Consider the following 115343-nt stretch of genomic DNA (forward strand, 5'->3'; position numbering starts at 1 on the left):
AGGGCTTGGTAGTAATAGAATGGATACAGAGTTTTGCTATATTTTCGGGCATTGGTGTCAATTGAAAGGCTCTGAAGAAAGACTTTCTAAGTTTTCAAAACTTAGAAAATCTGAGTCTGTACGATTAAAGAATTATTTCACACAACTGTAGAAGGTATAATAAGGCTTATCTTCCAGCAGTCGCTGGGCGTAAAGCACCAGTTCCCGTGCGTGGTAGTCTCCCCACATACTGGATTCGCCGTTGGCCACTTTGCTGCCTTCCGGCACGTAATCCCAGCCATTGGGTTCGTGGTAGATGGAATGCAGGATCAGCCCCTGGTGGTTGGGATCCTTACTCAGATAAGGTTCCTGCAGCAGGGTTTCCAGAGAGGTCAGGCCCGCCTGGAAATACTTTTTACCGGCTTCCGGGTCCGTTTTTTCGAGATACTTACCCAGGCGTAGCAAACCTTGCGCTCCGATAGCGGCCGCCGAGCTGTCGATCGGTTCAAAGTCATTATAAGGATCGGAATCCCGTTCCGTATAGTTGCCGAGCTTGTGTAGTTGGGGCGCTCCGGTATCCCAATAAGGAATGCCGTCCGCCGCGGTGTTATCAATGAAGAAATCACAGGTAGCCCGAGCGGCTTTCAGGTAGATCGCTTCCAGTTCGGACCGGCCTCCGTAGGGTTCCAGGAGGTCGTCGGAAACCGTTTGCAGGTATTCCAGTTCCTCGGGGAATCCAACCATGGCCCAGGCCAGACCGCGGGTCCAGGTCGTGAAGCCGGAAAAGCCCTGTTGGGCGTTCGGGCACCGGAAGTTACCGTCATTGGTATTGAAAATGCTTTCGTGGGCGGTACGTCCCCATTCGTCGTAACTATCCCGGCCTTCTCCGTAATAGATCGCGTATTTAGCCGTGGAGATGGCGTGCTGGATAGACCGGCCTAACAAACTGACCTGCACATCATTATCTCCCATTAATTCATGGCCAAGTTCATGGCTGACGATGAGTGCCCGCACCGTACGGATCGTATCGACGAATAGCGAGTGCGGTCCGTTGAAGGAATACAGATAACCGCCGCCGGGAATGTCAGTCCAGCGTTTGGCCTGCACCGCTCCGGAAATCTTGAGGGCCAATTCGTAATAGTCTTTTTCCCAGGCATTCTCTGGGATCCGGCCTTCGCGCATCAGGCGCAGCAGGTTACCGTAGGTGCTCACATTGTTGAAGCCGTGATCATGCACCCCAAAATGGCTGACGTGGGAAGCCATTTTATCTACGGTTTCCTTGCGGCCATATTCCAGGAAGGATTCGTCACCGGTGGCATCGAACTGCAGGATCGCAGATCCGAATTGAAAACCCTGGGTCCATTCGGTCCAGCCACGGGTAGTATACTCCCCTTTCACGGTAAATACCGGAGTACCTTTTGAGGCATTGTAATTATTCTTGATCGATTCGATCTTGGCACCGGAATAATCCCAAAAAGAATGGATTGAAGACTTCAGGTCTTCCAGTGTCAATGCTTGCTTGATCTTCATAAGTAGAGTTGTCGATTATTTTGGTATTTGCCAGTTAGACGGCAAAAGATAGATTTACACCTACGGTTAATTCTGAAATTTTCGGGATTGATAGTTTTGCTAATTGGCGATTTAATTGACATCCCGCAGCATTTCCTCCACGGCGCGTTCCAGTTGCTGATCCCGCCCGTCGTCGATCACCCCGGGCATATTTTTGATCATAATGGTCGGTTCCGTCTGGTTATTTTCCATCCAGTTCCCCGCTTTATCCTTAGCGCTCACGGGCACAACGCCCCACACCGATCCATCGGGCAGACGTTCCCAGCCCGCATAGCTACAGGTGCCGGGTACGGGCATGCCCACCGTCTTTCCGATCTTCAGGTCCGTGTATCCGCAGGCAAAACAGTGCCCGTCCGAATACTGACTTTCGTTGATCAGGGCCAGCGTCGGCTTGGTCCAGCGGGAGGTCGGTTCTCCGCCAACAACTTTGGCTTCGGTCTCGTAACTGATAAAGGGTACGCCGGTGAAAAACATCGCCAGGTCCGCCACCAGATCACCACCGCCGTTAAAACGGGTATCGACGATCATCCCCTTGCGTTTGAAATATTTGCCCATCATATCCTCGTAGATATTCCGGTATGGTTCATCTCCCATACCGGGGATGTGGACATAGCCCAACTGCCCGTTGCTCAGTTTTTCGACCTCCGCTTCGTTGATCTTCACCCAGCGTTTGTACAGCAGTTGGTTTTCCGCTCCCAAAGTGATGGGTTTAACCGTGATCACCTTTCGTTCTTTCGTCGCGGGATCCACCAGTTCCAGCAGAGTAAAATCACCGGCCTTCCGATTGAGATAGCGGGCAATATCCCGGTCGGGAGTAATGGTTTCGCCGTTGATCTTCTCAATGATCATGCCGGCCTTTACCGCAAAACCGGCCTTGTCCAGAGGCCCACCGGTGATCACCTCGTCGATCAGGATGCCGTCTCCGGTGTGATCGTAATTCATAAAGATGCCGAGGGAAGCGGTAGCATCCTCATTTTCGAGTTTGTATCCTCCGTAGCGACCCCCGGCGTGCGACACGTTGAGCTCTCCCAGCATTTCGGAGATCATTTCCGTAAACTCGTAGGAGTTTCCGATATGCGGTACGAATTTTCCGTATTCCGTTTTCATCTGATCCCAATCGATACCGTGAAAATCCGGGTGGTAGAAGATGGCATTCGTGCGGATCCAGACGTGATCGAACATGGAGGCCCGCTCCGCAGCTACATCAAACTGCATCTCTCCTTTGATCTTGACGGCTTCCTTTTTCTCTTTTTCGGGATCAATCTTGGAAATTTTTCCACCACTAAGCAAATAAAGGTTCTTCATCCCTTTATCCCATTCCAGACTCCCCGAACTGGCGCCTAATTTCAGTACCATCTTGGTTTCCTTCGTACGGAGGTCGGTGCTCCAGAGGTTCATCTTGTCCTCGAACTGGCTCAGGTAGTAGAGTTTATCTCCATCCTTGGAAAGGACTGCATCCCCCAGCCGGGAAGAGTGTATGGTGAGACGGGAAGTCCGTTCGTCCATGTTTTCCCAGTCAAAAGTCAAAGGTTTAACCGTTTTTTTCTCGTCCTTTTTCTCTTCTTTAGATTTATCCTTATCTGCCGTTTCTTTCTTCTTGTCTTTTTTGCTTTCCTCTTTGATCGCCTTCATCAATTTGTACTCCTCATCGCTCAGATTGAAGGTATCCCAGGCCGCCTGGGTGAAGAACATGCTGTAGACATCGGTCTCAAAGCGTCCGCTGGTAGCGTAGGACTTCAGGCCGTTCCGGTTGCTGAACCAGAGCATTTGCTTGCCGTCGTCTACCCACTTGGGATTGGAGTCGTAATAGCCGCTCTCGTTGAGATTGACCCGTTCCGAACCGTCGGCAGCCATCAGCAGCACTTCGCTGTTATTGAGAGATTGATCCCATTCCACGAGTAGCCACTTACTGTCGGGGCTCCAGGTAAAATACTTGTCGCCGTCTCTCATGTGGAACAAATCCTCCGGCCCCAACAGGGTCACGGTTTCTTTGCTGGACAGATCGAGTACTTTTAAGGAGCGCCGGTCTTCGACAAAGGCTAGTTTTTTCCCGTCCGGAGAATAATTCGGCAAATAGTTATCGGAAGTATTGGTGATCACGACTTCCTCTTCGATCAGAGTTGAAGCAAAGAAAAAGGGTTCTTCGCCCCGGACCTTTTCGGCTTTGAAGATGCTCCATTTGCCGTCCCGTTCGCTACTGTAAACGACCGATTTACCTTCCGGGCCCCAGCCGACGAAACGCTCCCGCTCGGGCGTGTTGGTCAGCCTTTTGGTGAAAGATTCCTCGACAGCCGTGACAAATACCTCACCCCGGGCGATGAAAGCAATTTCTTTGCCGTTCGGGGATACCGCCATCTCTTCGATACCGCTGTCGATGGAGATGAACTGATCTTCATTCGATTTACTCTGGGTCCGGATCCGAACCGTTACTTTCTCCGGGGCGGCACCTTCCCGCATGGTGTAGATCTCGCCGTCGAAACCGAAGCACAATACGCCTTTAGCCATACTGAGGAATCGCACCGGATGAAGTTCAAAATTCGTCAGCTGTTGCTTCTCGGACGGATCTTCGATTGACAGTTTGTGCACATTGAAAGTGCCGCTCTCTTCACTGAGGTAATAGAGGCTCTTTTCATCCTCACTCACAATGGGCTGCCGATCCTCTCCGGCAAAGGAGGTGATCATTTTATGGCTTTTATTTTGCACATCGTATACCCAGATGTCCCGGGCGATGGAGGAAACGTGGTGCTTTCTCCATTCGTTTTCGCCGCCTTTTTTATCCTGATAGTACATCAATCCGCCGTTTTTGGTAAACTGGACGTATTCTGCCGGAACCGTCAGCAATTGCTTCACCCGGCCACCTTCAGTCGGTACCGCGTATAATTCGGATTGGGAGCGGTGCGGATACTGCCGATGATTGACGGCATCCTGACGCAGGGCGCCAAAAACGACCTGCTGATCATCCGCCGAAAAAGTATACGGCATTTCATCATTGGAATGAAAAGTCAGCCGTTCGGCCGGACCACCCTGGGCATCCATCAGATAGACATCGAAATTCCCGTAGCGGTCGGAAGCGAAGGCCAGTTTACTACCGTCTTTATTCCAGACGGCCATGTGATCGTGTGCATCGTGAAAGGTAAGCTGGAGCGCATCACCACCACCAACCGGCACTTTGTAGAGATCACCCTTGTAGGTAAATACGATCTGGGTGCCGTCGGGAGAGATCGCCAGAGAGCGCATCCACAACGGATCTTCCTGTGCGCTGATCGAAACGGACCACGCCATCAGAAAAAGTAAAAAGATATTCTTCATGCGGTAATTGAACTGTTTTTGCGAAGGTAGCAAAATATTAGAATCGCAAATAGAGCTCGTTCTGAGGGGATCGGTTAAGTATCGGATACGACATGCCCAGAATGTTTCGATTCTCAAATGGGAACCAGTGTAAAATGGCAAAAACAACTTCAATCACTCGCCATCCGGCGTAAGATCCAATCCCGCCGGATGCTTCCATCAGGGCTTTTCCGGACCGAAGTCCAGGTAAAGGTCGAAAAAGGGCAGCATCGCGTTCGGTACCCGTCCTTCTCTGGTAAAAATGCCGCTCACATGCGTACCTATATACTCTTCCGCAAAGTGTTCGACACCTACATTTTCGAGTCTCTGACTGAACATGTCACACTGGATCGTAAATCGGTCACCAGCATTACGCCCCCAGTCCATTTTGATGGCTTTCAGTTGCTTCAGATTATCCAGATTATCCAGATTATCGTCGATCATGTGTAAAGGCATATTGGCGTACCATTTCTCCAGTACTTCCGGATGTACGACGAGTTCTTCCCTCACGTATTCAAAGGGGATATCGCAGTAAAAGGGCGGATTATCCGGATTGGGCGACCAGGAACGCGCGAAGGCCACGATCACTTTGGGGAAATAAGTGCCCATGACGGCTTCCATGGTTTTTATGGCGGCGAGCTCCCGGTAGGTGCTGCTGTTGGGACCGTATTCCCGAACGACGGTTAAAGCGCCCGGACTGAGTGCATAAACGCTGCTGAAAATATCCGGATGGTGCATGGCTATTTTGAGGGCGCCGTATCCACCCATGCTGTGCCCGGTAATCCCCCGACTGGCTTTATCGGCCAGCGTTCGGTAGTTATCATCCATGTACTTCACCAGGTCGTAGGCCGTAAAATCTTCCCAGTTACCGAAGACCCCCGAATTGCTGTAAAAGCTCCCGTCGTAGGTCGTTTGCTGATCGGATACTACCAGTATAAAGGGCCGTACCCGGTGGTTAGCGATCGCGTAGTCCAGTACCTCCACCATTTCGGGACGCAGGGTGTGATTGTTCAAAAAACCGTGGAGATAGTAAATGACCGGGTATCGCCGGTCATCGGAATCATAACCAGGGGGCAGGTAGACGGAAAGCGCCCGGGTCGTTTTTTCCCCGAAGTCATTTTCCAGATTTTTGGAATAAAGGGAATCGATGATCACTTTTCCTTTGGCAGATTGCCCCTGCAGGGATAGGCCCGTTATCATCACGCATAAAGCAAGCATGAAATATCGCATAGATCAATTTTCTCGCAAAATAGGAAAAACGGAATAGTATAAAAATATTGTGCTTTTATTAGGTCAAAATCGATAATAACGTATTTTTATTTTATTTCATACAAACCAGTGCCCATGCGATTATCTTCCTTTTTTCCAATTGTTCTAGCAATACTAATCGGACTACAGCTATCCGCCCAGACGGTTACGCCCTGGCTAACCAGAGGCGATGCCAGTGTTTTGCTGAGCCCGCAGACCGTCACTGCCTTCAGTACGAATTCCAGTAATGCCAACAATACCATTACCCTTAATGAAAGTATCGGATATCAGTCGATCGAAGGATTCGGTTTCTGCCTGACCCAGGGTAGCGCCGAGGTGATCAACGGTCTGAATGCGAACGAACGGGCGGCACTTCTGGATGAGCTTTTCGGTCCCGATGGTTTGGGGATCTCCACGCTGCGGATCAGCATCGGAGCTTCGGACCTCAGCAATTCCACCTATTCTTACAATGAGGTATCCGGAGACGTCAATATGGTCAACTTCAGTCTGGCCGGTCCCGATCTCACCCACCTTGTGCCCTTACTGCAGGACATACTCGCGATCAATCCCGATCTGCTGATCCTGGCTACTCCCTGGACCGCTCCCACCTGGATGAAAACCAACGGCACCTGGATTGGGGGTAGTTTGGATCCGACCTACTACGCGGCCTACAGCCTTTATTTTGTCAAATATCTGGAAGCCATGCAAAGCCACGGTATCGATATCTGGGCGGTCACGCCCCAGAACGAACCGGAGAATCCCTATAATGAACCCAGCATGCTGATGTCTGCTTCCGAGCAGACTGATTTTATCAATAACCACCTGGGGCCGGATCTGCAACTGGCCGGATTTACAACGAAGATCATTGCCTTTGATCACAATTGCGATAATACCGCCTACCCGATTTCGGTCCTCAATAATAGTCCTTACGCCAGCGGTGCGGCATTTCACCTTTATGCCGGAGATATTTCAGCCATGTCCACGGTGCGGAATGCTACGGGTAAGGACGTTTATTTCACCGAACAGTTTACCAGTTCCAACGGCAGCTTTATCGGAGATTTTGGCTGGCATTTACGCAATGTAGTGATCGGCTCCATGAATAACTGGTCCCGCAGCGTATTGGAGTGGAACCTGGCTACGGACAGCAATTACGGCCCCCGAACACCGGGCGGTTGCACGGAATGTCTGGGTGCCGTTACGATCAATAGTCCGACTAGCTTTACCCGGAACGTTTCCTACTATATCATTGGGCAGATCGCCAAATTTGTCGCTCCCGGAGCACTGAAGATCGATGCGGCGAGTGGTAGTAGTTACATCTACGCGACCGCTTTTCGCAACGCTGATGGTTCAACGGTAGTGCTGGCCTATAACGATCGGCAGAAGACCGAAAAAGTATATATAACCGATGGGATCAACGGTGGTTTTGAATACGACATTCCCAAAAAATCGGCTATGACGTTTATCTGGACCAGTTCCGCGCCGCCGCAAACCCCACCGGCGGCTCCCGATAATCTTAACGCTACTGCTGCCGGTTCTTCAGCTATCGATCTTAGCTGGTCCGATAATTCGAATAATGAAGCCAATTTCGAGCTGGAGCGCTCTCCGGACGGAAGCAGCAACTGGATGAATGTGGCCAACCCTGCGGGTAATACATCCAGCGCGACAGATAACGGGCTGAGCGCCGAAACGACTTATTACTACCGTATCCGGGCTACCAATGCGGCCGGCAGTTCGGCCTGGTCCAATACCGCCAATGCAACCACCGAAGCGGATCAGGGTGGCGGCGGTATCACCGGTACTTTCAATATCATCGCCCAGCACAGTGACAAAGGTCTGGATGTGATCAACCAGTCCGGTAACAATAACGCCAATGTACAACAGTGGGAGGTGCTGAATGGCGGGGGAGATAATCAGCGCTGGCAGGTTTCCGAAAACGGAAGCGGGGCCTACCTCATTCAGGCGGTTCATTCCGGTAAATGCCTGGCCATTTTCCGACCGAATAAAACCAATGTCGTCCAACAGAATTGTGACGGAAGCGACCAGCAGAGTTGGTTGATCACCGACCTGGGAGGCGGATATTACCAGCTGGAAAATGTAGAGAATGGCTTATCTGTGGGCGTTGAGAATGCCGACCTCAGCAATGGGGGGAATGTCGAAACCCAAACCTTCTCCGGCGCAACGCACCAAAAGTGGCGTTTCGAGCCCGTTAGCAGCAATCGGATAAGTCCGGATCGGGGGCAATTGGATAGCCAAAGGCCTCGGAGCGATATTTTGTTATATCCCAATCCGGTCCAGGATCGTTTGCGGATCACGTTGCCCGCGGGAACGTACCGTACCGCCCAACTGGAATTTTTTGATCCCAACGGTCGGCTCGTACAAACTTATCCTCTGGAAGAAGGCATAAGCGGAGATATTTCCGTTAGTGTGCAAGCCCTGCCGGTGGGGACTTATGTCTTAAGTCTCAATACTTCCGGTGAGGTGCGTTATTCCAAACGATTCACAATCAGTCGGTAGATCCAGGATCGGGCTTACCTATTGGTGCATCCATAATTTCATTTTGCCGGCGGCTTTTCACCCGTAAGTCAGATAAAGCAGGGTGATCCCGAAATACAAAAAGCCGCCGGCAAAAATGATCCAGGCCCACTTATCATTCTGCAACAGACGCATCCACATGATGATGCCGGTGATGGTGAAAACGATCAGACTCACCGCCAGCAGATCCAGTAAAAAGGCATACAGGGAATAGGTGATCCCACCGCCGTAACCCCGCTGGCGGTGTACGCCGATAATGGCATTAGCCGTGCTTTTGGTATTGCGGCTTACCTCTACTCTACCCTCCTCCGACAGGTAGGTGATGCGGTCGGAGCCTCCGGCGTGTGCGTATTCCCGAACCGGATCGCCGGTGGCCGTTTCCCGGGTACGTACCAGTCGGCCGGCGATGTCGTGTTCCCGGGTCCAAAGTTGCCACTCGCTGTCGTTGGCGGGAGCGGCAGCCAGATCAAAGTAGAGCGTTTCCTTGACGGTTTCGTGATCGAACCAGTCGTGGTGGATCATCATGTAACTGGTGAAGATGAACATGACCAGTAAGGCCGCCGTGGACAAACAGGCATAGAGGTGGATCTTCTTAATCGTTTTATAATTGATCTTCATAGCAATTGCATTAGCATACAGGAAATGATGAATAGCCCCCCGAAAACGTAGAGCTCCCAGGTTTTATGGCTGTACCGGATCCAAAGCCATAGTCCCAGCAGCAGAGAGATAAAAAGAACGAGTAAAGTGAGCCACTGGTAAACGATCCAGGTACGCAGAAAAACGGAGCATTGGGTATGCGACCATTAAAGAAATGCAGGCCGTGCAGGACCGCCAGTAAGCCTTTGGGTTTTTCACTGGCTTGCACCGCTCCGCTTTGCAGATCGAGTTCGAGTTGGGTGTCTTTGGCTAGATGGGTAATTACGCAGCTAAACTGCAGGGAATCTCTTTTGTACTGCCAGGGAGGTAACCAGCCCATGAGGCTGAGTTGATCCCGCAGTTCTTCCGCCAGTTCCTGATCTGTTTTGCCGCCCACTACTTCGATCCGGGCATCCCAGGTATCGGTGACTTCGGTATGGTTTAATTCCACTTGATGGTTGAGGATCAAGCTACTGAAACCAAAAGCGATCAGATAAAATGAGGTAAACAGGCCACAGTAGAGATGCAGCCTGATCCAGGTGGATTTTTTCATAATAGGGCAAGTTCTAGGTTATGAATACCGAAATGATGTCCTAATGGAATACCAGCTTTCGGGTGGTTCTTTTGTCTCCACTGGTAAAGGTGAGAAAATAAATGCCTTTGGACCAACCTGAGGTGTCCAGCCTGATCCGGGCTTCCGTCAATTTATACTGAGCTATTTCCCGGCCCTCGTAATTGGTGATCTTCAGACTGGTACGCGGCCATGCTCCCGGCTTTTTCGATTCGATCAGTAGACCGCGATCACGCCCTTGCAGGGGATTGGGATAGATGAGAAAGGCTCCGTCATCCTCCCGTTCCAATACCGGTGAAACCATATCCTCCGCTTCACTCAGGTTCTGGATCTTAATATTATCGATGAACGCAGAGTACGGGCGTTCTTCGGGCCCATAATCGTAAGCGATCACGATTCGGTCGATCGTTTTTCCGGCCAGCCAGTCGCCGATCTTACTCTCGATCAGCGTCCATTCCTGGATCGTGCCCCGTGGAGCACCGGGATGCAGATCGTTACCGTTGCTGTCTACCGCATCGGAATCCCGGAGATTGCTTTCGTCCGTCATGATCAGATCCACCGCAACGTTACGCCCGCCTTCGTTCTGTGGGTTGATCAGGTAAGACAAATAGGTATCCGGCCCGATCGGGATATCGACATCAAATACCTTGAAGTAGGAAAGAGAAACCGACGACGATCGGTCCAATCCCTGAATGTGCATGGACTTTTCTCCCTGAAAGGCTTCGGAATCGGATAGTTCACAGCGTGGATTGCCCGTTCCGGCCGGTCCGGAAGTATTCGTCAATGCAGTAGTTTCTTCATTGGTGTTGATCCAGTCCGGTTGGGCGTCGACTTCGGCCTCAAAGCTGGTCCGGAAGAAATAGGGCGCCTGGTAGGAAGCGGTAGAAAAGTCTGCAGATGGGGGATCATCACTGCCAAAGAGATCCGTAATCTCGCCCGCCAGTCGCAGGTAAAAATCAGCCGAGCGGTAACGGCCGTCGGCCGCAAGGGTCAGAAAATACTCCCCTTCCGGAATACCGAAATAACTATCGGCGGCGGGCATAATTGCGGTGGCTTCGTCGTATTCGTCAAACATAGCGATATAAGCGCCGGGAATCCCTTCGGACCGGATATTGTACGCCTGCCGCCAGAACAGGTCGCCACCCGCCCGGGGGATCTCATTGCGCGGGCCGCCGTTCCATTTGGACCAGGCAAAACCCGGGAACAAGACCGGTTGATAGTGCAATCCGTTTTCCTGACAATATGTATAATCTCCCGCCAGTGTTTCCTGCCGGTAATGATCAGCCTCATCCGGATGGCCAAAACGGCCGACCGTCCAGGGCGAGAGCATATCCATGGCCCGGAAAACTTCCTGAAAACCCGGTTTGGCATCCCGGTCACCGCTTCGCCAGTAGGTCGGTATCCCACCGATGACGAAGTATCCCCTTTCTTTAAACCAGTTAACCAGGGCCAGCGATTCCTCTGCCGTGCCGTGGGTGTGGGTAAAACCAAGCCCCCAGATGGCTACCACCGGCTTTCCGTCCTGGTGGGCATAGGCCGGCGAATCGGTGATCTTTAAATCGGTTTCCATGCGGGTTTGCCAATCCTCGGTGATCGTCCGGAACAGTTCGTCCCGGATACCGGAGATGTCATACATGGTGTAGAATATCCGGCCGTGGTCCTCTGCAGCCCGCGCGGCCCGAGCGGCGATGCTATCCCGGGTGGCCATGATCTGCGGTTCGGGTACATGACTGATGAAGCGTTGTACGGCAACCCCGTCTATTCCGTAAGTTTCCATCCAGTTAAAATGCAGTTGGATGACCCGCTCCGGGTAAGAGGAGAAAAGCTTCGCATCCGCGCCATTGCCCAGTTGCGGAAAATTGGTAGCGTAAAGATCCTGCGAATCGTATTGGGAAACATCGGGAAACAGCTCAAAGGAGAGTGATGAAGGGCCGGGTTGGGAAGTAGCCCAGTGCACCCATGTATTCAGGGGCGAACCGTCACCGGCGCAATTGAACCAGCCCTGGTACCCGCAAATGACCTTATTGTCGATGCGGGAAGCGTCGATACTTTGCGAAGTGGAGGTAAAGGAACAGATCAGTAAAATGAACAGAGCAGGGAGGCGGTAGGACAATTTCATCATTTTTGGCAAGATTGAAACCAAATTTAATAAAATTATCTCAGGTCTTAACTGTGCCCTACCGGAGCGATAGATCCCTTATCACCGCTTCTCAAACTTTGTTTTTACTAGGATTTCAGCCTAAGGCTTACACTGATCGTAGAGAAAATCCTCCTCGGAAGGATTATAACTGTTCCCCCGGATATTGGTCCGTTCATTTTCCCGATTAAGGAAATCAGTATTGGTGAATAGTTTGTTGAGTGGACAAAAATCCGCTAATAGTTCATTGTTGGTGATCGTAAATTTAAAGCTTACGAAGTGGAGATTGGACAGTCCCTCAATGGATACGAGCGCCTCGTTATCGCTAATCTCCAGGCCGTAGCCGCCGATAGAGCTTATGTTTTCCAATCCGTCCAGGGATGTTAGGTGATCATTGCCAATGATCTTCAGGGTACGGTCGAGGGTTTGCAGGCTGCTGAGCTCTTCCAGTGAGGTAAGGCCGGTTCTCCATATCCCCAAAAAACCACCGATGCTTTCGACATTATGTAATCCTTCCAGAGAAGTTAAGGCACTCAATTCCTCCAGACCGAGGCCACGGGGAAGGCTGGTGATATTTTTGAATACCGCCAGGGAATTGATCAGGGGACTATAGGTGATGCCAAGGTGTTCGAGTTTTACCAGGCTTTCCAAATGGTCGATTGACCCGAGTGATTCATTGTCGCGTAACTGCAGACTGCCAATTGATTCCAGATTTTCGAGTCCCGCAAAATTCTCCAGCTTCGGGTTGAATTCGATCGTAAGATCGCCGGGGATCTTGGTAATGCGTTCCAGCCCCCGCAGAGAAGCGAGCTGCGAGTTGCCCTGGAGGATCAGATGGTTTTCGATCGATTCCAGGCCGGAAAGTGCCTGGATGTTTTCCAGAATAGCATTGTACTGCAGGATGATCGAACCGGCAGTATTTAATGTCGATAAGCCGGCTAGGCTCGCCAGCTCCGGGTTGTTGACGATCTCTATATTCCCCGAAACGGAAATGATCTCCCGCAAGGGCAGTAAACTCACAATATCCGTAATTCCAACAGGGGCGCCGTAAGGCCCGAATCCTTTTCCGATGTGCAGATTCCCGGTGATCACGTTGTAGCCCTTTTCTCCGAATTCGTCAACTTCCGCCTGGGATCTGAGGAATACATCGCCTTCAAACGGATTGGGCGTAAAGGCACTTTTGTTGCAAGCAACAAATGAAATACCTGATACAAGCAGGATCCAGAGCATGGAGGTGGAAAATGGCCTTTGCATGAAGAGGTGCATTTTTGAATGAAGGAATAGTTTGAACAGCAAAACGGGCATGGAATAGCCTTTATAGAATAGACCGGCAGAAAAAGCGGTTCGGTTGGGTAGGATTGCCGGTTTTTCTCATTTCTATCGTTGGTCTTGTCATGGAGAGTACAAGCTCCCCTACTCCTTCTCTTCCCGTAAGGCTTTTCTGGATGCTCGGTCCACCCGGCTAAACAGTTTTTCCAATTTGCTTTTTTGACCGGCCGGCAGGTGTCCCTTTACTTTCTCGAGCCGGCAATCCAGGGTATCGATCAAAGCGAAAAACCTGCGGTAAAGGAGATGGTGGCGCAGCAGCTTATGATCTTTTTTACGAAAATCCTTTTCCTCCAGGGACTGCCGCCGGTCCATAAGTCTAAGAATATTCTGAGAATCCGTATAAGCTACAATTTGCCGCTTTTGCCCCTTGATCTGTTCGAGCGCCCAGATCAGGGTTTGCAATTCCAGTTGGGTTGAAGAGGTGGATTCGAAACGATGGGTCACTATCGGATGGAAATCCGTTTCCATCGTGAGCTGCCGTTCTTCCAAAAGGAGATACGCTCCGTATCCGGTTTTAGATTGCGGGGAAACACTCCCATCGGTAAAGAGTAGCAGTCGATCCATTACCAAACTGGCAGGATTGCTGGTTGATAAAAATAGAAATAGCTCATTCTGACTTACAATTGGTTTGGAAAAATCCCAAGCCTTTGCGTGAAGTGTAAAATCAGCAGAGGTTATGGTGGTAATTGACATCACCACCATAACCTCCTGATCACAAAACACGCCCGGTGCGCTTAGCGCAGGGAAGGACGTCTAAAATTTCACCACTTTCCGGTAGCCTTTATAGCCGGCAGCCGTTTCGAAAGAGATCCAATAGACACCACCCGGAAGCTCCGCCAGGGAGAGCCGGTGTTCCCAGACACTATTGGCTACCTGGATCTGTTCCGTTCGGATCAGATCACCCGTTCCTGACCACAATTTTATGCGGACCGGCTCGGGATCGACTCCGTCAAAACGGATATTGAGCTGGTCGCTGGTCGGATTGGGCCAGATGGTCAGGGCCGAAAGGAATTCAGGATCAACCGTGGCGTTTGGAGTACCCACCACAATGATCACCGAATCCGAGAAGGCACAATCCGATTCCGGATCGCCAATGGTATAAAATACTTCATAGATGCCTTCTCCGGCTTCTTCAACGTTAAAGGTATTCTCGAATACAAAGGGACCGGAATACAGGCCACTGTCCGGGAAGCCCGTAGGTAATTCGATCAGACCGGCATCCAGCGGTACATAGACCGTGTCCGCATCCAATACCACTGCGATGGGGGTCGATAGCGGTAAAACCGTAATCATTTGCTGCGCCCGTCCCGCGTTGCCGCACTGGTCCGTTACGATGATGCTCCGGGCCACCAATCCGGTATCCGTACAGCTTACCGGTACCACCCATTCATCCTCATAGCCGATGCTGTTGGAGACATAACAATTGTCTTCGATATTCGTCGGGAACCCGGTTGCGCTCAGCCGTACCAGATCACTGGCTACAACCGTAACCGGTCCGGGAGGATTGAAAGTCGGTGGTATGGAATCTTTCACCTGGATCACCTGGGAGTTGGTCACTTCCAGGCCGCATTCGGTCCGCACTTTCCATTGTCGCTGGTACAGCACTTCACAAGGCGAAGCCGATACCAGATTATCCGAGTAGGTAACTTTCGTATTGGTACAGAAGTAATCCGGGAAGAAAGGACTACCCGTCAGCGTGGTATCCTCTGCCTCCGGCCGGCAATTTACCCGCACGAACGAAGGCGGCCAGACGATGGCCGGCGCGGAGCGGTTATCGATCTCAATGGTTTGCTCAGTCTCGGTGACGTTCCCACAGGGATCTTTTACTTCCCAACTCCGGATGATCTGTTTCAGGCAACTGATCGAGTCAAATACCTGATCCGTATAGGAGAAACTCAGAGCCGGATGATCGTCAAATTTCAGGGATGGAATGCCGCTCACTTCCAGATTGGCCGCATCTTCCACACAATCCAGTCGGGTGATCCCGAACGGATTCAGTTCGGGTCCGAGCGTATCCCGGTAGAGGAAGATCTGATCCGCCACTCGTTTATTACCGCGGTTGTCAGTTACTGTCCATCGGCGGGTGATGGTTTCTTCACAGCCGCCGATCGTAGTGATATCGTCCACATAAGAGATCGCATCCACCTGACCGCAGAAAGAGAAAACGTTTTGGATCGTTCCCGTTATCGAAGTATCCTGCAGGTCGCTGAAGCGGGCGATCACGATCGGATCCGGCAATTCCAGGTTGATGGGTTCCTGGTTGACCAGGAAGTGCTGGTAAGCGTAAGTGGTATTGCCGCACAGGTCGGAGATCGTCCAGCGCTTGGTTACCGCCGCAAAGGGGAAACTATCGTTCTCATAGATCGTGTCCCGGATTGACGCGAGGTCTTCATTGCCCCGGATATTATCTACGATCAGGCTCCGGTTGATCTGGCTGGGTATCGCGGCCAGATAGGCATCTCCCAGACAGGGGAAATACATGGTATCCGGCGCCATAAAGGACGGTGCGAGCGTATCCACGATGTCCACCGAAACCGGTCTGGACTCCAGAAAACCGCATTTATCGTCGTAAACCTCCGCCACGAAAGAATACCGGAAACAGGGATCTCCCCGATTCTCCATCGGTAATGGCTCCCGTACCTGTGAGGTGTAGCGGATCTGGGCATTATCATTACAGCTGGTAAATTCTATATCGTATTCCAGTTCACCGACCAGACTATCCAACTGGTTCATACTGATGGCCTGGCCGTTCAGCAACTGGGCGGCAAGAGTAGAATCATTCATAAAACTCAACCCGGAAGGTACGGAACCGGCAATGAGGTCTCCGGCCGCAATAAACTCGATACAGGAGAATACATCCACGCTCAATGCGTAGGAAGCAGTTACGTCGCCGGCTTCATCGAGGAAGCGCCACACAAAGTCGCTGGCCGCACAGGTCGTATCGCTGGGAACCACCTCTCCCTCGTAGAAAAAGTCGATCTCTTCGTGATTGCTGCAATCTGCGTTACTCAGCAGCAGTGAATTGGCATCGAGTAAATTATACAGGTCATTGACATTCTCTTGACTGACCCGTACGCTACTGCCGCTAAGCGTGCCGCCGGTAGCTTCGATCTGCTGTCTCACTGCGGGTTTGAGGCCAACAATGATGGGATCCATCCGGGAATCGAATACCAGTTCCTGCTGGCTTTCCGCAACATTACCGCAGCTATCGGTAAAACGCCACGTCCGGTCGATCCGGGCGAAGCAACGGGAAGAATCAGAAACCATATCGGTGAAGGTGGTATCTACAATAGGATGGTCGTCGGAAATAACCTTCGGAATGCCTACGATCGCAAAATTGGTTGTATCGGACAAGCGGTTGAAGGTCACTTTCGGCAGGTGCTCCAAAACGGGATCCACCGTATCTTCGTAAATGATCAACTGATGGTAAGACCGGCGATTGCCCACGGAATCCTCGGCCGTCCAGGTGCGAATGACCGTATCCCGGCAGGCCGTAATAGTAGGTTTGTCGTCAACGTAGAGCGTATCGGTGATCGGGCCGCAAAGGGAGCTGATATCCATCAGGCTGCCGGTGATGCGGGTGTCTCCGATCAGCGAAATCCGATTGACGTAAGCCGTATCGGGTGCCGTGAAAGAGATGGGTTCTTCGTCCACGATAAAGCGTTGGAAAACCTTGCCCTGATTACCACAGGAATCCACCAGCGTCCATTCTTTGGTTACCTCCAGGAAACTGGGGTTGTTGCTCAGATAGACCTGGCTGTGAATTCTGGAGGTATCCTCATTGCCGACAATGTTATCCACTACCAGCGAAGTGTCGATCAGACTGGCGTGGGCAGCGGCGAAGGCATCGTCCAGACAGGCAAAATGCATGGTGTCCAGCGGCGGAAGCGTAGGCGGCAGCGTATCCAGAATGCTGATATAGAAAGAGTCCTGGGCCGGTACCACAAAGCCGCAGACTTCATCGAACAGTTCCACTTTCAGCAAATACTTAAAACAGGTATCCTGCCCGTTTTCGTGGGGTACCCGGATCCGCTCTCCCAGAATATATCGCTCCTGCGTATTATCGTTACAGGTAGTAAAATCAATCGAATAATCCAGATTGCTCACCACCTGATCCATTGCATCCAGATCGAAATCTCCGTTTTCATTAGCCAGGACCATCAGGCTGAAATCTCCTGATTTCTGCATTCCGGGTCCGACGGAAGAAGAATCGATCCCCACCACCGCATTCAATTCGATACAGGTTTCCAGTTCCAAACTAATGGTATGGGTGAGCGAAACGCCTCCTTCGGAATTAAAGAAATCCCAGGCAAAGAAGGCAGCAGAGCAACTATCAACCGTCAGAGGATCTCCCTGGTAGGCGAATTTAATGCTGGAAAAAGAAGCACAGAGGTTATTGGCCAGATCGAGGGAGTTTTTGTCCAAAATGAGGAACAGTTCCAGAGCGGCTCCCTGATTGATATAGATCGCATCACCTTCTACGCGACCGCCAATCGCCGTGATCTGGTCAACCACAATGGGTTTCAGCCCGGCTACGACCGGAGTTTCTACTTTTACCAGTTCGGTGGCCAGGTATCCCAGGATACAAGCTTCGCTGGGTGTATACAGTGAATCGCCGACGGCGACCATACAGGTATCCGCCGCTGCGATCAGGTCATCACAAGCGTCCGTATTCATCAATCGCCGGTAGGTCGCCGCCTGTTCGACGATCATGGGTTGTTGTTTGGCCTGGTACTCCAGGATCATATCCTTTTGAAAGAAGCTGCGAATGAGCAAACTGTCCGACGCATCCGAACTCAACATTAACTGGTCATTGTAAAAGATCTCCAGTCGTTCTGAAGTCCGGTCGAACAGAAAGGACAGATCATACTCTTCCACTCGTGCCGGGTTCAGCGGCAGATCAGCCATTTTTGTGGTATCCCCATACAGGAATACGACGCCCGTCCGGTTGAAGAAACCATCACTCATCCGGACTTCGATCAGCTGCTCCATATCGTTCTTCAGGAAGATATTACCGCCGAAATTGCCCAGTGGATTGGACAGGCGGGAAAAACTGTTCACCCGGAAACGGTTGGTGTTTAACTGATTGAGCGAAAAGGATACCTGGGCTTTGCCACCAGTGGGAATAAACAGCTGAGGGTTAAAATCCTCCAGCTCATTCGGTACGATGATCTCCGCCTTATCGAGGATCGGATTCTGGACCATCCATTTCTGCGAGTTCATTTCGATCTCTCCGAGTGGATGCGTGTCGAAATTATCGCAAAAAACCGCCTCCCAGGATGGAGACAACTGGCAACTATTGACAACGGGCGGTTCCTGAATACAGATATTGTCCAGCTCGTAGTATTCTCCCGAGCGTCCGACAAATACCGCCGTCAGGGAGTGATCGTTATTGATATTGACCACACTGTCCGGCAACGCCCAGGAATGCTGGAGCGTACCGTCGTGGTAAAAATTGAAATTCCAGGAAACGGTATCCACCAGAATGCTGAAATCCGACAGTTTACCCGACTTAAATTCCTGTACATTATAATCCGGCAATTGCTTGCGGTTAACGCGGAGCTCGACCGATTCGATCCGGGATGCATTCTTCCGGAAACGAAGATTCAGGATTTCCTTTTTCCGGGCGCTGTCCAGATAGAACCGCATACCTCCGCCACCACCGATGCCGACTCCGGCCTCGAGCAGTGCCTGAAAAGAATAGACAAATTTGGAAGAAAGGTTATTCGGTAATATGTGGCCAATCGAGTCGGCCATATTGATCATAACGTGGTTCAGACCATCCTCCTGGACCAGTACCCCGGTTTCATCCGGGCCGTTATAGGCTCGCCATTCGGGAGTATTGTTGGACAGGAAAGGCCCCAGGAAATAATCTTCGAAAGTATTGCAGTAGATATTGGTCCAGTCATCAATGCCGCAGGCACAATTTTCCTCCGGCACCTGCACCGAATGGCACAGATCATCCAAAACGTAGTCATTAGACCCACTGGTAAAGACCATGTAGCCCAGATTGGCAAAGGAGTAAGGTAAGGTGGCCAGTCTTTCGTCGTTTAGCAGGAAGAAAGCGGAATCGATCCGGGTATTGAAGTATACCTCGAAGTGATCACCACCCGGATCCGGGCCCCAGGCGTGGCCGGCGATCAGGTTGCCTTGATGCAAAAACTTCAGGCTATCCTGCCGGATGGCAATAGCAACAGCCTGGTCAAAATTGCCGGCATCATTACTCAAGAAAATGGTATCGAACTCGTTTCCGGTTTGTTGGAAAGCCAGATCCCATTCGAGATGGAACTGGTTGTCCATCATCAGACTAACCTGGGTGAGGTTCAGGATCGCAACGCGTCCGGAATCTACGGCCAGTTTTCGGTCCCCTTCATCCACGCCGGGAACGACTACGGCATTGAGCGAGTCGACCGGATGAGCGTCCCAGCGGGAACTCAACTCGGCAATGGTCAGACCGGGCTGATACGTATCAAAGCTTTCGCAAAAAAAACGGAATTCATCCGCAGGCGGAGCCAGGGACTGACTCGAATGGGATGTGAATTGGAATTTTCCTTCATGGGATATGACCTTGGAAAAGATTCCAATGCCTAACAGGCAGACTAAGGAATGCAGTAAAATTCGGAGCACTACGCTTACGGTTTATGGGTGTAACTTTCTCTAAAAAAAGGTCGTCTGGATCTGATCGTTGAAATTTGTTGCCGGTCCTTTTCCCTCCATTTCGGCTATCCGATTAGGAAGTTAAATGGTAAAAAAGGTCTGTTCGGATAACGCTAAGTGTTGGAAAAAAGGGTCTTAACTATTTCGAAGCATCAAATTCAAACGGCTACTAATATCACAAGGCAAAAGGGAGCTCTATCTATAGGCGATCAAAGATAGAACAATTTACTTATTTACCATGTGACAGCCAGTAATACGATTTTTGGATAATAATGTTTCCTTATCCACGGATAAGATTAGGTCGCCAAAAATTTCTTTGGTTATATTCGCGTTTCACACAACAATATTCAAAACAAAATTATGGAACCAAAACAAGCGTCTAGTTCTCGCAGGAAATTCATCAAATCCACAGCTGTGGCAGCGGGTGGAATTATGATCGTGCCCAGGCATGTTTTAGGAAAAGGTTTTATTCCCCCGAGTGATAAACTGAACCTGGCCAGTATCGGAGCCGGAGGTAAAGGCTGGTCGGATATCCGTAATGCCTACAATGACGGCGCCGAAAATGTAGTAGCGTTGTGCGATATAGATACCGCCCGTTGCGCCAATGCGATCAGTACCTGGCCCAAGGCAAAATTATATAACGATTTTCGGGTAATGCTCGAGGAAATGAAGGACACCATCGATGCAGTCACCATTTCCACGCCCGACCACGTGCACGGCGTTGCCGCCATGACGGCCATGCAGCTGGGTATGCACGTGTACGTGCAGAAGCCGCTGACCCACAATATCTACGAAGCCCGTAAACTTACCGAAGGAGCCCGGGAATACAAAATCGTCAGCCAGATGGGTAACCAGGGCGCCTCCAACGGCGAGCAGGTCCAGATGCAGGAATGGTTCAAAAAAGGGCTGATCGGTAAAGTACACACCGTACACGTCTGGACAGACCGGCCGGTATGGCCCCAGGGGATCCCCGTACCGACGGACAAACCACCCCGCCCGGAGCCGATCAGCGCTGAAGACTGGGACCTGTTCATCGGACCGGCCAAACCGGTAGATTACCACCCCTTATACCATCCGTTTAAGTGGCGGGGCTGGTGGAACTTCGGTACCGGTGCATTGGGAGATATGGGCTGTCACCTGATCGATCCGCCTTTCCGCGTATTGGGTCTGGGGTATCCCACGGAAGTGGAATGCAGCGTCGGTCAGATGTTCATTGAAGACTGGAATCCGGTATACATTCCGGAAGGTTGTCCGCCTTCTTCCCACGTACAGCTCAAATTCCCGAAAACCGCGAAAAACAAATCGGAAGTGACCATGATCTGGTCGGACGGCGGCATTCGCCCCTTCCATCCGGACCTGATCCCGCCGAGTGATCCGATCGGTGCGGAAGACAGTGCCAACGGCGTCATGATGATCGGTACCAAAGGCATCATGACCTGTGGCGTTTACGGCCGTAACCCGAAAGTATACCGCAAAAACGGCGAGGTATTAACTATGCCGGAGAATTACGATAGCGGCAGCAAATACGTCAATATGGCGGAATACGGTCACCAGGTTGCCTGGACGGATGCCTGTAAAGCCGGTTTTGACAGTCCGGAACACCGCAATCTGACCTCCTCTTTCGATTACGCTGGTCCACTCACGGAAACCGTACTCATGGGTAATCTCGCGATCCGGAGTTATCAGACGGCCAAGGTGAATGCCGAAAACCGAAGAAGTTTTGACGGCCGTAAACGCCTGCTCTGGGACGGCAACAAAATGAAGATCACCAATTACGATCCGGCCAACCGATTTGTTACCCGTGAATACCGGGAAGGCTGGAAGTTGATTTAACCCTTGCCACAGCCAGCAACTGAATGGCATGGCGATTTAAGAGAGATTACAACAATGCAATTACTGAATAGAGAACGGGCCGGCCTGGTTTCCAGCCGGCCTGAAAGAGTTATGCAATTCGGAGGTGGTAATTTCCTCCGGGCTTTCGTAGACTGGATGATCGACCACCTCAATAAAATCACGGATTTTTCCGGAAATGTGGTGATCATCAAGCCGACGGAGCGGGGAGATTACCAGGAACTTCGGGATCAGGACGGCCTGTTCCACGTAGTGCTGAACGGGATCCGGCAGGGAGAACTGGTTCAGGAAAAGACCCTGGTGGATTGTGTGAGCCGGGTGATCCATCCCTACCGGGAATGGGATGCGTATCTAAAGCTGGCCGAACAGGAGGCCATGCGGTACATCGTTTCCAATACCACGGAGGCGGGAATTGCGTTTAACGAAACCGATAAATTTGCGGACCATCCTCCCCGGGAATTCCCGGCCAAGCTGACCCACTGGCTGTACCATCGCTATACTCACTTCAAGGGAGATCCCGAAAGAGGCTGTGTTCTGCTGCCGGTAGAGCTGATCGAACAGAACGGCGACGAACTTCGCAACTGTATTCTGCAGTACGCGGATCACTGGGGCCTGGAACCTGGATTTGCGACCTGGGTGCAGGAACACAATGTATTTTGCAATACGCTGGTGGACCGCATCGTGTCCGGCTATCCGGATGCTGAGGCCGATGACCTTCAGCAGGAACTGGGCTTTACCGACAAATTGCTCGTAGCGGGCGAATACTACCACAGCTGGGTGATCCAGGCGCCGGAATGGGTAGCCCGGGAAATGCATTTCGACGAAACGGATCTGGAAGTGAAATTTGTCGATGACCTGACGACTTACCGCATTATTAAGGTACGGATGCTCAACGGCGCTCATACCGCCATGGTACCGGTAGGCTACCTCAGTGGTATGCGGAGCGTGCGGGAAGCGGTGGAGGAACCGCATATCGGGAATTACATCCGTCAGTTGCTGCACCAGGAGGTTATGCCTACACTGGATGCCCCTTCGCAGGAATTGCGCGATTTTGCCCAGGCGGTGATCGATCGTTTTCTCAACCCGAGCATTCACCACCAGCTGATCAGCATAGCGCTCAACTCGACGTCGAAATACCGCACCCGACTGTTGCCGACGCTGCTGGCTTATCAGCAAAAACAGGGTAGCCTGCCGCCGCGGGTGGTACTGGCCCTGGCGGCTTTAACGGTATTTTACAAGGGAGAGTGGCTGGACGAAAAGATCCCGCTACAGGATGATCCCGCCCGCCTGCGGTTCTTCGAGGAACTCTGGCAGAAAAAGGACAACGATCCGGAAGCGATCAGCCGCCGGGTACTCGGACAGTCGGAATGGTGGGATACGGACCTGAATGAAGTGCCCGGACTGACCGACATGCTCGCTCGTTTTATCGAACTCATTTGCACCAAAGGCATGTACAAGACCTTGCTGAAATTACAGTAATAACCGACGATTATGATCATTGATGCGCATCAGCACTTTTGGCAATACGACCCGAAACGACACGAATGGATAGATGACAGCATGCAGCTTATTCAACGGGATTTCCTGCCATACGACCTGCAGAAAGTTTACGAGGTGGAAGGTATTGAGGGCTGTGTAGCGGTACAGGTGGATCAGACCGAGGCGGAAACCGAATACCTGCTCGAACTGGCGAAACTCTACGATTTTATCAAAGGGGTCGTCGGCTGGATAGACCTGCGGGCGGATGATATCCAGGAGCGACTGGATCATTTTTCCCAATACAAAAAGCTCGCCGGTTTTCGCCATATCGTTCAGGGTGAGCAGGATGTCAATTTTTTGCTCCGTAAGGATTTTATGCGCGGGATTAGCGAATTACTGCCGTACCATTACACCTATGACATATTGGTGTTTCCGCACCAGTTAGGCGCCACGCTGGAGTTTGTACGCAATCATCCCGAGCAGCCCTTCGTGATCGACCACCTGGCGAAGCCCTACATCAAGGACGGCTTTTACGACGGATGGGCCCTGCTGATGCGGGCAATCGCCCGGAATGAGAACGTTTATTGCAAATTGTCGGGCATGGTGACCGAAGCCCACTGGGAAAACTGGACTTACAAGGATCTGGTGCGGTATATGGACCTGATCTTTGAAGTGTTTGGTCCGGATCGTATTATGTACGGTTCCGACTGGCCGGTTTGCCTGGTGGCCGCCGACTATCCGATCGTCAAAGGTATTGTGGAACAATATTTAGGAAAACTCAGCCCCGATGAACAGGCTAAAGTCTGGGGCGGGAATGCAAAACGATTTTACAACTTAGAAGATTAATGGATTTACAATTAAAAGATAAGGTATTCATCGTCACCGGTGGATCCAAAGGCATCGGCGAAGCCATCACCCGGGGCATCGCTGCGGAAGGTGGCATTCCGGTGATCGTAACGCGTTCGAAAGGCGTCACCCAGGATCTGGTGGATGAACTCCAGGCTGCAGGGATCAACGCGCACGCCATTCTCGGCGACCTGCAGGAGCTAGGCAACTGTGAGAAGGCCATCCGCGAAACTGCCGAAAAATACGGTCGCATTGACGGCATCGTCAACAATGCAGGAATGAACGACGGAGCCGGACTGGAAAAAGGACCGGAAGCATTCCGGGCATCGATCAACCTGAACCTGTACCATTATTACGATCTCGTTTATTACGCGCTGCCCTACCTCAAGGAGTCCAAAGGATCGATCGTCAACATCAGTTCCAAAGTAGCGATCACGGGCCAGGGCGGTACTTCCGGTTATGCCGCTTCGAAAGGGGCCCAACTGGCCCTTACCCGGGAATGGGCGGCGGAGCTGCTCCCCTACTCCATTCGGGTGAATGCGATCCTGCCGGCGGAAGTCATGACGCCCCTCTATCGGAAATGGCTCGATAACACCTTTGACGATCCGGCGGCTCAGGAGGCTTCCATTGTGGCGAATATCCCTCTGGAAAAACGGATGACTACCGCGGAGGAAATTGCTAATATGGCGGTATTCCTGTTGTCCAAACGTTCGGCCCACACCACCGGCCAGTGGATGATCGTTGACGGCGGTTACGTGCATCTGGATCGTTCGCTGACCACCTAGCGAATGTCTATCACTGCATTGAGCACTTCATTTTCCAGGTGCGCCAATAGTATACCGGTCTTAGAGGAAAATAAGTTATGCGAATCAGGAATTAAAATTCCCGTAGGGACGAGATATAGGTAGCCCGTCCTACAATTTGGGAGGTTCAACGTGCCGTAGGTATGCAATATGGTTTTACATGGCGTACCTACGGCACGCTAAGCCGGAAAATGGTCATTTTGCTACCTATACTTTGTGCTTAAAGGCACATTGATTCCAAGTTTAACCCCTGATTCGCATAAGTCATCCTAAATTTTTTCAGGACTCAAAAATGACCTCGTAAAGGTTAAACATTCGTAAAAAGATAATCGAAATGCTGGTTTCGATTCTCTGAGTTTATACACCGCTTTTTATAAAATTCGGGTGATTCATGTTGTCCAATTATAAAACAATAAGATGCCAAAACATTGCCTTGCGCTGGACCTGAAAGACGATCCGGAACTGATCGAACGGTATAAAAGCTACCATGCGCCCGGAGGCGTCTGGCCGGAAATCACCCAAAGTATTCGCGATGCGGGTATCCTGAATATGGAGATCTACCTGACGGGCAACCGGATGTTTATGATCATGGAGGTGGATGAAACCTACGATCCCAAGCAAAAAGCGGCCATGGACGTCGGGAACCCCAAAGTTCAGGAGTGGGAAGAGCTGATGTGGACTTTTCAGCAGGCGCTGCCCTGGGCCAAACCGGGAGAAAAGTGGATCGAGATGGACCGCATCTTCAGCCTAAGCGATCAGTCGGAGTAACCGGCCGGGTTTAGAACATCAGTTCGCGGTCAACCGAGAACTTTAGTCGATAGTCCAGTTCCTCCCGGATCAGTTCAAGGTGTTCGTTATCCCTGTAGGACCGGTTGATCCGGTAGGGCGTATCACGGATCTGTTGCCCGTCGATGAGTCGGCGGGGGGAATGCTTCAGGTAGAATTTGGTCCGGTGGATATTTTTGGGCATCACCGGTTTTCGGGTAGTGACATCTACACTGTACAGGTATTCTTCATCACCGTCTACCCATTTCTGTATGCCGGTTTCTTCCTGAAAATAGAGATAAGCACACTGACCGTCTATCCGCAGCATAATCCCGAATAACTCTGCATTTTTCTTTTTCAGATTGGATATCCGGACATTATCGGGGTTGAAGGAGGTGGTTTCGTAAGTTTGTCGCTGCCGGTATTCCATCTCTCCATTTGCGTTTGGCAGCCAATCTTCTCCGTGGTAGTAGGCTTCCGAGAACCAGATCGCCTCACTCTCAATACTAAAATCATTCTGTTCACACAGCGCCATGTAAAATTCGGCAATCTGCTCCGGTTCCCTACCGTAAATGGTAAGGTAACAGGGTTTCGGGTCCAGGGTATGGATAATCTCCTGTTTCATATGCGTGAGCCGGTGATCCCATTCCTGCAACTCCTGTTGTACCTCCGGATTATAGGGAGCCAGATCGAGGCAGGCGAGCCCCAGTTGCATTTCCTTTTCGTCGATCTCAATCGCCAGTCTTTCCGTTTTGGCGATCAGATCCATGTATATCGCATAGCTTCGTGCCTGCTGCGCATTTTTCCAGAACTCTTTTTCAGAGCGTTTTTTGGAGCGTTCCATGAGGTCCAGCTCATTTTCCAATCGGATAAATACCGGCGATTCGCGCAACTCGGTCATCTGTCGACGCAGGCTGCCGGCGTAGTCGGCATAACTGTTGCGTTCCAGTTCCTCGATCAGCAGTTCCAGGCCTAAGGGATCCAGAGTGGTCTGGATGGCTACCGCACCATCCTGGAGGTCCACTTTCATAGAAAGCTGTTCCTCCACATCCTGGAGGTTCAGTTGTTCCGCCATGGGTATGATCAGTTGTTCCCGGATCACTCGCTGCAACTGCCGTGCTCCGTATTTAGGATCATAGCCCCGGACGGCGAGATGATCTTTTACCGCTTCGCTGATATCCAGATCCATCCGACGGAACTTTACCCCTTCACGCTGGTGCAATTGCACGATCTCGCGGTCCACCACCCGGCGAACCACCTCTTTGTCCAACGGCCGGAAAGGAATAACGCGATCGATCCGGTTGAAGAGCTCCGGTCGGAAATGTTTTTCTACTTCGCCGAGAAAATGACGGTCAATATCTTCCACATTTTCCTCCCGCTGCCAGCCGATACTGCCGCGTTGGTATTTTTCGGCGCCAATATTGGACGTCATAATGATGATGGTACTGCAGAAATTGACCATTTTTCCCTGGCTGTCGGTGAGCCGTCCTTCCCCAAGGATCTGCAATAACAGATCGTAGAAATTGGGGTGGGCTTTTTCGATCTCATCAAAAAGCAAAACACTGAAGGGTGTCTGCCGAACCGCTCCGGTCAATACCCCTTCGGATTCGTAGCCCAGGCCGGTGAGTCGCAGCACCGAGTAGTAACTGGAATATTCGCTCATATCGAAGCGGATCATGCGGTTGCGGTGGCTGAACATAAATTCCGCCAGTACCTTGGCCAATTCGGTTTTTCCAACTCCGGTCGGGCCAACGAAGAGGAAGGACGCAATGGGTTTTCCGGTCTGGTTGAGCGCTGCCTTTACCGTGATCAGAGTATCGATCACACTTTCCACGGCCAGCTCCTGCCCAAACACCTGCTGGTGAAAAAAAGTACGGACCTGCTCCGGGGATAGCGGCTGGCCCGGATCGACCATGAATTGCGGCATTCCGGTATCCTGACAAAAGCTTTGGATCACTTCCGTTTTATCCAGGACGATCCGGCGATTACTGCCTTCATCGCGCTTATTGATGAGGATACTTTCCAGGAAGCGGATGGGTTTACCCGGCATGCCGGCGTAAGGGGTGAAACGCTGATTCAGCCGGATCACCTCCCGGATGGCCTCTTCCTCGATCTTGATACGTTTGTGCTGGGCAATATTCTGGGAACTCTGGATAATGATCTTTTCCAGTTCTTTTTCGGGAGGAGTTTCCAGCCGGAGGATCTGGAAATTGGAGAGATAATTGGGCGTTTTAATTTCAATAGCAGCCATTTCTTCCTCCGTACATTCGCTGATCATGGCCAGTTCTCCCCGGCTGAGGTAAGGGAGCAGGTATTCGGCCATACTCGTTTCGTTGCCCTGGTATTTGCCGACCTCGAATAGTTCCATCAGGTTGCGTACAAAGAGAATATCATCCTTTTGGTTCAGCTCCTGACAAAGCATGGCCATCCGGTCCTGCCAGCCGGTTTCTCCGGAAAGCTCTTTGATCATGGTGGATGCGGTGGTTTCCCAGATGTGCCCCTTCAATCGCAGGCTGGATTTTTTCCGGGCCATCTCCCAAACCAAAGCGGTCTTCCCTACTCCACCCGGCCCTACCAGTAAGACATTCCGGTTGAACTTATTCCGGAGCATGAAGGTGAGCTGTTCCAACTCTTTTTTTCGACCGTAAACTTGTTGTTTTTCAATCTCCAGGGGAATGGCGATCTCTCCTAAAAGTTGCTCTTCGGGTCTTTCGGAAAGCTGATCGACTTCCCGGGGAGATGGGATCTTCAGCGTGATCTCCTGTTGCAGTAGTTCCACACGTTTGTACCAGATCGCCGAAATGATATCCTGAACACTGGGCATCCGGCGGTCCTGACTCAATAATTTAACCCGTACCCCTTCGCGCAGGCTCTGCTCCAATTCTTCCTGATCAATGCCGAAACCTTCCAGGCCCAGCGCCGGCAGGATACCCCAGAAACCTCGTTCTTTCTGATTGAGATAATAATCGAATTCCAACTCGACCGCTGGATAACTGATCCCGTCGCGGGAGCTGCCGATCCGGACCATCAGGCTATGGGGGATGAAATCACTGGTCTGGACTTCTTCCAGCAGGGCCATGAGCTCGCCTTCGTCCAGCATTTTGCGCTGCAGGTGGTTGCGGTACTGATCCGCCAGCCGGGAAATACTCTGGGAAAAGCGCAGCGCCTCCAGGTCGTTCAGGGGCGTCAGCATACTGCCACTGCCGGGGAGGTGTAATTTAAAGCCGTAAAAAGGTATGGTTATGGGGAATGGCATGCTTCTGTTTATTCTGGTCTGCAATGAACTGTATATTTCACACAATTCTTTGGAGCCCTAAAAATGCAAAATACATCCTTTCCCCACAACTAATTCTGCCGGAATCAGACGCTGAGCAATTCAGTTCGTTTTTCCTTTACGAACATATCGTGTAGAATATGGAAGCCCAAAAGATGGTTCAGTAAGGCATCTTTCCGCACCAGGGATACGGGATCCTTGTCGTTGCGGTAGTCCTCCATAAACTGGCTGATCTTCTTCGGACTGAAGAAGCCGACTTCTTTCACCTTCTCCTGACTCAGGAACTGATCGGTCAATTCCTTTAAAGCCATTTGCTTGCTGGTGGAGGTGTGACCCGGAGGAGCCATGAAGGCAAATTTCTCCCGCTTGTACAATACTTCCGGGAGAATGTTTTTCATAGCCTCCCGCAGTACCCACTTTTCCGTATTGCCTTTGATGCGCAGTCCCGGCGGGATCACCTTGGCCACGTCGGCTACATAATGATCCAGAAAGGCCGGACGGCTTTCCATCGAGTTGGCCATATCCACCCGGTCGCCGCCCCAGTTCAGGATCTGACACTCCAGCATGGTCTTGATCCAGGTATACTGGGCTTTATCGAGTACATGACGGCCTTCCAGCTGGCTCTGGTCGAAGGAAGCGGCGATCGCTTCGATCGGATCGTAGCCTTTGAGTTCCGCCGCAAGGTCGTCGCTCAGCAAGGGCCGGGCGATCCCCAGCGTTTGTATCCAGGACTGGATCCAGGAGGGCGTGAATCCACAGGCTGCTTCCAGGGCCGGATGGGTCACCGGATTTTCCGCAAGGATAGCTCCTTTAAATATCTCGTTGGATTTTTCCAGTTCGCTCAGGCGGCTGGGGTCATTTGCGTAGGTGTATTTCAGCATATCCCGCTTCAGGGCCGGATAACCTCCGAACAATTCGTCGGAACCTTCTCCCGTTACGACCACGCGGTAACCGCATTCGTTCACCCGCTTACTCATACACCACTTGGCTACCCCCAGGGTGTTGTAGAAGGTCCTTTCGGCATGGTACATGGTCTGGAGGAAGTTCTGACCGTACAACTCGTCCGCCGCCAGGAAGATCTCTTCCTGATCAGCGCCGGTAGCTTCCGCCATGCCGCGGGCGATCTTGGATTCATCGTAGTCGCTGTGATCAAAGCTGATGGTAAAAGCTTTGACCGGAGATTGCTGCATCGTGGAGGCCAGTCCCAGCATGGAGCAGCTATCGATGCCTCCGGAGAGATAACAGCCTACCGGCACGTCGGCTTCCAAACGGAGCGCTACGGCTTCCATGAGTGAATCCCGCACCTGTTGTACGTGGTGATCGGCGGACTTGCCGTCGTCCCGGTCCGCATCGCGGGGGAAATCAACATCCCAGTACTTATGGTCGCGGATCTCGAACCCGGTACTTTTTCGCTGCACGATCAGTAAATGGCCGGGCTCCAGGGCATGGATATTTTCAAAAGCAGTGGTACCGGGTACCATAGTGTGCATCATTTGATGCAGTACGCCTTCCTTGGACAATTCCCGGGGAACTTCCGGATGGGCGAATAGCGCCTTGATCTCGGAACCGTAGTAAAATCCCTGCGGTCCGTTGTAATAGAATAAGGGCTTAACACCGAAGCGGTCCCGTACCAGGATCAGACGATCTTGCTTTTTATCGTAGAGGCTGAACGCGAATTCACCGCGCAGATGCTCCACAAAATCCAGACCGTGCTTGCGGTAGAGCGGGATAGCAATCTCACTGTCGGATTTGGTAGTGAAGCGAAATCCTTCCAAACGGAGATTGGTGCGAATACGCTTGTAATCGTAAAATTCTCCATTGGCCGTAAGGACCAGATCGTTGTTCTGACTGTATAATGGCTGATCTCCTGTTTCCAGATCAATGATCGACAGGCGGGCGTGGCCCATTCCCAGACCGTTCTTTTCATCCATATGAAACCCGTAACCGTCCGGTCCACGGTGATGCAAACTGGCGGTCATAGCTTTCAAATGGTCGATCTGGTTGTGTTGTAGTGGTTTTTGGCTCCAAAAGCCGGCGATTCCACACATATGTAGTATTTTTTAGTTTTTCAAAGCTGTTAGTCGAGCTTCTTAGTTTTTTGACATTTTAGCCGCAATGTTACAAGTATCGTGTAGTGCTCCGGATACGAAACTTTCTAGCCGATCCTTCCAAACTTTGGGTATCAATTTTCTGACATTAGTAAATAGGTTGACTGGTGTTTTTTGCCTGGACTCCATAAAATCCCTGGATACTTCCAACTGCAGCAAACTGCCGATCAGCAGGTCTCTGTCTAATTGAGCTTCATCCGGATTGTGGCTGCCTCCGTAGCTTCTTTCGATCTGCAGGATCTGTCCGGATTGGGCCAGAGGATACGGCCTTAGCTCCTGCTCCACTTCACGTGCAACCTGGAGTTCCATCGCGGTACAGATCTTTTCGAGGGCCATCCGGGCTTCCAGTAGAAATTCGGTTTTGATCTTATCTTCCGCGTAGCGGATATCAATCGAGAGATCCACCCGGTTAGCCAGGCTAATAAAGTTGATGGGATCTACCGCTTCCAGTACTACGCCCTCTCCACCAAAGGCTACGGAATCCAGTAAAGTGTCGACGATCCAGGATTGTACCTGCAGGCTCAAATGCTCCATCTCGGAGATGGCCGCTGGGCCGTTCACCCCCAGGGTGAGCAGTGCACTCCCCGGTATCACGTTGCGATTGGTGCCGGGTTGCAGCTCAATCTCCCCGATCACCGGCTTCAGCTTATCAAACTTGTTGTTTTGATCTTCATTGAAGCGTTCAACAAAATTTTCCGCCAGACGCGCTATGGCCACTCCGGGATCCCGCCGATCTTCCATTAGGGTAGCTCCGGCGTGGTTGAGTTCTCCCCGCATCCGCAGGCGCATACCAAAATCCAGTTCTTTGGCGGTTCTTTCTTTCGGATCTCCCTTCATGATCCCGACCGTTACCCGGAGGTTCCGGTATTTGTCCTGCTGGGAGATCTTGCGAAGCTGCCGGTTGAAGGCCAGTGCGCCCTGCTCGGACATCAACCCCTGGAATAGGAAATCTTCCTGGTGGATCCCCATAATGGTATCTACCAATACCAGCGGTACCCGCTGGCGATCCAGGATCGGCCCCTGTTCGATGTGACGCTCGTAGGTGTGGGGACTGAAGAATTTCTGCGGATCGTAACAGGACTGTAGCAGACTCGTTCCGTCAGTGGCTTCACTAAAGTCGTTCATCAGCTCGATCCGGCCGTCAGACTGGGCTTCCCGGAAGGTCTGCAGCATGCCTACCAGCTTGTCCCGAAAGATCTCCCCGGCGCTGTTTTTCATTTTGTGTACTTCGGCGGGAGTGGTAGAACCCGCAACAGCCGAGCTGCCCGGCATAGAAATACCGCGACCGGTAAAGGTCATTTCTTCGCCGATAAAGGCCGTGACCATCAGCGAACGGGAATTCCTGCGGGCTTTCAGCTTGAATTTAAAATAATGCTGCAGGTCCGCAAAGACATGGGCGGCTTCGATCCCGGCCAAAACGCCCAGGCGGCCGTCGTATTTCCCGGCGTCGAAAACGGTATCGATATGGGAGCAATGACAAATACAGCTGGAAGCAAAACGTTTCAGGCTGGTTCCGTTCCCATTCAGGGTACGGAACTTTTCGTTATTCCCCGTAGGCAGTAACAGTCCGTGGATGTTCCCCACCTTATCGATAAATACCGACAGCCCGGCATCATTCATCTGCTTGATGGTCTCAAGACTGGCCTTCACAAAACGATCGTTCAAGGCCCGGGCATCGATCTTTTGTTCGGTGGTTTCACTGACTTCGGCCAGTTTTTCAATACGGCGCCGTAGTCGCATACTGATCCCGGCCACTTTTTCCAGTTGCAGCGGTTTACGGAAGATCTCCTGCATTGGTAGCCCCTGACGCCACCAGTTAAACAATTGTCTCGATGCCCGGTAGTAGGCGATGATCAGTTCCACCTGGGCCAAAGGAGCCAAAGCTGCTTCCGCCCGGCGGGCGTCTTCGCGGATCACTTCCCGCAGTTCGAGCTTTTTGACGAGGGCATTGAGCTTATCCCGCACCATCAATACCTCTCCGCGTTGGGATTGTCGGGCGTTTATGAGTTTGCTCAGCCAGTTGTTCAACACATCCCCTTTTCCCGTTAGCTTCTTTTGCTTCCGTGCATAAGCCCCGGTGCCGCTGGCAATATTGTTTGCATAGGTCCAGGTGTCCGGATCACCGATCGAACCTTCGCCGGCACCGTTGATGAGACGAATAAAGGCGTCGTGCCGCTTTTTGGCCAGTCGTTTCATGGACCTGGCAAGATCGGAATCGTAAAGCTGTTGCCGGTGCCAGAAAGTGAGGTACCGCTGATCCAGCCGGAACTTACCGAGTATTGGAGCGGTGAAGATCAAAGCTTCCTCGTCGTGCAGGAGATCCCGGAGTTCTTCCATTTCAATGAGCGCTTCCGGATTGATGGTTGGGTCGAGTACCAGTTCAACCGCCTCGTTCTTTTTTTCCTGCCAGAAAGTGATCACCGAAAATATGTGACTCCGCGCCTGAATGAACTGCAACTCCTTGTGATGATGCAGCAGATAAGGTCCCACCTGTATCTGGGATTCCCTAACCTTTACTTCCGGCAGTTTATCTTCCAGCATCTGGAAAAGGATCTCTTTGTAAAAATCCTTGGGATGATAGAGGGGATTTTCAATGATCAGGGCGTGTGGCCGCTTGGTGTAATCCTTTTGCCGCAGCGCCCGGTCGGACATATCCTTCTCCATGATCATACCCCGTTTCAGGGCATATGGAGGAATGCCCAACTCCATCAGTTTATTGAGGATAATGCTGCACTTTTTACCACAGCCATACTCCGCAACGGTATAGGGCAAGGAGAGATAGGTCCGGATCAGGTCCAGTATCTTTTGCCGCTCTTTGAAAAGTGGCAGGCCGGTAGCGTCATCAAAATGAATGACCAGGTCCAGCTTCGTATTTTTATGTCTAAACCTTAGCAATAGCTTACGTTTTTAAGGGAATAGATTTCGACGGCAGGCGGTCAAAGCGATTGAGTATTGATATGAATAAGGCCTGGCGGACAAATACAGCACCGTGCGCCTGGGTAAAGTACAGGTTGTGGTTGGTACCGTCGAGGTTGGGATCCAACTCGTCGAGCCGGGCCAGCGGATGCAGCACCACTGCATCATCTTTCAGGTTACTTTGAGCATTCAGTTTAAAACGGGAATCCAGGGTCTTGTAGCTATCGCCCAGAAACGCGATCGAATTCATATACACCACATCGAGGTCCGATAAAACGTCGTTGATGTCATTGGTAATGGTGAACTCCATGGTCGATTCCTGGAGCATCGTTTCCAGCTCGGGCCCCAGCGGATCCGCCAGTTCCGAGATGATGGATATCTTCCGTATACCCGATTTAAACAAAAGCGACATCCGTAGGAAACTATTTACGGCCCGCATGCTACCCGGTGTGCCGAGTATGCCCAGGTGTATCTTGTCATCATCCCGGATATTATCCATTTTTAATTTCGGCTTCCATTTCAGGATCGCAAACCAGTCTGCCAGGGCCTGCGTGGGATGTTCTCCACTACCGTTGCCCGCATTGATGAGGGGCAGGCGCAGATTCTGCATGATCTCATCCAGGGAGTCCGTTTGGGTGTGTCTTACTACGACGAGATCGCCGTAGGCGTTGAACATTTCGCCGATATCGGACAGCGATTCGCCTTTAGCGACGCCGGTCACTTTGCCGGTTGGTATGCTGATGATCTTACCGTCGAGCCGAAGCACGGCACTTTCAAAAGAAAGCCGCGTACGGGTACTGGCTTCGAAAAATGCGGTAATAATGATCTTACCGTCCAGCGGATGGGAAGACGCGATTTCGGTGGATTCGAGTAAGGCGGCAAATTTGCAGATCTCCAGGACCAGTTCCTTATCGAACTGATCGACGGACAGAATGGATTGTCCGACCAGCCGGTTGAGAATACCCAGATTGATGGAGTCCTGCGCGTACAGGGATTCGGGGTTGGGATAGAGGCCCTCTGACGTAAGCGGATTTTCCTTAGGTGCTTTACCCTTTGATTTAAACTTTTCAGTTACCATAGGTTTTTGGTTTTAATATCTCTCAGCAGCATGACGATCAACGCGATGGCGGCGATGCTCATCAGGAACAGCGATGAGAGAATAAGCAGTTCAAAGATGGATTCTGGAAAAAGCATGGTTCTAAATTATTCTTATCCGTTAGGGCCAGATTGAGATTCATCCAGTAACTTCCACTGAAATTCCTCTTTATTTATTTTCGCAAACAAAGTTGTAACTACTATAGAGACTGCCGCGCCGATCAGGGAGGCGGTATACCATCCTAGATTGAAATAGGCGATCAATCCGGAGAGTGATCCCAGTACCATCGCCCACAAAGCGCCTTTTGGGCTTGCCGTTTTCCAATACAAACCCATGGCAATGGGATAGATCGTGCTCGCCACCATCGGGCCGGCAAAGAAAAGTACGGTCGCCAGGGTGCCGATCCGCGGCAGGCAGACCAGCCAGGCAAACACCCCCAAACCGATGATCACAAACATGGAAATACGGCGAATGCGCTGCTCCTTCGCTTTCGGGTTGATCATCTTTTTGTAGATGTCCTCCACGATAAGATCGGAAGTAGCGGCCAGCAGACTGTCGATACTGGAAGCCAGCGAACAGAAGAAAACGATAAACACAATGACCGCACCGACCTGACCCAAAATATGACCGGCCATCAGCGGGCCTACCATATCCGGGCTCGTAATGTTAACGCCCAGTGATCCGCTCGTCAGCGCGATAAAACCCGCGGCGATGGGCACCGGCAGCCAGAACAGGCCGGCCAGGGTGTAAGCTTTCTGGCCAACTCCCTTCCGCATGGCGAAAGCCCGACTCCACCAGACGTTGCTGTGAAATACCTCACCGATACCAAAAAGCAGGTTGTTGAAAATTGCGATCAGGGAGGCCGGCAACAGGGCGTCGATCAGCATGGGTTTCTCCGTTTGCAGATCGCTGTATACCTGTTCCAGGTCTATGGAATACAGTACCGCAGCACCCACTACCACAATGCCGATCATTACGATCAGGGATTGGATGTAATCGGTGCCGATCACGGCGTATAAACCTCCGAAGAGGGTGTAGAGCACACAGACCAGCAGGATCATGGTCATGCCGATCTCGTAGGGGATCCCGGCCAGGGCGTTCATCAGAATTCCGCCCGCCATTCCCATGCTGATCAGCCAGGTAAATCCGTAAAAAATGGAAATTGCCAAAAAGATGTACCAGGCCGTATTTCCGTAACGAAGCCGGATAAAATCACCGCTGGTGTATCCTTTGGGCATGAGTTGTTTGATCCGTTTCGCCAGAGGGGCGAACAGGAACAGGCCGAAAGCGGCTGTCGAGTAGGCAATCATACCCCAGATGCCCAGTTGCAGGGCAAACTGCGGCGCCAGCATGGTAGTATTGGAGGTGATCCAGGTGGCCATAGCCGTGGCCGTACCGAAGGCGAGCCCGACATTTCGACCGGCGAGCATAAATCCGTCGAGGTTCTTGGCTTTTTTCCCCCAGTAGATCCCGAGGTAGATCCATAAAATGGCCAATAAAATAAGTAATATCCATCCCGTGGTGGGGGATAGTATTTCCGACTGGTGTTCCATGTGTTATTATGGGTTTTGCGTCACTTTCCGGTTTCCCTGAACGACGATGCCCACGGTTAACAGAAATACCAATGCGCCTAAGCCAAATAGCGTAAAAGCTAAAGATAGGGAATGGTGTTGGACCCGAACCAGCGTTGGTTCGGACCAGGCACTCCAGGGGCCGCCCTCTTTTACCCGTACCCGATAATAGTAATCACCATTTTTCAGGCCGGATAAAAAGGTGGCAAAATCTTGTCCTTGATAAATAGCGGTGGAAGAAGAAAACTGTGCATCCGGAGCCTGTTGCAACTCAAACTCGTGGCCGTTTGCACTTTCAGCGCCGGGAATCCATTCCCAACTCAATTTGATATAACCAGATTCAGTAAAGTTTTCCGGTGGATTTTCGAATTGGGGAGGTTCAGGATCTATGGCTTTCAGACCAAGAGTTAAGAACAGGACCAGTAAACACGTGCTCAAGGCTTTCATGTTTCCGGGTTTTCATATAGAAGTATTCAGGTGCTACTCTTCTTTCTTACTTTCGATGTAAGCGGCTTTCAGAACTTCTTCACGTCTTTTTACAGATGGTTTGGTAAAATACTTGCGCTCACTCAGCTCTCTTCTCAGCTTAACATTGCGGTGTTTTCTCTTGTAACGTTTGAGGACTCTTTCAATACTTTCTCCGTCTTTTCTGTCGATTATTAGCATAAATTGATTTTACAAATAAGGATCAATACTTTCGTACAAAAAAAATCCCACCAAAACTTTCTAGTAATGGTCGGTTCATTTTTTATTAGAAAGTAATTAACTGCCTTATGATTTTAAATGAAGTACAAAGGTACAAATAATAATAGTTTCTACAGAAACAAAACAAGCATTTCGGCAAATTGTTTTGCGATGGTCCGGATTCCTCCCTACTATAACATCACCTTAACAATTCGGGCCCGTACCAGTGTTTACGGGCCTTCCAGGGAGCAGGAAATGCCCATTTTCGGACGCCGGGAAGGGCTTGTTCAGCACCTGTTAAAAGAATGGTCTTATGGTGCCGAATGCGCATTAGGATCAATATCGACGTCGGAAGTAATGATCGGCGCGGCATCCACCGCCTCGATATCCAGAAAACCGATTATGAGATCGAATGCGTCGTCCAGGGCCTGCAGTTGCCGGGGAGAAAGTTGCTGGAGCCGATGGGTCAGACGGTCGTGGAGCGGATCGGGTGTGGATTCCAGGAGTTTGATGCTTTTGGCGGTGAGCGCCACCAGTCCGATGCGTTTATCGTGGGGATTGGGAATACGGGCGACGAGGCATTTCTTCTCCAGCCGATCAATTATTCCGGTAACGGTACTGGCGTTCAGTTGCAGAAATTCTTTAATCTCCTTGTGGGCGGACTGGAAATCCGGCTGATCATTCAGGAAATAAAGACAGAGCAGTTGCGGGATACTGATACCGTGCTTTTTCTCAATGCGTTTGCTCTCCAGGTTGACCGACCGGATGATCTTCCGGATACTGATCAGGATGTGCCTGTGCTTCATGTTGGATTTGCTATTTGACCGTCGCCTTAAATATATGTTTTTTTTGGCAGGGAACTGAGCCGGGGGAAAATGCGTCCGGCGAAAAGTAATTTCCTTAACTTTGGCTTCCATATGGAAAATAGTACCCTGCAATGGACGACGTCCGACGGTCTGAAGATCTTCGGAAAATGCTGGCCGGTGGAACAGCCGAAAGCCGTGCTGAATATTGCCCACGGGATGGGCGAGCACATTCAACGCTACGAACACGTAGCGGCCTTTTACAACCGTCACAATATTGCGGTGATCGGTAACGACCACCGGGGCCATGGTCTCAGTGAAGGCAAAAAAGGCCATATTCCGGAATACAGCGCCCTGCTGGATGAAATGGATCAGCTGCTGGAACAAAGCCGTCAGCGCTTTCCGGGAGTACCGCAATTCCTGTTTGGACAAAGCCTCGGCGGCAACATCGTACTGAACTATGCCTTGCGGCGTCAACCGCAGCTGGCCGGAGTGATCGCATCCAGTCCCTGGATCCAGCTGGAATTCCGACCGAATCCGGTCAGTGTCATGGCCGGAAAACTGCTAAAGAACCTCTACCCTACTTTTTCGCAACCGACTGATCTTAAACCGGAGCACTTGTCGACTGATCCCGAGGTGGGACGGATCTACCAGGCCGATCCTCTCGTACACAGTCGCATCACGGCCGCAATGGGTACGGAGATGCTGGACGCTGCGGATTACCTCCACCAATATTCGGGCAAATTTCCTTTGCCCCTGTTGATCATGCACGGCACCGAAGACCACATCATCTCCTTTGATGCCAGTCGTCAATTTGCCGAAAGGGTGGATGGTCCGGTCACTTTTATCCCCTGGAAAGGGCTTTATCACGAATTGCACAATGAAACCCGCCAGGAAGAAGTTTTGAATACAAGCCTGCAGTGGGTGCAGGAACATTTGTAAAATTAAATTAGAACTATGTCCCGCAGGAAATATATTTTACTGGGTATGGCCATTATCTACAGTGCAGTGCTTTTCGGCCAGGATATGGATATCGATGTTTGCTACTGGGTGAGCTTCAGCGATAAGGCACAAAGTGAATACCAGGTGGAAGCTCCGAACGAATTTCTCTCCGAGCGGGCGCTGTCCCGCAGAGCGCGTTTCGGCATTCCTCTTACAGAAACGGACCTGCCGGTCAATGCGGCCTATCTGGACAGCCTGAAAACAGCGGGTACCCGCATTCAGTATACTTCCCGCTGGCTGAATGGCGCGGCAATGGTCGCGACTCCCGCCCAGGCCAAAGCTTTGGAATCACTCAGCTTTGTCGATTCTATCCGCTATATCGGCCCCTATTTCGGAGCCACTTCCGCCCGCAATTACAAATATGTCATGGACAGCACGGGTATGAAAATGGAGTCCAACAAGTACGGTCGCTCGGGACGCAACATTCAGATGCTGAACGGCGACTCCCTGCACCAGATGGGCTTCCAGGGCGAAGGCATGTATATAGCGGTGCTGGACGGCGGGTTCACTAATGTCGACAAGATCCCCTTCTTCGATACCCTCCGGCATTACCAGAGCCTGGATCATTTTTATGATTTCACTAATGCCGACCGGGATGTATTCGAATCCAGTACCCACGGTACCTCCGTACTTTCGGCCATGGCCGCTTACAGTCCGGGCGTACTGGTCGGCACCGCTCCGCGTGCACGTTATGTTTGTCTCAAGACGGAAGAGGTGCGGGGTGAACACCGGATGGAAGAATACAACTGGGTAGCCGCCCTGGAATACGCCGACAGTCTCGGTGTGGATGTCGTAAATTCTTCCCTGGGATATTATGCCTTTAGCGACCACAACATGGATTACCATCCTCGCCAATTGGACGGCAAAACATCCCCGGCGAGTCGGGCTGCAGAAATGGCTTTCGACCGCGGAATGATCATTGTGGTAAGCGCCGGCAATGAGGGCGACAGCCGCTGGAAATACATTGATATTCCCGCTGATTCACCGAAGGCACTGGCGATCGCAGCGGTGATGAATGACGGTCAAAAGGCCGGTTTCAGTTCCTACGGTTACGATTCCCTCGAAGTGATCAAACCGGACCTGGCCGCACCGGGGGTTAATGTACCGGTGCCGAATGCGTATCGCAGTCGGCTGTCGGCAGCCAGCGGCACATCTTTGGCCGCGCCGATCATGACCGGATTGGTAACCTGCCTGTGGCAGGCATTCCCGGAACTCGCCAATAGCGAAATTGTGGCGGCCCTTAAAGCCAGCGGTCACCAGGCCGAGCAACCCGATCTGGCGCTCGGATACGGGATCCCCGATTTTATGAAAGCCTACCGCATCCTGCAGGCCAGGAAAACTGAAATGGAATCGAAACAAAGTGAGTAGCGAAACTCAAGGACAAGTAAGATTGAAAGCAAGGACCGTTTGCAGGGTAATGCTCATGGGTATGGTATGGGTATTAGCCTGGGCATTGGTAGCCTGTGAATCGGGCGGTGGTGGAGAAGCGCTCGTCGAAGCGGATTACAGCAATTGCCGGTACGAAAAACCCGAAGCGATCTTTTACGACGGTTTGCCGCAAATTAGTGATCATCGCTTTGAGCGGAGAGGGCGCGGCAGCGAGGAAAAGTTTACGCTGTCCGGCGGGATCGCCGTTACGATCCTGCAATACGGTTGCGATGACCGAACCCAGGAATTCATTTTTGAGCTCAACCAGCGCAACCTCTGTGAAAGCACCGAAGATTGCACCCGGCACATCGCTCAGTTGTTACATGCCCTTTCGCGCCTGGGGCCGGAATTCCACGTTTTTCGGGCCTGGAGCCAGGCGATCAGAGAGGTGGCCCCTAGCCTGAGTTTTGGCGAAAGCGCCGAGTTAGCGGAAGGCTTTTGGGTAAAGGTTGACCAAAAAAGTGGCTTTGGGAATACCACCTTAATGCTTACGTTATCCGAAAAGCCCTGAGATTTTCGGAGCATCGGTCCACCGGCCCATGAGTTTGTGGTTCAAGGGGTTTTGAAAGTAGGTAAAATTAATATTCAATAATTTTAAATTTATAAATCACTACAAAACAATTACCTTAAACAAAAAAATTACATAGTGTAAACACGCAAATCCAAATAAAATTTTGCTTTTTTTTTTTGCCTGTCCGGCTCAATAGTACTAATTTTACCCTGCAAAACGGAACAGCAGACTTTAACCAGCAGTCCAATCTTAAATCTTTTCGGCATCCAATCGACTTTGACCTGAATAAGGCAATACCAATATCACACTGTCGAAAACCCCGGATACTGCAACAATTGTGCAAGAGGACCAAAAGTTGCGTTCCCAACCTGTGTCTACAACCCTTTGTAAAAGATAAATTAGTATCAGTAAGTTAGTGGCTCCGCTGCGTTCGCAGCGGGGCTTTTTTCGTATTGGACCTTAATCGTTTAGGGAAACCGGAGGCGCTGTACTACTGAACACCGCCTCCGGTTTTCCAACGAAAAAGGCCTTATAAGCCGAACTGTTCGAAGTGGTGATGGATGTGTTTCCGGGAGATCAGCTCCCACATATAGCGGTCGAGATGTCCGTAAATGGGATGAGGTACCGTGGCGTCCGGATTATTTTTGAAAAACGCCTCTATGTCATCCATGGCTCTTAGCAACGCCGTCTTGGCCGATTCCAGATCATCGTAGCGGAGATCTTCCAGCTTTCCTTTCCGAAGCAGCGGATTTGCATAGTTGTGGACTATGGGCTGATAGGTGTAAAGCCAGTCCTGGTATTTTTCAATCTTTTCCGGTGGGGTCAGGATCGGTGCCTGGATTTTCTCCAGTGCGATCAGGAAGGCCCATTCCAGATGTTCTACCATATGCTGCGGAGTAAGGCTACCCCACTGGGCGGTATGCTGCTCCGTAAGTTGGTACAGTTTTTCCTGCACATAGTCTTTACTGTATTCTGGAAAGGGCGATTTCTTTTGAACCAGGGTAAGGATAGTGGCCATTGCGACCAGTTCCTGATCCTGATCAAATACTTCCACATACCATTTCACCACTCCCGAAGGATGCTCCCTCCCCTTGGTATCCCGCTCCCGTTTTTCTTTACAGGTCAATCGGACCTGAATGGTATCGTCGTGGTAGACCGGCCGCAAAAACCGACATTCGTCAATACCGTAATTGGCTCCCACCGGACCCTTCGCCGGCGATACGAACAGGCCGGCCGCTGCCGCCAGCAGAAAATACCCGTGGGCCGCTCTTCTTTCGAAAATAGAACCTTTCAGGGAGGTGATATCTGTGTGGGCATAGAATACATCCCAGGTCAGATTGGCAAAGTTTTGGATATCCGAATCGGTGATGGTTCGTTTGTGGGTGAGGATGGACATGCCGACCTCCAGATCTTCAAAGTGGTAGCGGAACGGATGACGTTCGGGTTCTTTCACTTTTGCCCCGGCCTGGTAAATTCCGGTGACAGCGGTTAGCGTACTTGGAGTGCCTTGTACTGCACAGCGCTGCAGATAGTGCTTGATACCGCGCATACCGCCCATTTCTTCGCCGCCACCGGCTCGTCCGGGGCCGCCGTGCACCAGATTAGGCAGCGGTGAACCGTGGCCGGTGCTTTCCCTGGCATTTTCCCGGTTCAAAACGAGGATACGACCGTGGTGACTGGCCGCACCGATAACAAATTCCCGGGCGATCTGGTCGTCATAGGTGGCAATGGAGCAGCAAAGAGAACCTTTACCCATTTGCGCCAGTTCGATCGCTTCGTCCAGATCCTTATAGGGCATCAGGGTACTGACGGGACCAAAGGCTTCGATCTCGTGTACGCCCTGATTTTTCCGGGGATCTTTTTCCAGCAAAAGGATCGGACTCAGGAATGCGCCCTTTTCAAAATCGGCGCCCAGGACCTCAACTTCATCCAGGCTACCGTAAACAATATCGGCCGTTTGGGTCAGTTCCCGGATCTTTTGTTTGACTTCCTCCACCTGATCCTTACTGGCCAGCGCGCCCATACGAACACCCTCCACCGTCGGATTCCCAATGGCAACTTTACTTAGGGACTGCCCCAGAGCGATTTGGACGTCTTCCAAAAGATGTTCCGGAACAATGATCCGCCGGATGGCCGTACACTTCTGTCCGCATTTGACGGTCATTTCCTTGCGCACTTCCTTCACAAACAAGTTGAATTCCGGGGAACCGGGTTCGGCATCTTCTCCGAGTACGGAACAGTTGAGGCTATCCGCCTCCATGTTAAAGGGAACAGCCTCCTGAATAATCCTTGGGTGCGCTTTTAGTAAGCGGCCGGTTTCGGCTGAGCCGGTGAAGGTCACGACGTCCTGAGACTCGACACCGTCGAGTATAGAGCGCGCCGAACCACAGATCAATTGTAATGCGCCCTCCGGCAGAATGCCGGAAGCAATGATCTCGCGCACCACCGCCTCGGTGAGAAAGGAGGTGGCGGTGGCGGGTTTGACGACGGCCGCTACGCCCGCCATCCAGTTGACCGCACATTTTTCCAACATACCCCATACCGGGAAATTGAAAGCATTGATATGGATCGCTACGCCCCGCTTGGGCACCATGATGTGGTGGCCCATAAAGTTGCCTCCCCGGGACAGATCTACGGGTTCGCCGTCTACATGAAAAGTCTGGTTGGGGAAATTGCGGCGCAGGGATGCATTCGCAAAAAGATTACCGAAGCCACCCTCAATATCGATCCAGCTGTCCGTACGGGTTGCTCCGGTACGGTAACTGATCTCGTAGAACTGCTCTTTTCTTTTCAGGAGATACATCGCCAGTTTCTTCAGCATATTGCCCCTTTCCTGAAAAGTCATCTTGCGTAAAGCCGGACTGCCCGTTGCCCGCCCGTAGGCGAGGATGTCGGAAAAATCCAATCCCTTCGCGGTGGCCGCAGCGACTACCTCGCCGGTTACCGAATCGTAAAGCAAAGTACCGTCACCGGCACCTTCCGTCCAGTTGCCGAGTATATAGTTACCTAGTTTTTTCATATATCAAATTTATTAGGGCGTTCAAGTTATTCACTGCTGCCGGCTTCCTGGTCTAATACGGGAGTACTTTTCCGGTAAACCGTTCCCCGGAAAAAGTAATAGACCTCTCCCCCACCGTTCATGACCCGTACGTCAAAATCTGCGGTTTTGAAACCAACGTGCAGCGCTTTTGCTTCGGCGAACAATTCCTCGCCTTCGCGGGCGGACCGGGCGTAGCTCATACTTCCATTGATAGAGACTGCCACTCTGCCATAAGAATTGGAGGCGAAAGCAAACGCACTGTCGGCAAAGGCAAAAGCCATACCCCCGTGCAGGATACCGTATCCGTTCAGCATTTCGCGTTTGACCGTCATTTTGATCCGGCAAAATCCCTCCGCTATTTCCACGGGTTCGATACCCATCCACTGACTGCAATAGTCGTTTTCCATCATCTTCTCGTAGACCGATCGCGCGAGGGAATTATTCATTTCAGGCATTTGAAGTAATCAAAGGGTTCGAGACAATCGAGACACTGGAATAATGCTTTACAGGCCGTGGATCCGAATTGACTGACGAGTTTGGTATTTTGGGAACCACAATTGGTACATTTGACCACTTTGGATCTTCCCAGCAAGGCCTGTTTGTCGGCGCTTTCTTCCAATGGAGCCGCAATGCCGTAAGCTTCCAGTTTCTGACGGCCGTTTTCCGTGATCCAGTCGGTAGTCCAGGCCGGAGCGAGGATGAGCTCAACATCCGTCGGGTATCCGGCCTGTTCCAGGGTGTATTTGATCTCCATAGCAATGGTATCCATTGCCGGGCAACCCGAATAGGTCGGCGTGATCTTGATGTGTACCTTCTCTTCCTGGATCTCAATATCCCGCACGATCCCCATATCCATGATCGATAATACGGGGATCTCAGGATCGGTGACTTCCACCAGCAGCTTTCTGATATGTGCTTCTTCCTTGGTCAAGATCTGTTGCAAAATGTATTCTTCTGAATTATTTAATTCAAATTCGGTACTTGAATTGAAAAGCGTAGATGGTAGAGCGTAGAGAGACTGCAACCTTTAAAATGAGCGATTTTGCTCCATTTTACAATAGGTAATCCCTCAACCCTCTACTCTATACCCTCTCCCTAAGTTAAATAGCAACTTAGATTATTCAAGCAATTGCAGAGCTTACCAGCTCATATTCGGGTAAGCGCGTTGCATATACTGCAAATCCGAGAGGATATATCCCAGATGCTCGGTGTGGATGCCTTTTTTGCCCCCGGCCTGAAACCAGCTATTTTCGGGGACCTCCAGCGTAGCTTCCCGCAATATTGCGTTGACCCGCTCCCAGTAAAGCGGCCGGATCTGCTCCAGATCAGCACCGATACCCTGCTGTTTCATTTGTTTTTCCAAGGGCGATTCCTGCACGAGTTCTCCGGCGTAGGGCCATAAGTGATCAAGTGCATCCTGCATTCTTCGGTGGCTTTCCGCGGTGCCGTCGCCCAGGCGTTTGACCCATTCCGAAGAAAAGCGGGTGTGGTATTTCACCTCTTTCAGGGATTTATGGGCAATAGCAGCAATTTGCTCGTCCTTACTATCCCGGAGCGCTTCCAGCAGGAGTTGATGGAAGGTATCGAAAAACATTTGCCGGCCGATGACGTGGGCAAAATCAGTATTGGGTTGCTCGGTCAGCAGCACGTTGCGGTGCTCGTGGGCCAGCCTTAAAAAAGCAATATCATCCTCGCTCTTTCCTTCCGCCTGGACTTTGGCTGCATACTGGAAGTAATTTCTGACTTGTCCGAAAAGGTCCAGGGAGATATTGGTCAGTGCAATATCCGTTTCCAGACTGGGGCCGTGGCCGCAGAGTTCGGACAGGCGGTGGCCGAGGATCATCGGACTGTCTCCCAGGAGTAAAAGGTATTGGTATAATGCTTGCTGATCGTTCATCTACATATGCTTTAATTCGTCCGGAAGATCGTAGAAGGTTGGGTGCCGGTAAGCTTTATCCATGGACGGCTCGAACAACTCCCCGCTTTCGTCGGGATTGGAAGCGGTAATGTGTTTGGAGGGAACTACCCAGATGCTAACGCCTTCCTGGCGCCGGGTATAGACATCCCGGGCGTTTTCCATGGCCATTTTCGCGTCGGCGGCGTGCAGGCTGCCGACATGGCGGTGTTCCAGGCCGTTTTTACTTCTGATGAATATTTCCCAGAGGGGCCATTGTTTTTTCATAAAGTCTGTTTTTTTGAATCTGCATTAAACCGCTGCGGAGACGGCGGTGCGTTCCGCTTCTTTTTCGGCGTAAGCCAGGGCCGCCTCGCGTACCCAGGCGCCTTCTTCCCAGGCTTTGCGACGGGCTTCGAGCCGTTCTTTATTGCAGGGACCATTCCCTTTGACTACCCGCCAAAATTCGTCCCAGTCAATCTCACCGAAATCATAATGCCCACGGCTTTCGTTCCATTTCAGGTGCGGATCGGGAATGGTCAGTCCCAATAATTCCGCCTGGGGAACCGTCTGATCGACCATTTGCTGACGCAGTTCATCGTTGGTTTTCAGCTTGATCTTCCATTTCATGGACTGCTCCGTGTGGGTCGATTCGGCATCGGGCGGTCCGAACATCATCAGACAGGGCCACCACCAGCGATCCAGCGCATACTGGGCCATCTGTTTTTGCGCCTCCGTACCCCGGCACAGGGTCAGCATGATCTCAAATCCCTGTCGCTGGTGAAAACTTTCTTCCTTACAGATCCGTACCATGGCGCGAGCGTAGGGGCCAAATGACGTCCGGGTCAGCATCACCTGGTTAATGATGGCCGCTCCGTCTACCAGCCAGCCGATAGCGCCGATATCCGCCCAACTCAAAGTGGGATAATTAAAAATACTGGAATACTTGGCCTTGCCTGCCAGCAGTTGTTCGGTCAGTTCATCCCGCGTGATGCCCAGGGTTTCGGTGGCACTGTATAAATATAGTCCGTGCCCCGCTTCGTCCTGTACCTTGGCCAGCAAAGCCACTTTTCGGCGCAGACTCGGAGCCCGGGTGATCCAGTTACCTTCCGGCAACATCCCCACGATCTCCGAATGGGCGTGCTGGGAGATCTGCCGGATATGGGTTTTCCGGTAGCGATCGGGCATCCAGTCCTTGGGCTCGATCTTCTCTCCCCGGTCAATGCGGTCCTGAAATGATTGTTCTAAATTTTCGAGACTGTTGGACATGGTATTTTATTTCTGTTGTTTGTTGATGGAGTTAGGTGTCAGGTGTCAGATTTCAGGTGTCAGGTTTTATGGGTCAGGGGGTTAGGCGTCGAAATCTACTTTTATTGTATCGCTCATCGGAACGGCCTGACAACTAAGTATATAACCAGCATCTAACTGTTCTTGTTCCAGGGCGTAGTTGACTTCCATATCTACTTCACCTTCCAGTAGTTTGGCCTTGCAGGTGCAGCATACCCCGCCTTTGCAGGCGAAAGGCAGGTCTGCGTTGCGACGCAGGGCGGCGTCCAGAATGGTGCCGGCTCCTTTCGGTGCCCGGAATTTGATCTTTTTACCTCCTTCAATGATCTCTATGGACGACATGGAACCGTCGGTGGGCACCGTACGCCGCTTCTTTTTTTGTCCATTACTTTTGATCCCATCCGTATTGAATAATTCAAAATGGATGTGCTTCGGATCCACCCCGGAAGCCGTCAGGAAATCTTTGATCGCGAAGATCATTTCCGCCGGGCCACAAATGAAGAACTCATCGGTGGCTTCCCGGTCTACGAGTGACCGGAAGATCAATTCTAGTTTTTCGGCATCAATGCGACCGTTAAAGAGCGGCATGTTCCGTTCTTCCTGGGTCAGGAAATGATACACTTCAAAACGGTCCAGGTATTTATTCTTCAGGGATTCGATCTCTTCTTTCAGAATGATGGAGGAAGTAGCCCGGTTAACGTAAAAAAGCTGGAAACTGCTTTGCGGCTCCCGCTGTAGATGGGTCTTGATGATGGAAAGTATCGGGGTAATACCGCTACCGGCGGCAAAAGCGACAAAATGCCGCTGCTGGTCGGGATCGACTTCCACGTAAAATCGGCCGTTAGGTGGCATGATCTCCAGGGTGTCCCCCGCGCGGAGTTGTTCGTTGGCGTAGGTGGAAAAGCTGCCCTGCGGCACTTTCTTGATCGCTACCTTCCACTCGCCGTCCAGCGGGGAGGAACACAGCGAATAGGACCGCCGAACTTCCTGTCCGTCGATCGTGGCCTTCAAAGTGAGGTGTTGTCCTTGTTTATACTGAAAATCGGGCTGCCATTGCTCTTCTACGTCAAAAGAGATCACGGTGCAGTCCGATGTGGTCTTCTCGATCTGCTTGATGCGTACAGGATAGAACTTTTTGGTCATATTGGTCAGGTTCTACTATTACAACAAAACTAACGTTTGTTAGTTTACTATGCAAAAAAATATCAGGCTTTTATTCCACCCAATAAAGTAGCGATCATTTCCTCCTCCAGTTTCTCCGCTGGATAATCGCGGTTCCGGCTGTACCAGGAGTACAACCAGCGCAGCGAGGAAAGCATGGAAAACAGGGCAATATCCGTTGCAAGATCCCGCAGTAATCCCTGCTGCTTTCCCTCGTTGAGAATTTCCTTGAATTCAGCTTCATAACTATCCCGCATACGGCGATACTCCTGCAAATGCGGCTCTTCCAGGTGGATCCACTCACCCGCGATCAGTGCGATCGCATCGGTGTGTTCGATCGTCAGGCGGACGTGCAGCCGGATCAATTGCTCCAACTGCCCTACCGGATCGGCTCCGGAGGTTTTGACGGTTTGCATGCCCTGGGTGAAGAGCCGGGCCATGCGCAGGAGTAAGCTGCTCAGGATCTCCTGTTTCGACTTGAAATGGTTGTAAATACTGGCGGCCTTGATCGATTCGGCTTCGGCAATATCCCGCATGGAGGTGGCCTGGTATCCCCGCTTCCGAAAGAGGCGCGCCGCACAGGCACTGATCGATTCTTTCCTGGATCTGACCATGGTGATTGATGAGCGTTGAGGAATGAGCAATGATGATAATCGATCCAAATTTAATAAAATGGAAGCAATCTCCCATCGGATCATTTATCGTCAACGCTCATTCCTCAGGTCGGCTTCTCTACCCGGCACAACTTACACATTCCCGGAAACGGTTCGCCATCTCCTGGGCTACCGAAGAAGAACGTTGGTAGTACAGGCTCTTAACTCCCAGGCGCCAGGCCTCGATCATCAGAGCGTTTACATCCCGGGCCGGCATCTGCGGCGGAATGTTCAGGTTCAGGGACTGGGACTGGTCAATATGCTTCTGGCGCGTAGCCGCCTGGATGATGATCTCCTGTGGATTGATCTCCCGGAAGGTTTTGAAAACGTCCTTTTCGTGCTCGGTCAGTTCTTCCAGATGCTGCACCGAACCATTTTTCAGTAGAATGGAATTCCAGATATCGTCCGTATCCAATCCTTTTTGTTCGAGCAGTGCTTTCAGGAACTTGTTCTTGCGCATGAAATTGCCCTTCGCCAGGCCTACTTTGTAGTAGTTGCTGCTGTAGGGTTCGATCCCCGGAGAAGTCTGCCCAAGAATAGAGGAAGAGGATGTGGTAGGAGCCACAGCCATCAGGGTGGAATTTCTCCGCCCGTAACCTTTCAGCACTTCCGGCTCACCGTAAGCTTCCGCCAGTTTTTCCGAGGCGCGCGTCGCCTGGGAACGAATGCGGGAAAATGCCTGCGAATTGAAATATTTCGCATCCATACTCTCGAAAGGAATGCTGTTCTTTTGCAGGTAGGCGTGGTAGCCCATTACCCCGAGGCCCAAAGCGCGGTGTCGACTGGCAAAGCGATGCGTCCGTTCCATATAGGGCTGATCCGCCGATTTCCGGATGAACTCTTCCATAACCGCATCGAGGAAATAGATGGCCGTTTCCACTGCATCCGTATCCTTCCAATCGTCGTAGTATTCCAGGTTCATGGAAGACAGGCAGCAGACAAAGCTTTCGTCCTCCGCTACCGGCAGGGCGATCTCCGAGCAGAGGTTCGAATTGTAGATCGTCATTCCTTTATCCTGGTAGACATCTGCCGCTCCTTTATTCGTATTGTCGCTGAAAATCACATACGGCAATCCTTTTTCCTGCCGGCTGTGCAGCACCTTCGCCCAGATATTTCTCTTTTCCTGATCACCGGCGATCATCTCTTCCATCCAGCGGTCGGAAACGGTTACCCCGTAGAAGATATTCTGGATCGCATTACCAATCCCCTTGATCTGCAGAAAATCAGAGATATCCGGGTGCTCGATGTCCATATAGGCCGCAAACGCGCCGCGGCGTACATTGCCCTGACTGACCGTATCGATCATCGCGTCGAACATCTTCAGGAAAGAAACCGGTCCGGAAGACTTTCCATTGTTGCGAATACTAGCTCCCCGCTCGCGCAAATGGCCAAAATAAGCCGAAGTACCGCCGCCCAGTTTGGTCATCATGATACATTCGGACAGGGTCTTGGTGATCCCTTCCATGCTATCTGCAACGTAGGATCCGAAACAACTGATGGGAAATCCGCGATCGGTCCCCATATTGGCCCAGACCGGAGAGGACAGCGACATCCACCCGCGGGCGATCAGTTCTTCGAATTTTGGTTGCAGGTCCGGCCGTTCCAACCTTTTGGCGGCAGCGTTGGTGATCCGGTAGATGGCATCTTCCAATGCTTCTCCGGGTAATAAATAACCCCGCTGGAGTACGGTCATGGACTCGGCGGTGGCCCAGTGGTAGGGAGCTAGCGTATCTGTCATTTAGATTTATTTAGGTCGGCCGTTGACGTAAGGGCCGAAAGTTTATTTATGAGTAGAATCTTTACATCGTTCTTCAGCGGTAGGGCGATAACTCAGAAGAGCGAATCGGCCGTAAAGGACTGGTTGTGCTTGGAATATTCAACCGGGCGTTTGGCGAAGAAATCATCCAGGGTATTGGCGAAAACTTCTTCTTCGAACCAGTTCATTTTCTTCAGTTCCTCCTGATCCACAGTGAAAATGGGTTGCAGGTTAATCTGTTCCAGGCTGGTATTGATGCGGTACTTCATGAAGTTCAGCAGTCTGGCCTTTGGCAGGTGGTCGAGTTCGCCGGCTTCGAAGATCCAGTCCAGGATGCGGCCTTCCTGCTCGATGGAATTCCGGGCGGTGTCGTAGATCACCGACTCGTATTTTTCGCTTAGCCAGCTGGGATTTTCTTTAATGATCTGCTGGAAAATGTAGATGCCGGCATTGGCGTGCAGTTGTTCGTCCTTACTCGTCCAGGCAATGATGTTGCTGGTATTTTTCAGCAACCCACGGAAATGCGTGAACGACAGGATCGTCGCAAATTGGCTGAACAGGGAAACGTTCTCCACCAGAATGGAAAAGGTGATAAGGTTCAGGCCGAAAGCCTGTTCCGGTGATTCTAATTCGACCCCATCGGCGCGGTTACGCAGGAAATTGATCCGCTCCAGGAGCATGCCGGATTGCAGGTTCTTTTCGAATTCGTCCTCCAGGCCCAGCACATTCAGCAGACGGGCGTAGGCTTCGGAGTGCCGGAACTCACATTCGGCAAAGGTACTGCCCAGCCCGTTGAATTCCGGTTTCGGCAAATGTTGGTAGAGATTACCCCAGAAGCTTTTGACGTCCACTTCAACCTGAGCGATGGCCAGCAACGTCCGTTTAATGGCATTTTGCTCCTGCGGATTCAGATCTACCTTAAAATCCTGGATATCTCCGGTAAAATCGACTTCACTGTGCACCCAAAAGGTCTGATTGATCGGATTGATAAAATCCATTACCTCCGGATACTCGAATGGCTTGTAAGCCAGGCGGCGTTCAAATATTCGGCTCATCAGCAAGGTTTTTGTACGATTCAGGAGTGCTCAGGAGATGGGTGTGCACGGCCGGGCCCCAGACAGCAGCTCGGCGGCAGTCACCACGCAACCTTTTTTCCCGAAAGTTCGCAGTTAAACAAATGATCCAATGGCCGGTATTCTGACTTGCTCCCGTTTTCACAACCTTCCCACCCCGTTTCCGAAGCAGTGGTATCTCTGTGAAACCAATCGCAGAGCTTACAGCAGCGGGTACTGTTCAGGATTTACACCTGATTCCCTTTTCCCGGATTATTTCCCTGGTGATGGTAAAGAGGAGGGCGAAATGCGTTATAACTGAATAACAGATCATTAGCTTTATCTCCTTCTGTCTTTTTACAATTTTGTTGAAAGCGAGGGTATAAACCGTAGGATAACCATTGGCCCTGCAAGTTAATTTGCTGTAAAGTAGCTTGCAAAAAATGTTATTAACAATTTGTGGATAACTTCGAATCAAACAAGCACACTGAATTGATATTCAATTAAATAAGTCAAATGTGAAGATTGTCCAAAAATGTGGATTTCGTCAAATTATTGTTGAAAAGCCAAATGCAGGCCTGATTGCCAAATGGTGTCTGGTAAGCGCTGGTAATCAGTAGAATGCAGGTTTGAGGTGGTGGGGAGATGGAGGAGACATGGGGACTTGGAGATAAGGTGATGGGGAGACAAGGGGATGGGGGGATGGGGTGATTTCCGGTCTCCAAGTCAGCCGTTCTTTCTCTAATCGATTCCCTTCCATTTGCGGCCGGTCTCCTCTTCAAATTTATCAAAGCTTACGCGCTGGTATTCGAGTCGCTGCCCGTCGTTGACCAGAGTAAAGTGATCTGCGTCCGATACGCTGAGCGTGCCGATCGCCTTGGGCCGGGACAGAGAATCGTTCTGCAACCAGACGACCAGCTGGTTGTCCTCAATGCGGTAGCCGTAGGGAAAAATATAGCTGCTTCGATCGTACCAATACAGAATGATGGAGTCATTGATCTCGGCGTACATGTCGTTGGACTCGCCGTTTTGCTGGATTTGATGTACCTTCCAGAATCCCTGAACATGCTGGTGCAATGCCGAAGCGGTATCGTTGCCACAGGCGGTCATTCCGGAAAACAACAGGAGCAGTAAGGTGTAGGTCTTGAGTCTTTTCATGAGATACGGAGGTGTTTCCAAATTTCAGTGGGCAAAGATAATATACCGGAAGACCTAATAAAATTATCATAATTGATATCTTTGCCGCGTTTTTCGGCGAACTGTACTGATACTTGACCTGCAGTTTAAAACCAAGAGCCCGAAGGACCTGTTTCCAAAATAGACTAATACTACATTTCCGAACTATTAAAATAAAAGATATGAACTTCGACCTTATTGTTATCGGCAGTGGCCCGGGAGGTTATGTGGCGGCGATTCGAGCAGCTCAACTTGGGATGAAAGTTGGCATCGTAGAGCGGGAATCTCTGGGCGGAATCTGTCTCAACTGGGGTTGTATTCCCACCAAAGCCCTGCTGAAGAGCGCTCAGGTGTTCGAATATATTCAGCACGCAGAAGACTTCGGAATTCAAGTGAAGGATGCCCAACCTGATTTCGATAAAATGATCAGCCGCAGCCGGGGTGTTGCTGACGGCATGAGCAAAGGGATCAGCTTCCTGATGCGGAAGAACAAGATCACCGTAATCGAAGGTACCGGTCGTTTGCTTCGCGGCAAGAAGGTGGAAGTGACCGATAAGGACGGAAAGAAGACGAGCTACGAGGCCAAGCACATTATTCTGGCTACCGGAGGTCGCGCTAAAGAACTACCCAATCTGAAAATCGACGGCAAAAAGATCATCGAATACCGCAAGGCCATGTCCATGGAAAAACAACCTAAGAAAATGGTTGTGGTGGGCGCCGGTGCCATCGGGGTGGAATTTGCCTATTTCTACCACTCTATCGGGACGGAAGTAACTATTGTGGAATTCCTTGAGCAGGGACTGGTACCGCGGGAAGATGCGGATATTTCCAAAGAACTGAGCAAGATCTACAAGAAAAAAGGCATCAATGTACTGGGCAATACTTCCGTTGAAAAAGTAGATACGAGTGGTCGCGGTTGCAAAGTGACCGTGAAGAGTCGCAAAGACGGCAAGACCGAAGAGATCAAGTGTGACGTAGTGCTTTCTGCAGCCGGCGTAACGCCAAACACCGAAGATATCGGACTGGAAGCACTGGGTATCAAAACCGACCGCGGCCTGGTGCTGGTGGACGAGTATTACAACACGAATGTAGCCGGAATTTACGCCATTGGGGATATTATTCCCGGTCCGGCCCTCGCCCACGTGGCCAGTGCGGAGGCGATCCTGTGTGTAGAAAAGATCGCCGGATTGAGCCCGCAGCCGATCGACTACAACAACATTCCATCCTGTACCTACTGTGTGCCGGAAGTTGCCTCCGTTGGTTATACCGAGCAGGCGGCCAAAGATGCCGGTTACGATATTAAAGTCGGAAAATTCCCGTACTCGGCTTCCGGAAAGGCCAGTGCCGCCGGTCACAAAGAAGGTTTCGTGAAAGTGATCTTCGACGCGAAATACGGAGAGTGGCTGGGAGCGCACCTGATCGGCTACAATGTAACGGAAATGATCGCCGAAGTGGTGGTTGCCCGCAAACTGGAAACTACCGGTCACGAGATCGTCAAATCCATACACCCCCACCCCACCATGAGTGAGGCCATTATGGAAGCAGCCGCAGCTGCCTACGATGAAGTAGTGCACTTGTAATGTATACTGCATCCGGCGCGCCGGATGTTGTTCGATATAAATACGATCGGGCCGGGATACTCAATATCCCGGCCTTTTTTGTATCAAAGAGCCGGAGATATGCTTCATCCAGGCCTGCCGGAGAAATAGCCTGCTTCGGATAATTAGGAACACAGTACTCCTCTGCAATTTTTTTTGGCAGCTATTGCTATCTTGCGTTTATTCTTTGTTTATAGAAAATAAACAGTAAAGAAAATTCTAACTGAGTAAAATACTGATATAAAAAACCAACTTGAATATATGAGATGCTTTCTGTCTATACCTCTAGCCCTCCTACTCTTCGGCCTGTGTACACCGGCTTTTAGCCAGGCCGTCAAAAATTTCGAGGCTTCGGAAGAACGGCTGACCTACGGCTGGCCGGCCCAGTGGATCTCCCACCCTACTGCCTCCGCTTATGATTTCGGTGTGTTCCATTTCCGGAAATCCTTCGATCTGGATACCATTCCCCATCAGGTGCTGGTCAACCTTTCCGCCGACAACCGCTACCGGCTCTGGATCAACGGCGCTTTTGTGGTGGCCGGGCCATCCCGGGGAGATATTTTACACTGGCGATTCGAAACGATCGATATTGCACCCTTTTTACGTGCCGGAAAAAATACGATTGCCGCTCAGGTCTGGAATTACGGCCTGGATCGTCCGGTTTTCCAGATCAGTCTGCGGACAGCTTTTTTGCTACAGGCAGAGCATCCTGACTTCCAGTACCTCAATACCGGAAAGGACTGGCTGGTGATCCAGAATCGCTCCTATAAGCCGCTTACCGGGGCGCGCGAACGGCTGAACGCCTATCTGGTCACCGGTCCGCGGCTGGAGATCGACGGAAAAAACCATCCCTGGGGATGGGAGCAACCCGACTATGACGATTCGGCCTGGGTAAACGCCAGGAACATCCGTAACGCCCATCCCCGGGGTAACGGCACGGAATTCACCTGGGAACTGGTTCCCCGGGAAATCCCCCTGATGTACGAAGAAATGGAAGGTCTCATTCAGCAGCGGCGGGATGGAGCGACCATACCTTTCCTGCAGAATGGTTTGATGATCATTCCCGCCGACACCACTATTGAGATATTACTGGATCAGACTTATCTCACCAACGCATATCCCTACCTGCAGGTAAGCCAGGGGGCCGGCAGTAGCATCAAACTGGAATACGCAGAAGCGATGTTTGACGATAAGGGATTGAAGGGTAATCGCAATGAGATCGAGGGAAAAACCGTACAGGGATACTTTGATCGCTTCCTGCCGGACGGCGGGCGTCGGCGATTGTTTACCACTCCCTGGTTCCGGACCTGGCGGTACATCAATATGACGATAACGACTACCGAAAAGCCCTTATTGATCGAAAAATTCTACAGCAAGCGCACCGGCTATCCCTTCGAAGAAAAAGCGGTCTTCCAGTGCGATCAACCTCAGATCAGCGACGTTTGGGATGTGGGCTGGCGTACCGCCGAGCTCTGTGCCGGTGAGACGTACTACGATTGCCCCTATTACGAGCAACTCCAGTATGTGGGTGATACCCGCATTCAGGCGCTGATCTCCCTGTACGTGTCAGGAGACGATCGACTGATGCGCAAAGCGATCCGGACCTACGATGATTCCCGCCTGGCCAACGGACTGACCATGAGTCGGCATCCCGCTTATCTCGGTCAGATCATCCCCCCCTATTCACTGTTCTGGATACACATGGTAAGCGACTACTGGATGCACCGTTCGGATGATGAATTTGTAAAGTCCATGCTTCCCGGAATTCGCACGGTGCTGGAATGGCATCAGGAGCAGATCGATCCGGAAACCCAACTGCTGGGGACGACCAAATTCTGGAATTTCGTCGACTGGACCGATGAATGGCCCTGGGATCCGGTGCGGGATGAAGGTGGCGTTCCACCGACGGACGGAGGCAGCAGTATCCTGAGTTTGCAACTGGCCTACACCCTGCAGGCGGCTATTCCCCTGATGGAGCAGTTCGGTGAAGAGCATTTGGCTGACGAATACCGGGAATGGCTGAGTCGGCTCAAGGCAGCGATCAGGGAACACTGCTGGGATGAAAAACGGCAACTATTTGCCGATACGCCGGACAAAGAGACCTACAGTCAGCACGCCAACATCATGGCTATTCTCAGTAATATGGTTCCGGCCGGTGAGCAGGCCGCTTTACTGGAGCGAAGCATGCAGGAGGAAGATCTGATCCAGGTGACGTTCTACTATCGTTTTTACCTGATGCAGGCCCTTTTTCAGACGGGAATGGGCAACCGCTATTTGCAGGCCCTGCAGCCCTGGTTTGATATGCTCGACCTCGGGCTGACCACCTTTGCCGAAAAACCGGATCCGACCCGCTCGGATTGCCACGCCTGGAGCGCCAGTCCGAATTACGACCTGCTGGCCACGGTGGCCGGCATTCGTCCGGACGGTCCCGGCTTCAAGGAGGTCCTGATCCAGCCATATCCCGGCGATCTGGAACAGTTTACAGCCAGTATGCCTCACCCGGACGGCACGCTCGAAGTAGCTTACCGGAAAGAGAATGGGAAAGATCATTTTACGATTAAACTGCCCGAGGGGATCACCGGCAGATTCGTCTACGATGGGCAGGAAAAGGCACTCAGCGGTAAGGAAACACTGGAATTTGAATTTTAAATACCAAGTGCTACCGGCAGATTCCGCTGCCGGTAGCACTTGGTAAACGATCTTTATTCCATGATCAGGTTAAACGCTCCTTTGATGAGGACGGGATCGCTGACATCGATGGCACTCCGGATCTCGGTCATACCGTTTACCGTACGTCCGGTTTCTACCAGTTGCCGTTCGAAAGTATAAGCTTCCGCAGACTGATTACGCTGTACCAGAATGTAGGCATCCTCTTCCAGACTGACGACCGCCGATTCCGGCAGGGCCATAACGGAATCAATAGCCGTTTCGATCATCGCTTCCACGTACATTCCCGGGATCAGGCCGTTCTGATTCCGCTCATCTTCCAGGTGTCCGTGCACCCGTACAATGCGGTTTTCCCCCTCCACGATGCTACCGATCAGGTGGACAGTGGCCCCATAGACAACTCCCTTTGAGCCCGGTACCCGAAACTGGATCTTCTGGCCTTCCCGCAGGAGGTGGACATCTTTTTCGAAAACATCCAGTTCGAGATGCAGGTGATCCGTACTCGTAATTTCCAGTGCCACGTCCGAAGCATTGAGGAAACTACCGCTGCTGGCATTCACGCGGGTAATGAAACCGCTGATGGGCGCATAAATGGCCACGGTAGAAACAAAATCCCGGCCCTCTACCCTATCGATATCTACGCCGAGCATCTGCAGCTTTTTCTTCAGCCCTTCGATACGGGCCTGCTGGACCTGAAAATCCGATTCGGCCTTCAGAAAGTTTTTCTGCGAGGCGATATTCTCGGCCGCCAGGGTCTTCTGTCGCTCGAAATCGGACTCTAAATACCCCAACTGCGCCTTGCTTTCCAGGTAATCCTGTTGCATCTGTACAAAATCGGGGTTTTCGAGCGTGAACAGTACCTGGCCTTTGCGGATGCGTTGCCCGGGTAGCAGGTCCAGCCCCTTAATGTAGCCGCCGTAATAGACGCTGACGGCCGCCCGGCTTTTGGGAGGCACATCGATGACGCCGTTCGCGGAAATTGTAAAGGGGAAAACGGCGGATGACAGGCTGCCGGTTTCCATTTCTCCCATAGCAAATTGCTCTTTGGTGACGATGATCTCATTATCCGCCACCGGCAGGTCGACCGAGGCCGGTGCGGTAGACAGTTCTTCTTTCTCCGTATCCTGACCGCAGGCAGCCAACAGAAACACCAGAGCGCAAATGGTTAGTATATTTTTCATGATTAATTGGTATCAATTGGTGATGTAATTGATCTCCAGAACGATCAGGTTATACTGGTACAGATTGTGTAGATAATCGATCTCGATCTTGCGGGCCTTATCCAGGCTCAGTATGTATTGAAAAAAGTCAATCTCACCTTCCCGAAAACTCCGTTCCGCAGTTTTCTGCAATTCCGCCGCAAGCGTCGCCCCGTTCTCATTGTAAAAATCGAGGGCCTGGCGGTGCTGTTCCAATTCGGCCAGCAATTGCTGTTGCCGGGCTTCGAGCCGGTAAGAAAAATTGTCCGCCTGGGCCTGCCACCATAGCCCTTCCACCGTGGCCGCTTCCGCGCGGGCTTTCTGCGCCTTAAACCAGATCGGCACACTGAGCCCCACCTGGAAACCGCGGAAAACCGGACCCTCGCGGTTCTGGTTGCTACCCTGAAAGTATTCGAGTTGCAGGTCCGGCAATAATTTCTGACGCGCCAGCCGCTCCCGGATCAGGGATTGCTCACCTCCTTTTTGGTAGTACTGAAAGCCGGGCAGGTCGGAAAAGGCGGTCCGCTGAGTAGCAGCCATGGGAGATAATTGATCTTCCGTGACCCGATATGCCCGATCCGTCTGGATCCAACGGTTGAGTTCCAGATAAGCCGCAGCGATCGCCTGCTGGTTCTGGTTGATCATCAGCCGGATTTCCTGCTGCTGCGTCTGAGCGGTGAGGCGTTCCAGGTAATTGGTCTCTCCCAATTCGAATCTTCGGTCGGCCGAGCGGGCAAAATTAGCGTAAAGCGTATCCAGTGCCTGGTATTCGCCAGCCAGATGTTGCAGATAAACGATCTGATAATAGGCCTTAGCAACTTCCCGACTCAGGGATCGGCGGGCGATCGCGTATTCCTGGCGGGCCAGTTCGACCTGATTATTTAACAACTCTTTTTGTAATCCAAAAATCGTTGGAAAGGGAATGTTCTGCTGGATGCCCCAGACCTTTAGCGGAAAGCCGTTCGGGGCAATATTGTTCTGGTCGAAGTTGTAATAGACATGGGTCTTTTCCAGCTCAAAGGCCGAGGGTAACAAGCTGGTCTGCTGTTCGATCTTTAGGGTATGGACCTGCAGATCACGGTTATTAGCCTCGGCAAGGCTAATGGCTTCTTCCAGGCTGTTGATCCGTACTGATTCCTGGGCCTGGCCCGGTATTGCCAGGCTCATAGCCGCGATAAACAGTACCGCTGTGATCGCTTTCGGATCCATCTTTACCGGTCGGCGGCTATCGAAGATCGAATACAGAACCGGTAATACGATCAGGGTAAGCAAGGTAGCCGTGATCAACCCGCCGACCACTACCGTTGCCAGTGGTCGCTGGACTTCGGCACCCGCGGAAGTAGAGATCGCCATTGGTAAAAATCCAAGCGCAGCTGCGGAGGCCGTCAGCAGAACGGGCCGCAGTCGCTGCCGTGTACCGGTGATCACCCGCTCTTTGATGTCATCCATGCCCTGGTGTTTCAATTCCTTAAAATGCTCGATCAGTACGATACCGTTCAGCACGGCAATTCCGAAAAGGGCAATAAACCCGACCCCGGCAGAAATACTAAAAGGCATATCCCGGAACCAAAGCAGAAAGACGCCCCCCACTGATGACAGCGGAATAGCTGTATAGACCATCAGCGCTTCTTTCAGGGACTGAAAGGCAAAGTGCAACAGAATGAAGATAAGCACCAGGGCTACCGGCACCGCGATCAGTAATCGTTGACGGGCCGCCCGGAGGTTTTCAAATTGCCCGCCGTAAGTAACCTCGTATCCGGTTGGCAGACGAATGTGCTCCTCAATGAGTGCCTGCACATCTTCCACTACGGACTCCAGGTCACGATTACGGACGTTGACGCCGACTACGATCCGGCGTCGGGTATCATCCCGGGAGATCTTGGCCGGTCCCTTGGTGTATTTGATCTCCGCGAGCTCCCGCAGCGGGATCTGACCGCCTCCCGGAAGCGGTACGTAGGTATTCCGCAAATGATCGATATTGTCCCGGAAATCTTCCTCAAAACGGATCACCAGATCAAACTGTTTCTCGCCTTCAAATACACTGCCTGCTTCCAGTCCGGCAAATCCCATGGAAATAACCCGGTTTAGGTCCGCCACATTTAATCCGTAGCGCGCGATACTCGCCCGATCGTAACGGACACTCATCTGGGGCAAGCCGGCCGTTTTTTCCAGGGTGATGTCCGCAGCTCCCGGTACATTCTCAATCAAATTTTTCACCTCCAGGCCTTTCTCGTAGAGCAGATCCAGGTCCTGACCAAAGATCTTGATGGCCAGGTCCGCCCGAACTCCGGTGATCAGCTCGTTGAACCGCATCTCGATCGGCTGGGTAAATTCGTATTCAATCCCCGGCAGGATGGAAAGTGCTTCCTTGAATTTTTCCGCCAGTTCGTCTTTGGTTTCGGCCGTGGTCCATTCGGATTTTGGGATCAGGGTAATGATCACATCACTTTCCTCCATAGACATGGGATCCGTCGGTACTTCGGCCGCACCGATGCGCGTCACGACCTGCCGCACTTCGGGAAAAGTCTTAAGCACCTTTTCCATCTGAGTGGTCAGCTCCACGGTCTTACCGAGGGAAGTACCGGTTTTCAGGACCGGCTGGATCACAAAGTCACCTTCATCCAGAGTAGGCACAAATTCACCTCCCATCCGGGAGAATACAATACCGGTCACCACCAGCAGGAGAATCGCCAGGGCGATCACGATCGCCCGGGCATTCAGGGCCATTCGGATGACCGGCGTATAAAGGCGGTCCAGAGCCCCCATAATACGTTTGGAAATATTCTTTTTATCCTGTTTAGCCGGCTTCAGAAATACCGCCGAGATCATGGGCACGTAAGTAAAACAGAGGATCATGGCTCCTAATAGGGCAAAGCAGAAGGTCAGCGCCATCGGCCGGAACATTTTGCCTTCCACATCAGCCAATGATAAGATCGGAATAAACACGATCATGATGATCAACTGCCCGAAAATGGCCGATCGCATCATTTTGTTGGCGCCGGTGAGGGTAATGCTGTCGATCGCTTCCTGCCGGTCCGACCGGTCCAGCGCCAGGATTTCCTCCCGCCGGGCGGTGATCTTATAGGCGATGTATTCGACGATGATCACGGCACCGTCGATAATGATCCCGAAGTCGATCGCTCCCAGGCTCATCAGGTTGGCATCTACCCCGAAAATATACATCAGCGATAAGGCAAATAACAGGCTAAGCGGAATAACCGAAGCGACCACCAGGCCGGAACGCAGATTCCCCAGCAGGATCACCACCACAAAGATCACGATCAAACAGCCGAGTACCAGGTTTTCGGTAATGGTGAAAGTAGTTTTACCGATCAGTTCGCTACGCTCCAGGAAGGGATTGATAAAAACGCCTTCCGGCAGGGTGTGCTGAATAGCCGCGACCCGTTCCTTGACCCGGTCGATTACCGCTTTGGAATTGGCATCCTTCAGCATCATTACCTGCCCCAGCACCTTTTCTCCTTCGCCGTTGCCCGTGATCGCTCCGAAACGGGTGGCACTGCCGAAACCCACCCGGGCAATGTCCCGGACGTAAACCGGTATGCCCTCGCGGTTGGCCACTACTATATTTTCGATATCCTGGATGGAACCCACCAGTCCTTCACCCCGGATAAAATAACTTTCATTCGTGCGTTCTATATAACCGCCACCGGCTACGTTGTTATTCATTTCGAGGGCAGCGTAAACTTCGGCAACGGTCAGGTTTGCGCCCTTGAGTTTTTCGGGATTTACCGCTACTTCGTACTGTTTGAGAAACCCGCCCCAGGTATTTACCTCCACCACTCCGGGAATACCGGAAAGCTGCCGGCGAACGATCCAGTCCTGAATGGTCCGCAATTCCATGGGCGAGTACTGATCGGCATATTCGGGCTCTACATCCAGGATGTACTGGTAGATCTCTCCCAGACCGGTGGAGACCGGCCCCATGAACGGACTGCCGAAACCGGCCGGGATGTTTTCCTCCGCGCTTTTGATCTTTTCGGCGATCAGCTGCCGGGGCAGGTAAGTGCCCATCCGGTCTTCAAAAACGATCGTTACCACGGAAAGGCCAAACTTGGAAATAGAACGGATCTCTTTCACGCCCGGCAGGTTGGCCATTTCCAGCTCCACCGGATAGGTAATGAACTGTTCTACATCCTGGGTGGAAAGATTGCGGGAAGTGGTGATCACCTGTACCTGATTATTGGTGATATCAGGAACTGCTCCGATCGGGATGTTGAGCAAAGCATAAATTCCAAAACCAACGATACTGGTGGTGAAAAGTGCAATAATGAGCTTATTGCGGATACTGAAACCAATGAGTTGCTCTAACATATTTGTAGCGATTAAATAGATTACAAATATGCCGGTCCGCATCTAAAACCCGCCTAAATTCATCCTTAAGATTTGCTTAATTTTGGAAGCCCGCCAGCGGAAAGCTCAGATTTACCTGGGTGCCTTTGCCCAATTGGCTTTGCAGATCCACGTGGACCTGGATCAATTCACCGATCTTTTTGACGATGGCCAGTCCCAGGCCGTTGCCGCCGATCTTTTTGTGGGATAGGGCGTCCGAGCGGAAGAAGGGCGTATAGACCTTATCTATATCCTCGGACCTGATCCCGATGCCTTCATCGCTGACTTTGCAGACCAGGCATTCTTCCACCTGTTGGAAAGAGATATTAACAGCGCCTCCTTCTTTGGAATATTTTACCGCATTGGAAACGATATTGTCCATCAACAGATCGACCAGATTGGGATCGGAATAAATAACGGTAGAGGGACCATTCTCAATCCGAAATTTGATATCTTTTTGTTGGATGGATTTGCTGTAACGCTGTACGATCTCATCCAGTAGTACGACCAGATTGATCTCCTGCTGGTTGTTGATGCGCCGCATATTGTCCACCCGGGCCAGGGTCAGTAATTGTTCCACCGAATGGCCCATCCGGTTGATCTCCTGGATCGCATCCTGTACTTTTGACTCGTATTCCTCCCGTTCACGGGGTTTGCGGATCAACACTTCGAGGGTACCTTTCAGAACGGTGAGTGGTGTACGCAATTCGTGGGACGCATCGGCGGTGAACTGCTTTTCGCGCTCCAACGCCTGTTCCAGTCGATCCAGTAATCGGTTGATGGAAGTGGTTAGGGAGAACAATTCATCCCGGTTCTTGGGCAGTTCTATCCGTTCGTTGAGGTTATTGCGGGTAATATTATCCGCCGTCTGGGTGATGACACTGATCGGTCGGATGCTCTGAGCCGCGATCATCCGGGTAATAAAGAAAAGCAGCAGCAATACAAACGGGAAAGTAAACAGAAGGATCATCTGCAGGCGGGCCAGTACCGCCAGGCTGTTCTCCAGGGACATCGCCGTTACCAGATAGCCTTTCTGCCGGTCGTTAAAGTTGAGCGGGACCTGTACCTGCCGGATACTTCGGTCTTTCAGCAGGGCGTCAAATGGCTCGGACGCGACGGTCGTTTCACCAAAATCCAGAAAGTCTTCCTTGAGGTTGGGAGATTTATCCATCACCTCACCTTGTAGTCCCACCACTTGTAGAAATACCGGATTCACTTCGGCTTCGCGGTGCTCCCGCTCCTCCCATTCCGCCTTATTGCTAAAGATCACCTGATCCCCCTCGAGCTTGATCAGCTTGGTGTGTTTGTAGGCTTCGTACAGCAGATCGTTATCTACGTGGAGATAAACCGAACTTCGCACTACCTGAAAAATGATAACGAAAACCACTGCGGTCAGTGTTGCCGTAGCGATCAGATAGTGAAGTGCAATCCGATTTTTGAAAGATAAGTTCATGTTCCGTGAACGCTATTCGATTTCTTTGGCAATATACCCCACCCCACGGATGGTCTGAATGTAATCCTCCTCTTTATTGAGATTCAGCTTTTTACGTAGCGCATTGATATAAACGTCGATCACCCCGGTGTTGTAATCGAAGTGAATATCCCAGACATTCTCAATGATCCGCGTCCGGCGGCATACCTTGCCCTTATTGCGCAAAAGGTAAGCCAGCAATGCGAATTCCTTGTGGGTCAGGGCGATTTCCGCTTCCGCTTTCAGTACCTGGTGGGTCTCCAGATCCAGGGTGATATCGCCGAGGGTGAGCTTGGTATCTTCACCGCTTTTCGGACGCAACTGCACCTGGATCCGGGCCAGCAGCTCCTCAAAATGAAAGGGTTTTTTGATATAGTCATTAGCCCCCATCTGCAAGCCAAAAACCGTATCCTGAACGGTATCCTTCGCCGTAAGGAATATGATCGGCGTGACTGAATCCTGCTTTCGAAACTGGCGGCACACCTCAATACCACTCATACCTGGAAGCATCCAATCCACCAGTAACAAGTCATAACTTTCCGAAGTGGCCAGGTCGAGCCCTTTGATCCCATCGTCTGCAAGGTCCACCACAAAAGTCTCTTCTTCCAGGCCCTGTTTCAGGAAACTGGCAATACCCGCTTCGTCTTCAATTACTAAAATTCGCATAATTCGGAACTCTACGTCTACAAATTTACTCCCGGAAATCTAAAAAGCGGCTTATCCCTAGCTTAAAATCTCCTTAATTTTACGGTCCGCCGTCAAGGTTTTATCTTTATTGGCGACGTATATTTACTATTTCCACTGCTTTCGCAAAATCATTTAAAGTGTCCGGATACTCCGCAACTCCACTGGTAAAAAAGCTCGGCATTAAACCTGGCTTCTCGGTCTATTTTCACGCAGCACCCGATCATTACAGCGATCTGCTCGGGCCACTGCCGGAAGCGGTAGATGTCCGGAAAGCGGCCGGTCCCGGGCTGGATTTCATTCATCTTTTCGCCCGGAATAAAGAACAATTGACCGCTGACCTGCTCTGGCTGAAGGACCTGATCCAAAAAAATGGTATGATCTGGGTGTCCTGGTACAAGAAAAGCTCTAAGATTCCGACGGATATCACCGAAGATTCGATCCGGGAAGTGGCCCTGCCCCTGGGATTGGTGGACATCAAAGTTTGTGCGGTGGATGAACAGTGGTCCGGATTGAAACTGGTGTGGCGGAAAGAGTTAAGATAAGCTGTGGCCGGTAGGATCTGCTCTAAAACAGAATCGCTCCGATATCAACTATATCGGAGCGAAACGAAAAGCAACTACCAAAATCTTTTAATCTCTGACAGTTTTCCTAATTACAACGACGACCTTAGAATTGACTGTCTTTCCGGAGATTAGCTATTTTTAACAAATCATTATTAAAGCATTTTACTTATACATTTCCAAAAAGCGTGCCAAAAAATCAAATGAGGATTTTTTTTAAAGTTTTTTGGCAAAAAATATCCGAATCCCCTGGGAATAGGCGACAAAGCAGCGGGTCCACTCACCTACAAAAACACTCTTTAGAAAATTAGCTGAACTTCCTCACCCATCTTATTTTCCTTTTGCCTATTTTTGCCCGCTGAAAAACAATACTAACGGTAAAGTGTTACGAAGATGTAACACAAAAATGATTTTTGCTCATGGCTATAATGATTACGGACGAATGCATCAACTGTGGAGCCTGCGAGCCGGAGTGCCCGAATAACGCTATTTACGAAGGCGGAATTGAATGGGCGATCCAGGACGGAACCAATGTATCAGGTTCCTATGAACTGGAGAATGGCCAGGAAGTGGAAGTGGATGATGCACAGGAGCCGATCTCGGACGACTTGTACTACATTGTTCCCGATAAATGTACCGAATGTGTAGGTTTTCACGAAGAACCGCAATGTGCTGCGGTTTGCCCGGTAGACTGTTGCGTACCCGATCCGGAAAGAGAGGAATCGGAAGCGGAACTGCTCGCCAGAAAAAGCAGACTGCACATCTAGTTCCGGTACCTACCGCATAAAAACGGTCTTTAGTGGCAACTGACTCACTAAAGACCGTTTTTTTTGTTGATATATGATCGCTTCTTGATAGGTTGTTGTTTTCAAGTGAATTCGACCAACAACCCAGAGCCTCAGGAGAAAGGTTCAGGACTCTATTGAGCAACCAGTCCCATCTCCTTACCCTTCTCCAGCATAAACGCGACCGCCGCTTCCCGCTCGTTCGGTATCTCTCCGTCCAGAATAGCTTCCCGGATGGCATTTTTGATGAGCCCGATCTCGCGCGAAGGTTTTAGACCGAAGGTGGCCATGATGTCCTCTCCGGAAACCGGAGGTTGCCAATTGCGCAGCCGGTCTTTATCCTCCACTTCCGCCAGCCTTTCCCGGACCATTTCGTAATTCTCCAGATAACGCTGGACTTTACGCGGATTTTTGGACGTAATATCCGCTTCGCATAACTGCATAAGTTTGTCGATATCGTCGCCGGCATCGAACAACAAGCGGCGCACCGCGGAATCCGTGATATTCTCCTTGGTCAGACTGATGGGACGCAGGTGCAGTTGCACCATTTTCTGCACAAACTTCATTTTGCCATCCATCGGCAGCCGAAAACGCCGGAAGATATTCGGCACCATATTAGCGCCGACCACTTCGTGGCCGTGAAAGGTCCAGCCGTATTCCGGGTGGAAACGCTTCGTGGGTGGTTTGGCAATATCGTGCAGGATGGCCGCCCAGCGCAGCCACAGGTCTTTGCTTTTTCGGGACAGGTTGTCCAATACTTCCAGTGTATGGTAGAAATTGTCCTTGTGGCCGATCCCGTTCCGTTTTTCCACGCCTTTCAGAGCGACGAACTCGGGGAAGATCAATTCCAGTAATCGGGTCTTTTCCAGCAATTTGAATCCGACAGAAGGTTCGGAGGACAAAATGATCTTATTCAGCTCCGAGGTGATCCGCTCCATGGACACGATCTTGATCCGGCTCCGGTATTTTTCGATGGCGTCCAGGGTCCGTTTTTCGATGGTAAAACCCAGCTGGGTCGCAAACCGGATCGCCCGCATCATGCGCAGGGGGTCATCCGAAAAGGTTTTGCCTGGTTCGAGCGGAGTGCGGATGATCTTATCTTCGAGGTCCTGCAGGCCATTGAAAGGATCGATGATCATTCCGAAGTCCGCATCGTTCAGGCTGACCGCCAGGGCGTTGATGGTAAAATCACGCCGATTCTGATCGTCTTCCAGGGTACCTTCTTCCACGGCCGGTTTGCGGGAATCCGAGCGGTAGGATTCGCGACGGGCACCAACAAATTCCACTTCTATATCGCGGTGTTTGATCATTGCGGTACCGAAGCGCTGGTAGATCGTGGTGCGCGGAATGGGCCTCATTTTGGCCGCTACATTCTGGGCCAGCCGTATACCGCTGCCTACACATACAATATCAATATCTTTAGACGGCCGGGCCAGAAGCCGGTCCCGGACATAGCCTCCCACTACATAGGCCGGATAATCTAATTCGCTGGCTGTTTCCCCGATCTGGATAAACAGTTTTCTTTCGTGTTCCTGAATATCAAATACCACTGTATCTGTTTCTAATTCTATGATCAACTAGGAGGCCATCTCCAGCTCCTGCTGGCTGAATACCTCTTCTATTTCATCTAAAGTCGCGAAAAGGGTCGCCGGTTCCATTTCGGTCACCAGGCGGTGCCGGAAGGGTTTGATCCCGGGATATCCCTTGAAATAATTGCTGTAATGACGGCGCATCTCCACTACACCGAGCACAGGACCTTTCCATTCCAGCGAGCGGCTCAGGTGCCGGCGGGCCGCATCTACTCTCTCGGCTACCGTGGGCGGTGCCAGGGTTTCGCCCGTGGCCAGATAGTGCTTGATCTCGCGAAAGATCCACGGATAACCGATACTGGCGCGGCCGATCATGATCCCGTCCACGCCGTAGCGATCGCGGTAGAGTTTGGCTTTTTCCGGGCTGTCAATATCACCGTTGCCGAAAACCGGGATCTGGATCCGGGGGTTTTCCTTCACCTTGGCGATCAGGCTCCAGTCCGCTTCGCCCTTATACATTTGCTTGCGGGTACGGCCGTGAATGCTGATCGCTTTGATACCTACATCCTGCAGGCGTTCGGCTACTTCCACGATATGTTTGGACTGCTCATCCCAACCCAGGCGGGTTTTGACGGTGACGGGCAGATTAGTTGATTTGACGATCGCTTCGGTGAGTTCCACCATCCGGGGAATGTCCTGGAGGATACCCGCTCCGGCCATTTTGCAGACCACTTTTTTGACCGGACAGCCGAAATTGATGTCCAGTACCTCCGGCTGGGCTTCTTCGACGATCTCCGCCGCCCGGCGCATGGAATCCAGTTCCGCACCGAAGATCTGGATCCCGATCGGACGTTCCTCTTCGTAGATATCCAGCTTTTGCACACTTTTGGACGCGTCCCGGATCAGGCCTTCCACGGAAATAAATTCCGTGTACATCATGTCGCATCCCTGCTCCTTGCACAATGCGCGAAAAGGCGGATCACTCACATCCTCCATCGGAGCCAGCAGTAAGGGAAACTCCTCAAAAGAAACCGTATCTCCAATTTTAACCATATCACTTAATGCTATTTGAACCCACAAAATTAGGATTTAATGCTGACATTTCCCCATATTCATTGGTCCCAATTCATATAATGCCTATATAGTTCCATAAAGATTGCGCTTCGGGAATTTTTCGAATAAAAAAATCCCAAAACCCTAAGGCTACTTAAGGAAAATTCTATTTTTACGCCATACGACCAAAACTATTAACCAACATGCTAACAGCAATTGTACTTTGCTTTATTCTGGGGTACGTTACTATTGTATTTGAACATCCACTCAAATTAGACAAAACCGTACCGGCCTTATTAATGGGTTCCTTGTGCTGGGCCCTGATGTCTTTAGGTTTTCACGGGGGCTCCTTATCCATTATCGACACGCACGAACACGTCTACTCTCTGGCAAACGGGGTAACACACGAAGCCGAAGAGGGTTTTGTGAATGCCCTGTTGCACCACCTGGGTAAAACCGCCGAGATCCTGGTATTCCTGATCGGTGCCATGACGATCGTTGAGATCATCGACCTGCACCGCGGTTTCGAGATCCTGAAAAACTGGGTAAAGACCAAAAACAAAAAGCGCCTGCTCTGGATTCTGGGCGCTCTGGGCTTCATCCTGTCGGCTATCATCGATAACCTGACCGCTACGATCGTACTGGTCACGCTGCTGAGAAAATTGATCCAAAACAAAACGGAGCGGCTCTGGTACGCAGCGCTCATTGTAATTGCGGCCAATGCCGGTGGTGCCTGGTCTCCGATCGGGGACGTAACGACCACCATGCTCTGGATCGGCAACCGGGTAAGTACTTTCGGACTAATCGAGCACCTGGTGATCCCCTCCATCGTTTGTTTCGCCGTTCCTTTCTATATCGCCTCTTTCATGACTCCGTTCAAAGGGGAAATTGAAATGAAAGATACCGGGGACGACAATGTCGCTCAAAAGCTATTGAGTAGCCGCACCATGCTTTTCCTGGGACTGGGCGGTATCATCTTTGTACCGATCTTCAAAACCATCACGCACTTACCCCCCTACATGGGAATGATGCTCAGTTTGGGTGTGGTTTGGCTGGTTTCCGAGTACATCCACCCGGAAGAAGACTTTACCGAAGAACGCAAACATCAGTATTCGGCGCACAAAGCTTTGTCGCGGATCGAGATGTCCAGTATTCTGTTTTTCCTTGGTATCCTGATGGCTGTGGCCGCGCTGGAAACGGTGGTAGTCGGTGACGTCGGCGCGCTGCGTTATGTGGCCGAGCAACTGCAAAATGCCATTCCAAATCAGGACGTTGTCGTCATTATACTAGGCTTTATGTCGGCTATTATTGACAACGTTCCGCTGGTGGCGGCCTCGATGGGTATGTATTCCCAGCCAATCGATGCCAAACTGTGGCACTTCATCGCTTATTCTGCCGGTACCGGTGGTAGTATGCTGATCATCGGATCCGCTGCGGGTGTAGCGGCCATGGGTATGGAAAGGATTGACTTTATCTGGTATCTGAAAAAGATCGCTTGGCTGGCTTTTGTCGGCTTTATCGCCGGAGCTATTGTCTTCCTGATCCTGTATCCGTTCCTGCCCAATGCAGTAGGTGGCGTTCCGGGCGCTCATTGATGACCATCCGGTGAACCATTATTGTAGGGGCGTAAGGAATTGCGTCCCTACAATAATAAATATTCCAGATCCTCCCGGCTGAAATCCATTTTTCCGGAATTGCCGATTATATCTTCCGCCAGTTGCGCTTTTTTATCCTGCAGCGCTAATATTTTCTCTTCAATACTATCCCGCGTAATAAATTTAACGGCGATCACCTGTTTATCCTGGCCAATGCGATGTGCCCGGGCAATAGCCTGTTGTTCCACGGTGGGATTCCACCAGGGATCCAGGATAAAGACGTAATCTGCCGCCGTGAGATTCAGCCCCGTCCCTCCGGATTTTATGGAGATCAGGAAAGATTCAATGTCCGGATCGGATTCGAATTTTTGGATCTCCCGTTGTCGCTCTTCGGGTTTCAAACTACCCGTTAACCAGGAGAACTGTTGCTTTTCCGACTGGAACTGGGTTCGGAATAACTCCAGATACTTTACAAAGGAGCTGAAGAAAAGCGCCTTATGTCCGGCTCTTCGGATCACGGACCAATGTTCCAGCACATCTTTGAACTTACCGCTTTCCTTACCGTAATCCTCCAGCACTAATGCCGGATGATTCGCCATTTGCCGGAGTTTAGTCAAAGATTGCAATACCATAATGCGATACTGCGGATCGTTGGGCAGGAAATTCTCCAGCAGATAGTTGCGGGCGGCGGATTTCTCCTTTTCGTAGATCTTCTTCTGTTCGGCTTCCATATCCGAATAAAAGATCTTTGTGATCAGCGGCGGTAGGTCTCTGGCCACTTCTTCCTTGGTTCGTCGCAACAAATAGGGCTGAACCATCGTACGCAGGCGGTCTTTTTTCAGATCGTCCTGCTGCTTCTCGATCGGCGTGATGAACTCTTTTTTGAAGAAGCGGAAACTGCCCAGCAAATTGGGATTGATGAATTGCATCTGGGACCAGAGATCCGCCAGGGAATTCTCGATCGGGGTACCGCTCAGCGATATCTTATGACCGGCGTTGAGTTTATTCACCGCCTGGAACACCTTGCTTTCCCGGTTCTTGATCTGCTGACTTTCGTCCAGCACGACGTATTCAAATTCCATTCGCTCCAATAACTCAATGTCCCGCAATGCGGTCTGGTAAGTCGTAATAATGACGTCAAAACGGGAAAGGAGACGAACGTCCGTGTGTCGCTTGGGGCCGGTATGATTGTACACACTGAGTCCCGGAGCAAATTTATCGATCTCCTTCATCCAGTTGAAGATGAGTGAAGCCGGCAGGATGATCAGGGCATTGAGTGGTTTCAGGAAATCCATATCGGGCGCCGGTGCACTGAAGAGGTCCAGTTGCGCCCCCGAGTTAACTTGAGCCGGTGCAGCGGTCGCCCGGCGTTCTTTGGCGTATAGTAAAACGGCAATGGTCTGCAGGGTTTTCCCCAGTCCCATATCGTCCGCCAGACAGGCTCCCAGATCGTTCTGGTAATGCTGAACCATCCAGCGTACGCCATCCAGCTGATACGGCCGCAGATCAGCCCGCAATCCGTCGGGTAATGCGAAATCTGCTTCCACCTCCGCCACATCAACCATAGCGGCGGCTTCGATATCCAGTTCGGATAAAAGCGTGAACTGGCTTTTGGCAAGATGTAATTTATCTCCTTTAAACCGTCCGAATGCGACGACCTCCCGGTAACGGTGCATCCACTCTTCCGGGATCAGGAAAAAGGTGCCGTCCGGCAGGGGGAAATAGCGGTTTTCCGCCTTGATGTAGCGGGCAATTTCCAGAAAAGGAATGCGGTGCGGACCAAGCTCAATCTCCCCGTGGATATCAAACCAGTCGTTATTCTGGCTCGCATTGAGTTGTAAGCTCGGCCGGTATAAGGCGATAGGTTTGCCCTCCCACTGGGGAGATCTCAGGCGAAAGCCCAGTTCTTCGAGTTCTTTCCGGCGATCAGCCAGCCAAAACAACAGGTCCTCGGCTTCTGCGTCTTTCGGAAGTTGGAAATAACTGCCATCCTGATTGACCAGGCCGAGTTTGCGCACCTGAGCCATGTATATCCCTTCGGCGACCTTATCCCGCCGTACCTGCAGGATAGAGATCTCATCCTGCCCCTCCCCCATTTTCAGACTGGTAGTTTGTTCTTTTTTATCGCTCCAGTTGAAGCGGGCCAACTGGTAGACCATATGTACCGATAACCCCCAGGCTTCGCTGAACAACAGTCGAACCGGTTCCAGTTCGCAGGCCTCCAGCTTGTTGTATTGCATGACATCGAAACCCTCGGCAATGATGTCCGTTTTGGAAGCCACCTTAAAAATGAATTGTTTAAAATAGGTACGAACGGAAGAACGCGGGATACGAATGGTGTCTTTCTGCCGGAAGGGCTTGACCATAAATCCGTTGATGTGCTCCACCTGGTACAAACGATAGCCTACGATGATCCAGGCCGGAACGTTGGTCAGTACGGTCACATCCTTGGTGTGAATGGGCCAGACCTGCCGCCCTTCCCGGAGGCGCAACTGGTAGGTAACCCCTTCCCTGGTCCTTTCGAAGAACAGTTCCGGTTTCAGATCCTGTTTGCTGGGTTCGAGCAGCAGATCTCCCACCAGTGATTTCCGCTCTGCTTCCCAGCTTATCCCGTATCCCTGTTCCACACAGATGCGCAGGATCTCATCCAGACGCCGGTGGACATGGATCAAAACTGCCTTTTTCACTTCCTGGTCTTCGAGCAGTGTGCCGATGGGTTTCACCTTGCGGCGCGGCGGGCAGAAATGTTTTTCGATAGTTTCCAGATCCAATTCCTCCACCAATTCGAACAAGCGTTTGAGCTTTGGCGTTAGCTCTAAGTGGAACGCCCCCAAGGTGTCCGGTAAAGCGCGTTGCTGAATATAGGTTGGGCTACCGTGACGGTCGGTCTTCACGATGAAGGCCAGCGGAAGAAAAATGTCCGGAGCCGCTTCCGATAAATTGAAGACGATAACGTAAGGCTTTCTGGATGTGGAATTGCCGCGCATATTGGTTAGTCTAAAAATTTGGGGCTGCAAGTATACGATCCAATCGGGAAATAACCTGACCAAAATAACTATTTTGCGGTCCAATATCCGAGTATCCTTATGATTGAAACCTTTACCCTGCACCTGGCTGATCACATCCTGTTTTTACTTTTGGGCATTTTACTCCCCTGGCGAACCGTCGGCGCCCAGAAAAAATTAAAAGACCTGAGTTTTACCAGCCGCATGCGGCAAAGCCTCTATATCGGCAACAGTATCGGCCTCTGGGTGATGGCCCTGATCGTGCTCGGTCTGTGGTGGTGGCTTGATCGTCCGTTTTCTTCACTGGGGCTGCAATGGACGCCCAGTACGGGTAATTTATGGAGCGTAGGTTTCGTCATTGCCTTTCTCATCATCTATGTGATCGATGCCGTAAGGGATATTTCTACGCCGAAAGGAAGAGCTCAGGTAGAAGAGAAACTAAGCAAGGAACTCGGCATCCTTCCCCGAAAATTCAAATCCTACCTATTTTTTATTCCCCTGGCATTTAGCGCCGGCATCTGCGAAGAGATCGTATTTCGGGGTTTCTTTATCGGCTATTTCGTCAGTCTGTTCGGGACCGGTATCGGCAGTCAGATCCTCGCTGTAGCCATACCCGCCGTGATCTTTGGATTGGTCCATACCTACCAGGGCATCCAGGCAATTTACAAGATCGTCGGTATGGCGGTGATCTTCGGGACCATTTATGTGCTGACCGGATCAATTTACCTGCTCATTATTCTCCACGTGGTGGTAGACCTCATCGGCGGTGCCGTCGGGCTTTTCTTTCCCGAACCGGAGCAACCGGACGGCCCGGTGGAAGATTGGGAATATCCCAATCCGACCTGGGAGGAAGAATAAGCTTTTCGCCGGGCAACGCCCAGGTATAATACCGATATAGACGAACGAATAAACGTTTCGAAATAAGAGAAAAAGCCTGAGAACTTTCAGGCACTAAAACCGTCTTGGATCTTTTCCACTAAAGACAATGCATGCCCCTTCTCGGAAGCATCCGACCAGCCCGCTACGTGCGGGGTGAGCACAATATTTTCCGCCTGCAGCAGATACTGGAAAGGCTCTGGCTGCCGGTTCGGATCCAGATGGGCGAAGGACATTTCCTCGTATTCGATCACATCCAGCGCTGCGCCCCGTACTTTTCCACTTTGCAGTTTCCGGACCAATGCTGCCGTTTCTAATACCAGGCCCCGCGCCGTGTTGATCACAAAGATCGGTTTGGCGAAAGCGTCGAGGAAGGCGTCGTTTACGAAATAATGATTTTCCGGCAGGTAAGGAATATGGAGAGAGATCAGGTCCGCCCGGGCTTGCAGTTCCGGCAGATCTACTGCCTCCGCGTGCGCATCGCCGTAGTTGGTCTTGAATTTATCGTAGGCGATCACTTCCACTTCGAATCCCTGCAGCCGCTGGGCGAAAGCCGTTCCCATGTTGCCGTAACCGATGATACCGATGGTTTTCCCCTTCAATTCCGTAGCCCGGTTCCCTTCCCGGATCCACTGGCCGTCTCTCACCTGCCGATCGGCGCGGGCGAGGTTATTCAACAGGCACAACATCAGTCCGACCGTGTGTTCTCCAACGGTATCGCGGCTTCCTTCCGGTGAGGGTAATACGGCAATACCTTTTTCGGCAGCGTATTCCAGGTCAATATGTTCCAGTCCGACGCCACTGCGACCGATGAATTGCAGGCTTTCCGCATGGTCCAGGAATTCCCGGTCCAGTTTGATCCGGCTCCTGACGATGACCCCATAATACGGGGCCAAATCCGACAGTACCTGCTTACGGTCTTTATCCGCATAGTTCACACAATCATAACCCGCGGCTACGAGCGCTTCCCAGAGCACCGGATGGGTCTTATCGATAAACATGATCTTTTTACTCATGTGATTATTTTTCAAATGATCCAAGTGCGGAAATATAAATGAAAATTGGCAGGAAGCAAGCTATTTACGGTTCAGAATTAAGGAGTGAGCGATCTCCTGCCGGCCCGGCAAGTGTTGGATTTAACCGGCATGCTTACCCCTCGGCGGGGAAAAAAGCTACCATTCCCTAAATTTAACGGCCGGCCAAAAATATGGCCGATGTTCCCTGCGTTAACCTCCATATCGACACCCTCCCCCCGGTTACACTGCTGCCCAAAAAACACAGATTCTACCATTAACCGATTCCCTTACGTCATCGCTATGAGCACCCAACACTATCTGCTAACAATCCTATTGTTACTCTTTCTCCCATTTGTTACCTGGTCCCAACGTAGTTTCCTGGACATCCTGAGCCAGTATGAAACCTGGGACAACCACGCGATCGCCCCCACACAGGGCAACGGTTTCCTGATCGGGAATGATCTCAAATTCCCTCCCGCCGACTGGGAACGCCACGGTTTTTATCTCAGCAAATACGATTCCTGTGGCCTCATTGCGTGGAGCAAAGCTTACGGAAGCCCGGATCAGGCGCTTTTCTTCAGTGATCTTACCGAACTCTCCAATGGCGATGCTATCGCTATGGGACAGACCGGGTTCGATAATCTTTTCCTGATGCGGATCGATCCGGACGGCAATGTCCTTAACCTGTTCACTTACGATACTTCCAATGGCGATCAGAATTACAATCTGGACGTTCATAACGGCAAAGTGATGGTCTTCGGCAGCTATTACGCCGATAATGGCTCCCGTAATTTCCTGCTGGTCGTGAATGAAGACGGGCAGATCGATTGGGCGAAAAGCTTCCACCCCCGGCTCGGTGCCGGCGGTGCGATCAGTTGCGGAGACGGCAGTTTCGTCTGTGTCAACGGCAATATGGTTTATAAGGTAAACGAGAGCGGAAACCTCGAATGGAGCCAGGAGATCGTTTCCCTCAGCCCCGAGGCCGCAAACCTCTCCAAACCGGTGGAAAGCGGCAACGGCTACGTGCTGGCCGTCAGGAATCCGGAACGGGCGAGTCAATACCTGATAAAACTGAACCGGTCCGGTCAGGTCCAGTGGCAATCCGACGAGATCCCGTCGGGTTTCCTGGCATCCAGTGTGGACCGGCTGTCCAACGGTAACCTGGTACTCGTCAACGCCCAGCCCATCGACGGTGAAGGCCTGAGCGGCGGAGCACCCCTCCTGGCGGAATTCACCCCCGACGGCACCCTGGTACAACAATACGGATTCGAACTGGATAATTTCGGACGATTTACCGCTCCGGTCTGCCGGGCGGGTGATAATGGCTCGCTAACCATCAAAGGTTCCTACTACGACCAGGGTAATTTCGACTACATTATCCGGCTGAAACCGGAAGAGGACCTCAGTTGTGCCGGTTACCCTTACGAAGATGTGCTGTCGGAACACACCAGTCTGGATCTCCGTTCCGCATCGGCCAACGTTTCCAATCTGCGATTTTCCAGCGCAGATACCACCGAAGTGCAGGTGATCGACCTGGGACTCAATCCCGAGAATTATTGCGAAAAGACCGTGGACGACGGGGTCATGGATTTTTCGGACCGGCTCCAATGCGTGGATACCCTGACTTTTACCCCTCCTTTTGCGGAGGCCACCTATTTGTGGGAAGACGGATCTACTAACGGCCAGCGGATCCTCAAAGCTCCCGGTCAGTACCTGCTGAAGGCCACTACCTGCCGCACCAAGTTTGATATCGATATCGAACTGGAACTCGGACTTTGCCCCTGCACCTATTACATTCCCAACGCATTCTCACCGAACGGTGATGGCGTGAACGATCAGTTCCAGGCTTTCGCTACCTGTGCCTTCACCAGCTATGATCTACAGATCTTCAATCGCTGGGGCGAACTACTCCACCGCTCGCAGACACCGGAAGACGGCTGGGACGGACGCTCCCGCGGGCGGCTGCTGGAACAGGGAATGTATATGTACGCGTTGAAGTATTCCTGGGAGGTAAAACCGGGTGTTTTCCAGGATCGGATGGAAACCGGTACGGTGGCTATCGTCCGCTGACGTTTACCAGTGCAACCAGTGTCCCTTTACCTGTCCCAGACCGTTGATCTCCAGGGCCGGTGCGGGTATTTTCACGTAATTGATACAGCGAAGAAAGGTCCGGAGCAGTCGACTTTTGGTTTTAATACGCGAAAGATCGACGTCCAGGGAAAGATAGTACTGCCGGTAGCGGGGATAATCCGCAGTAGACAATCGGAACAGGCCACCACTATCCGAATCGGTCCATTTGTTATCGAAACCGCCAAACATATTCTCCGAGCCATAGCCGAATGCCACATTAAGCCAGGCCGGCCAGTTGTTCGCGGGCCCGGCAAAAGAACGGATATTGACGGATGCCCAGATGGTCTGTGCGTTGTAATCCTTAATGAACCGCTCCCCAAAACTACTTCCATAAAGACTGGCTGCACGTTCAGCCAGCGTTGTCGTGTGCATGCCATCCGCGGTCGTCAGGATCTCCTCCGGGTATTGCTTCCCGATATCCGAAGAAACTTTTAAGAGGATCCTTTGCTCCTGCCAGAGGTATTCCTGCCCGACAAACAGGCCCGCGCCGGCCAGGTTGGCGGCCATATCACTCCAGGAAAAGCCCCATTTCTCCGAGAAGCCGTCCATGACCTCCACGGTGGTTTGCAGCCAGAGAGCAGCGCCTACTGCGGTCCAGCGAGCAGTTTTCGGGGGCACTCCCGCCCAACGAGCCCCACTGTAGAGTAAATTGGATTCGAAGTGAGTGGTAAAGATGTGGCCGGCTTTATCCATTTGCTGCCATTCCCGCAGATCATCAAAGGTATGGAAACCGGTAAGTTCGTAGTCTTTATACCAGGATTGGTACAGGCCATAAGCGAAACCGCCGTAGATCAGGGAACCGGCTCCGGCAGCCGACCAAAATCGACCTTTGTGAAAAGTATCGGCGGGAGCCAGAAAGCTCGGTGGAGCATCTTCCTGAGCCATTACACCGATTGGACCGTTTCCCAGGAAACAGACAAGCAGAATAAACAGAGATCTGAAGAATTGGCTCATGGGAAACTTTCGGTGAATACAGGACCAGCCCCTGGAGATCGTGCTAACCGGGGCTCTAACCGCCTGTGGTATGCTGTTATTAGTACAATTCAGGGTGCGGAAAGTTCACCGGTTGCCTTCCCCTCTTAGGCCAGGCCCCGACGTTTCATCTCTTCGTGCACCAGGGCATATTCACGGCCCATGTCTCCGGTAACCGAAGAATTTTCCTGCGCCCGCCGGATGAGATAAGGAACGACATCCCGAACCGGCCCGTAGGGTACATATTTGGCCACATTATAACCGGCCGCAGCCAGGTTGAAGGTCAGGTTATCGCTCATGCCGTATAACTGACAAAAGTTGAGATGTGGATGGGCTTTCGGAATATTGTTCTTGGCGATCAACTCTGCCTGCAGCATCGCGCTCTCCTGATTGTGGGAGGCATTACAGGAAGCAATATCCTTGTAATACTCTACACAGAACCGGATACCCTCGTTGAACGCGGCATCAACGGCCTGTTTGTCCGGCAGGATCGGCGAGGGATAGGATTGATCGGCGGCCCGATCTCTTTCTTTTTCCATATAGGCTCCGCGGACCAGTTTGGCGCCGAGTTTATAGCCCGTCCGTTTGGCCACTTCGTAGGATTCGCGCAGGTATTTCAATCGATCGGAACGGTACATTTGAAAAGTATTGTAAACAACGACGTTCTCCTGATTGTAGCGACTCATCATGCTGTTGACCAGGTAGTCGATCGCATCCTGGTACCAGCTCTCCTCGGCATCGAAAAAGACCCCAACTTTGCGGTCGCGAGCCACGTGACAGATCGCATCCAGCCGTTTAAGCACGTACTGATATTCCTGACGTTGTTTGTCGGTAAGCGCAACTCCTTTTCCCATTATTTCGAGGAGTTCGTTTCTCGCCAGGCCGGTGATCTTGGTACTGACGACGGGAATGGCATCGTTTTGCGAGGCAAACTCGATAGCACGGATGGTCTCGTTCATGGTGAGGTTGAAATCCTCCTCCGTGGTTTTACCTTCGGCCCCGTAATCCAGGATCGTAAAGGTATTCCGTTCTTTCAGTCGATTAATAGTGGGTTGGCATTCCAGGAGCGTAGTTCCTCCGCAAAACTGCTCGTAAATGGTATTCTTGACAATGGATTCTACAAAAGGTAGGTGCAGGCGAATAGCGGCGATCCCCAGTTTGGATCCGATACCTACAAGCCAGTGTTTATTCATCAATCCAAAAAGCCAGGCGGCTTTTTTCAACTCTTTATCCGACAGGTGAGCAAAGGCAATTTCAGTATTGTCAAAATCCAGCTTCGGCATGGCGCCTTCCCCGGAAAATGCTTTTGCCATTGCTTCCATTTTTTCGATATTCTTGGGAACAGGTTTTCCTTCTTTCTTCATAAGAAGATGTTGACTATGTTATAATTGTTGCCAGAATTGCCAGGATCTTTCGGCCTGACCATACAGCATATCCAAACCATTCTGGGTCTTACTTCCCTGGGCGGCTCCAAGCTTCAGGAAGGCAGTTTCCTCCGGATTATAAACCAAATCAAAAAACAAATGTTTGGTCCCGGCGTACTGGTATGGAATCGGCGGAAAGGTATCAACATTTGGGGACATTCCCAAAGGTGTCGTATTGATTATTAGGTGATGTTCCTCAATGGTAGACTGATCTAAGTCTGAATAGGTTAGCTGCCCGGCACCGGCACTCCGCGACACATAATGACTGGCGATCCCCAGTTTATCCATCACGTACTCCACCGCTTTGGCGGCGCCACCCGTGCCCAGGATCAGGGCTGCTTTCGGCCGTTCTTCCAAATCTTCAAAAGCCCGCAGCAGCGACTGCTCAAAACCATACACATCCGAGTTGAAGCCCTGCAGACCGTCGGAAGTGACCTTGATGGTATTCACGGCTCCCACTGCCTTAGCGCCCGCACCGAGCCGGTTCATATAGGGTATTACCGCCTGTTTGTAGGGGATGGTCACGTTCAGCCCCACCAGGTTGGGATGGGCAGCGATCAATTCCGGCAGTTCCTCAATCCGTTCGATGGGGAACAGTTCGTAATAGGCATCCGTAATCCCTTCCCGGGCAAACTTTTCGGTGAAATATTTCTTGGAAAACGAATGAGAAAGCGGGTATCCGATGAGACCAAATAAACGTTGCTCTGCCATGAAAGAATAGATAAGAAGTGGAGGGACCACTCCGGATGAATAATATCCGCAAAAAAAATGAATCTTCACCACTAAGCCCAGTATCCTTCCAAAAAACAGGCATTTAATGTGCCCTCCCCTATTCTTCCGCTCCGCCCGGGCCGATCTGTAAAAAGGTAGTCTGCTTGATCGACCGGAGGATCGCATCGTAATCCACCTCTACTACATCACCGTGAATCAACAGAGATGATGCCCGACCGGCAATTTTCCCGTAAAGCCAGTCGACGATGGTCTCTACGGAATCTTTGGTATCAAAGGTGAGGTACATCCGGATCGTTTCCCGGTAACCGATACTGCTTCCCTGGTGATCTTCGTCAATAATGATGGAAGCGGTCGTATCGGGGATCTTGAACTTATCACCGTACACCAGCCAGCGATAAAAAGTGCCGAACAGATGGTATTTCAGATCCTTATCGGAAGTGATCAGTTCGATCTTCAGTTTGTCGAAAGCATATTGGGCATCGGGATGGAAAGCACGGTCCCGGTCCGTGGTATTGGAGATACCGAGTTTACCCGCGAAGTGCAACTCGATCTTCTTGTTCAGTTGTTCGATGGATTGGAAGCGGTCGGTGGCCATTTCCCGGATCGTTTCATCCTCAAACTTTTCAAAATTGTCCGGGTGGTATTTGGCCAGGATCTTCTTTCTCGTCTTATGGAAGTCTTCCGGCCGCAAAGATTCGATGGGCTGACCGTAATATTTCTGTATGGCGTCTTTCTCCGCCTCTGTCCAGTGATTCGATGGCATATTGTTAAGTCTGATCCAAATAAAAAGGTCAGCAATCGGTAAAAAGTTGAATGCGAGGAAGGATTGTCTCCGGTACTAACCGTTTACCTGCGGCACAAAATAAAAAATGCTTTCCCGGAGGAAAGCATTTTTGTTAACCAAATTTCTTACTAATGACATATACTTAAAAAAGTTACATCCGTTTAGGCCAGTTTCGCCATATCCCGCACCAGGATCTTACCCCGGTTGAAGTAGATCAGATCCGATTTTTTGAGATCATTGAGGACCAGGGTAACTGTCTGGCGGGAAGTACAGGTAATATTGGCAATATCCTGATGGGTCAGGGAGTGTTTCAGCAACATCTCAAAACCCACCCGGCGTCCGCGGTCACTGACCGAATCTTTGATAAAGTCAATGATGCGGGTACGTGCGTCTTTAAAGATCAGCGATTCCAGTTTATTTTCCGCCCGCATTAAGCGCTGGCCGAAAGAACTCATCACCTGACTGCACAGATCAAAGTTTTTGCGCATCATCTGGCGGAAATCGTCGTTTTTCAGGGAATACAGGATGACTTCGTCCCGGAGTACCTGGGCGTAGTCCTGTCTTTCTTTTTCTCCGATGATACCCAGTTCACCGAACATGGCCAGTGGGTGGATCAGGGATTTGATCACCTCTTTACCATCCGAAGAATGCGTACCGATCTTGATGGTGCCCTTCGCCAAAAAATAGATCTCATCGGAGGGATCTCCGGGCATGTAAACCATACTGTAGCGCGTGCGCTTTTCGGTTTTCATCATGCCGGCTAATTCAATTCTTTCTTCCTGGCTTAAACATTCAAAGAGGGGAAATTGCTCAAGAAAATTTGTTTTGGCGTCCAGACTCATATGCATTTCATTTTCGGTGAAACAAACTTATCGGCTATTCTGGAAGCTTTGAAAATTTAATCCTTCAGTGTGGTCGGCTTCCCGGAAAAGGAAATATGCTGTCAGAGAGTTTTCCTATTGATAAATAGCCTGTTCAACTGTATAGACACCAAAAAAGTTGGTCCCCCCTATGGTACGCCAAATTTTAAGAGAAAAATATTGGACAGATCAATAACTTATTGATTCACAATAAAAAGAAACATGGATTTCATGGAGAATTTACTGGACAAACTGGACAGAATCCAGGGAATTGCTGTATCCGGCAAAGATTCCATAGCCGTTTTCGATATTCTCAAAAACAATGACCGGATCGTTCAGCGGATTGGGATTAGAGCCTTCAGAGCGGCTGAGTGAAGTGTAATACAGGTAGTACTCGCGGGAAAGCGTGCGCAGTTCTACGTAAGTCTTACCCAGCAACTGACTGCGGGGATCGATATCAACGGAAAAGGAAATACCGAGGGCCTGCTTTCCGGGTTTATCCTCAAACAGGAGGCCACCGTTGAGGTGGGCGCTGATGCCGTTCTCATTGTCCAGCGGATCGAACAGCACTGGCTGCAGCATGGACTTGGTAATGAGAGTATCTCTGCCTTCCAGCACGTAGTTGTTGATCTGCTGGGTAATATTGAGGTGATAGTAATTCTTGGTCGTTGAAGGATCGTCAAAATCGACGATTGCGGAAAAATGCTTGCGATTGTACGCTCCACCCTGCACGGGCTCGGTCACTACATTAGCCAGATCAAAATCGGTGATCTTTACGGAAGGTGGCACCGAACTCTTGGCCATTACCGGTTTGAAGCCGTCCACCGAGACCTTGATCGTATATTCCAGTCCCGCTACGGGTTTATTTTCCCAGGATTTATAATACGGCGGATAGTTGGGATCTTTGGGGATCACAACTTCCAGTCGCTCCAAAAAGGTATTATTCCAATAAAGGTCTACTTCAGCGTTGGTGAGATATTCTTCGGGATCGACATTACCGATGAGGCGGCTTTTGGCAACGGTAACAATAATGGCCCGGCCTTCAGCGAAATTGCTGATCACAACCAGTTTGGGTTCCAGTTGTGGAAGTTCTTCCAAATCCAGCGGCTCCTCACAGGAATAAGCTATTCCTAAAAGAAGAAGGCTTGATAAGATGGTAAAGATATGCCGAACCATAGGCTAGTGAGATTATCTTACAAATATAACAATTTGTCGGGCAAATTGCTCAATCGCCCTAAAGTATTAGCAGATAAAGTTTTATGCGGGGATGACGTCCGCTCGTTAAGCGCTTACAAAAAGCGGATAGAATAGCTGATAGAGGGTAAAATAGGTAACAATTTCACCTGCACGTAACGCTGCCGTTGGCGCAATTGATATGCTGCGTATACATAATCCGTGCGATAGGAATAGTACAGAGGATTGCGTCGGTTGTAAACATTATATACTCCCAGATGCAGGCGATGCTGCAAACGGTCATTACCAAAAGTATAATTGCCACCGATATCAAGCCGGTGGTAACTGGGCATGCGATCATCGTTTTTTTGCCCGAAACTGGGCACGATCACGCCCTCCGGCGGAGAGTATTCTCCAGGAACGTTCAACTTGTAGGTGCTTTCGGGCAAGCTAAATGCAAAACCGGAACTGATCACCCAATTTGCCGCAAAATCAATTTTATCGTTCAGGCGGTAGGTCATCACCAGTTTCAGATCGTGGCGACGATCGTATTTGAAGGGGTACTTTTCTCCAAAATTGATCCGTTCGAATTCCCGGTCGGTAAAGCTCAGCGTGTAGGCCAGCCAGCCGGTCAGCCGGTCCCTTTTGCGGCGCACCATCAGTTCGATACCACGGGAGGTACCACTGCCGGTGGTTACATTATTTCTCCAGTCCGCCAGGTAATTCGCCCCTTCGGTGAAAGTTACGAGGTGGTTCATTGTCTTGTAATAACCTTCCAGATTGACCTCCCACTTGGGATGCGGAAAATAATCGAGGCCAACGGTCGTCTGCCAGGAATTTTCCGGACGGATATCCCCGGTAGAAGGCACCCAAAGGTCCGTAGGCAGCCCCAGATTCGAATTGGACAAGAGGTGCAGGAACTGCGACATGCGGCTCAGCGAGGTCTTAAAACCCAATTTGGGATGCAATTTCCCGTAGATCCCGAGCCGGGGCTGGGCGGAAAAGTATTGCTTTCCTTCTACCCGGTTCAGGGAAAGATGCAGCCCGCCGTTGAACTGCCAGCCGGAGCCCAGTTTCACTTCATTGTCTACGTAGCCGACAAATTCCTGGCTTTCCACCCGCACGTGTTGCGGCTGCCGGTGGATAATGGCATCGTTCTGTCCATTATCCAGCAACAGGGCTCCCGGGTTGAATACCCGGTGATTGGCGCTCCAGCCGAAATTCATTTTGTGACGGTTGGAGGCATAGTAATCAAAATCGGCCCGCAAACCGAAGTCCTTTATACTTGACAGATAATCGGCCGCGATAAAGGGACTCAGGAACTGACCGGTATTTAGACTGATAATGGAATCCACCGACTGGTACTGAGTGTGTACCATCAATTCACTGTAGGTCGCTGAGAAATTGGAGAACAAGCGGTCGTTATGGATATGATTCCAGCGTAAAACGCCAACCTGGTTATTCCAGCTCAGGTTTTCGTAATACCCGTTGAACATCTTAAAGTGGATCAGGTCATTGCTTGAGTTAAAAAAGGCAAGCGTATCGGTAGACCGACCTCCATTCATGAAACCGTCCTGTCCGCGATAGTAACTCAGGTAGAGTTTATTTTTATCGTTCAGGCTGTAGTTGAATTTGGCATTCAGATCGCTGAACTGGTAAGAAACGCCCCCTTTCTCGCCCATTTCCAGTTTATTCTTCCGGCTGTAGGGCACGACGTACCAGTTGAGAAAAGACCAGCGTCCGGCCAGGAAAAAGGAGCTGCGGTCCTTGATCAGCGGCCCTTCCAAAGACAGTCGACCGGATATCAGGCCGGCTTCCGCACTGCCTACCAGTTTTTTGGAATTGCCTTCTTTGGTACGAATATCCAGTACGGAGGACAAACGCCCGCCGTATCTTGCCGGGAAACCTCCCTTGATCAGATTGGCACTGCGGATCGCATCTGCATTAAAAATACTGAACACCCCGGCAGCATGGGCTACGTAGTAGACCGGCACACCGTCGATCAGCACCAGATTCTGTCCGGCACTGCCTCCCCGTACGTGCATACCCTCTACGCCGTCCGTACCGGTCTGTACCCCGGGCATCAGGTAAACCATACGGACCACATCGGCCTCACCGGCCAGCCGTGGGATATCTTTCAGCTGTTCGGGATCGAGCAAATGATTACTCTGGGTATTTCCGATCACTGTATCCTGGGCAATAACGACGATCTCCTGCAGGGTCAGGCTGGCCTGAAGCGAAAGGGTAAACTGTACGTCCTTATCCAGATTAAAAGATAGCAGGCGGGGCTCGTACCCCAGATAGGTAAAACGAAGGTCCGTTTTTCCGGGAGGCAACTGCAGGCTAAAGAAACCGTAATCATTCGTTGCCGTTCCCTGGCCGCTGACCAGGTCCTGTATCGAAGCGCCGATCAGGCGTTCACCGCTATTGGCATCTTCCAGGAATCCGCTGATCGTGAATACGGGCGCGACGACCTGCTCTTTTTTGTAAAGCACAATGACATCACCGCGCAGGCGGAACCCCACCGGAGCATTGCCGATCAAGGCATCAAGTATTACACCCAGGCGAACATCCTTAAAGGAGCGATTGATTTTTCGATCCGGGATCAGATCGTCACTAAAGGAGAGGGAAACGTGGCGCTCTTCGATCAATTGATTGAGGGCTTCGATCAGGCTTACGTCTTTAAACTGTACATCCATCCGGATGTCCAGAACGCGCTGAGCGGAAAGCAACTGCACCGCTACCAGCAGTAACGCAAGTAGAAAAAGCCTCCTCATGATCTTAATGGAGAGTTTTATTCAATACAAGTAATTGATCATTTTAATCCGGGCCCCTTCAAAAGTACGCGTATTCAGTGAGTTATACAAAAAATGTTAAAGCCATTTATCTTTTAACATCTACTAACTCAATCTCGAAAACCAATACCTCGTTGGGACCGATGAGCGGACCTGCACTTCTGCGGCCGTAAGCCAGAGCCGAAGGGTGAATAAAAGTTCCCTTGCCGCCTTCTTTCAGCAACGGAATCGCGATCTGCCATCCCAGGATCAGTCCTCCCAGATTAAAGACTACCGTTTTGTCCCCGGTGGTTTGGTCGAAAACCGTACCATCGAGTAAATATCCTTTGTAGCGTACCTCCACATCGTCCGAAATATTGGGCTGGATGCCGGTACCGGGTTCTTCAATAACGTAATACAACCCGGATGGATCTACCTGGGTATTCAGTCCGGTGGCAGCTACATATTCCTCGATCAGCAGCCGATCTACTTCCGCCTGGTCTACTTCTTTTTTGCAGGCGCTCGCACCAAATACGATAATTAGCAACCCAACAATTATTCGGTTCATTCCTTTTTTTTGCCCAAAGATAGTCAGTAAAAACTTTATGGTATCTTTCGGATTTGTTAATTTTAGCATTTCAAATACCTGAATCATCCTTATGAACACCGAATTTTGTGTATTCCTCGACGCCGGCCACGGCGGCATTGACCCCCATACCGGAAAATACGTTACCGCACCAAGCAAGCAATTTGAGCACACCAGCGGCTCTTTTCACAACGGAAGATGGTTTTACGAAGGCGTATGGAATCGTATCCTGACGGATCGGGTAGCCCAGAAACTGGACTCCCTCCACATCAACTACATCAAGGTTTATCATGATTACGTCGACCTCAGCCTCTCCTACCGGGTAGATGCGGCCAACTGGTACGACCGGTATTACAAAAAGACCCTCTACATTTCCAATCACTCCAATGCCTCCGGATCGGGAAAGGCCCGGGGTTTTGAAGTGTATACCTCTCCCGGAACCACCACCTCCGACAAGGTAGCCGAAGCGTATTTCAAACACGTAGAATCACTTTTTGGTAATACCATCAGTTATCGCCAGGATAGAAGTGACGGCGATCCCGACCGGGAAGCGAAGTTTTATGTACTCCGCCGCACCTCGATGTCCGCCATTCTCGGAGAACATCTCTTTTTCGATAATCTCGAAGATGCCAGCTTCCTGATGCTGGATGAGACGGTGGAGCGGTTTGCGGAGGCGCAGGTGCGGACGATCATCGAATTCTGGAAATCTATCTGATCTCTCCCCTAACCAATACCGAAAAAAATAAAGGGAATTGGATCTGTAAATGGGAAACAACCTTTCCCGCAATCAGATCCGGTTCCCTTTGCATTTTAAAGGATACATCGAGACTAAGCGGAAAGACTAACTGACCTCAGCGAGCCCGGGATCAGGCTATTTTCCCCTCCTTGGCAAATTCCCGATTGATCCCCTCTACGATCGTCGCCTCATCAATGGATTTTTCCTTTCTGGCCAAAACGGTCAGGCAACTGTACTGGACAATGTTGACAATATTGGCGCCGGTGATCTCATATTTCCGGGCGATCGCGGTCAGATCCACGGACTTGTCCGGACTGAGTTCTTTAGGGAAGGTTTGCTGCCACAGGCGATAGCGCTCGGCCGCTTTGGGCGGAGGAAAATGAATGATCGACTGAAAGCGGCGCAAAAAGGCATCATCGATATTACTTTTTAGGTTGGATGCCAAAATAACGAGCCCGTCGTAAGACTCGATCCGCTGCAGGAGGTAGGACACTTCCTGATTGGCGTATTTATCGTGAGCATCCCGCACATTGGTTCTTTTTCCGAAGAGCGCATCTGCCTCATCAAAGAACAGGATCCAGTCTTTGTTTTCGGCCCGGGCAAAAAGGTTGGCCAGGTTCTTTTCCGTTTCCCCGATAAATTTAGAAACGACCATCGAGAGATCTACCCGGTAGACATCCTTTCCGGTGCGCTTGCCGAGCAGGGTCGCGGTGAGGGTTTTCCCCGTACCCGGAGGCCCGTGAAACATAACCCGGTAGCCCGGTTTCAGCCGTTTGCTCATTCCGTAATCGAGCATCAGTTTGTCGTGATATTTCAACCAGTGCTCCAATTCTTCGATCTGACGAAGCGTGGTACCGGGCAACACCAGATCCTCCCATTCCATTTCCGTCTCCAGCAACTGGGCGGGAAACTGCAGGCTGAACTTAGGGCGGCTCATCTCCCCCTGCACCAACAAATCAATATAATCCGATGAGAGCACGATCTTCCCGCTCAGCCGGGGCTCGCCCGCGGGGGGATCTTCCAGCCAAAGTACCTGGTGCTTGCTGAAAAAGTGCTCGGTACTGAACAGTTTACGGTATTGCAGGCGCTTTTCCAGATCGTTACCCGCCAGCAGAAAGATGGCAGTTTCGCCGGTCGGTAAAAACCCGCGGAACTGTTGTCCCCGCAGCCCTCCCAACTGGGGGAAATCACCGGCTTTGCTTAGCTTTTCGGTAAAGATGTTATCCAGAAATTCCGGTGCGATATGGGGGCATAAAGCCAGAATGAGGACAAAGCGCTCTTCCACGCCCCATGCCTCAATTTCAGATTTTCCAAAAACGGCCCGGAGCAACTGTTTGCCCGGAGCTTTGGGGAAAGAAAAATCTGCTTCACCGTTCAATTGGTCAAGGCGGGATTCAATTACCGCTTTTAACCATAACAATTCTTTTCCGATCTGTAGCCAGCGGTCCTTTGCCTGCTTCATGTATTACGCGGATCTTTGGATGAGAGATATAAGGTTGGGTTCAGGAATCATTCTTCTTTTTGGCAGGTGCTTTTCCCTGCTGGACGACATGGGCCAGTTCGTGGGCCAGTAGATGGAGGCCATGCTGCGTTTCCGGACGGTATTTGCCGTTATTGAAATAGATATCCCGACCAAAGGCGAAGGCCTGGGCATTTATATTTTTGTTCATAGCCGTTGCTTCCCGGTCCGTATGAATACGCACCTCACTGAAATCGGCTCCGATGGCCTGCTCCATTTTTGCCTTTACAGCTTTGGGTAGCGGTCTTCCGTTTCCTTTATTGCGATTTAGTTTCTTTTTAACCGTAGCTTTTCGGTTGTTTTTTCCGCTTCCGGGTGCGGGCTTGGTTTGCATGGCTTCTTCTTCCTCCTGGGCCTGAGGCTCTTCCTCTTCCATCATTTGCAGACTTTCCTCTTCTTCTCCTCCTTTGGATTGCAGTGCCTCTTCTTCTTCGTCTTCCTGGGCCTGGGGTTCTTCCTCCTCCATCGTTTGCAGGCTCTCTTCTTCCTCTTCTCCTTTGGATTGCAGGCTCTCCTCCTCCTCGTCTTCCTGGGCCTGGGGTTCTTCCTCCTCCATCATTTGCAGGCTCTCTTCTTCCTCTTCTCCTTTGGGTTGAATGGATTCTACCTCTTCCATTTTTTGTAACCCGGGTTTCTCCTGGATGGCCTTGTCCTTTTCCATCCGTTGGGTATTGGTCCCCATTTCGTCCTCTTTGGCGTTGGTCATATACCGCTGGACGTCGGCCTGCGGGCCGGTTTTACCCTGGGTCCGGGTCTGTTTGCCCAGGGTTACCGCATCGGCGACCTGATCGGCTTCCTTCTCGTAAGCATCTCCGGGATTACCCATTTTGGATTTGGCTTGAAAAAAAGGAGTTCGGGCGCTATTATCCGCCTGCTTTTCCACCGACTGTTTTTGAAAGAACGGCTTTTTCTGCTGCTCTCCCTGTTCGGGATTACGGTGACGGCGGGATCTGGGTCTGGAAGTTTTCATAAGGTCAATTTTTTAAGATTGGTCAAAATCCTGGGACGGAGTGACGCCTCGTTCCCGTAGTCTACGGGCTATGCTGTTGCCGATGGATTCTTTGAGTTCCTGCTGACGCTTTTTTTCTTTGCGATCGATCTCTTCGGCGAAAAAACGCCGGTGCAGGTCCTGGGACCAGGCTTCGAGATTTTCGGGATCTTGGGGTAGGTCAGCAAAAACATCTCCCATGATCTCTTTTATGAGATCATTCGCCTTTTGATTTATTTCCTGCACTTCAGTTTCAGGAAAAAGCGATTCAATGGAAAAGTTTTCCCCGACAGGCAACTCATCACTCATTTCTTTTAATAATTCTTTCAGTCCGGCCTCACTATCATTTTCTAGCTCAGTTAAATGGGTGAATTTTTTCAGGCTTGACCACGCATTTTTCGTTTCCTGAAGCGCCAGGCGCCAATTTTCTTCTAAAATCCTATATACCTGTTCTTCCGTTACCTGAAATGCCATCAGTTGCCCCAAACTGACATATTTTAAATTACCATTGAGATCCCAAACCTCATCCGGACCGGGAATGATCACTACATCTTCGGGTAACTTGAAAAAAACATGTTTATGCTTTCCTTTTTTATCGTATAAGATCTGCATATCAGCAATTATACATTTTAGTCATTTTTCCAGCAATCTACCGCAATCAATCTTATGGGCCTTGCACAGCTCAGGATAGCTAGCGTTCGCATCCAATCCGGCCAGATCGAATATCTTTTTCCTGACGGCTTTATCGTGAAATCTCAGATCAGCGTTCATTAAAGAAGTTTTATCACGCCAGAATTCGGGAATCAATTCCTCTTTTCCGGTATATTTAGCGATAAGATCAGAAAATATTAAACCCGACAGTATTGTTGGCCGGCAATTCAGCGCATCAGCTTCTGCAGTAGCAATCGGGATAGGTATTTCTATTTCTCCTTTCACTAAATGAATTTTTCCTTCAATATTCAACAGATATTCCGGAAAATCAAGTTCTTCCACTTTAACCTTCCCGACGTCAACCTTTTTCCAAGTCCCCTCCTCTATCGCCTCTCTATCAAAAAATTCGCCCTTAAAAACGTATTCCTTTGATTTTAGGGAATTTTGTTCCGTTTTGTTAAACTGGTCAAATCCTGCTACCAGCAAACAATCACTGAAGAATGATAACTGCTGTTTGGAAGAGATCAGTTTCCGATCCAACAGGTCTTTTATATCCAATAGTATCTTACCATAAAAAAAGCCATTACTATCATCGAGAGCGTGGCTAAAGATCGTACCTGGTGAGAAAGTTTTTTTCATAGAATTATATTTACAGGCAAGGCCCGATAAATAGATGCTTGTGTTTTTGATAAGTTGTTACTTTGAGGATCGTATGTTTATTTAACCCATTCGTGCCGATTGCCCCGTGCTTTATCGCTAAATGACGTTCGGTAATGGCCGCACCAATCGGATTAAAAGTTCCCCTGCCAAGTTGCTGGACTACAAAGCGAGGACGGCCTCTGAATTTCTTTTCCATGTTTGCTTTCCAACTTCTGGGCTTCTTTCTTCCTTCGTCAATATGTTCCTGGTATCGCTTTGTGTAGCCGCCTCGCCCAACTTCGGCTTGTCCAACATATACTTTCCCGGTAGCCATATCCGTGATCAGATAGAAATCCACCTGAACCGTATTGATACTCTTAAAGTTTGGCCTTTTTTTCCGTGCCGTATTATGAACAAGAATGCCTGTTTTACCTACAAAAAAATTACTGTTTCCCGCTACCGTCAGATTATAAGCCAGTGATTCGACGTTTGAGAAAGATACTTTTCCGATCTGATGGAGTTCACCTTCTAGATCTCTCAATGTCATACCAGACTCCAGATGCTTAGCTTCAATCCAATCACTTCTTTCTTCCACCCAAAAAGGATGTTTCCCGGTACTTTGGATAATTTCACCACTATTCAGAAAAATATCAAATAAATGAGTGGGGTGAGTAAAATGTACCTGAGTCACAGGTTTTAATTCCATTTTTGATTTTCTGACATTCCAAGTTTTAACTATATCCCCAGCTTTGATTTCTGAAATAGGAATATCCCCAAGCTTTGTTTTTACAAGGGTGCTGCCGGGAAAACAGATCGATCCACTGGTTCCTAGGTCACCATAATCCATATCTCGCACCCGGTCGCCTCCCGAAGTAGTTGGATCATCGGCCTTAGCAGCTTTGATTCCTGCATCATCGGGGTCCATATTCCGTAATAGCTTATCAGTCGGTGCTGTCGCTTCATCTATTAAACGTTGAGTTTCCGGATCAAATTCTTCGTAATTCCTTGGACGGAAACCATCAAGTGTATCATCGAGAATACAAAATTCATCCGAGAACCTACACCATTTTCCGTTTTTCTTCCGCTTGTAAGTATGCCCGTTTGGCAATTCAACCTCCAGGTCATATTCGCCCTTTCCCCTTCGGACTTTACCATTAGCGAAGCCTTCATGGAGCTCATCCCTAAGTTGTTTGGGTGAAAGTTCTTCTCCTTTCAATTTACCCGTTGCCTCGACTTGTTTTTTCCTACCTGAAGGTGTACTATCCGCGCCATCCGAGCTATTCTTACTTTTTGCTGGTTTCTTACTACTTCCCGGCACATTCCCATCCGATTTCGGCGCCGAAACGTCGGCTCCCGAACCCTTACCACCCGACACTTTTACATCCGGGGCCCCGGTCTTAGGCTTAAATCGGTTGGAGATCTTGCCTTTCAGGAAGCTGAAACTTCCGGTCCCCAGGCTAACCCCCGCACCGATACCGGCACCGATCAATACACCTTGCAGCGTAATGGGATTGCCCACCGCCAGGTCACCCAGAATACCGCCGGCCGCATCGAAAGCCATCTCGATACCGCCCCGCAGTACGTGCTGACCGATCGTTAGGCTGGCCGCCTGACTACCTTTTACGAGCACCTGGGCAAAATGCCCACCCAGTCCACCGAACGCCCCACCGATGGCGCCGAGGATAATGGCCTTACCCACGCCGTCCGACCATTTCTTGCCATCGATCAGATTGTTGCCGATCTGGATGACCGCTCCGGCCACTGCGCCGGCTACCGCTCCCTGGACGACCGTCGCCAGTAAGCCGCCCGCCGGACCGAGCACAACGATCATGATCACGATCACGACGATCACGAGCAATATCTTCAGCACGGTTTTCCACCACGGCTGAACGGCTTTGGCGGCTTTCTCCGCTTCGACGCAGACCTTCTGATCCAGGTCCTTCTCCACGCTGTCCCGCATGCCCCCCTCGATATTCTCTTTGTTGGTCTTGATCCGGTTGGTGATCTCCGTATTGATTTGGGTAAACAGGCCATCCAGGCCAGTAAGTACCGCGTCGTAGGTACTCATGGCAGTTGCGACCGTGTTGTCGACCTGTTGTACGAATCCACCGAGTAGTTTGGCGTATCCGGCGATGGTTTTGGCCACGCAGACGTTGACCGCCTGGGTAAATACCGCTGCGGTTTGTTTGCTCGCCGCAATTTCCGTATCCGCGTAGGTATCCAACGCACTGGTAGCCTGCTGGCCGCCACCGCCCAGTCCCTGATCTGCCGCGCTGTATCCCTGCTCGAAACTGGTCATAACCGCACTGAGCGCTCCGTCAAAGTGCGTACTCATCACCTGTACCTGCGCGCGTACTATCTCGGATTGGGGAGCCTCGTTGGTCAGCACCATATCCCGAAAACCAGTAATGAGCGTAAGTAATTTAGCCGCCGCTTCATTGGCTCCCGATAAAAGGGACGTGATCGCCATCTCCGCATCCCGCTCGATCGCCATAGACTGGCGGATCCCGAAATCCTTGATGAACTGCAGTTGGATCGCTTCCTGTTCCGTCAATTTACTGAGAGTGGTAGTCAGGGTACTCTGAACAGCAGTCAGCATTTGCGCCTGCAGGGCGGCCGCATTAGCCAGGCTGGATTGACGCTGGGTGGCGATACCTTTCAGGGCATTATCCAAAGTGCATTTCAGGCTTTCGGCAGCCTGGGTAGATGCAGCGTGGACTTTTTCCAGATCTTTCGGTTTATCACAGACCAACTTATCCGCCTGGGCCTGGGACTCCTCCACCATGCCTTCGCGGAACTGCTTGCCGGTCTCTCTGGCCGATTTTGCCCGGGCTTTATACCGGTTGTAGGTCAGATAACCGTCCCAGAAACCGTCCTTGATCTTGTTCTTGACCTTTTTCTTGACCTCAGCATCATTGGAACCTTCCGCATTTTCGTAGGCGACCGCGTGCTTTTCAGCCCGGGCCTTCGCCTCACCGCCAACGGTGATCCCGATGTTCCTGATCTCACCGTAGGCTTTATTGTAAGTAGCATCAATGGCCTGAAGTTGGGCGGCCTTTTTTTGCGCCAGTTCCTGGGACTTCAGCGCGTATTGCATCTGCACCATGAGAGTGGACTGCAGTGCCTTGGCTTCTATTTGTTGTACGGTAGTCTGGTGCTGGGCATTGATCATGACCTGAGCCTTAGCCGCTTTGATCAGGGCCGCAGCTTTCAGTTTGGCCGTATTGCTCTGTACTTCAGCCCGACGTGTTTTTATCTTTTCTTTGATCTCCCCCTGCCTGGCCGCAACCGTCGCCTTGATCATCTGGGACTTCTGCATGGCGGAATCAATAAAAGCATTCAGCTTGAAAGCTGCTGAATGAATGAACCCACCCGCCAGTACGGAACTTAACTGGTGATTGGCCAGTTCTTCGGCACGAGCCTGGTTCCCGGCTCCGTCGGCAGCCGGCTGCAGGTATTGTACCGGCGTGAATTGTAAACCAGTAGCGTGCACCCGGGAATTCATTAGTCCCCCGGTGGCCACCATCGCCCGTGCCCGTTGGGTTTCCCGCTCTACCATCAATTTTGGGCTCGCGGCTTCGCCCAATCCCTGGGGTTTGACCGTATCGGGCAATGCACCTTTTTTACCCGCCGTTTTTTTGCCTTTACCTTTTTTCCCTTTTGCTCCTTTCCTTTGTTTTTTGCCGCCTCCTTTCTGCGGTGCGTCCGGACCGTTTTGTGGCCCTTCTTTTTTAGCGGGAGGTGGAGCTGCCTTCGCCGGAGTGGCTTTGGCGGGCGTTCCTCCGGCCGCTTTGGCCCCTGGTTGCGGACCACAGGGCCCGGCCGCTGCTTTGGCATCAGCGGTAGCGTCTTCGGGAACCGCAGCCTGTCCTTTTTCGGGCGGTGGAGCGTTCTGCTGGCGATCTCCGACCGAAGCCCCGGCTTTGGCTCCTACCGCTGCCGGTTTTTCATCTCCCTTGGGTTTGTCCTTGCCTTTAGGTGGTTGCTCCGGTTTAGGATTTTTTTCGGAGCACTCCTTCTCAATGCTGGCGGTTTCTTCACTTTTAGCTTGTTCCTTGCTGCCCTTCTTCTCCGTTTTTTCTTTTTCCTTGCATTTATTTTTCTCCGCCGCCGTTTTCACACTATCCCAGAAAGCCGCCTGAATATCCGGCACGGCATCTCCATCCTCGGGTTTTCTCCGGACGCTTTTGCCCTGCTGGACCGTATGGGGCAATTCGTGCACCAGCAGGTGCTTACCGGATTCTGAGCCCGGATCGTACTGTCCCTTATTGAAATAAATATCACTGCCGTGGGTAAATGCTTTAGCTCCGATCTGCTGGCTCAGTTCGGCGGACTCGGAATTATTATGGATCCTCACTCCCGAAAAGTCGGCCCCGATGGATGTTTCCATTTCCTTACGGGTGCCTCCGGACAGGCCCTGTCCACCCCCTTTCGTGCTTTCTAAACGGGAGGAAAAGTTACCGCCTCCGGAATTACTGCCGGCATTAGCCTGCGCCGCTTTGGGCTGAATACTTTCCTCAGCGGCCTCACAACTGGCGCATTTCCGTTGGATCATATTATCCCTGCCTCCTACATGGCCTTCCTCCGGCATTCGGCGAACCATACCCTCTTCTTCCTCCGCGCATTCGGCACATTTCCGTTGGATGTTTCCCCCTGCATTGCCGGCGGCAGGATCATCACCTTCGCTTTCAAAGATGGGTTTCCGACGGATTCCTTCCGGCTCCGTGTTTTCCTCTTCCTTTTTCTGCAACTGCTCTTTCTGTTCGCAGTGCGCGCATTTCGCCTGGACGGCGGGCGGGGTATTATTTCCGGAATTTTCGACAGTTCCGGTATTGTTCTTTTGTTGGCTGATTACCCGGTCGGCTACCCGATCTGCTTCCTGTTCGTACTGATCGTTGGGACGTCCGATGCGCAGCCCGTTGTTTTGGGCCTTTGCCTGAATACCCGGTGAGTTCGCACCGCCCGGAAAGAATGGTTTGGTCTGAAGTGATGGACGATCCGAAAAGAAGCCCTGTTCACTTTCCGGTTCAAAGAAGTGAGTAGGTTTGGCCTGTTGTTGCCGGTTACTACTGGTGCTATGGTTTTCGGTCGTTTTCAAATCATTACCATTCAACAAACATCTTTAATTCCATCCAGGGCAGTTTGATCACGCCAACGCCCCAGGGCAATTGCTCCAGTAGGACATCCTGGGGCTTGCGTTCCACGATAAGTTTCCATCCGTCGGAAGTGTACTGCAGCTTACCGGTGCGCAGCAGGAAATTGGCTCTCAGACCATCCGTTGAGGTGGTTCCCAGGGCTTTCCAGTAATTGAGGATCACGGATAATAATCGGTCCGCTTCCTCTTTATCACTTTCATCCAGAGTGACCCGTTTGCGAATGGGTTCGTCCAGGCTGAACCCGCAAAGGACCTTATTGAATACCATCTCCGCTTCGGGTACCTCCGTATTTTTGGCGGCGAGGTACTGTAGGAGGTGTACCGCCTTTTCCCGCGCCGTCTGATTCACGAATTCGCCCTGACGGCAAAGTCCAAGTTTTTGAAAAAAGAGCGACAGATAGGGATGTAGAAGTACCAGTCCGGCGTTGTGGATATAGATACCTTCTCCGGGGTAAGTAGAAACCCGGTCTTCACTTTCAATCAGATCCTGCGCTTGCAGATATTTCAACAGATCGGGATCCACACCTTTTATCTCATTTAACTGCCGAACCAACTTGTTTTTTAGATCTGTACCCAGAACGTTAGCCCCGCGCAGCCAGTCTTTCAGCATTTTTTGTTCCTGTCTGGTCAACTGGAAGTTATTCATGTAATTCGCCAGACGGTTTCGATTTTCTTTATCCGTTTGATCTTTCTCCCGTAGAAGTTCTGCTTCTTTGGACGTAAGCTGCCCCTGTTTTACCAGGGAATCAAGCCGGGAAATCCAGTGTGTATCTTTAGAACGGAGCTGGTACTGTGCGTCCCAAAAGGCCCAGGCTGAAGCCCGGAGCAAGAAATTATCGTCGCCAGTTAAGCCGGCACCCACCCGCGCCAACAAATAATGCCGCAGGCTTTCTCCCTTGTGATCGCGGAAAGCGGGGAATATGCGAAGCAGCTGTACCCCTAGTTCTTCCAGACCTTGCCGGGCAGAGTCCAACTCACTTTTACCCCAATACGCTTCCAGTAATTTATCCTGCAGCTCCGGACTTAATTGTCGAAGGAAACGTTGACGGTTTCGTTCCCGATCCAGATGGAATCCCGGAAGAGCCCGACGAATTAATCCGGCCTGTTGTCCGATCAATTCCTCCAGGCCTGATTCCAGTTGCTGCCAATTGCCGTTCTCCCACCACCAGGGGTAATGCCCGTGGTTGATGATATAAGCCAGTGTTTCGAGTAGATGACCGGCTTTAGAGTAATTTTGGGGGTTCTCCGCCTGCATTTCCTCCCGCTTCTCGGCTAGCCGTTTGGAGATCGCTGTTGTGAGCCGGGGGACCAACTCTTCAAGATTGAGTTTTTGCCGGTCCCAGTCCAGGTTGACGTCGAGCTCATCCAGTCGCAGATAGGTGTCGGTCGGGGCCACCTGGTTAAAGACCTCCTCCAGACCGGGCAATAAGGTCTCTTGCAACACCGCAGTCAGTTGACGACTCAGATGGTCTGCCTCCTTTCGACTACCCGGCAAATTGATCTCCGCCCGGAGTCGCTCGATAATATGTCGCTGCTGGTCGGCCATCGCTAGCAATTAGGAAGTTATGACTTCCAGGATACGTTGAATCCGTGAAAGGATCTGAATGTCCTTGATCTTGGTTTCGGCCAGGTACTGCTTCAGGTATTTGATCAGCAGGGCTCCTTCGAAACCAGGCCCGGTGCCTTCCTCAAAATATTTCGGGAAGCGGGAACGAATGATCTTCATATGCCGGTAGAAATCATTGAGTAAGGATTGCAGAGCAAAGTCTTCGCGCAAGCCTTCCTGACAGCCGATCAGCGCCAGCAGCAGCCGGAGCAGATAGGCACTCATGGCCCGCGCGGAGGCAGCATCTTCCGTTTGGGAGCTGAGGTATTCCTCCATGACGGCCGCCAGTTCGGTGATCGTTCCGAAGATCTCTCCGTTCAGACGGCCGGAGAAATAGAGTGTGCGGCTCTTTTCGTCATCGAGTTTCTTGTAGAAAGATTGCAGGGTTTTACTAAAGGCGACTTCTTTGAGGAATAAAGGCTTCTGTAGCAATTCGATCACTACCTGACCGTCCGTTTCGATCACTTTCATACCTTTTTCCATACATTCCGGATCTACCTTGATCAGGGAGGACAGGTCAATCGTGATCTTTTCCTCTTTGGTTTCGGAACACTCGCCGTTGGTGACGATCAGCCGGATCGTCAGTTCATTGGAATCCTGCAATTCGAAGAAACTGAACTGATAGGTATGAGTCGGGCTCTTTTCCCGACTGGTATTTCCGTCGCCGAAACTCCAGTTCCACGTTAGTTTTTCGCCTTCTTTTTCAACCGTACTATTCTCCAGACTCACGGGTACGATCACCAGTTCGCCTTTTTCACTCGGCGTTTTCAGGTTAACCTCAAATTCGGGTTCCGGCCGGCGGTAGATGCGCAGACTGGTATCCGTTTCCTGATCATTTACGGTAAACCGAATGGTGGAATTCAGCAGGTCTTCGGTAACGGCCGACGGTTCGAAGAAATAGCGTTCTCCGTCGCGAACAACCAGTTCGGCATTGTCGACATCCGGCTCTACTACCCCATCGGTTGGCGTCACTTCGAAAGGCAGACGACCCGGTGCGTCGGAAAGATCCTCTTTGATGCAGATGAAGGCCACCGGCAAACGCAGATCCACCCGCTGGCGGGGCAGTACGAATACCATCGGCGGCAAATCAGAACAACAGCGATACGGCAGGCAGAAGTCTGCGATGACCGTGTAACGCGACACATTGGGTTCGAAACCGTCCGTGTTACCCAGCGTGATCCCTTCAAAAACCGCACCCTGAATGAGTCCCACCAGATTGTTGCTCACGCCAGTGACCAGTTGGTAGTCCTTGATGGTATTTTCTACATTGATCAGTTTGTGGTTATCGATCAGGTATTTAGCAAATTCATCGGGCCGTTTGGTTAGTTCTTTACGCTGTACCTTTTCGGATGCCCGTTTGATACTGAGGCCCTTCCGCAACGCGAGTTTTTGAGAACGTTCCTGCAGCAGGTTGGCTTTCAGATCAGTTACCGCAAAATTTTTCGGACTAATGGCGTTACTTACCCCCTTGAGCAGGTCCAGTTTCGGAGCGATGGGGGCGATCGGCTGTACCGGCGTCAGGCCCGGAATAACCGTAATGGGCGGTACTAGGCCGGTCTGGGCTTCTTCGTCTTTATACACCATTACGAATGTACCGCCGGTGGGCACCCCGCCTTTGTGTTCCAAACCCGGATGTTTGGTCGCGTAGTTCGACAGATTGGTCAGTTCCAGGATCTGTTCCCGCCGACGCAGGAATTCGTCCATCAATACCTCGATCTTCTTCGCCGCACAGGCATTCAACTCCAGTTGATTGAGCAGCAGGAGATAATCCCGTTCGTAACCCTTTTCTTCGTATCCGTCCTCGTTGATGCGCGCCAGGACTTCCCGTTTGGCCCGTTGCACGGAACTCACCAGGTCAGCGATCGCTTTTTTATAGGCGGCGATCGATTCCGGAGTGAGATCGCTCAGGTCTTCGGGTTGCTGGTCGGCCATATACTGCAGTCGCGATATGATATTGACCGGCACTTCTACCCCGATCACCAGGTCCGTCGGGCTTAGGGTAGCTATGTCGATCCCCTTTTCCTCAAAACCTTTGTAAACATTATCCAAAATACTTTCCCGCCATTCCGGTCCGGAGATACTGATCTTTTGATCAAACACCCCTTTCACCTGCTTACCGATCGCTTTATCGTCAGCGACGATACTGTCCTTGACCGTGCGGTTCTGAATGGCTACGCCCCCCACCGGGGTAAATATCGTATCCCCCTTGACCGCACCGCTTAAAGCCGAGGCCGTAGTGGCAGTTGCCGTCGGTGTCAGTTTGGCCAGGTTTAAATTGGTGGCCGTCAGCAGATTGGTAGCGATATTGGAAGTAATGCCGAAAGTCTCCACGCTGCCTGCACTGACCGTCCCCACATTGAAAACCCCACCGGTAGCGATCCCCAGATTCGTCCGGCCGGAAAACATAGTGGGCGTGCTGGCCCGACGCATGCCCGTGGTCAGGATCGGGTTAATCGTCAAACCGCCGGTATAATTAAGGTGCGTGCCGGGTTCTTCCATACTGAAAGCCGAGAAAAAGCCGGCTGCATTTTCGGAGAGGCAGGTTTGTTCCGCCTTCCAGGCATCCAGTAGGGCTTCCAGGTCCTGGAAGAAATACCGATAATCCTCCAGGTTAAATTCCGTGCTTTCTGCGCCCAGCCTGAGGGCAACGATATCGAAGGTCAGTCCTTTTTCCGAACGCAATTTTATCAGTTCATCGAGCGCATCACCGTAGGAACGTCCCAGGTGACCCTCTACCCGGTAGAAATCATTCCCTTCGTGCTCAAAGTCAAGCGGACTGCGAACCGAAGCCTCTTCGGAATATTTATCCGCGTGGTAGGACAAGGTTTCTTCCTCCTGCCCGCGCTGGGTATTTTTAATGTTCCAGTTTTCCAGCAGATCGGCGGAAACATCGTAGTAATACGGTATGGCCTTTTCGGATAGTTGGGTGGAAGCCTTCAGGCTCGGCGTTACCCGCAGATCATCAAATAGTTTCTGCGGATCGGTATAATCCGTCATCAAGTAATTTAGTCGCAAATAAAGGCTCTGTACCTGGAGCAGGCGACGATCATTATTGGTGTTGACCGGTGAAGGGTAAAAATGATGACGGAAACTGATATCTGCCGAGGGTTCTACTGCGGACAGCAAGCCCAACATCAGGTGATGGGGGAATGCGTCTACTGCCGGCAGGCACTCCACCAGTACTTCGTACAATTCATCTCTGATCTCCGTATAAGCCTGCACCAGATCTTCGTAGTGACCGTAACGGTACTGGAAAGCGATCGGCAACTGGCGACCGCTGATCGTTGTCGGAAAAAAATCATCAAAATGTTTTTCCCACGCGATCGCTTCCACGGCTCCATCGGGATCCAGCACAGCTCCAAAACCGGAAGCCAGATCATTCAGACCGTTCAATAGTCTTTCCCGGTTTTCCCCGATTGCTTTGGCGTAGGCATTTACCAGGGTCCGGTAGGAAGCCGCTGCTTTGCCGTCAATCGCCACCCGGGGTGCCCGTAGGCGCGGCAGATTAAAGTAGGATTTCAGCAGATTCCCGTACTTTCGGTAAATGGCATCTGACTCTTCAATAATGGTCCGGGCGTCCGTAGACCGGATGAGCAGGAAACGCAAATCAGCCACCTGCTCTTCTCCCTGATTATTACAGTCCTGGGGGCTACAGATATCCAGTGACCGGGCGTAATTGTCCAGATAAGCCAGGACGACCATGTCTTCCAGGTCCACGTTCGTCTCCCCGGTAAAGTCCGTCAGGGGATGTACTTCCCGGTCTTCGTCCTGGGTACCGTCAACCAGTTCCCACAGTTCGAACCGCTGGGTATCGGAATCTTTATCCCAAAATGCGGGGTATTTGGCTTTATTATCTTCGAAAACCGCGAATTCCTTCAGCGTTTTGTTCTGAGGTAAATGGATCAGATCGCCGTCCGTCGTGACCCCACAGCCGCTACTGACCACGATAGCGTCGGCGGCCTCATTAATCTGCAGTTTCAGACCGCAAGCAATGCCAACGCCCACGAGGCAGGTCCTGGTCAGGCGGTGCTGAGTCTCAAAATAGTCGATCAGCCGGTTCAACTGGCCTGCGGTGAGTACCTGATTATCCTGAAACCGGAAATATTCCCGGGCCGGCTGCTGTAATTTAATCGTTGTCGGCATGCTTATCTTGGTTTTGGAGATTTCCTAAAAATGTTCTGTTCAAAACGACGGGATTGTCTTCTTCCTCTTCGCCTTCATCTACACAATCGTGCAGGGTGCCCGGCCAGTAAACCGTTCGCAAACTGTCGAGCTGGCGGAGGAATTCCGTGAGTAATTCATCGTCCACCTGCTGATCCGGCTGATTCGCCCGCGCTTCCAGCAACTGCCGGTAGATCTGTTCGAAATCGCGCATCTGCTCCGGTCCGATCCAGCAGATCTTCGGCATGATATGGGCCGGAGTTTCCAAACGGATGAGGCGTTCCAAAAACTGCCGGTAATCCGGATCCCCGAACCGGCGGGTCCACCCGGGCAGTACAATGCTGACCCGGAAAGAATAGGGATCCAATGGCTGGCATTTATCCTTTAACAGATCGACACAGGTGGGGTAAAAAACTTCCGGTGGAGCATCTTTACGTTCGATATCCGGACGAAGCAGTATGTGTTCGATCACGTACATGCCTTCGATGGCGATATGTTTTCCGCTCAAAAAATCAGCCACGTAATCACGGGCCGCGATCGCTTCGGCTTCACTATTGAAATATTCGATCCGGCGGCCGATCACTTCGCCGGCGCCGTCTTCGACGTTGAAATACCACTGTTCTTCGTCCTGGGTCTTTTTAACGGTCATATTGGCGGGGTCCTGGGCCTTTTCGAAGGTCAGTTCAAGTTCTTCCACCGCTTCCGCTTTAACCTTATAATGACGGCTGCTGCTCAGAATGATCTTAGCCTGATTATCGCGGATCCGCCACCGGAATTCACTGATGTCGTCCACATCCACTTCCTGGTAGAATTCGTAAGAGACGCCGAAAAGGTCTTCGCGCCGGATCGTATCGAAACCGGCCAGACGCCCCAGTCTGCGCTGCAGGCCGGACACATTGTCCGTATCCCAGAAAGCATCCAGTGATTCGTAATAATTGTAGGCACAGGCCCGACGGGAACTCAGGCTGGGATAATCCCGGAGAAAGGCCTCCTTCTGCCCGATCAAAAAAGCCGGCACCTTAGCGTCAAAGCGGTCGTACAGCATAAAGGCGTAATCGCTGAACCGCTCGGCAAAGCGGGCGATCAGATGATCGAGTTGCTGGTGCCTTCGCTGGTAAAAGTCATCATAGTTGGCCAGTAGGTCATTCAGGCGATCTTCGGCCTGCTCGTAACCTACGAAGATATCTCCCAGGTCTTTCACGCTCTCTACCGCCTGGGTGAAGTAGGTAGCCTTGAGCTCCTTATCCGCACTCAACAGGTTTTTGACTGCTCCCAACTGGGCAAAGTAGGTAGCCAGGATCTGATCGAAGAAATTCAGGTAGGCTTTCAGCTGACGGGCTTTGGCCAAACGATAGGGTCGCTCTTCTTCCGGCACCGGGGGTAATCCTTTGGGGCCTACCCCGTAGGTATCGGGCAGGTCGTTCTGAAGGCTGTAATATTTTGCCGGATCACGGTATCGTCCCATAGGCATCGGCAGATCCTGCAGGCGTTGGTCAAAACGATCCTGCTGCTGATCATCCTCTTCGGCCAGCCACAGTTGTTTTACAAAAGTCTTTCGAACGTTGACCGGCAGAAAATCTTTAAAGAATTTAAAGTTGGAACCGGTGAAACACAGCACCGGCTGTACATCCGGCGGCAAACAGATCTTCCACTGCAGATCGGCGTTGGTGATCTGCCCGCATTTACAATCATCCTCATTTTCCGCCGGCTCGCAAAGACTGATGATCAGATCTCTAACCTCTTTCACGCCTTCCACTTCCTGGAGTAAATTGATCAGATCCGATACCCGCACTTCTCTTCTCAGTCCAGCCGTTCTCAGTTCCTCATCTTTGATAAATCCGTGAAAGGCCAGTTGATCGTACAGGGCTTCCCGGATGAGATCCAGGTTGCCGGCGGGATCGTCCAACAATTCATCGCTTCCCAGCAAACCGGCAATCGTTTCTGGCTGATCCTGAATAATGGTCAACAGATCTTCCTGCCCGATCAGTGCGTGTAGCAGTGCATCGTAGGCCAGCGTATCCTGCATGAACAGCGGGCCTTTGAAAATAGAATCTATCGACAATTCCGGATCGGCCAGCATTTCCTCCAGGGAATAAAAGCGAACGGACGGCGTCAGATAATTTTGGATGACGCGCAGCATACGCGCATTGGTTCGCTCGGCATTGGCGGTAGGTTCCAGTTCGATCTCACCGCAAACGACGATCTCCTGTTGTGCCACCGTTTGAATATCTACCAGATCTTCGCACAGATTCCGGTTGCGTTGGTACACCTTCCGTACCTCGTCTTTGATCCTGGCTTCGGCTTCGGCTCTTTTCGTCTTGGACAGCAGGCGCAGTTCGTCCTCGTACTCGATCTTGATGGCATTCAGCCCGCGGAGCCGATAGGAACGTACTTTGGGAGAATCGGGAAAAGGCTGGTAGCTGCTCCTCGGCATTTCTTTTTCATCGTCTACCGCAAAATCCACCTGCACCTCCGGTTTCACCGTGGATAACCAGGCATTTTTTACGCCTCGGATATTGATCAGTAATTTCCGGTAATCCAGCGGGGTCAATGGAGCGTTCGGGAGGATACGGATCGCCGAATGGAACTGGCGGTGCATCTCCAATAAGTTATTGTCTTTGGACGCCAAAAGGTCTTCCACCGGCATCCCGATCCGCATGCCCAGATCCGTCAGAGCGTAACACAGTACTTCCAATAGGGTAATGCCGGGATCAGAGGCATTGTATTCCGTCCAGTACTGGTTCGCCAGTCGTTCAATATGAAGCCGTCCCTCCTCCCGTAAGCGGTCATAATCCCGATCGGGAGATCCCGACACGTCCTTCGGTATGCTCAGTAAACTCGTATTCATGGGCAGTCGGTTTGTAGGATATCAATTTTATGTTGGTTGGCCGAAACCAGTATGGCCCGGGCATTCGAAGCACTGACCTGGCGCAGTTCTCCGCTGGCGACCGTATTACCCGCTGCATCGCGATGCGTGATCTTAAGGTCCGAGATGTAGTCGACGTATTCCAGTTGTTCCAGAAACTGGATGATCGCACTCCGGTAGATGGTCCCGCCAAATCGGATATCAGCCTCGGGGTCGGCGGCCCAGGGAGACAGGAATCCGATCAGAGCCGTATTCAATTCCTCCTGGTAGAAATTGGGATCGTAATCCTTCCGGAATCGGACTGCAAGATCCAGTTTTACGGTTTCGAACTCTGCATTGACCGCATCGAATTCCACGTGCATACTGATCCTTTCGGCCAGAAAATCCTCAATTTCTGTGAGCAACTGCTGACTCGCCCGCGGCCGCAGGCGGTCGAAGGCATTATCCGGATGGATCCGGGGAATGATCACCATGGAAACGGCACCCGGCATCCACTCCCGGCCCGCTTTGGCATCGGTATGGCTCAGACATTTAACCTTGTATACTTTTGGGAACTCCTGAAGCACCAGGTGCTCATAATCCCAGATGGTTACCGCCCGGTCTTTGTGGCGCAGACGCTCACTTACCCGCTGGTAATATTCGGATTCCGTTTCGGGAGAGCGCCCGCCGAAAGAGGCGTAGGGTTGTTCCACTTTCTTGATGCGCGCCAGCCGGTCCTTAAGTTTGCTGATAGTGCCCGGAGCCAGTCCGGTGACCAAATGACTGAGTTCATTCCCCTGGTTGAAGAACGTAGCGCTCACCGCCTGTGGGTGAATTCCCAGAAGTCGGCACACTGAATCCAGCGGAGCATTCAGTCGCGCTCGGATCCAGAAATACCCGGCCTCCAGTCGCCGGTTGAAACGCGTGGCCTCCGGCGGGATCAGTAATCGTACGATCCCCGAGCGCAGAAACTGATTGGTAGTATCTTTGAGTTTGTATTCAGGCTCCAGCGGTTTCCATTCGTCGCTACACAACACCGACCACTTGATTCCGGTATCATTATTTAGCGGATCTCGGAGAGGGTTCTCGCTCCCTTCCGCTACCTGGATCAATAAACTGACGGTCTGGTTAAGCTCTGCATCCTCCAGGGCCAGCAGTAGTTCTCCACCCTGACGGTATTCAGGCAGTAAACTGATCTCTTTATTTACCGAAAAGGTTCTTTGCTGCTGCTTGAGGAAAAGATGCTCCTCAGTCTGCCCAAACACCTGATCGTGAAACAGTTGTATTTTTTTATCTGCAAAATCACTGTAGATATCCTGATTACTCCGGCTGGTGGTAGTATAGGTTTGGCGTACTCTGGCTACATAATCCAGCGTGAGCGTTTCCATTTCCGGGGTGTACGGACGGTTGGGAACCGGCAGTTTATCATCCTTTCCGGTAAGGGATAAAGCGCTTAACTCGGGGAAGGATTTATGAAAGAAATGCTGGTTCAGGCGAAGTTTCAGGAAACCGGCTTTCGGAAAACTGCTCCAGCTCAGCGACGGTAATTGAAGCAGGGCCGGGGTCAATTGGTAATGCGCCAGCTGAAAGGTCGGCTTCGGCATCGTTTTGGCCTGCAGAAAATGGCTCAGATTAGACCGAAAAGCATACCGGGCCTTGATCGTTCCGACGTGGTTCAGCGCATTGCGGTCCAACCTTCCAGGTTTATTCGTGACGGGTTTGGTGCTTTGTTTATCAAATACGATCTGCCGCGTATTGGAATCGGCCACGAAAAGGGGTACCGGATTGTCTTCCGGGATCCACCGTCCGTCTTTGCGGTAAGAGGTGGCGACCGTAAAATGACTATCATTCGCTATGTATTGCTGGTATTCCGTACCGTCATCTTCAACTTCAGTGGTGGTACGGAACAGTCGTTTGGCCTCTCGCTTCAGGCTGCCGTCGGGTCTCAGGTACTCTTCGACGTAAGCTTCGTAATGATCCTTAAAATTATTGGGTTTACCTTTCCAGGCGATATTCAGCCGGATCTTTTCCCAGCCCTTATCAAAAACCTCGGCATTGCCGACGTAAAAGTTCGAGCCTACCGTGGGCAAGGGGCCGAACGGGATAAAAGGTTTAGCCGGATCCATCCGGGCATTATCGTTCTCTACCGTATTTTCCCGCAGGCCGTGCGCCTCTACCTGGATCTCTACGGCATCCAGTTTTAGCCCCCGCAATTTGCGATAGGCCTCTACGCCCGTTCCGGTCACCTCATTCAAAAGTAGCCGGAGGACGGGGTGCTGGGTATTGTATGATTCACCGTGCAGTTCGGCTTGGTAGGGCATTACCGGATCATCACCTTCCCGCAGTTGAATATAAAATGACAAGCCATTCTTAGGCTGTTTCTTTTTTTCGGCCAGCTGGTCGATATCTATGGCTTCTTCGGACAAGAGCGCGTAGGGCCCAAGCCAGCCTTTTTCTCCGGTCAGGAAAACGGAACTGTTTCCCATCAGGGCCGCACGGACCTCATCCTTAACGGTACGGGTAAAAAAGAAATCTACCCGGATTAAACGATCTCCCTGTTCGAGTCGCAATTCCCGGGCCGCCAGGGCCAGGCCTATCCGGCCGGCCGGGAGATCGGCATTGCCGAAAGCCGGCCACTGCGGGTTATCTTCGGGAAGTTCTGCCCCCAGGCCATCGGCTGAGTTGGCAACCGGTGCGTGTCGCAGCCCCAATTGCTCGTCAAAAAATATCTGCCTTAGATGGGCTATTTGAATTCGGTTGACAATGAGTTCTTCATCCGTTGTATACAGTAGCGGCTTTCCCAGTACATCTTTTCCGGCATCCAGGAGACTGCCTTTGGGAAGTTGTTGCACCTCGGCCCGTTTCGCCAGTTCGAACAGCACGTGCACCTGATCGGGCCGGTGCGGCAATTCCGCCAGTTGGAGAACCCGACGGTAATAAAAATCCAGATGACGCCGGCTCAATTGATTGAAATGGGACCGGCTGTGTTCCAATAATCGTAGGAAACTCAGGTACAGGGCCAGGTGCGGCTCCAGATCAGACCGCTTATCGATCTGCTCCAGTAAAGCTTTCACCCCCGGCTTATCGGGCCAGAAAGACTGCCAGTCGCCCCGGACAAAATCCGGTCGGTCGGCATCGTAGAACCGGAGCAGCGCACCCATTTCGTGGGTAAAGTTCAACCAGTCTTCCCGGTTCAAGCCGATCAGTTCCAACTGGTCCGGTAACAATTCCTCGATCCGGCGGCTTTCCTGACTGAGGCCGTCTCTGATTATCGGATGTTTATATGTTTTACAATTTTGGGACATAATTACTGGTCAGCGCCTTCTTTTTGGTAAAAGGGGTAAACAAAGTTGAAGCGGGAATTCGTCGCCCGCACCGTAAACTGCACTTCGATCAGTACGACTCCTTCGTATTGATCGGCAGTGTTGATCACCACGGCATCCAGTTCGATGCGTGGTTCGTACTCGATAATGGCCGTTTCTACCAGATCCGCCAGATAGGTTTTCAAACTGATATCGACATTTTCGAACACCAGGTCGTCCATATTGCAACCGAAGGACGGCAACATCACGCGTTCGCCGACGCGCGTGGACAACAGGATCTGCAGGCTTTCCTTGATGTCCTCCACACCTTCGGAGATCCGAACGCCTCCCCGGCTTTTATTAAATGTGGGAGGAAATGACCAGCCTTTTCCTAAAAATTCCATATTGCTTATTTTTTAGCCGCCAATGATCACCGTGGGTGCACCGAGAATGATGGTTCCTCCGTGGGCCGTGGTGTCTCCCATGCGTACGGCAGGTTTCCCACCGATCAAAACCGTGCCCGATCCCATGGCGGTCGTATCGGGTGGTCCGGTGCATACACAATTATCCCCAACCACGGCGGCCGGCATTCCGGCGATAAGCACCGTCGGTTCACCCGGGCCGGCGATCGGACCGCCCACATGGGGGACGGTACCCGTCACCATGGGGCACACATGCATATCTCCTATTCTTGCAGCTGGTGGCATATCTTTCGGTTTTCCTGGTTCAATTCAGTTGTATTTCACTAATTACTCTAAGTTGCATCGCAACTTAGGTAGAGGGTATAGAGTAGAGGGATTACCTATCGTTAAAATGGAGCAAAATCACTCATTTCAACGGTTGGAGTCTATCTACGCTCTACAATTCAAGTATTACAACTTGAATAAATTATCGATCAATTGATCTGTACCAATGCGCCTTTAATCACTGTAGTCGCACTGCTGCTGATCTCCGAACCGGCACCGCCTTCTCCTTTGAGCTGGGCGCTGGCTTTCATATTGATATTGGTCCCTTCCAGATTCAGGTCTCCCCCGGCTTTGATGTTGATATCACCGGAAGACTCCAGACTGATGCCACTGCTCTCCATCACCAGCTTATTGCCGTCTCCGTCTTCCAGCGTAATGGTACCGGCATCATCATCGAGGATAAATTTGCGACCGCCGGGCGTCTCCACGGTAAAGGAAACCAGATCATCATTGAAGATCATTTTCATTTCACTCCGGGTCACAAAACCTTTCTCGTGATTGTCATCCGAGCCGGGGATCGGCGCCGGTTTGGCGCTGCTGTTCAGCATACCCAGTACCACCGGATGGCGGGGATCGTCATTCAGGAAGCCGACGATCACTTCATCGTCGATCTCCGGACGAAAGAAAGCGCCCCGATTCTCACCGGCATCCAGACTGGCCACACGGGCCCAGATGCCCTCGTCTTCCGGAGAAATGATCGGCAGCCTCACCAGGATCCGGTCTTCACCGTCGGGATCACTCTCCAGTTGGCTAACTACCCCGATCTGTAATCCCCGAACCGCGGCCAGGAGGCCTCCGGCTTCCGGAGGGGTGATCTCGTAATCCTCCGTAAACCATTCCGGGCGAAAACCCAGTTGAGCATCGGTCCACCAGTCGCCCCGGCTGATGTGGTGGAAAACGCCACCGACGTAGGCTTTTCCATTGAAGCGATCTCCCAGGCCCTGCAGGTCTACGGTCATGCCCGGCTCCATGGCGGCAAATCCCTGAAAACGGGCACGCCCCTGGACTTTGGCCAGTTGGCGTCGCAGTACCTGTGCATCGGCCCAGGCCTGTATTTCCGGAGTATTCAGACTGCCTCCGTGCCGTAAGGCCCAGTTGTCGGGAGCAGCGACCTGTGACAGATCCGACACACTCAGATTACCCGGCAAGGTAATTCCGGGATCGGAACCAACAGCTTCGATTTTTTCCTGATTAGCAAAATCCCAACTGTAGGCCGTTACCGTGCCGAGTTGATGCCGGGCATCGATCTCTGCATCCAGCTCGCGGATGGTAGCGCCGTAAATAAGGCTAAGGACGGGTTCCTGGGCGGTATCCGGGGCTTCAATCAACAGATCGGAGCCCGACGTCCGGCAGATCAGGCCGTTGGCTTCCGCCCGGGCCAGTACAAAATCCCAGTCGGTGGAATCGTACTGGATCAATGCTTTATGAGTTTCAGAAGTACTGGTTACCTGAGCCGGCACACCGGCGTCACCCAATATTTCTTCCATTACCTCACTATCCGATTTTTCGTAAAAGTAGCGGCTGTTGCGCCCCAGCGTCATTTTGATGGCCGCATGGCGGCAGTCCAGGATCAGTACGGAATTGCCGTTTCCTTTGATCTTGATGCTGTGCTTGATGATGATACCTTTGAATAAGGAGGTATTATCTCCGTGGTAACCTGCCTTGATCTCGATCTCCTTGCCGGGCACAAAATCATTCCCGTTGCTGGCGGAAAAAGTTTCCTCGGCCGGGTCACCGTCGATCAGTACCACCTTTGCACTGGCAATGCGATTCAGCACACTCGTTACACTGACGGAAGCAACCTGGTAGGCAGCATCGATCTCGCTCCCCGCAATCAGGATGGAAATACTGACGATGTCCTGCGGTTGATCACTCGGTATGTTTCTTTCGTTCGGCAATGGGTTTCGTGGGTTTTGGTTTTTAGGTAACTATTTTTCAACCGGCGGAAATCGCAGTTCCATACCGGGTTCCAGGTCGCGGAACCCGAAAAGCCCGTTGGCCTCGGCTACGGAGAAATAATATTTGGGATCTCCGTAAACTTCGTAAGCCAATAGCGGCAAAGTATCTCCTTCCTTGACGATCCGGACGTGGGTCACATCCGGGGATTGATCGTTCTGCTTTTTGACCATCCACTCGTTGCGCATGAATTCCAGGAAGGTGGCTTTCACCACGGCCCGCAGCGGCACGCCTTCCGGATTGAATAGCTTGTAGTTGATGCTCATGGATTCCAGTACGCATTTGAAGAGGAGATTCCCCCAGCGCAGCTTGAGGTAGAACGGCCGGTGCTTTTTGCCGTCGTACGCTACCGTCAGCTTCTTCAGGTCATTGATCTTGGCATCTACACCAAGATCGCTGCCGGAAGGCGGATCTACGGCCCCGGTATCGTCTACCGTAAATTCCAGATCAAACTTCTGTGGGTTGATCTTACTGAACTTCATCGGACGGGCGGAAGATCCGGGCGCCTGCTTCTTGCTGTATTCCACCTGAAAGCTGGTACTGTAGCTTTCGGGATTCAACTGGGCAATAAAGCGCCCTTCAAAATCCTTTTCTTCCAGCTTCGGACTGCTGAAGGAATCGATGAACAATCTCTTATCGGCAGGAATTCTACTCATCTTTCTTTGCGGTTATCCAGGATCTCGAGGATCTGTTCAATGATCTCGGCCATAAGTTCTTCCCGGTCGATATCGGAAGTGTTATCTCCGTGGGCGGAGGATTCTTCACTATCCTCTCCCCGACCGCGAACATTTACCCGAATGTTTAATTCTCTGATCTCAATGGGCATAGCGGAAATGGATTTTGCCGTTTAAGCGGATTAATCGGAACCGATCGTCAGGGTGTAATAGCGATAGGTGAGTTCCAGGCTCTCTATCGCCAGTTCACTCTTCTCGGCGTTCAGGTCCGACACCGACCACTTTTTCGGCCAAGCGTGTACGACTTTCCACTTCAGCATGGTCTCGCCCTTTTCGTTGAGCAGATCAATATCCAGTATCTTCGGTTTGATGACCATCTGCTCGAAGGCTTCCGTACACCATTTGATGAGTTCTGAATCTTTGATCAGGCCGCGTTTCAGCACCAGATCGGCGTATTTGGTGCGGCCGGGCAGTTTGTGTTCGTAGCGGTTCTCACCTCCTTCGCGGTAGGTTTCCATCTGGATCTCGGTACTCAGACCGGCTACCGACTGGAAGTGCGTATCGTAAGTTGCTCCGAATTCGCTGCCCTGATTGCCGTTCGGTTCTTCATCAAAAAAACTCACACGGAAATAGAAGCTGACTGGTGGATAATCGTACATGGGGCATTAATCGTTTTGGATCGTTAAGCCTTCGTGGACCAGTTCCATGCTCTCGATGGCTATCTCGTTGCCGTCTGCTTTGAGATCAGTAGACTGGATCTTGATCGGCCAGGCGTTTTTAATCTTCCAGACCACTACCGGCTCGTGGTTCTCGTTGAGCAGGCTGATCGTGATATCCCTCCGGAACTTAGAGCCGGTGGAATTACCCTCCTGGAGAAAGTAGGTTTGTTTCCACCAATCGTAAAATTCGTTATCCGATTGGAACGTCCCTCTTTTCAGCGTGATGTTGCTGAACTTTTGCATGCCCGGTTGCTTGGTCTTAAAATATTCGGCGCTGGCTCCGTGGCGGTATTCAATGACCTCGGTCTCGACATCCAGTCCGGAAACTTCGGTGAACCCGATCTTCGCTCCACCCCAGTCTACCTGAAAGTGAAATTTGGGTAATGGATAATCTGCTGCCATGATGATGGATTTTTATGGGTTTAATAATTTTATTTGCTGATATTAGTTATTCTGCATTTTGTGGGAGAAACGGAGGATGATGAATTCCGCCGGCCGCACCGCTGCCAGTCCGATCTCCACGATCATCCGCCCTTCCAGGACATCCTGGGTGGTCATGGTCTCTCCGAGGCCGATCTTTACGAAGTAGGCATCATCGGGAGTAGCTCCCATCAGTGCGCCCTGCCGCCAGAGGATGGTCAGAAAGTTCTCGATCATGGCGCGGATCTTGGTCCAGGTATTGGCGTCATTCGGTTCGAAGACAAAGGGCTCGGATGCCTTCATTACGGATTCTTCCACCATGTTGTAGAATCGCCGAACGGGCACATAGCGCCATTCGTTGTCATTACCGGCCAGGGTACGGGCCCCCCAAACCAATATTCCCTTACCGCTAAAGGCGCGGATCGCATTAATGGATTTACCGGTAGAATGAACGTTCAGATCCCGCTGGTCATCGTTGCTGATCTTGATACTCGGGGCCGAAACGTAACGCAGGCTTACATTTGCCGGAGCTTTCCATACCCCGCGGGTGCGATCCACAGTAGCGTAGATCCCGGCGATCGCCGAAGACGGCGGCAGTTCGATGCGAAATTCGCCCAGTTTTGCTTTCACCTGCGTGGCAAAGGCATTGGTATAATAAGTCTCTACATTGGGCGCCGTAGTGCCGGTCAGTCCCCCATCATCCCGAATCCCGGTCACGGCCTTCCCGGCCTCCGTCAATAAGGTATCCGTATGGGTTTTAAGGCCGTCCAGGGCGGTATCGAGTTTGGCTTTCGTATCGTGGGTACCGGTACGGATCGTTTCGATCTCCCCGACGGCATCTTCCACCGCCGTAAGCGAGGTAGCATCTCCCCAGGTATCCGCCAGATTCTGGATCTTCGGCAGCAGCGCGTCTACTTTGGCCAGGGCATCGGCCAGATAACCCTCTTTTTCTTCTTTGGTATTCGACCCCGGTTTACCGTCCGTTATGATCTGATCCAGATCGGCTTTCACCGTATCCGCCAGTGACTTGATCTCCTGCGCATCTACATAGGCCGCAGCCGCAGCCATGGTGATCCCATTAAAGGCATTCGCCCCGGCATCGTGCTGGAAAGTAACCTGTGCGGCGGTATAGTGATAAGCAATACTGGTTTTGAGATATGGGTAATAAGCGGCCCCGTACTTCAGAAAGGAGGTCCCGATACCGTTCCGAAAATCGGTCACCGTTTCTCCGCCGGTAGAACGGACATCGAATAGGGCGAAGCGATCCTGATTACTCGCGCATTGGGCCAGCATTTCCTGGTAGAGGGTATGATAATCAGCCATACCGAGACGATCGGCTTCCGGGATCACCAGTAAGGTAACTTCGTCCACTTTTTTCACCGCATCTAACCCGCCCTTCAACTCATCGAAATCATCCACTGCGTCCAGACTCGGTGTTGCGGTATCTCCGCTGTAATCACCGACGGAAACAATGTAACAGGGGCCACCACCATTGCCAAAATACATTTCCAGCGCATGGAACATCCGGTAGGGCGTGGCCGTACCCAGCGTTGCCTCGAGAGGTAGGAACGGGGCGGTATCCGACAGGGTGACGGTAAAGGGTTGGGCGGCCGCTTCGCCGAAAAAGCGCCGGTAATCCACCATGGACGTAATGCGGGTCGGCACATTCAGCAGACTGCCGCCTTCACTGTTCATTGCGGTTTCGGTATAGCCGATAAAAGCCGGAATGGCCGTTGCCACCGGAGCTACAGATGCCGGAAGCAAAGATATTTCTTCGATATAAACACCGGGAGTTTTATAATTCATGGTCTTGTTTTTCAGATTTGATCAATAGGTTATACTTCCATCATCTTATGCGAGAAGCGCAGGATGATAAACTCGGCCGGGCGTACAACGGCCATTCCGATCTCTACGATCATCCGGCCTTCCAGGACATCGATACTGGTCATGGTGGTCCCGAGACCGACCTTTACGAAAAAGGCTTCTTCGGGCGTAGCCCCCATCAGGGCACCGGCCCGCCACTGCAGGACCAGGAAGTTTTCGATCATCGCCCGTACTTTCACCCAGGTATTGGCGTCATTCGGCTCGAAGACGAATGCTTCGGTGGCTTTTTTCACCGATTCCTCTACCATATTATAGAAGCGGCGAACCGAAACGTATTTCCATTCATTATTGTTACCGGCCAGTGTCCGGGCACCCCAAACGAGCACACCTTTCCCGGTGAAGAACCGTATGGCGTTGATCGATTTTCCCGTGGAA

Annotated in this window: 81 protein-coding genes and 1 riboswitch (2 of these 82 only partly in view); of the genes, 17 read left to right on the forward strand and 64 right to left on the reverse strand. The window is 51.3% G+C overall.

What is annotated here, in order from left to right; translation table 11 throughout:
* The 4 genes from CRP01_RS11990 to CRP01_RS12005 form a co-directional block, all read right to left on the reverse strand.
* On the reverse strand, positions 1 to 52 hold the start of the coding sequence (locus tag CRP01_RS11990; protein WP_099150278.1) for a sugar phosphate isomerase/epimerase family protein. The gene continues 770 nt to the left of window position 1, outside the view; the window shows 52 of its 822 coding nt (coding positions 1–52); its start codon is at positions 50 to 52; its stop codon lies off the left edge, out of view.
* 80 nt (positions 53 to 132) lie between these two features.
* Positions 133 to 1509, reverse strand: coding sequence for a glycosyl hydrolase (locus tag CRP01_RS11995; RefSeq protein ID WP_099150279.1), 1377 nt, complete (start codon positions 1507 to 1509; stop codon positions 133 to 135).
* A 111-nt stretch (positions 1510 to 1620) separates the two neighbouring features.
* On the reverse strand, positions 1621 to 4857 hold the full coding sequence (locus tag CRP01_RS12000) for a S41 family peptidase (protein ID WP_099150280.1): 3237 nt from the start codon (positions 4855 to 4857) through the stop codon (positions 1621 to 1623).
* 198 nt (positions 4858 to 5055) lie between these two features.
* Positions 5056 to 6105, reverse strand: coding sequence for an alpha/beta hydrolase (locus tag CRP01_RS12005; RefSeq protein ID WP_099150281.1), 1050 nt, complete (start codon positions 6103 to 6105; stop codon positions 5056 to 5058).
* A gap of 114 nt (positions 6106 to 6219) precedes the next feature.
* Between CRP01_RS12005 and CRP01_RS12010 the strand changes: the two genes are divergently transcribed.
* Positions 6220 to 8637, forward strand: coding sequence for an RICIN domain-containing protein (locus tag CRP01_RS12010; RefSeq protein WP_099150282.1), 2418 nt, complete (start codon positions 6220 to 6222; stop codon positions 8635 to 8637).
* Between the two features lie 57 nt (positions 8638 to 8694).
* Here CRP01_RS12010 and CRP01_RS12015 read toward each other — a convergent pair whose 3' ends face one another.
* The 6 genes from CRP01_RS12015 to CRP01_RS12040 form a co-directional block, all read right to left on the reverse strand.
* Entirely contained in the window at positions 8695 to 9273 is a 579-nt protein-coding gene (locus CRP01_RS12015) for a PepSY-associated TM helix domain-containing protein (protein ID WP_099150283.1), read from the reverse strand.
* Between the two features lie 10 nt (positions 9274 to 9283).
* Positions 9284 to 9844, reverse strand: a complete 561-nt coding sequence (locus CRP01_RS12020) for a hypothetical protein (RefSeq protein ID WP_099150284.1) — start codon at positions 9842 to 9844, stop codon at positions 9284 to 9286.
* Positions 9845 to 9884: 40 nt separating this feature from the next.
* Positions 9885 to 11984 carry a T9SS type A sorting domain-containing protein gene (locus tag CRP01_RS12025; protein ID WP_143473359.1) on the reverse strand — a complete coding sequence of 700 codons (2100 nt, stop codon included), beginning with the start codon at positions 11982 to 11984 and terminating at the stop codon, positions 9885 to 9887.
* 117 nt (positions 11985 to 12101) lie between these two features.
* Positions 12102 to 13253 (reverse strand): hypothetical protein, encoded by a 1152-nt coding sequence (locus tag CRP01_RS12030; protein ID WP_143473360.1) that lies wholly within the window; start codon positions 13251 to 13253, stop codon positions 12102 to 12104.
* A gap of 159 nt (positions 13254 to 13412) precedes the next feature.
* Positions 13413 to 13892, reverse strand: a complete 480-nt coding sequence (locus tag CRP01_RS12035; protein WP_099150287.1) for a ribonuclease HI — start codon at positions 13890 to 13892, stop codon at positions 13413 to 13415.
* 189 nt (positions 13893 to 14081) lie between these two features.
* On the reverse strand, positions 14082 to 19955 hold the full coding sequence (locus CRP01_RS12040; RefSeq protein ID WP_099150288.1) for a T9SS type A sorting domain-containing protein: 5874 nt from the start codon (positions 19953 to 19955) through the stop codon (positions 14082 to 14084).
* Positions 19956 to 20345: 390 nt separating this feature from the next.
* Between CRP01_RS12040 and CRP01_RS12045 the strand changes: the two genes are divergently transcribed.
* From CRP01_RS12045 to CRP01_RS12065, 5 genes are all read left to right on the forward strand, one after another.
* Positions 20346 to 21818: a Gfo/Idh/MocA family protein gene (locus tag CRP01_RS12045; RefSeq protein WP_099150289.1), complete on the forward strand. Its 1473-nt coding sequence runs from the start codon at positions 20346 to 20348 to the stop codon at positions 21816 to 21818.
* Positions 21819 to 21872: 54 nt separating this feature from the next.
* Positions 21873 to 23315, forward strand: a complete 1443-nt coding sequence (locus tag CRP01_RS12050) for a tagaturonate reductase (protein ID WP_099150290.1) — start codon at positions 21873 to 21875, stop codon at positions 23313 to 23315.
* A gap of 12 nt (positions 23316 to 23327) precedes the next feature.
* Positions 23328 to 24161 carry an amidohydrolase family protein gene (locus tag CRP01_RS12055; protein ID WP_099150291.1) on the forward strand — a complete coding sequence of 278 codons (834 nt, stop codon included), beginning with the start codon at positions 23328 to 23330 and terminating at the stop codon, positions 24159 to 24161.
* On the forward strand, positions 24161 to 24946 hold the full coding sequence (locus CRP01_RS12060) for an L-fucose dehydrogenase (protein WP_099150292.1): 786 nt from the start codon (positions 24161 to 24163) through the stop codon (positions 24944 to 24946). The genes CRP01_RS12055 and CRP01_RS12060 overlap by 1 nt, the downstream gene beginning before the upstream one ends.
* Before the next feature lie 435 nt (positions 24947 to 25381).
* The gene (locus CRP01_RS12065; protein ID WP_099150293.1) at positions 25382 to 25732 is read left to right on the forward strand and encodes an L-rhamnose mutarotase; all 351 of its coding nucleotides are present in this window, start codon (positions 25382 to 25384) and stop codon (positions 25730 to 25732) included.
* A 10-nt stretch (positions 25733 to 25742) separates the two neighbouring features.
* Here CRP01_RS12065 and CRP01_RS12070 read toward each other — a convergent pair whose 3' ends face one another.
* The 9 genes from CRP01_RS12070 to CRP01_RS12105 all read right to left on the reverse strand — a co-directional run bounded on the left by CRP01_RS12070 (position 25743) and on the right by CRP01_RS12105 (position 38184).
* A complete protein-coding gene (locus CRP01_RS12070) occupies positions 25743 to 28985 on the reverse strand; it encodes an AAA family ATPase (RefSeq protein WP_099150294.1) in 3243 nt (1080 codons plus the stop codon).
* Between the two features lie 104 nt (positions 28986 to 29089).
* On the reverse strand, positions 29090 to 31051 hold the full coding sequence (gene asnB / locus CRP01_RS12075) for an asparagine synthase (glutamine-hydrolyzing) (protein WP_099150295.1): 1962 nt from the start codon (positions 31049 to 31051) through the stop codon (positions 29090 to 29092).
* 42 nt (positions 31052 to 31093) lie between these two features.
* Positions 31094 to 34006 carry a zinc-binding metallopeptidase family protein gene (locus CRP01_RS12080; protein WP_099150296.1) on the reverse strand — a complete coding sequence of 971 codons (2913 nt, stop codon included), beginning with the start codon at positions 34004 to 34006 and terminating at the stop codon, positions 31094 to 31096.
* Positions 34007 to 34010: 4 nt separating this feature from the next.
* Positions 34011 to 35105 carry an aspartate/ornithine carbamoyltransferase family protein gene (locus CRP01_RS12085; RefSeq protein WP_099150297.1) on the reverse strand — a complete coding sequence of 365 codons (1095 nt, stop codon included), beginning with the start codon at positions 35103 to 35105 and terminating at the stop codon, positions 34011 to 34013.
* Positions 35099 to 35221, reverse strand: coding sequence for a hypothetical protein (locus tag CRP01_RS43165; RefSeq protein ID WP_262510321.1), 123 nt, complete (start codon positions 35219 to 35221; stop codon positions 35099 to 35101). The genes CRP01_RS12085 and CRP01_RS43165 overlap by 7 nt, the downstream gene beginning before the upstream one ends.
* Before the next feature lie 15 nt (positions 35222 to 35236).
* Entirely contained in the window at positions 35237 to 36676 is a 1440-nt protein-coding gene (locus CRP01_RS12090; protein ID WP_099150298.1) for a sodium:solute symporter family protein, read from the reverse strand.
* A 6-nt stretch (positions 36677 to 36682) separates the two neighbouring features.
* Positions 36683 to 37141 (reverse strand): hypothetical protein, encoded by a 459-nt coding sequence (locus CRP01_RS12095; RefSeq protein WP_099150299.1) that lies wholly within the window; start codon positions 37139 to 37141, stop codon positions 36683 to 36685.
* 33 nt (positions 37142 to 37174) lie between these two features.
* On the reverse strand, positions 37175 to 37360 hold the full coding sequence (gene rpsU / locus CRP01_RS12100) for a 30S ribosomal protein S21 (protein ID WP_099150300.1): 186 nt from the start codon (positions 37358 to 37360) through the stop codon (positions 37175 to 37177).
* 329 nt (positions 37361 to 37689) lie between these two features.
* Positions 37690 to 38184 (reverse strand): MarR family winged helix-turn-helix transcriptional regulator, encoded by a 495-nt coding sequence (locus tag CRP01_RS12105; RefSeq protein ID WP_099150301.1) that lies wholly within the window; start codon positions 38182 to 38184, stop codon positions 37690 to 37692.
* A gap of 111 nt (positions 38185 to 38295) precedes the next feature.
* Between CRP01_RS12105 and CRP01_RS12110 the strand changes: the two genes are divergently transcribed.
* The 3 genes from CRP01_RS12110 (at position 38296) to CRP01_RS12120 (ending at position 41122) form a co-directional block, all read left to right on the forward strand.
* The gene (locus CRP01_RS12110; protein WP_170110336.1) at positions 38296 to 39123 is read left to right on the forward strand and encodes an alpha/beta hydrolase; all 828 of its coding nucleotides are present in this window, start codon (positions 38296 to 38298) and stop codon (positions 39121 to 39123) included.
* A gap of 15 nt (positions 39124 to 39138) precedes the next feature.
* The gene (locus tag CRP01_RS12115) at positions 39139 to 40551 is read left to right on the forward strand and encodes a S8 family serine peptidase (protein WP_099150303.1); all 1413 of its coding nucleotides are present in this window, start codon (positions 39139 to 39141) and stop codon (positions 40549 to 40551) included.
* A gap of 61 nt (positions 40552 to 40612) precedes the next feature.
* Entirely contained in the window at positions 40613 to 41122 is a 510-nt protein-coding gene (locus CRP01_RS12120; RefSeq protein ID WP_143473361.1) for a hypothetical protein, read from the forward strand.
* A gap of 529 nt (positions 41123 to 41651) precedes the next feature.
* On the opposite strand, the gene paaZ is transcribed toward CRP01_RS12120, so the two are convergent.
* The 11 genes from paaZ to CRP01_RS12175 form a co-directional block, all read right to left on the reverse strand.
* Positions 41652 to 44141 (reverse strand): phenylacetic acid degradation bifunctional protein PaaZ, encoded by a 2490-nt coding sequence (paaZ, locus tag CRP01_RS12125; protein WP_099150305.1) that lies wholly within the window; start codon positions 44139 to 44141, stop codon positions 41652 to 41654.
* A gap of 26 nt (positions 44142 to 44167) precedes the next feature.
* The gene (locus tag CRP01_RS12130; RefSeq protein ID WP_170110337.1) at positions 44168 to 44608 is read right to left on the reverse strand and encodes a hotdog fold thioesterase; all 441 of its coding nucleotides are present in this window, start codon (positions 44606 to 44608) and stop codon (positions 44168 to 44170) included.
* Positions 44605 to 45096 carry a 1,2-phenylacetyl-CoA epoxidase subunit PaaD gene (gene paaD, locus CRP01_RS12135; protein ID WP_394337761.1) on the reverse strand — a complete coding sequence of 164 codons (492 nt, stop codon included), beginning with the start codon at positions 45094 to 45096 and terminating at the stop codon, positions 44605 to 44607. The genes CRP01_RS12130 and paaD overlap by 4 nt, the downstream gene beginning before the upstream one ends.
* Positions 45097 to 45300: 204 nt before the next feature.
* The gene (paaC, locus tag CRP01_RS12140; RefSeq protein ID WP_099150307.1) at positions 45301 to 46059 is read right to left on the reverse strand and encodes a 1,2-phenylacetyl-CoA epoxidase subunit PaaC; all 759 of its coding nucleotides are present in this window, start codon (positions 46057 to 46059) and stop codon (positions 45301 to 45303) included.
* On the reverse strand, positions 46060 to 46344 hold the full coding sequence (gene paaB / locus CRP01_RS12145) for a 1,2-phenylacetyl-CoA epoxidase subunit PaaB (RefSeq protein WP_099150308.1): 285 nt from the start codon (positions 46342 to 46344) through the stop codon (positions 46060 to 46062). It lies immediately after the preceding gene.
* A gap of 24 nt (positions 46345 to 46368) precedes the next feature.
* Complete coding sequence (gene paaA, locus CRP01_RS12150; protein ID WP_099150309.1) at positions 46369 to 47325, reverse strand: 1,2-phenylacetyl-CoA epoxidase subunit PaaA; 957 nt, start codon at positions 47323 to 47325, stop codon at positions 46369 to 46371.
* A gap of 81 nt (positions 47326 to 47406) precedes the next feature.
* Entirely contained in the window at positions 47407 to 48486 is a 1080-nt protein-coding gene (paaE, locus tag CRP01_RS12155; RefSeq protein WP_099150310.1) for a 1,2-phenylacetyl-CoA epoxidase subunit PaaE, read from the reverse strand.
* 62 nt (positions 48487 to 48548) lie between these two features.
* The gene (locus CRP01_RS12160; RefSeq protein ID WP_170110338.1) at positions 48549 to 49118 is read right to left on the reverse strand and encodes a TetR/AcrR family transcriptional regulator; all 570 of its coding nucleotides are present in this window, start codon (positions 49116 to 49118) and stop codon (positions 48549 to 48551) included.
* Between the two features lie 118 nt (positions 49119 to 49236).
* Positions 49237 to 50895 carry a ribonucleoside-diphosphate reductase subunit alpha gene (locus CRP01_RS12165; RefSeq protein ID WP_099150312.1) on the reverse strand — a complete coding sequence of 553 codons (1659 nt, stop codon included), beginning with the start codon at positions 50893 to 50895 and terminating at the stop codon, positions 49237 to 49239.
* Positions 50896 to 50987: 92 nt separating this feature from the next.
* Entirely contained in the window at positions 50988 to 51968 is a 981-nt protein-coding gene (locus tag CRP01_RS12170; protein WP_099150313.1) for a ribonucleotide-diphosphate reductase subunit beta, read from the reverse strand.
* A gap of 121 nt (positions 51969 to 52089) precedes the next feature.
* Positions 52090 to 52264, reverse strand: a riboswitch (cobalamin riboswitch).
* A gap of 442 nt (positions 52265 to 52706) precedes the next feature.
* Entirely contained in the window at positions 52707 to 53123 is a 417-nt protein-coding gene (locus CRP01_RS12175; RefSeq protein ID WP_099150314.1) for a hypothetical protein, read from the reverse strand.
* 200 nt (positions 53124 to 53323) lie between these two features.
* Between CRP01_RS12175 and lpdA the strand changes: the two genes are divergently transcribed.
* Both lpdA and CRP01_RS12185 read left to right on the forward strand, forming a co-directional pair.
* Positions 53324 to 54721 (forward strand): dihydrolipoyl dehydrogenase, encoded by a 1398-nt coding sequence (gene lpdA / locus CRP01_RS12180; RefSeq protein ID WP_099150315.1) that lies wholly within the window; start codon positions 53324 to 53326, stop codon positions 54719 to 54721.
* A gap of 279 nt (positions 54722 to 55000) precedes the next feature.
* A complete protein-coding gene (locus CRP01_RS12185; protein WP_222845721.1) occupies positions 55001 to 57388 on the forward strand; it encodes an alpha-L-rhamnosidase-related protein in 2388 nt (795 codons plus the stop codon).
* Positions 57389 to 57441: 53 nt separating this feature from the next.
* On the opposite strand, the gene CRP01_RS12190 is transcribed toward CRP01_RS12185, so the two are convergent.
* The 4 genes from CRP01_RS12190 to CRP01_RS12205 form a co-directional block, all read right to left on the reverse strand.
* Positions 57442 to 58587, reverse strand: coding sequence for an efflux RND transporter periplasmic adaptor subunit (locus tag CRP01_RS12190; RefSeq protein ID WP_099150316.1), 1146 nt, complete (start codon positions 58585 to 58587; stop codon positions 57442 to 57444).
* Between the two features lie 12 nt (positions 58588 to 58599).
* Complete coding sequence (locus CRP01_RS12195; protein ID WP_099150475.1) at positions 58600 to 62937, reverse strand: CusA/CzcA family heavy metal efflux RND transporter; 4338 nt, start codon at positions 62935 to 62937, stop codon at positions 58600 to 58602.
* Between the two features lie 76 nt (positions 62938 to 63013).
* Positions 63014 to 64408, reverse strand: a complete 1395-nt coding sequence (locus CRP01_RS12200; protein WP_099150317.1) for a sensor histidine kinase — start codon at positions 64406 to 64408, stop codon at positions 63014 to 63016.
* Positions 64409 to 64420: 12 nt separating this feature from the next.
* Positions 64421 to 65092: a response regulator transcription factor gene (locus CRP01_RS12205; RefSeq protein ID WP_099150318.1), complete on the reverse strand. Its 672-nt coding sequence runs from the start codon at positions 65090 to 65092 to the stop codon at positions 64421 to 64423.
* Positions 65093 to 65250: 158 nt separating this feature from the next.
* Between CRP01_RS12205 and CRP01_RS12210 the strand changes: the two genes are divergently transcribed.
* A complete protein-coding gene (locus tag CRP01_RS12210; protein ID WP_099150319.1) occupies positions 65251 to 65655 on the forward strand; it encodes a DUF3052 family protein in 405 nt (134 codons plus the stop codon).
* 437 nt (positions 65656 to 66092) lie between these two features.
* Positions 66093 to 66440 carry a 4Fe-4S dicluster domain-containing protein gene (locus CRP01_RS12215; RefSeq protein WP_099150320.1) on the forward strand — a complete coding sequence of 116 codons (348 nt, stop codon included), beginning with the start codon at positions 66093 to 66095 and terminating at the stop codon, positions 66438 to 66440.
* A gap of 152 nt (positions 66441 to 66592) precedes the next feature.
* Here CRP01_RS12215 and CRP01_RS12220 read toward each other — a convergent pair whose 3' ends face one another.
* A complete protein-coding gene (locus CRP01_RS12220; RefSeq protein ID WP_099150321.1) occupies positions 66593 to 68008 on the reverse strand; it encodes a CCA tRNA nucleotidyltransferase in 1416 nt (471 codons plus the stop codon).
* A 27-nt stretch (positions 68009 to 68035) separates the two neighbouring features.
* Entirely contained in the window at positions 68036 to 69040 is a 1005-nt protein-coding gene (gene dusB, locus CRP01_RS12225) for a tRNA dihydrouridine synthase DusB (RefSeq protein WP_099150322.1), read from the reverse strand.
* Between the two features lie 203 nt (positions 69041 to 69243).
* Here dusB and nhaD point away from each other — a divergent pair, with 203 nt between their 5' ends.
* Positions 69244 to 70635: a sodium:proton antiporter NhaD gene (gene nhaD, locus CRP01_RS12230; RefSeq protein ID WP_099150323.1), complete on the forward strand. Its 1392-nt coding sequence runs from the start codon at positions 69244 to 69246 to the stop codon at positions 70633 to 70635.
* 47 nt (positions 70636 to 70682) lie between these two features.
* Here the strand turns inward: nhaD and CRP01_RS12235 are convergent, their stop codons facing one another.
* A complete protein-coding gene (locus CRP01_RS12235) occupies positions 70683 to 73622 on the reverse strand; it encodes a DEAD/DEAH box helicase (protein ID WP_099150324.1) in 2940 nt (979 codons plus the stop codon).
* A 99-nt stretch (positions 73623 to 73721) separates the two neighbouring features.
* On the opposite strand from CRP01_RS12235, the gene CRP01_RS12240 reads away from it, so the two are divergent.
* Positions 73722 to 74498, forward strand: a complete 777-nt coding sequence (locus CRP01_RS12240; RefSeq protein ID WP_099150325.1) for a CPBP family intramembrane glutamic endopeptidase — start codon at positions 73722 to 73724, stop codon at positions 74496 to 74498.
* An 86-nt stretch (positions 74499 to 74584) separates the two neighbouring features.
* Here CRP01_RS12240 and CRP01_RS12245 read toward each other — a convergent pair whose 3' ends face one another.
* On the reverse strand, positions 74585 to 75532 hold the full coding sequence (locus CRP01_RS12245) for an NAD(P)-dependent oxidoreductase (RefSeq protein ID WP_099150326.1): 948 nt from the start codon (positions 75530 to 75532) through the stop codon (positions 74585 to 74587).
* Positions 75533 to 75832: 300 nt separating this feature from the next.
* Between CRP01_RS12245 and CRP01_RS12250 the strand changes: the two genes are divergently transcribed.
* Complete coding sequence (locus CRP01_RS12250; RefSeq protein WP_170110339.1) at positions 75833 to 77602, forward strand: gliding motility-associated C-terminal domain-containing protein; 1770 nt, start codon at positions 75833 to 75835, stop codon at positions 77600 to 77602.
* A gap of 3 nt (positions 77603 to 77605) precedes the next feature.
* Here CRP01_RS12250 and CRP01_RS12255 read toward each other — a convergent pair whose 3' ends face one another.
* The 8 genes from CRP01_RS12255 to CRP01_RS12290 all read right to left on the reverse strand — a co-directional run bounded on the left by CRP01_RS12255 (position 77606) and on the right by CRP01_RS12290 (position 86949).
* On the reverse strand, positions 77606 to 78547 hold the full coding sequence (locus CRP01_RS12255) for a DUF2279 domain-containing protein (RefSeq protein WP_170110340.1): 942 nt from the start codon (positions 78545 to 78547) through the stop codon (positions 77606 to 77608).
* Positions 78548 to 78741: 194 nt separating this feature from the next.
* Entirely contained in the window at positions 78742 to 79998 is a 1257-nt protein-coding gene (locus CRP01_RS12260) for a proline dehydrogenase family protein (RefSeq protein ID WP_099150329.1), read from the reverse strand.
* Positions 79999 to 80016: 18 nt separating this feature from the next.
* Positions 80017 to 80769: a shikimate dehydrogenase family protein gene (locus CRP01_RS12265; RefSeq protein WP_099150476.1), complete on the reverse strand. Its 753-nt coding sequence runs from the start codon at positions 80767 to 80769 to the stop codon at positions 80017 to 80019.
* A 118-nt stretch (positions 80770 to 80887) separates the two neighbouring features.
* Complete coding sequence (locus CRP01_RS12270; protein ID WP_099150330.1) at positions 80888 to 81553, reverse strand: hypothetical protein; 666 nt, start codon at positions 81551 to 81553, stop codon at positions 80888 to 80890.
* Between the two features lie 182 nt (positions 81554 to 81735).
* The gene (locus CRP01_RS12275) at positions 81736 to 82329 is read right to left on the reverse strand and encodes a Crp/Fnr family transcriptional regulator (RefSeq protein ID WP_233752673.1); all 594 of its coding nucleotides are present in this window, start codon (positions 82327 to 82329) and stop codon (positions 81736 to 81738) included.
* A gap of 345 nt (positions 82330 to 82674) precedes the next feature.
* Entirely contained in the window at positions 82675 to 83532 is an 858-nt protein-coding gene (locus CRP01_RS12280) for a DUF4249 domain-containing protein (protein ID WP_222845722.1), read from the reverse strand.
* A gap of 191 nt (positions 83533 to 83723) precedes the next feature.
* On the reverse strand, positions 83724 to 86384 hold the full coding sequence (locus CRP01_RS12285; RefSeq protein ID WP_099150333.1) for a TonB-dependent receptor: 2661 nt from the start codon (positions 86382 to 86384) through the stop codon (positions 83724 to 83726).
* Between the two features lie 106 nt (positions 86385 to 86490).
* The gene (locus tag CRP01_RS12290; protein ID WP_099150477.1) at positions 86491 to 86949 is read right to left on the reverse strand and encodes an FKBP-type peptidyl-prolyl cis-trans isomerase; all 459 of its coding nucleotides are present in this window, start codon (positions 86947 to 86949) and stop codon (positions 86491 to 86493) included.
* Between the two features lie 91 nt (positions 86950 to 87040).
* Between CRP01_RS12290 and CRP01_RS12295 the strand changes: the two genes are divergently transcribed.
* Positions 87041 to 87682 (forward strand): N-acetylmuramoyl-L-alanine amidase, encoded by a 642-nt coding sequence (locus CRP01_RS12295; RefSeq protein WP_099150334.1) that lies wholly within the window; start codon positions 87041 to 87043, stop codon positions 87680 to 87682.
* Between the two features lie 151 nt (positions 87683 to 87833).
* Here the strand turns inward: CRP01_RS12295 and CRP01_RS12300 are convergent, their stop codons facing one another.
* The 18 genes from CRP01_RS12300 to CRP01_RS12390 form a co-directional block, all read right to left on the reverse strand.
* Positions 87834 to 89165, reverse strand: coding sequence for an ATP-binding protein (locus CRP01_RS12300; RefSeq protein WP_099150335.1), 1332 nt, complete (start codon positions 89163 to 89165; stop codon positions 87834 to 87836).
* 40 nt (positions 89166 to 89205) lie between these two features.
* The gene (locus CRP01_RS41875; RefSeq protein ID WP_143473363.1) at positions 89206 to 90192 is read right to left on the reverse strand and encodes an eCIS core domain-containing protein; all 987 of its coding nucleotides are present in this window, start codon (positions 90190 to 90192) and stop codon (positions 89206 to 89208) included.
* 12 nt (positions 90193 to 90204) lie between these two features.
* Positions 90205 to 90696, reverse strand: coding sequence for a hypothetical protein (locus CRP01_RS12320; protein ID WP_143473364.1), 492 nt, complete (start codon positions 90694 to 90696; stop codon positions 90205 to 90207).
* A 147-nt stretch (positions 90697 to 90843) separates the two neighbouring features.
* A complete protein-coding gene (locus CRP01_RS12325; RefSeq protein WP_099150339.1) occupies positions 90844 to 91500 on the reverse strand; it encodes an Imm26 family immunity protein in 657 nt (218 codons plus the stop codon).
* A 10-nt stretch (positions 91501 to 91510) separates the two neighbouring features.
* Entirely contained in the window at positions 91511 to 96598 is a 5088-nt protein-coding gene (locus CRP01_RS12330) for an eCIS core domain-containing protein (protein ID WP_143473365.1), read from the reverse strand.
* A gap of 4 nt (positions 96599 to 96602) precedes the next feature.
* Positions 96603 to 98201, reverse strand: a complete 1599-nt coding sequence (locus CRP01_RS12335) for a contractile injection system tape measure protein (protein ID WP_099150341.1) — start codon at positions 98199 to 98201, stop codon at positions 96603 to 96605.
* A 9-nt stretch (positions 98202 to 98210) separates the two neighbouring features.
* Positions 98211 to 102404: a PKD domain-containing protein gene (locus CRP01_RS12340; protein WP_099150342.1), complete on the reverse strand. Its 4194-nt coding sequence runs from the start codon at positions 102402 to 102404 to the stop codon at positions 98211 to 98213.
* Positions 102388 to 105270 carry a hypothetical protein gene (locus tag CRP01_RS12345; protein WP_099150343.1) on the reverse strand — a complete coding sequence of 961 codons (2883 nt, stop codon included), beginning with the start codon at positions 105268 to 105270 and terminating at the stop codon, positions 102388 to 102390. The genes CRP01_RS12340 and CRP01_RS12345 overlap by 17 nt, the downstream gene beginning before the upstream one ends.
* On the reverse strand, positions 105267 to 108572 hold the full coding sequence (locus tag CRP01_RS12350; RefSeq protein ID WP_099150344.1) for a baseplate J/gp47 family protein: 3306 nt from the start codon (positions 108570 to 108572) through the stop codon (positions 105267 to 105269). Before CRP01_RS12350 ends, CRP01_RS12345 begins: the two co-directional genes overlap by 4 nt.
* 2 nt (positions 108573 to 108574) lie before the next feature.
* Positions 108575 to 108973, reverse strand: coding sequence for a GPW/gp25 family protein (locus CRP01_RS12355; protein ID WP_099150345.1), 399 nt, complete (start codon positions 108971 to 108973; stop codon positions 108575 to 108577).
* A 12-nt stretch (positions 108974 to 108985) separates the two neighbouring features.
* Positions 108986 to 109276, reverse strand: coding sequence for a PAAR domain-containing protein (locus CRP01_RS12360; RefSeq protein WP_099150346.1), 291 nt, complete (start codon positions 109274 to 109276; stop codon positions 108986 to 108988).
* Positions 109277 to 109464: 188 nt separating this feature from the next.
* A complete protein-coding gene (gene vgrG / locus CRP01_RS12365; RefSeq protein WP_099150347.1) occupies positions 109465 to 111213 on the reverse strand; it encodes a type VI secretion system tip protein VgrG in 1749 nt (582 codons plus the stop codon).
* Between the two features lie 30 nt (positions 111214 to 111243).
* The gene (locus CRP01_RS12370) at positions 111244 to 111927 is read right to left on the reverse strand and encodes a CIS tube protein (protein ID WP_222845723.1); all 684 of its coding nucleotides are present in this window, start codon (positions 111925 to 111927) and stop codon (positions 111244 to 111246) included.
* Complete coding sequence (locus CRP01_RS42280; RefSeq protein ID WP_170110341.1) at positions 111924 to 112097, reverse strand: DUF5908 family protein; 174 nt, start codon at positions 112095 to 112097, stop codon at positions 111924 to 111926. Before CRP01_RS42280 ends, CRP01_RS12370 begins: the two co-directional genes overlap by 4 nt.
* 30 nt (positions 112098 to 112127) lie before the next feature.
* Positions 112128 to 112604: a phage tail protein gene (locus CRP01_RS12375; RefSeq protein ID WP_099150348.1), complete on the reverse strand. Its 477-nt coding sequence runs from the start codon at positions 112602 to 112604 to the stop codon at positions 112128 to 112130.
* 6 nt (positions 112605 to 112610) lie between these two features.
* Complete coding sequence (locus CRP01_RS12380) at positions 112611 to 113066, reverse strand: phage tail protein (protein WP_099150349.1); 456 nt, start codon at positions 113064 to 113066, stop codon at positions 112611 to 112613.
* A gap of 42 nt (positions 113067 to 113108) precedes the next feature.
* Entirely contained in the window at positions 113109 to 114890 is a 1782-nt protein-coding gene (locus CRP01_RS12385) for a phage tail sheath family protein (RefSeq protein ID WP_099150350.1), read from the reverse strand.
* A gap of 29 nt (positions 114891 to 114919) precedes the next feature.
* Positions 114920 to 115343: the final stretch of a phage tail sheath family protein gene (locus CRP01_RS12390; protein ID WP_099150351.1), read on the reverse strand. Its footprint extends 1085 nt past the window's final position; the window shows 424 of its 1509 coding nt (coding positions 1086–1509); its start codon lies beyond the right edge, outside the window — the gene reads right to left on this strand; the stop codon is at positions 114920 to 114922.

Source organism: Flavilitoribacter nigricans DSM 23189 = NBRC 102662 (assembly GCF_002646595.1).
GTDB classification, from domain to species: Bacteria; Bacteroidota; Bacteroidia; order Chitinophagales; family Saprospiraceae; genus Flavilitoribacter; species Flavilitoribacter nigricans.

Bases quoted from the DNA above. Each gene is read 5' to 3' on its own strand.
- CRP01_RS12325 (WP_099150339.1), bottom strand. From the start codon at position 91,500: ATGAAAAAAACTTTCTCACCAGGTACGATCTTTAGCCACGCTCTCGAT.
- CRP01_RS12215 (WP_099150320.1), top strand. From the start codon at position 66,093: ATGGCTATAATGATTACGGACGAATGCATCAACTGTGGAGCCTGCGAG.
- CRP01_RS12020 (WP_099150284.1), bottom strand. From the start codon at position 9,844: ATGAAAAAATCCACCTGGATCAGGCTGCATCTCTACTGTGGCCTGTTT.
- CRP01_RS42280 (WP_170110341.1), bottom strand. From the start codon at position 112,097: ATGCCCATTGAGATCAGAGAATTAAACATTCGGGTAAATGTTCGCGGT.
- paaE (WP_099150310.1), bottom strand. From the start codon at position 48,486: ATGACCAAAAAGTTCTATCCTGTACGCATCAAGCAGATCGAGAAGACC.
- CRP01_RS12350 (WP_099150344.1), bottom strand. From the start codon at position 108,572: ATGTCCCAAAATTGTAAAACATATAAACATCCGATAATCAGAGACGGC.
- rpsU (WP_099150300.1), bottom strand. From the start codon at position 37,360: ATGCTAATAATCGACAGAAAAGACGGAGAAAGTATTGAAAGAGTCCTC.
- CRP01_RS12275 (WP_233752673.1), bottom strand. From the start codon at position 82,329: ATGATGAAAACCGAAAAGCGCACGCGCTACAGTATGGTTTACATGCCC.
- CRP01_RS12375 (WP_099150348.1), bottom strand. From the start codon at position 112,604: ATGTACGATTATCCACCAGTCAGCTTCTATTTCCGTGTGAGTTTTTTT.
- CRP01_RS12120 (WP_143473361.1), top strand. From the start codon at position 40,613: ATGGTATGGGTATTAGCCTGGGCATTGGTAGCCTGTGAATCGGGCGGT.
- CRP01_RS12090 (WP_099150298.1), bottom strand. From the start codon at position 36,676: ATGGAACACCAGTCGGAAATACTATCCCCCACCACGGGATGGATATTA.
- CRP01_RS11995 (WP_099150279.1), bottom strand. From the start codon at position 1,509: ATGAAGATCAAGCAAGCATTGACACTGGAAGACCTGAAGTCTTCAATC.
- CRP01_RS12270 (WP_099150330.1), bottom strand. From the start codon at position 81,553: ATGCCATCGAATCACTGGACAGAGGCGGAGAAAGACGCCATACAGAAA.
- CRP01_RS12105 (WP_099150301.1), bottom strand. From the start codon at position 38,184: ATGAAGCACAGGCACATCCTGATCAGTATCCGGAAGATCATCCGGTCG.
- CRP01_RS12095 (WP_099150299.1), bottom strand. From the start codon at position 37,141: ATGAAAGCCTTGAGCACGTGTTTACTGGTCCTGTTCTTAACTCTTGGT.
- CRP01_RS12065 (WP_099150293.1), top strand. From the start codon at position 25,382: ATGCCAAAACATTGCCTTGCGCTGGACCTGAAAGACGATCCGGAACTG.
- CRP01_RS12205 (WP_099150318.1), bottom strand. From the start codon at position 65,092: ATGCGAATTTTAGTAATTGAAGACGAAGCGGGTATTGCCAGTTTCCTG.
- CRP01_RS12045 (WP_099150289.1), top strand. From the start codon at position 20,346: ATGGAACCAAAACAAGCGTCTAGTTCTCGCAGGAAATTCATCAAATCC.
- CRP01_RS12185 (WP_222845721.1), top strand. From the start codon at position 55,001: ATGAGATGCTTTCTGTCTATACCTCTAGCCCTCCTACTCTTCGGCCTG.
- asnB (WP_099150295.1), bottom strand. From the start codon at position 31,051: ATGTGTGGAATCGCCGGCTTTTGGAGCCAAAAACCACTACAACACAAC.
- CRP01_RS12130 (WP_170110337.1), bottom strand. From the start codon at position 44,608: ATGAATAATTCCCTCGCGCGATCGGTCTACGAGAAGATGATGGAAAAC.
- CRP01_RS12060 (WP_099150292.1), top strand. From the start codon at position 24,161: ATGGATTTACAATTAAAAGATAAGGTATTCATCGTCACCGGTGGATCC.
- CRP01_RS12385 (WP_099150350.1), bottom strand. From the start codon at position 114,890: ATGAATTATAAAACTCCCGGTGTTTATATCGAAGAAATATCTTTGCTT.
- CRP01_RS12115 (WP_099150303.1), top strand. From the start codon at position 39,139: ATGTCCCGCAGGAAATATATTTTACTGGGTATGGCCATTATCTACAGT.
- CRP01_RS12335 (WP_099150341.1), bottom strand. From the start codon at position 98,201: ATGGCCGACCAGCAGCGACATATTATCGAGCGACTCCGGGCGGAGATC.
- CRP01_RS12190 (WP_099150316.1), bottom strand. From the start codon at position 58,587: ATGAAAAATATACTAACCATTTGCGCTCTGGTGTTTCTGTTGGCTGCC.
- CRP01_RS12380 (WP_099150349.1), bottom strand. From the start codon at position 113,066: ATGGCAGCAGATTATCCATTACCCAAATTTCACTTTCAGGTAGACTGG.
- paaB (WP_099150308.1), bottom strand. From the start codon at position 46,344: ATGAAAAAACAATGGCCCCTCTGGGAAATATTCATCAGAAGTAAAAAC.
- CRP01_RS12000 (WP_099150280.1), bottom strand. From the start codon at position 4,857: ATGAAGAATATCTTTTTACTTTTTCTGATGGCGTGGTCCGTTTCGATC.
- CRP01_RS12250 (WP_170110339.1), top strand. From the start codon at position 75,833: ATGAGCACCCAACACTATCTGCTAACAATCCTATTGTTACTCTTTCTC.
- CRP01_RS12005 (WP_099150281.1), bottom strand. From the start codon at position 6,105: ATGCGATATTTCATGCTTGCTTTATGCGTGATGATAACGGGCCTATCC.
- CRP01_RS12285 (WP_099150333.1), bottom strand. From the start codon at position 86,384: ATGAGGAGGCTTTTTCTACTTGCGTTACTGCTGGTAGCGGTGCAGTTG.
- CRP01_RS12370 (WP_222845723.1), bottom strand. From the start codon at position 111,927: ATGAGTAGAATTCCTGCCGATAAGAGATTGTTCATCGATTCCTTCAGC.
- CRP01_RS12160 (WP_170110338.1), bottom strand. From the start codon at position 49,118: ATGGTCAGATCCAGGAAAGAATCGATCAGTGCCTGTGCGGCGCGCCTC.
- paaC (WP_099150307.1), bottom strand. From the start codon at position 46,059: ATGAACGATCAGCAAGCATTATACCAATACCTTTTACTCCTGGGAGAC.
- CRP01_RS12170 (WP_099150313.1), bottom strand. From the start codon at position 51,968: ATGAGCCGAATATTTGAACGCCGCCTGGCTTACAAGCCATTCGAGTAT.
- CRP01_RS12295 (WP_099150334.1), top strand. From the start codon at position 87,041: ATGAACACCGAATTTTGTGTATTCCTCGACGCCGGCCACGGCGGCATT.
- CRP01_RS12030 (WP_143473360.1), bottom strand. From the start codon at position 13,253: ATGCAAAGGCCATTTTCCACCTCCATGCTCTGGATCCTGCTTGTATCA.
- CRP01_RS12200 (WP_099150317.1), bottom strand. From the start codon at position 64,408: ATGAACTTATCTTTCAAAAATCGGATTGCACTTCACTATCTGATCGCT.
- CRP01_RS12070 (WP_099150294.1), bottom strand. From the start codon at position 28,985: ATGCCATTCCCCATAACCATACCTTTTTACGGCTTTAAATTACACCTC.
- paaA (WP_099150309.1), bottom strand. From the start codon at position 47,325: ATGTCCAACAGTCTCGAAAATTTAGAACAATCATTTCAGGACCGCATT.
- CRP01_RS12355 (WP_099150345.1), bottom strand. From the start codon at position 108,973: ATGGAATTTTTAGGAAAAGGCTGGTCATTTCCTCCCACATTTAATAAA.
- CRP01_RS12025 (WP_143473359.1), bottom strand. From the start codon at position 11,984: ATGATGAAATTGTCCTACCGCCTCCCTGCTCTGTTCATTTTACTGATC.
- dusB (WP_099150322.1), bottom strand. From the start codon at position 69,040: ATGGTTAAAATTGGAGATACGGTTTCTTTTGAGGAGTTTCCCTTACTG.
- CRP01_RS12235 (WP_099150324.1), bottom strand. From the start codon at position 73,622: ATGCGCGGCAATTCCACATCCAGAAAGCCTTACGTTATCGTCTTCAAT.
- CRP01_RS12175 (WP_099150314.1), bottom strand. From the start codon at position 53,123: ATGAAAAGACTCAAGACCTACACCTTACTGCTCCTGTTGTTTTCCGGA.
- CRP01_RS12050 (WP_099150290.1), top strand. From the start codon at position 21,873: ATGCAATTACTGAATAGAGAACGGGCCGGCCTGGTTTCCAGCCGGCCT.
- nhaD (WP_099150323.1), top strand. From the start codon at position 69,244: ATGCTAACAGCAATTGTACTTTGCTTTATTCTGGGGTACGTTACTATT.
- CRP01_RS12345 (WP_099150343.1), bottom strand. From the start codon at position 105,270: ATGAATACGAGTTTACTGAGCATACCGAAGGACGTGTCGGGATCTCCC.
- CRP01_RS12165 (WP_099150312.1), bottom strand. From the start codon at position 50,895: ATGACAGATACGCTAGCTCCCTACCACTGGGCCACCGCCGAGTCCATG.
- CRP01_RS12340 (WP_099150342.1), bottom strand. From the start codon at position 102,404: ATGCCGACAACGATTAAATTACAGCAGCCGGCCCGGGAATATTTCCGG.
- CRP01_RS12300 (WP_099150335.1), bottom strand. From the start codon at position 89,165: ATGAAGCAGGCAAAGGACCGCTGGCTACAGATCGGAAAAGAATTGTTA.
- CRP01_RS12245 (WP_099150326.1), bottom strand. From the start codon at position 75,532: ATGAGTAAAAAGATCATGTTTATCGATAAGACCCATCCGGTGCTCTGG.
- CRP01_RS12255 (WP_170110340.1), bottom strand. From the start codon at position 78,547: ATGGCTCAGGAAGATGCTCCACCGAGCTTTCTGGCTCCCGCCGATACT.
- CRP01_RS12260 (WP_099150329.1), bottom strand. From the start codon at position 79,998: ATGAAGAAAGAAGGAAAACCTGTTCCCAAGAATATCGAAAAAATGGAA.
- CRP01_RS12110 (WP_170110336.1), top strand. From the start codon at position 38,296: ATGGAAAATAGTACCCTGCAATGGACGACGTCCGACGGTCTGAAGATC.
- paaZ (WP_099150305.1), bottom strand. From the start codon at position 44,141: ATGAAAAAACTAGGTAACTATATACTCGGCAACTGGACGGAAGGTGCC.
- CRP01_RS12360 (WP_099150346.1), bottom strand. From the start codon at position 109,276: ATGCCACCAGCTGCAAGAATAGGAGATATGCATGTGTGCCCCATGGTG.
- CRP01_RS12055 (WP_099150291.1), top strand. From the start codon at position 23,328: ATGATCATTGATGCGCATCAGCACTTTTGGCAATACGACCCGAAACGA.
- CRP01_RS12015 (WP_099150283.1), bottom strand. From the start codon at position 9,273: ATGAAGATCAATTATAAAACGATTAAGAAGATCCACCTCTATGCCTGT.
- CRP01_RS12035 (WP_099150287.1), bottom strand. From the start codon at position 13,892: ATGGATCGACTGCTACTCTTTACCGATGGGAGTGTTTCCCCGCAATCT.
- CRP01_RS12290 (WP_099150477.1), bottom strand. From the start codon at position 86,949: ATGAACCGAATAATTGTTGGGTTGCTAATTATCGTATTTGGTGCGAGC.
- CRP01_RS12195 (WP_099150475.1), bottom strand. From the start codon at position 62,937: ATGTTAGAGCAACTCATTGGTTTCAGTATCCGCAATAAGCTCATTATT.
- CRP01_RS43165 (WP_262510321.1), bottom strand. From the start codon at position 35,221: ATGCTTTTTCCAGAATCCATCTTTGAACTGCTTATTCTCTCATCGCTG.
- CRP01_RS12010 (WP_099150282.1), top strand. From the start codon at position 6,220: ATGCGATTATCTTCCTTTTTTCCAATTGTTCTAGCAATACTAATCGGA.
- CRP01_RS12085 (WP_099150297.1), bottom strand. From the start codon at position 35,105: ATGGTAACTGAAAAGTTTAAATCAAAGGGTAAAGCACCTAAGGAAAAT.
- CRP01_RS41875 (WP_143473363.1), bottom strand. From the start codon at position 90,192: ATGAAAACTTCCAGACCCAGATCCCGCCGTCACCGTAATCCCGAACAG.
- CRP01_RS12240 (WP_099150325.1), top strand. From the start codon at position 73,722: ATGATTGAAACCTTTACCCTGCACCTGGCTGATCACATCCTGTTTTTA.
- CRP01_RS12265 (WP_099150476.1), bottom strand. From the start codon at position 80,769: ATGGCAGAGCAACGTTTATTTGGTCTCATCGGATACCCGCTTTCTCAT.
- lpdA (WP_099150315.1), top strand. From the start codon at position 53,324: ATGAACTTCGACCTTATTGTTATCGGCAGTGGCCCGGGAGGTTATGTG.